Annotated in this window: 105 protein-coding genes, 1 tRNA gene and 1 riboswitch (1 of these 107 running past the window's edge); of the genes, 55 read left to right on the top strand and 51 right to left on the bottom strand. The window is 56.4% G+C overall.

What is annotated here, in order from left to right; all coding sequences use genetic code 11:
• Positions 1-596: 596 nt before the first annotated feature.
• The 4 genes from ACR0DK_RS16160 to tnpC all read right to left on the bottom strand — a co-directional run bounded on the left by ACR0DK_RS16160 (position 597) and on the right by tnpC (position 6,532).
• Entirely contained in the window at positions 597-1,148 is a 552-nt protein-coding gene (locus tag ACR0DK_RS16160; RefSeq protein ID WP_480737102.1) for a hypothetical protein, read from the bottom strand.
• Positions 1,149-1,625: 477 nt separating this feature from the next.
• Entirely contained in the window at positions 1,626-4,025 is a 2,400-nt protein-coding gene (locus tag ACR0DK_RS16165; RefSeq protein ID WP_480737104.1) for an AAA family ATPase, read from the bottom strand.
• Positions 4,018-4,233, bottom strand: coding sequence for a hypothetical protein (locus tag ACR0DK_RS16170; RefSeq protein WP_480737106.1), 216 nt, complete (start codon positions 4,231-4,233; stop codon positions 4,018-4,020). The genes ACR0DK_RS16165 and ACR0DK_RS16170 overlap by 8 nt, the downstream gene beginning before the upstream one ends.
• Before the next feature lie 637 nt (positions 4,234-4,870).
• The gene (gene tnpC, locus ACR0DK_RS16175; RefSeq protein ID WP_480737108.1) at positions 4,871-6,532 is read right to left on the bottom strand and encodes an IS66 family transposase; all 1,662 of its coding nucleotides are present in this window, start codon (positions 6,530-6,532) and stop codon (positions 4,871-4,873) included.
• A gap of 55 nt (positions 6,533-6,587) precedes the next feature.
• On the opposite strand from tnpC, the gene ACR0DK_RS16180 reads away from it, so the two are divergent.
• Positions 6,588-6,830 carry a hypothetical protein gene (locus tag ACR0DK_RS16180; RefSeq protein ID WP_480737448.1) on the top strand — a complete coding sequence of 81 codons (243 nt, stop codon included), beginning with the start codon at positions 6,588-6,590 and terminating at the stop codon, positions 6,828-6,830.
• On the opposite strand, the gene ACR0DK_RS16185 is transcribed toward ACR0DK_RS16180, so the two are convergent.
• Positions 6,732-6,965, bottom strand: a complete 234-nt coding sequence (locus ACR0DK_RS16185) for a helix-turn-helix domain-containing protein (RefSeq protein ID WP_039541392.1) — start codon at positions 6,963-6,965, stop codon at positions 6,732-6,734. The two genes, ACR0DK_RS16180 and ACR0DK_RS16185, sit on opposite strands and share 99 nt — an antisense overlap.
• Before the next feature lie 306 nt (positions 6,966-7,271).
• Between ACR0DK_RS16185 and ACR0DK_RS16190 the strand changes: the two genes are divergently transcribed.
• Positions 7,272-8,036, top strand: coding sequence for a tyrosine-type recombinase/integrase (locus ACR0DK_RS16190; protein ID WP_480737110.1), 765 nt, complete (start codon positions 7,272-7,274; stop codon positions 8,034-8,036).
• Positions 8,037-8,159: 123 nt separating this feature from the next.
• Here ACR0DK_RS16190 and ACR0DK_RS16195 read toward each other — a convergent pair whose 3' ends face one another.
• Positions 8,160-9,275, bottom strand: a complete 1,116-nt coding sequence (locus ACR0DK_RS16195) for an RNA ligase (protein ID WP_480737113.1) — start codon at positions 9,273-9,275, stop codon at positions 8,160-8,162.
• 771 nt (positions 9,276-10,046) lie between these two features.
• Between ACR0DK_RS16195 and drt5 the strand changes: the two genes are divergently transcribed.
• The 3 genes from drt5 (at position 10,047) to ACR0DK_RS16210 (ending at position 13,820) form a co-directional block, all read left to right on the top strand.
• Positions 10,047-11,510: an antiviral reverse transcriptase Drt5 gene (gene drt5, locus ACR0DK_RS16200; RefSeq protein WP_480737115.1), complete on the top strand. Its 1,464-nt coding sequence runs from the start codon at positions 10,047-10,049 to the stop codon at positions 11,508-11,510.
• A 108-nt stretch (positions 11,511-11,618) separates the two neighbouring features.
• Positions 11,619-12,248: a hypothetical protein gene (locus ACR0DK_RS16205; protein ID WP_480737117.1), complete on the top strand. Its 630-nt coding sequence runs from the start codon at positions 11,619-11,621 to the stop codon at positions 12,246-12,248.
• 204 nt (positions 12,249-12,452) lie between these two features.
• Positions 12,453-13,820: a hypothetical protein gene (locus tag ACR0DK_RS16210; RefSeq protein WP_480737119.1), complete on the top strand. Its 1,368-nt coding sequence runs from the start codon at positions 12,453-12,455 to the stop codon at positions 13,818-13,820.
• 195 nt (positions 13,821-14,015) lie between these two features.
• Here the strand turns inward: ACR0DK_RS16210 and tnpB are convergent, their stop codons facing one another.
• Positions 14,016-14,366, bottom strand: a complete 351-nt coding sequence (tnpB, locus tag ACR0DK_RS16215; RefSeq protein ID WP_480737121.1) for an IS66 family insertion sequence element accessory protein TnpB — start codon at positions 14,364-14,366, stop codon at positions 14,016-14,018.
• The gene (locus tag ACR0DK_RS16220; RefSeq protein WP_480737123.1) at positions 14,363-14,800 is read right to left on the bottom strand and encodes a transposase; all 438 of its coding nucleotides are present in this window, start codon (positions 14,798-14,800) and stop codon (positions 14,363-14,365) included. The genes tnpB and ACR0DK_RS16220 overlap by 4 nt, the downstream gene beginning before the upstream one ends.
• Before the next feature lie 662 nt (positions 14,801-15,462).
• Here ACR0DK_RS16220 and pcaF point away from each other — a divergent pair.
• The 7 genes from pcaF to ACR0DK_RS16255 are packed head-to-tail and all read left to right on the top strand — an operon-like array spanning position 15,463 to position 21,072.
• The gene (gene pcaF / locus ACR0DK_RS16225; RefSeq protein ID WP_480737125.1) at positions 15,463-16,665 is read left to right on the top strand and encodes a 3-oxoadipyl-CoA thiolase; all 1,203 of its coding nucleotides are present in this window, start codon (positions 15,463-15,465) and stop codon (positions 16,663-16,665) included.
• Between the two features lie 15 nt (positions 16,666-16,680).
• Positions 16,681-17,673, top strand: a complete 993-nt coding sequence (gene paaA, locus ACR0DK_RS16230) for a 1,2-phenylacetyl-CoA epoxidase subunit PaaA (RefSeq protein WP_170404695.1) — start codon at positions 16,681-16,683, stop codon at positions 17,671-17,673.
• Between the two features lie 23 nt (positions 17,674-17,696).
• Positions 17,697-17,981 (top strand): 1,2-phenylacetyl-CoA epoxidase subunit PaaB, encoded by a 285-nt coding sequence (paaB, locus tag ACR0DK_RS16235; RefSeq protein WP_170404692.1) that lies wholly within the window; start codon positions 17,697-17,699, stop codon positions 17,979-17,981.
• Positions 17,981-18,748, top strand: a complete 768-nt coding sequence (paaC, locus tag ACR0DK_RS16240) for a 1,2-phenylacetyl-CoA epoxidase subunit PaaC (RefSeq protein WP_170397730.1) — start codon at positions 17,981-17,983, stop codon at positions 18,746-18,748. Before paaB ends, paaC begins: the two co-directional genes overlap by 1 nt.
• A 6-nt stretch (positions 18,749-18,754) precedes the next feature.
• Positions 18,755-19,213: a 1,2-phenylacetyl-CoA epoxidase subunit PaaD gene (gene paaD, locus ACR0DK_RS16245; protein ID WP_170404686.1), complete on the top strand. Its 459-nt coding sequence runs from the start codon at positions 18,755-18,757 to the stop codon at positions 19,211-19,213.
• 14 nt (positions 19,214-19,227) lie between these two features.
• A complete protein-coding gene (locus ACR0DK_RS16250; RefSeq protein WP_480737128.1) occupies positions 19,228-20,301 on the top strand; it encodes a 2Fe-2S iron-sulfur cluster-binding protein in 1,074 nt (357 codons plus the stop codon).
• 12 nt (positions 20,302-20,313) lie between these two features.
• Positions 20,314-21,072, top strand: a complete 759-nt coding sequence (locus ACR0DK_RS16255; protein WP_480563130.1) for a Phenylacetic acid catabolic protein — start codon at positions 20,314-20,316, stop codon at positions 21,070-21,072.
• A 3-nt stretch (positions 21,073-21,075) separates the two neighbouring features.
• Here ACR0DK_RS16255 and ACR0DK_RS16260 read toward each other — a convergent pair whose 3' ends face one another.
• From ACR0DK_RS16260 to paaG, 5 genes are all read right to left on the bottom strand, one after another.
• Complete coding sequence (locus tag ACR0DK_RS16260) at positions 21,076-21,291, bottom strand: hypothetical protein (protein WP_170596871.1); 216 nt, start codon at positions 21,289-21,291, stop codon at positions 21,076-21,078.
• A 69-nt stretch (positions 21,292-21,360) separates the two neighbouring features.
• A complete protein-coding gene (locus tag ACR0DK_RS16265; protein ID WP_480737130.1) occupies positions 21,361-21,957 on the bottom strand; it encodes a TetR/AcrR family transcriptional regulator in 597 nt (198 codons plus the stop codon).
• Positions 21,958-21,979: 22 nt separating this feature from the next.
• The gene (paaK, locus tag ACR0DK_RS16270; RefSeq protein WP_170397713.1) at positions 21,980-23,287 is read right to left on the bottom strand and encodes a phenylacetate--CoA ligase PaaK; all 1,308 of its coding nucleotides are present in this window, start codon (positions 23,285-23,287) and stop codon (positions 21,980-21,982) included.
• 15 nt (positions 23,288-23,302) lie between these two features.
• Positions 23,303-23,731, bottom strand: a complete 429-nt coding sequence (gene paaI / locus ACR0DK_RS16275; protein ID WP_170397710.1) for a hydroxyphenylacetyl-CoA thioesterase PaaI — start codon at positions 23,729-23,731, stop codon at positions 23,303-23,305.
• Position 23,732: 1 nt separating this feature from the next.
• Positions 23,733-24,518: a 2-(1,2-epoxy-1,2-dihydrophenyl)acetyl-CoA isomerase PaaG gene (gene paaG / locus ACR0DK_RS16280; protein WP_223118251.1), complete on the bottom strand. Its 786-nt coding sequence runs from the start codon at positions 24,516-24,518 to the stop codon at positions 23,733-23,735.
• Between the two features lie 200 nt (positions 24,519-24,718).
• Between paaG and ACR0DK_RS16285 the strand changes: the two genes are divergently transcribed.
• The 8 genes from ACR0DK_RS16285 to ACR0DK_RS16320 all read left to right on the top strand — a co-directional run bounded on the left by ACR0DK_RS16285 (position 24,719) and on the right by ACR0DK_RS16320 (position 34,315).
• Positions 24,719-25,738 carry a TRAP transporter substrate-binding protein gene (locus tag ACR0DK_RS16285; protein WP_480737134.1) on the top strand — a complete coding sequence of 340 codons (1,020 nt, stop codon included), beginning with the start codon at positions 24,719-24,721 and terminating at the stop codon, positions 25,736-25,738.
• A 54-nt stretch (positions 25,739-25,792) separates the two neighbouring features.
• Entirely contained in the window at positions 25,793-26,296 is a 504-nt protein-coding gene (locus ACR0DK_RS16290) for a TRAP transporter small permease (protein ID WP_223117615.1), read from the top strand.
• The gene (locus ACR0DK_RS16295; RefSeq protein WP_170397698.1) at positions 26,296-27,648 is read left to right on the top strand and encodes a TRAP transporter large permease; all 1,353 of its coding nucleotides are present in this window, start codon (positions 26,296-26,298) and stop codon (positions 27,646-27,648) included. Before ACR0DK_RS16290 ends, ACR0DK_RS16295 begins: the two co-directional genes overlap by 1 nt.
• A 27-nt stretch (positions 27,649-27,675) precedes the next feature.
• Positions 27,676-29,700 (top strand): phenylacetic acid degradation bifunctional protein PaaZ, encoded by a 2,025-nt coding sequence (gene paaZ, locus ACR0DK_RS16300; protein WP_480737136.1) that lies wholly within the window; start codon positions 27,676-27,678, stop codon positions 29,698-29,700.
• Positions 29,701-29,752: 52 nt separating this feature from the next.
• Positions 29,753-30,556 carry a PaaX family transcriptional regulator C-terminal domain-containing protein gene (locus tag ACR0DK_RS16305; RefSeq protein ID WP_170424488.1) on the top strand — a complete coding sequence of 268 codons (804 nt, stop codon included), beginning with the start codon at positions 29,753-29,755 and terminating at the stop codon, positions 30,554-30,556.
• Positions 30,557-30,758: 202 nt separating this feature from the next.
• The gene (locus tag ACR0DK_RS16310) at positions 30,759-31,730 is read left to right on the top strand and encodes an alpha/beta fold hydrolase (protein ID WP_480737139.1); all 972 of its coding nucleotides are present in this window, start codon (positions 30,759-30,761) and stop codon (positions 31,728-31,730) included.
• 82 nt (positions 31,731-31,812) lie between these two features.
• Positions 31,813-31,889: transfer RNA gene (locus ACR0DK_RS16315), tRNA-Met, on the top strand.
• A 332-nt stretch (positions 31,890-32,221) separates the two neighbouring features.
• Positions 32,222-34,315, top strand: coding sequence for a 3-hydroxyacyl-CoA dehydrogenase NAD-binding domain-containing protein (locus tag ACR0DK_RS16320; RefSeq protein ID WP_480737141.1), 2,094 nt, complete (start codon positions 32,222-32,224; stop codon positions 34,313-34,315).
• Positions 34,316-34,468: 153 nt separating this feature from the next.
• Here the strand turns inward: ACR0DK_RS16320 and rpe are convergent, their stop codons facing one another.
• The 8 genes from rpe to ACR0DK_RS16360 all read right to left on the bottom strand — a co-directional run bounded on the left by rpe (position 34,469) and on the right by ACR0DK_RS16360 (position 41,783).
• Entirely contained in the window at positions 34,469-35,158 is a 690-nt protein-coding gene (gene rpe, locus ACR0DK_RS16325; protein ID WP_170511244.1) for a ribulose-phosphate 3-epimerase, read from the bottom strand.
• Positions 35,159-35,283: 125 nt separating this feature from the next.
• The gene (locus ACR0DK_RS16330; protein ID WP_480737144.1) at positions 35,284-35,760 is read right to left on the bottom strand and encodes a class I SAM-dependent methyltransferase; all 477 of its coding nucleotides are present in this window, start codon (positions 35,758-35,760) and stop codon (positions 35,284-35,286) included.
• 19 nt (positions 35,761-35,779) lie between these two features.
• Complete coding sequence (locus ACR0DK_RS16335; RefSeq protein WP_480737146.1) at positions 35,780-36,532, bottom strand: polysaccharide deacetylase family protein; 753 nt, start codon at positions 36,530-36,532, stop codon at positions 35,780-35,782.
• Complete coding sequence (locus ACR0DK_RS16340; protein ID WP_480737148.1) at positions 36,529-37,671, bottom strand: glycosyltransferase family protein; 1,143 nt, start codon at positions 37,669-37,671, stop codon at positions 36,529-36,531. The genes ACR0DK_RS16335 and ACR0DK_RS16340 overlap by 4 nt, the downstream gene beginning before the upstream one ends.
• 2 nt (positions 37,672-37,673) lie before the next feature.
• On the bottom strand, positions 37,674-38,252 hold the full coding sequence (locus tag ACR0DK_RS16345; protein ID WP_480737149.1) for a histidine phosphatase family protein: 579 nt from the start codon (positions 38,250-38,252) through the stop codon (positions 37,674-37,676).
• On the bottom strand, positions 38,252-39,325 hold the full coding sequence (locus ACR0DK_RS16350; protein WP_480737151.1) for a glycosyltransferase family 4 protein: 1,074 nt from the start codon (positions 39,323-39,325) through the stop codon (positions 38,252-38,254). Before ACR0DK_RS16350 ends, ACR0DK_RS16345 begins: the two co-directional genes overlap by 1 nt.
• The gene (locus ACR0DK_RS16355) at positions 39,325-40,572 is read right to left on the bottom strand and encodes a glycosyltransferase (protein ID WP_480737153.1); all 1,248 of its coding nucleotides are present in this window, start codon (positions 40,570-40,572) and stop codon (positions 39,325-39,327) included. Before ACR0DK_RS16355 ends, ACR0DK_RS16350 begins: the two co-directional genes overlap by 1 nt.
• A complete protein-coding gene (locus ACR0DK_RS16360) occupies positions 40,569-41,783 on the bottom strand; it encodes a hypothetical protein (protein ID WP_170424455.1) in 1,215 nt (404 codons plus the stop codon). The genes ACR0DK_RS16355 and ACR0DK_RS16360 overlap by 4 nt, the downstream gene beginning before the upstream one ends.
• A gap of 382 nt (positions 41,784-42,165) precedes the next feature.
• Between ACR0DK_RS16360 and ACR0DK_RS16365 the strand changes: the two genes are divergently transcribed.
• Positions 42,166-44,562 (top strand): mechanosensitive ion channel family protein, encoded by a 2,397-nt coding sequence (locus tag ACR0DK_RS16365; protein WP_480737156.1) that lies wholly within the window; start codon positions 42,166-42,168, stop codon positions 44,560-44,562.
• An 87-nt stretch (positions 44,563-44,649) separates the two neighbouring features.
• On the opposite strand, the gene ACR0DK_RS16370 is transcribed toward ACR0DK_RS16365, so the two are convergent.
• The 5 genes from ACR0DK_RS16370 to ACR0DK_RS16390 are packed head-to-tail and all read right to left on the bottom strand — an operon-like array spanning position 44,650 to position 51,874.
• Positions 44,650-46,005: a CoA transferase gene (locus tag ACR0DK_RS16370; protein ID WP_480737158.1), complete on the bottom strand. Its 1,356-nt coding sequence runs from the start codon at positions 46,003-46,005 to the stop codon at positions 44,650-44,652.
• Positions 46,002-47,156: an ABC transporter permease gene (locus ACR0DK_RS16375; RefSeq protein ID WP_480737160.1), complete on the bottom strand. Its 1,155-nt coding sequence runs from the start codon at positions 47,154-47,156 to the stop codon at positions 46,002-46,004. The genes ACR0DK_RS16370 and ACR0DK_RS16375 overlap by 4 nt, the downstream gene beginning before the upstream one ends.
• Complete coding sequence (locus ACR0DK_RS16380) at positions 47,153-48,181, bottom strand: ABC transporter permease (RefSeq protein WP_170397654.1); 1,029 nt, start codon at positions 48,179-48,181, stop codon at positions 47,153-47,155. Before ACR0DK_RS16380 ends, ACR0DK_RS16375 begins: the two co-directional genes overlap by 4 nt.
• A gap of 14 nt (positions 48,182-48,195) precedes the next feature.
• Positions 48,196-50,109 (bottom strand): ABC transporter substrate-binding protein, encoded by a 1,914-nt coding sequence (locus tag ACR0DK_RS16385; RefSeq protein WP_480737163.1) that lies wholly within the window; start codon positions 50,107-50,109, stop codon positions 48,196-48,198.
• Positions 50,102-51,874, bottom strand: coding sequence for an ABC transporter ATP-binding protein (locus tag ACR0DK_RS16390; protein WP_480737165.1), 1,773 nt, complete (start codon positions 51,872-51,874; stop codon positions 50,102-50,104). Before ACR0DK_RS16390 ends, ACR0DK_RS16385 begins: the two co-directional genes overlap by 8 nt.
• Positions 51,875-52,102: 228 nt before the next feature.
• Between ACR0DK_RS16390 and ACR0DK_RS16395 the strand changes: the two genes are divergently transcribed.
• From ACR0DK_RS16395 to ACR0DK_RS16420, 6 genes are all read left to right on the top strand, one after another.
• Positions 52,103-52,600 (top strand): class I SAM-dependent methyltransferase, encoded by a 498-nt coding sequence (locus ACR0DK_RS16395; RefSeq protein ID WP_170404613.1) that lies wholly within the window; start codon positions 52,103-52,105, stop codon positions 52,598-52,600.
• A 92-nt stretch (positions 52,601-52,692) separates the two neighbouring features.
• Positions 52,693-53,322, top strand: coding sequence for a glutathione S-transferase family protein (locus ACR0DK_RS16400; RefSeq protein WP_480737167.1), 630 nt, complete (start codon positions 52,693-52,695; stop codon positions 53,320-53,322).
• 98 nt (positions 53,323-53,420) lie between these two features.
• Entirely contained in the window at positions 53,421-55,823 is a 2,403-nt protein-coding gene (locus ACR0DK_RS16405; protein WP_480737169.1) for a GcvT family protein, read from the top strand.
• 2 nt (positions 55,824-55,825) lie between these two features.
• A complete protein-coding gene (locus ACR0DK_RS16410; protein ID WP_480737171.1) occupies positions 55,826-57,370 on the top strand; it encodes a trimethylamine methyltransferase family protein in 1,545 nt (514 codons plus the stop codon).
• Positions 57,371-58,054 carry a TetR/AcrR family transcriptional regulator gene (locus ACR0DK_RS16415; RefSeq protein WP_170397633.1) on the top strand — a complete coding sequence of 228 codons (684 nt, stop codon included), beginning with the start codon at positions 57,371-57,373 and terminating at the stop codon, positions 58,052-58,054. It begins immediately after the preceding gene.
• Positions 58,041-59,345 (top strand): NAD(P)/FAD-dependent oxidoreductase, encoded by a 1,305-nt coding sequence (locus ACR0DK_RS16420; RefSeq protein ID WP_480737173.1) that lies wholly within the window; start codon positions 58,041-58,043, stop codon positions 59,343-59,345. The genes ACR0DK_RS16415 and ACR0DK_RS16420 overlap by 14 nt, the downstream gene beginning before the upstream one ends.
• On the opposite strand, the gene ACR0DK_RS16425 is transcribed toward ACR0DK_RS16420, so the two are convergent.
• Positions 59,342-62,737 (bottom strand): indolepyruvate ferredoxin oxidoreductase family protein, encoded by a 3,396-nt coding sequence (locus tag ACR0DK_RS16425; RefSeq protein ID WP_480737177.1) that lies wholly within the window; start codon positions 62,735-62,737, stop codon positions 59,342-59,344. The two genes, ACR0DK_RS16420 and ACR0DK_RS16425, sit on opposite strands and share 4 nt — an antisense overlap.
• A gap of 146 nt (positions 62,738-62,883) precedes the next feature.
• On the opposite strand from ACR0DK_RS16425, the gene ACR0DK_RS16430 reads away from it, so the two are divergent.
• Positions 62,884-63,345: an Lrp/AsnC family transcriptional regulator gene (locus tag ACR0DK_RS16430; RefSeq protein ID WP_170397624.1), complete on the top strand. Its 462-nt coding sequence runs from the start codon at positions 62,884-62,886 to the stop codon at positions 63,343-63,345.
• Positions 63,346-63,348: 3 nt separating this feature from the next.
• On the opposite strand, the gene ACR0DK_RS16435 is transcribed toward ACR0DK_RS16430, so the two are convergent.
• Positions 63,349-63,738 carry a DUF3307 domain-containing protein gene (locus ACR0DK_RS16435; protein WP_223117632.1) on the bottom strand — a complete coding sequence of 130 codons (390 nt, stop codon included), beginning with the start codon at positions 63,736-63,738 and terminating at the stop codon, positions 63,349-63,351.
• 169 nt (positions 63,739-63,907) lie between these two features.
• Between ACR0DK_RS16435 and ACR0DK_RS16440 the strand changes: the two genes are divergently transcribed.
• Positions 63,908-66,949: an ABC transporter transmembrane domain-containing protein gene (locus ACR0DK_RS16440; RefSeq protein WP_170626517.1), complete on the top strand. Its 3,042-nt coding sequence runs from the start codon at positions 63,908-63,910 to the stop codon at positions 66,947-66,949.
• 23 nt (positions 66,950-66,972) lie between these two features.
• On the opposite strand, the gene ACR0DK_RS16445 is transcribed toward ACR0DK_RS16440, so the two are convergent.
• The 7 genes from ACR0DK_RS16445 to ACR0DK_RS16475 form a co-directional block, all read right to left on the bottom strand.
• Entirely contained in the window at positions 66,973-68,205 is a 1,233-nt protein-coding gene (locus ACR0DK_RS16445) for a mandelate racemase/muconate lactonizing enzyme family protein (RefSeq protein ID WP_480705668.1), read from the bottom strand.
• Positions 68,206-68,226: 21 nt separating this feature from the next.
• Entirely contained in the window at positions 68,227-69,321 is a 1,095-nt protein-coding gene (locus ACR0DK_RS16450) for a Zn-dependent alcohol dehydrogenase (protein ID WP_223117634.1), read from the bottom strand.
• Between the two features lie 214 nt (positions 69,322-69,535).
• Positions 69,536-70,249 (bottom strand): alpha/beta fold hydrolase, encoded by a 714-nt coding sequence (locus ACR0DK_RS16455; protein WP_170397608.1) that lies wholly within the window; start codon positions 70,247-70,249, stop codon positions 69,536-69,538.
• A gap of 11 nt (positions 70,250-70,260) precedes the next feature.
• On the bottom strand, positions 70,261-71,049 hold the full coding sequence (gene pcaD / locus ACR0DK_RS16460; RefSeq protein ID WP_480737180.1) for a 3-oxoadipate enol-lactonase: 789 nt from the start codon (positions 71,047-71,049) through the stop codon (positions 70,261-70,263).
• A gap of 75 nt (positions 71,050-71,124) precedes the next feature.
• A complete protein-coding gene (locus ACR0DK_RS16465; RefSeq protein WP_223117636.1) occupies positions 71,125-72,099 on the bottom strand; it encodes a threonine ammonia-lyase in 975 nt (324 codons plus the stop codon).
• Positions 72,096-72,923, bottom strand: coding sequence for an alpha/beta fold hydrolase (locus tag ACR0DK_RS16470; protein ID WP_480737182.1), 828 nt, complete (start codon positions 72,921-72,923; stop codon positions 72,096-72,098). The genes ACR0DK_RS16465 and ACR0DK_RS16470 overlap by 4 nt, the downstream gene beginning before the upstream one ends.
• Positions 72,923-73,609 (bottom strand): haloacid dehalogenase type II, encoded by a 687-nt coding sequence (locus ACR0DK_RS16475; RefSeq protein WP_480571020.1) that lies wholly within the window; start codon positions 73,607-73,609, stop codon positions 72,923-72,925. Before ACR0DK_RS16475 ends, ACR0DK_RS16470 begins: the two co-directional genes overlap by 1 nt.
• Before the next feature lie 124 nt (positions 73,610-73,733).
• On the opposite strand from ACR0DK_RS16475, the gene ACR0DK_RS16480 reads away from it, so the two are divergent.
• Positions 73,734-74,162 carry an FKBP-type peptidyl-prolyl cis-trans isomerase gene (locus ACR0DK_RS16480; protein ID WP_170818117.1) on the top strand — a complete coding sequence of 143 codons (429 nt, stop codon included), beginning with the start codon at positions 73,734-73,736 and terminating at the stop codon, positions 74,160-74,162.
• A gap of 11 nt (positions 74,163-74,173) precedes the next feature.
• Here ACR0DK_RS16480 and ACR0DK_RS16485 read toward each other — a convergent pair whose 3' ends face one another.
• The 4 genes from ACR0DK_RS16485 to fabA are packed head-to-tail and all read right to left on the bottom strand — an operon-like array spanning position 74,174 to position 76,988.
• A complete protein-coding gene (locus tag ACR0DK_RS16485) occupies positions 74,174-74,362 on the bottom strand; it encodes a hypothetical protein (RefSeq protein ID WP_170397589.1) in 189 nt (62 codons plus the stop codon).
• A gap of 59 nt (positions 74,363-74,421) precedes the next feature.
• The gene (locus ACR0DK_RS16490) at positions 74,422-75,213 is read right to left on the bottom strand and encodes an enoyl-ACP reductase FabI (RefSeq protein WP_170397587.1); all 792 of its coding nucleotides are present in this window, start codon (positions 75,211-75,213) and stop codon (positions 74,422-74,424) included.
• Positions 75,214-75,218: 5 nt separating this feature from the next.
• Positions 75,219-76,448 (bottom strand): beta-ketoacyl-ACP synthase I, encoded by a 1,230-nt coding sequence (fabB, locus tag ACR0DK_RS16495; RefSeq protein WP_170733300.1) that lies wholly within the window; start codon positions 76,446-76,448, stop codon positions 75,219-75,221.
• Between the two features lie 30 nt (positions 76,449-76,478).
• On the bottom strand, positions 76,479-76,988 hold the full coding sequence (gene fabA / locus ACR0DK_RS16500) for a bifunctional 3-hydroxydecanoyl-ACP dehydratase/trans-2-decenoyl-ACP isomerase (RefSeq protein WP_170397581.1): 510 nt from the start codon (positions 76,986-76,988) through the stop codon (positions 76,479-76,481).
• A gap of 187 nt (positions 76,989-77,175) precedes the next feature.
• Between fabA and irrA the strand changes: the two genes are divergently transcribed.
• Positions 77,176-77,592, top strand: a complete 417-nt coding sequence (irrA, locus tag ACR0DK_RS16505; protein WP_170397577.1) for an iron response transcriptional regulator IrrA — start codon at positions 77,176-77,178, stop codon at positions 77,590-77,592.
• A 3-nt stretch (positions 77,593-77,595) separates the two neighbouring features.
• Here the strand turns inward: irrA and ACR0DK_RS16510 are convergent, their stop codons facing one another.
• Complete coding sequence (locus tag ACR0DK_RS16510) at positions 77,596-78,492, bottom strand: LysR family transcriptional regulator (protein WP_170733299.1); 897 nt, start codon at positions 78,490-78,492, stop codon at positions 77,596-77,598.
• 85 nt (positions 78,493-78,577) lie between these two features.
• On the opposite strand from ACR0DK_RS16510, the gene ACR0DK_RS16515 reads away from it, so the two are divergent.
• Positions 78,578-79,375 (top strand): phytanoyl-CoA dioxygenase family protein, encoded by a 798-nt coding sequence (locus ACR0DK_RS16515; RefSeq protein WP_223117640.1) that lies wholly within the window; start codon positions 78,578-78,580, stop codon positions 79,373-79,375.
• Positions 79,376-79,378: 3 nt separating this feature from the next.
• On the opposite strand, the gene ACR0DK_RS16520 is transcribed toward ACR0DK_RS16515, so the two are convergent.
• Positions 79,379-80,242 (bottom strand): hypothetical protein, encoded by an 864-nt coding sequence (locus ACR0DK_RS16520; RefSeq protein ID WP_480737187.1) that lies wholly within the window; start codon positions 80,240-80,242, stop codon positions 79,379-79,381.
• 120 nt (positions 80,243-80,362) lie between these two features.
• On the opposite strand from ACR0DK_RS16520, the gene miaB reads away from it, so the two are divergent.
• The 10 genes from miaB to cmk all read left to right on the top strand — a co-directional run bounded on the left by miaB (position 80,363) and on the right by cmk (position 90,848).
• Positions 80,363-81,682, top strand: coding sequence for a tRNA (N6-isopentenyl adenosine(37)-C2)-methylthiotransferase MiaB (gene miaB / locus ACR0DK_RS16525; protein WP_223117642.1), 1,320 nt, complete (start codon positions 80,363-80,365; stop codon positions 81,680-81,682).
• Positions 81,683-81,847: 165 nt separating this feature from the next.
• A complete protein-coding gene (locus ACR0DK_RS16530; protein ID WP_170511305.1) occupies positions 81,848-82,612 on the top strand; it encodes an outer membrane protein in 765 nt (254 codons plus the stop codon).
• Between the two features lie 146 nt (positions 82,613-82,758).
• Positions 82,759-83,781 (top strand): PhoH family protein, encoded by a 1,023-nt coding sequence (locus ACR0DK_RS16535; RefSeq protein ID WP_170404555.1) that lies wholly within the window; start codon positions 82,759-82,761, stop codon positions 83,779-83,781.
• 41 nt (positions 83,782-83,822) lie between these two features.
• Positions 83,823-84,317: an rRNA maturation RNase YbeY gene (gene ybeY, locus ACR0DK_RS16540; protein ID WP_170404552.1), complete on the top strand. Its 495-nt coding sequence runs from the start codon at positions 83,823-83,825 to the stop codon at positions 84,315-84,317.
• 36 nt (positions 84,318-84,353) lie between these two features.
• On the top strand, positions 84,354-85,238 hold the full coding sequence (locus ACR0DK_RS16545) for a hemolysin family protein (protein WP_170397541.1): 885 nt from the start codon (positions 84,354-84,356) through the stop codon (positions 85,236-85,238).
• Positions 85,235-86,767, top strand: a complete 1,533-nt coding sequence (gene lnt, locus ACR0DK_RS16550) for an apolipoprotein N-acyltransferase (protein ID WP_480737191.1) — start codon at positions 85,235-85,237, stop codon at positions 86,765-86,767. Before ACR0DK_RS16545 ends, lnt begins: the two co-directional genes overlap by 4 nt.
• A gap of 15 nt (positions 86,768-86,782) precedes the next feature.
• Positions 86,783-86,831, top strand: a riboswitch (SAM-SAH riboswitch).
• A gap of 5 nt (positions 86,832-86,836) precedes the next feature.
• The gene (metK, locus tag ACR0DK_RS16555) at positions 86,837-88,018 is read left to right on the top strand and encodes a methionine adenosyltransferase (protein WP_223117644.1); all 1,182 of its coding nucleotides are present in this window, start codon (positions 86,837-86,839) and stop codon (positions 88,016-88,018) included.
• Positions 88,019-88,110: 92 nt separating this feature from the next.
• Positions 88,111-88,821, top strand: coding sequence for a tRNA (guanosine(46)-N7)-methyltransferase TrmB (gene trmB, locus ACR0DK_RS16560; protein ID WP_170511477.1), 711 nt, complete (start codon positions 88,111-88,113; stop codon positions 88,819-88,821).
• Positions 88,822-88,890: 69 nt separating this feature from the next.
• A complete protein-coding gene (gene aroA, locus ACR0DK_RS16565) occupies positions 88,891-90,237 on the top strand; it encodes a 3-phosphoshikimate 1-carboxyvinyltransferase (protein ID WP_170612046.1) in 1,347 nt (448 codons plus the stop codon).
• Positions 90,234-90,848: a (d)CMP kinase gene (cmk, locus tag ACR0DK_RS16570; protein WP_170397526.1), complete on the top strand. Its 615-nt coding sequence runs from the start codon at positions 90,234-90,236 to the stop codon at positions 90,846-90,848. The genes aroA and cmk overlap by 4 nt, the downstream gene beginning before the upstream one ends.
• A 26-nt stretch (positions 90,849-90,874) precedes the next feature.
• Here the strand turns inward: cmk and ACR0DK_RS16575 are convergent, their stop codons facing one another.
• Positions 90,875-91,351 (bottom strand): YHS domain-containing (seleno)protein, encoded by a 477-nt coding sequence (locus ACR0DK_RS16575; RefSeq protein WP_223117646.1) that lies wholly within the window; start codon positions 91,349-91,351, stop codon positions 90,875-90,877.
• A gap of 219 nt (positions 91,352-91,570) precedes the next feature.
• On the opposite strand from ACR0DK_RS16575, the gene ACR0DK_RS16580 reads away from it, so the two are divergent.
• The 9 genes from ACR0DK_RS16580 to ACR0DK_RS16620 all read left to right on the top strand — a co-directional run bounded on the left by ACR0DK_RS16580 (position 91,571) and on the right by ACR0DK_RS16620 (position 99,952).
• Positions 91,571-92,107: a hypothetical protein gene (locus tag ACR0DK_RS16580; RefSeq protein ID WP_480737194.1), complete on the top strand. Its 537-nt coding sequence runs from the start codon at positions 91,571-91,573 to the stop codon at positions 92,105-92,107.
• Positions 92,108-92,306: 199 nt separating this feature from the next.
• A complete protein-coding gene (locus tag ACR0DK_RS16585; protein WP_480592076.1) occupies positions 92,307-93,992 on the top strand; it encodes a tryptophan halogenase family protein in 1,686 nt (561 codons plus the stop codon).
• Positions 93,993-94,328: 336 nt separating this feature from the next.
• The gene (gene rpsA, locus ACR0DK_RS16590) at positions 94,329-96,005 is read left to right on the top strand and encodes a 30S ribosomal protein S1 (RefSeq protein WP_039532111.1); all 1,677 of its coding nucleotides are present in this window, start codon (positions 94,329-94,331) and stop codon (positions 96,003-96,005) included.
• Between the two features lie 270 nt (positions 96,006-96,275).
• Complete coding sequence (gene ihfB, locus ACR0DK_RS16595) at positions 96,276-96,560, top strand: integration host factor subunit beta (protein ID WP_050603110.1); 285 nt, start codon at positions 96,276-96,278, stop codon at positions 96,558-96,560.
• Between the two features lie 7 nt (positions 96,561-96,567).
• Positions 96,568-96,918 (top strand): LapA family protein, encoded by a 351-nt coding sequence (locus ACR0DK_RS16600; RefSeq protein WP_170397774.1) that lies wholly within the window; start codon positions 96,568-96,570, stop codon positions 96,916-96,918.
• A 9-nt stretch (positions 96,919-96,927) separates the two neighbouring features.
• A complete protein-coding gene (locus tag ACR0DK_RS16605; protein WP_170424387.1) occupies positions 96,928-97,572 on the top strand; it encodes a phosphoribosylanthranilate isomerase in 645 nt (214 codons plus the stop codon).
• A 45-nt stretch (positions 97,573-97,617) separates the two neighbouring features.
• Positions 97,618-97,953, top strand: a complete 336-nt coding sequence (locus ACR0DK_RS16610; protein WP_170424385.1) for a hypothetical protein — start codon at positions 97,618-97,620, stop codon at positions 97,951-97,953.
• Between the two features lie 67 nt (positions 97,954-98,020).
• The gene (gene trpB / locus ACR0DK_RS16615) at positions 98,021-99,268 is read left to right on the top strand and encodes a tryptophan synthase subunit beta (protein ID WP_170397508.1); all 1,248 of its coding nucleotides are present in this window, start codon (positions 98,021-98,023) and stop codon (positions 99,266-99,268) included.
• Between the two features lie 51 nt (positions 99,269-99,319).
• Positions 99,320-99,952 carry a class I SAM-dependent methyltransferase gene (locus tag ACR0DK_RS16620; RefSeq protein WP_170663901.1) on the top strand — a complete coding sequence of 211 codons (633 nt, stop codon included), beginning with the start codon at positions 99,320-99,322 and terminating at the stop codon, positions 99,950-99,952.
• Here the strand turns inward: ACR0DK_RS16620 and ACR0DK_RS16625 are convergent.
• The 7 genes from ACR0DK_RS16625 to ACR0DK_RS16655 form a co-directional block, all read right to left on the bottom strand.
• The gene (locus ACR0DK_RS16625) at positions 99,949-100,329 is read right to left on the bottom strand and encodes a DUF2237 family protein (RefSeq protein ID WP_170397502.1); all 381 of its coding nucleotides are present in this window, start codon (positions 100,327-100,329) and stop codon (positions 99,949-99,951) included. The genes ACR0DK_RS16620 and ACR0DK_RS16625 overlap by 4 nt on opposite strands.
• Before the next feature lie 9 nt (positions 100,330-100,338).
• The gene (locus ACR0DK_RS16630; protein ID WP_480737198.1) at positions 100,339-101,502 is read right to left on the bottom strand and encodes a serine hydrolase domain-containing protein; all 1,164 of its coding nucleotides are present in this window, start codon (positions 101,500-101,502) and stop codon (positions 100,339-100,341) included.
• 72 nt (positions 101,503-101,574) lie between these two features.
• A complete protein-coding gene (gene pth, locus ACR0DK_RS16635) occupies positions 101,575-102,258 on the bottom strand; it encodes an aminoacyl-tRNA hydrolase (protein ID WP_223117650.1) in 684 nt (227 codons plus the stop codon).
• Positions 102,259-102,388: 130 nt separating this feature from the next.
• The gene (locus tag ACR0DK_RS16640; protein WP_223117651.1) at positions 102,389-103,045 is read right to left on the bottom strand and encodes a 50S ribosomal protein L25/general stress protein Ctc; all 657 of its coding nucleotides are present in this window, start codon (positions 103,043-103,045) and stop codon (positions 102,389-102,391) included.
• A gap of 254 nt (positions 103,046-103,299) precedes the next feature.
• Positions 103,300-104,466, bottom strand: coding sequence for an alpha-hydroxy acid oxidase (locus ACR0DK_RS16645; protein ID WP_170397492.1), 1,167 nt, complete (start codon positions 104,464-104,466; stop codon positions 103,300-103,302).
• Positions 104,467-104,629: 163 nt separating this feature from the next.
• Complete coding sequence (trpA, locus tag ACR0DK_RS16650; RefSeq protein WP_170404505.1) at positions 104,630-105,421, bottom strand: tryptophan synthase subunit alpha; 792 nt, start codon at positions 105,419-105,421, stop codon at positions 104,630-104,632.
• A gap of 79 nt (positions 105,422-105,500) precedes the next feature.
• On the bottom strand, positions 105,501-105,986 hold the full coding sequence (locus ACR0DK_RS16655; protein WP_480737201.1) for an acyloxyacyl hydrolase: 486 nt from the start codon (positions 105,984-105,986) through the stop codon (positions 105,501-105,503).
• 202 nt (positions 105,987-106,188) lie between these two features.
• On the opposite strand from ACR0DK_RS16655, the gene ychF reads away from it, so the two are divergent.
• Complete coding sequence (ychF, locus tag ACR0DK_RS16660; protein ID WP_170397486.1) at positions 106,189-107,286, top strand: redox-regulated ATPase YchF; 1,098 nt, start codon at positions 106,189-106,191, stop codon at positions 107,284-107,286.
• A 28-nt stretch (positions 107,287-107,314) separates the two neighbouring features.
• Here ychF and ACR0DK_RS16665 read toward each other — a convergent pair whose 3' ends face one another.
• Positions 107,315-107,743 carry a DUF4275 family protein gene (locus tag ACR0DK_RS16665; RefSeq protein WP_170511458.1) on the bottom strand — a complete coding sequence of 143 codons (429 nt, stop codon included), beginning with the start codon at positions 107,741-107,743 and terminating at the stop codon, positions 107,315-107,317.
• A 269-nt stretch (positions 107,744-108,012) separates the two neighbouring features.
• Between ACR0DK_RS16665 and ACR0DK_RS16670 the strand changes: the two genes are divergently transcribed.
• The 3 genes from ACR0DK_RS16670 (at position 108,013) to fdhF (ending at position 113,481) form a co-directional block, all read left to right on the top strand.
• Positions 108,013-108,894 carry a LysR family transcriptional regulator gene (locus ACR0DK_RS16670; protein ID WP_170404498.1) on the top strand — a complete coding sequence of 294 codons (882 nt, stop codon included), beginning with the start codon at positions 108,013-108,015 and terminating at the stop codon, positions 108,892-108,894.
• A gap of 85 nt (positions 108,895-108,979) precedes the next feature.
• Positions 108,980-110,683: an NAD(P)H-dependent oxidoreductase subunit E gene (locus tag ACR0DK_RS16675; RefSeq protein WP_480737205.1), complete on the top strand. Its 1,704-nt coding sequence runs from the start codon at positions 108,980-108,982 to the stop codon at positions 110,681-110,683.
• An 11-nt stretch (positions 110,684-110,694) separates the two neighbouring features.
• Positions 110,695-113,481 (top strand): formate dehydrogenase subunit alpha, encoded by a 2,787-nt coding sequence (gene fdhF, locus ACR0DK_RS16680; protein WP_480737207.1) that lies wholly within the window; start codon positions 110,695-110,697, stop codon positions 113,479-113,481.
• 48 nt (positions 113,482-113,529) lie between these two features.
• Here the strand turns inward: fdhF and ACR0DK_RS16685 are convergent, their stop codons facing one another.
• Positions 113,530-115,343 carry the end of a translocation/assembly module TamB domain-containing protein gene (locus ACR0DK_RS16685; RefSeq protein ID WP_480737209.1) on the bottom strand. The gene runs 2,269 nt beyond the window's last position, so the window shows 1,814 of its 4,083 coding nt (coding positions 2,270-4,083); the start codon falls outside the window, past its right edge; it ends in the stop codon at positions 113,530-113,532.

The raw sequence follows: 115,343 nt of genomic DNA on the forward strand, positions 1-115,343 counted from the left end.
GGATGGAGCAGCCCGGTAGCTCGTCAGGCTCATAACCTGAAGGTCGCAGGTTCAAATCCTGCTCCCGCAACCAACTTTAGAAAATCCCAGAGCAGCCCGCGCAGACTACAAGCAGTCCACCGGACTGTTCGATTAACGATCAAACCTCGTCAGGCTCATAACATGAAGGCCGTAGGTTCAATTCCTAATGCTGAAAACAAAACACCGTGCAACATCAGATGTTTACGCACCGCCCTAGGGCGGTTTTGTTCATTCTGGGACGCCCCCAAAGTAAGCAAATCCGTAAGCGTTGCATCCGACCCCGGATTCAGTGCCTATTTGTAGGGAAAACCTCAGTGTATATTGGCGCAGTGCGCCAATATGGAAACGGAATTCATGACCTTTCCGATCCAAACTAGGCCTTTCTTGATAGTGTGCCGCTACGATTCAACTTCCCGAGATCCGGCATTGATGGGTCCATCAAAATTTCACAGCTTGCTCGGCAATTGGTGGACAACGCTGCCGCTTCGTTTCCGGATATTTTGCCCACAGTGGCTCCAAAGCGTCCCGTATCGCTATACTGTTTTGAAGTCATATTTCCACAGAAATACTCTGTTTTACTTACCTTGATTTCCTACTCCAGCTAGAGGATAGAAAACAGATAGGTCTTCGATGTCAATTTGAGGCAAAGTTATCTTCTCCCAATCAAACGAAGGCCTGCCGTTCAAATGGAGTTGACCTTTGGCCCGGCTCGGCCAGTGCACTGCAAACTCAAGAGTTCTCATGTATGGATAGATTTTCAAAACCTGCGGTGCCCCACCAATGCAGCCCTTCAGTGCAGCATGTCTGTTTGTGTATTCGGGGTTCTTAAGCATATTGGAGAGTGCCTGAAGTGGCTCCATGTCCCAGTCCCCACCTTCATCGAAATCAACAATTTTCCCCAGCTCCCTAAAAAACAGATGGCTATAGTCCCCAATCATCGAAAACTCACTGCTTCGATTAAGAGTTTCGCTTATTTTCTTTGGAAACCGTCCTCGCACAGAGACATATTTTTGCGCTGAATTGTTGTAGGTAATGCGGCTGACGAATGGTCTTTGAAGCTTCCAACTGAAATATGAAATTAGGAAGGACGTTTCGCGGAGCTCATTAGATAGATCGACTGCGTCCATGTAACTAGAAATAAACTCATTGACTAGGTCACAAAATCTTTTTGGAATTTCGCTTGCATCAAGCCCGCGAGATAGGTTTTTTTGGAAACCCAATATATAGGATTTAAACTGATTTATTACCGGATACGCGATTAGCGTACTTCCGCAAAACCCTATCGCACAGTCTTCTCGAGGCAGGGCAAAAATTTTCTGACAAACGTCTATGTTTCCGCCCCCAGATAGCCGGCTATCACTACACATAATGATTTCAGAATGCCCCAATAGCTTTCGTTCCCAAGAGATTGTAATGGTCAATCAGTTCTCCAATTTTCGTTAGTTAGAAGCATGTCTGCAGAGGGTTTCGTGGCAGGAGGCAATATTTGCTCCATTACGTAAGGCGTCATCTACACATCAACACAAATCAACATTGAATATCGATACCCTGACGAGCTTGGGACGGTTTCACACGTTCAGTCGAGACAACCCCAATTTTGCCACCTAGGATTTCCAGTGCAGGATAAAAGAGCCACATTTACACGAAATTGCCTTGGCGCCTGCCACAGGAAACTTGGTACGAACTATTTGCTGGCAGTCCGAACAGACAAAAAGGTTGACCAATTTGTCGATGTCTTCAAGAAGCACATCAATGTCACCGCCGACAACTTTCTCTTGATTGTCATGGGAGTCGAGGTTTGCGATTAGCGTAGAACCTGCGAGATCAGAAAACACAGGGTGGTCTGCCATATCAGGTGACTTAGCCTTTAGCGTCGAGCGAAGTTGAGAAAGTAACTCTTCCGGCATGCGTTTTTCGTTCAAGTCATTGAACCGGAAGGCTACTTTGACTTCCAAGGCATTACATACATCTTTCAGGATGGCCTCAAGCAGCTTGCGCAGATCATTGGTTACGTCTTCCTTGCCCTTTTTCTTTTCGATCAGTGCGCGCAGCGTCGAAGGGCTATTCTCCAGAAGTATGCCGTTGTCGTTGTCGGTACTGACCTCATGGAACAGCCAGCCTGACGGGCCCATCTCGCGCTTGATCAGATCGAACCAGACATTTTCATGCGTCAAGACAAGTATCTGCCAGTCCGAGAATTCTTCCTTCAGCAGCCGCAGAAGCCTTCTCCGATGATTAATATCGAAGCTTGTGACAATATCATCCAACACGAGAAAACGCGCCTGCTTATTAAATATCCTTGCGTTCGCCAGAAAGAGCACTACGCCCAAACTATTGAGGTGGCTTTCACTTAAATACTTGCGCGGCGGTTGGGTTGGCTGGCCATGAAAAGAATATTCAAATTCAACGCCTTCTTCACCGACCATCGTAAGATGGACATTGTCAACGCTCTCATAGGGGTGAAGCTTTTGATAGAACTTGCCGACATCGGCACTGATCATATCCAGAACGGCTTGAAGCGCTTCGTTTTGTACTTTTACAAACTCGTCGAAAATAGTTGATAGAGTCAGGATTTGCGCTTCGGACGCAGCGATGGTGTGTTGGTAGGTTTCATAAGATTTGACTTGACCACTAAGGGTTTGCAGAGTCGTTATCACCTCAGCGATCTGCTTTTCAGTTTCGGTCAGTTCGAGCTTTTTGGCGGCTTCTCGTGCCGCCCTGGTTGACACTTCGCACTTGTCATTCAGGTCAGCGATTGCCTCCGCAAAACCTTCGGGCGACTTGAACACCGTCAAGGTTTCAAAGGTTGTCTTAATTTCTTTGAAAACGTCGCGGAGTGATTGATGAGTTGTCTTAGCGCTATTCACCAGCACGTCGAACGCCGCAAGATCACTGTAGTCAGATGCTATCGATTTGACCTTGGTTCCAGCATCAGTAATGGCCGACAGCAGATCGTCCTTCGACTCACCACACTCATCAAGCTTTAGCTGTAGTTCGCTGAGTGCAGTGATCCTCTGCGCAACCTCGACTTGCAGTTCTTTTAGGTTGTATTCGCTCAGGCAGAATGGGCATTCATCTTCAGTGAATGCCGCGCCATCAATGACCGTTTTGCCTTTGACTAAGAACTCGCTGAGGCGCAGTTTGTTTACGTTTTCGCGCTCATTTGCCAACGCATTGTAGTTTTCCGAAAAGCCTTTCAACTTCTCGGCTACTTTGCCGAGATCAGATTGAAGATTTTCGCAAAGCTGCTCCAGAAGATTTAGACGTTGTGCGGCCTTGATCTTTTCGGCACTGTTGCCGAGTCTGCGGAGTTCATCGACAGCTTTTTTGTAGCTTGCGTCGTCAACGATTGCTGCTTCAATTTTAAATGGCTCTGCAAGACTTTTTGCAATCTCCCAAAAAACAGCCCGGTTAGGCACAACCTGGCCAACAGACTCAATCATCGCGGATTGCAAACTTTCTGATTGTTGCTTCGCACCGGTGTAAGCGCCGTCTTTTTGAAGCGCGTTGCGCGACTGAAGAATAACTGTGCGAAATTGTGTGACTTCATCAAAACCGATGATGTTCGCAATAGCTTTTCGCTTCTCGCCTTTGCTGTCATCCAGAAATTTGACGATATCGGCATGTCGCAAGATGATCCGGTCGCCTTGGAGGTTGTTCAGGAGGGTCGCGACATCGGAATTACTGTAGGCTGTGCTTGTCTTCAAAGTCGCCGAAAGGCTCTTAGAACCGGTCTGATCGGTTCCGTCAAAGATGACTTCGACAACACTGTCATCTCCGTCTTCGCATTTTACATGGCGCAACGCGTCTAGCTTGCAATCTTCCTTCCACAGGTGCTCGATACGGTCACGAATGAACCATTCTAGTGCATCGGTGATCGTGCTCTTGCCTGCTGCGTTTTCGCCATAGATCGCAAGGCTGCGGTGCTTATTAGTGAAATCCAGCGGCAATTCAAACCGAGCGCCACGGAAACCTATTGCTTTGAGGGAACGCAGCTTAGTCATCTGCACTGCCTTCATCCGCCGGAGCTTTGATCGGTGCCTTGCGTAGAACTTCGAGCCGTCGCAGCAGGTTGATCTTTGTCAGCTTGCCTTCATCACGCAGTGATATGACCGCATTTAATGTCCCAGGATCAACATCCTCGTCTTCCATTTGCTTTTCAAGGAATTCACTGACGACTTCAGCAGCAGACTTGATTATTTCGTTGGTCACGAATGCTTATCCTAAATACAATGTCTTGATGCGAATACTCTTCACAAAAAGCTACAACCTACGCGAGCAAGAGATCAAGTTCGTTCAAGGGGTCACAGGTATCTACTTCATTTTTTTGCTAGATCTGAGAATCCCCTACCCATTTCGGATCTCTCGGTTGATCTACATAGGTATGAGCGAGTCTAAGCAGAACAGCCTGTCGATGAGGTTGCGAGGGCATTTTACTGGGCAGTCTGGCAATACCGGGATCAGCAACTATGCCAAGAGCTACAAAGTTAAGTTCACATTTTATTCCGCTGAGGTCCTAAAGACTTACGGTAATGATAATGTCTATGATCTCGAGAGTTTTTTTCTGACTGACTTTTTAAAGCATCATGGCTCTTACCCCATCTGCAATGGACAGGCTGGTCACCGCTTATCAGAGACATCGAAAGAGATGTCCGCATCAGTCGATTGGGATTTTTTTTGCTAATCCATGTCATCGTTGGGAATTTAACGCGTCGACTACGGAACTCGCATAACCTTGTTAGATAGATTCTTCTGGAACCACTCTGTGAAGAAAGTCCGCTTGTCTTCAGCCATGCTTGTGACCCACCCGGCAGCACCAGATGGGTGTGTCGCAAAGCGGTTAATCGATTTACTCGATGCCGAAACGACCCTTAGGGCAATGCCACGGCAGTAACTTTTCATAATCCGACCTTGGATGACCCGCGGCCATCCGATCGAACAGCCAGGTCAGGTAGGCATATGGTTCGACGCCATTCATCTTGCAGGTGGCGATGAGACTGGCCATCAGAGCCCAATTGCGACCGCCGATTTCTGAGCCTGCGAACAGCGCGTTTTTTCGTAGCAAAGCAATCGGACGGATAGTATTCTCGACCGCATTGTTGTCGAATTCAACACGCCCATCTTCAAGGAAAATAGTCAACCCGTCTCGGAGTTTCATCGTGTAGGTGATTGCCGCACCCAGCGTCGACTTCATCGAAATCTCACCCGATAGTTTATGAAGCAGCGTAAACAGCCCGAAAACTATTGGTTGCGCCTCTTTTTTGCGGACTGCCAACCGAACGGCCGCCGTCTTGCCCTTCAAAGACCTTTCAACGTCATAGATTTCATTGATCAGTTCAATAACGCTGTTCGCCTCCTTTGACTTTGTTGCTTTGAAAACGTCCAGGAACTTCCGGCGCACATGTGCCCAACAGTAAGCGAGGACTAGAGGGCCACCATCCCGTTCGTCACGCGTAAGGCGATTGTAGCCGGCATAGCCATCCACCTGCAGTGTTCCGGAAAAGCCCCTCAAGATCTCTTCAGCATGTTCGCCGCGCCGAGATTGTTCAAAGTTGAAAACGACACCTGGGGGCTCATTTCCCAGCCAGCGTCGGTCATCGCGACACAAAGCCCAGACATAGCAGGTCTTCGTCTTTCCATTTCCAGGTAGCAACTGGGATAATACCGTCTCGTCCATGTTCAGCTTAGTGCTGGTTTTCAAGTTCGCTGCTAGGGCCGCGTGAACCGGTACAAGCGCGTTCCCAAGCTCGTCCATCAGCCGCACCATTGTTGAACGGTGGAACTTGATACCAGAACGTTTGAATATCTGTTCTTGGCGATAGTTTGGGATGAAATCTGCAAATTTGCTGACCGCGAGGCCTGCGATCAACCGATCGTCAAAGCGAGTATAGTCGAAGGCACGCGGTGGCACTTTTGCCTGCACAAATTTATCGCAGACCCGGCACACATATTTCGGATAGTGCTCTCGAATGACCCGAACCTCAGCAGGTTTATAGGTGAGGCGTTCGATCACTTGTTCACCCATCGGTCGCATGGCGCAACCACATGTGCACTCGGTACCCTGTTTCGGCTCAATGACCCGATCTTCTCGGGGAAGATGTGCTGGAATAGTGACGGACTGTTTCCCTTTCAAACCCCGTGGTTTCGACGCCCTCTCGGGTTCGGATACAATTGATGAACCGTCCTGGCCGGGCTTCATGAGATCAGGTATTGCATTTCCATGACCTGCTTCAACGTTGCTCTTGTCCATCCGCTTCGGTGTTTTTTCACTCGATTGGCCGAATTGCATATCTGCCAGTTTGTTGAGCTGCGCCCGAAGGCGACGGTTGTCAGCTTTGATGACCCTAATCTCCGCTGAAAGCGTCGAAATCTTCGCGTCCTTCAGCACGATCTCATTGTCATAGTCAGCCTCGCGCTGGTGGTCAGCCTTCGATATTCGGGCTGCCACGTTGGCCACGAACGAATCTGCATAGTCCGCAAGGTCCGCGCAGGCAGATTGAATATCCTTCATTGTTCCTATTCATCCCATGTTGGCCGCAAACACAGCCGCTTTGGTCGCGGCCGACATGCCGGCCGCGTTTTCTCTTGATTTTTTGATGTGGGGATGGGATGAAGTCAGCGAGATCGTGGTACTAAACGATTTTGAGGCCCTTGAGGATCGGCAAAATCCTCGGGGCCTTGCTTATTTCAGAGCCCATGAGTTTAACCGCTCATTCTGGATCTCCTTTGTATTCGGGGTAGCGTTCGGGCCAGATTTCAGCTGGATGAACGCCGATTTTTTCCGCGATCCTCGCCTGAACCTTGGCTGAAACTGAACGTGAGTTGCTCACTGACAGCACCGTGCTGTGGCTTAAACCAAGCTCGCGCGCGATCTCGTTGAATGAGCTTCCAGCGCGCTGAAGCTCATACTTCGTCTTCAAATGCCTTTCTCTGAGGTCCTGCATTTGCGGGTCTCTAATCGTGACTTTGCTACTGCATAAGCGCAACGATAATTCCCCAGCAAGAAGAAAAACTCTGGTAACCAGCTGTGTTTACTTGGTTTTTCATGATCCATATAACACTTGCACTCATTTGGTCGCACGGCAACGGAATTTCAGAATTCTGAGCTGTTCTGCAACCTATTGAGTTTTAACAGACAAAACCGAGCGTCACTGGCACGATTTTACACTCAGATTCAGATATCAGCAGTGCATTCGGATTTGGAACGCACTATCTCTGGCTGAAAATTTTTTTATCTATGGGTGGAGTCTTTGCCTGAAGTCGAAAAGCCACCAGGCGGGTCGCTGTTGTCGGTGCATGATCGTGATATCCAGGCGCTCATCAAAGAGTCGGGGGATAGTTCCATCCGAGGACGCCGGAACCGCGTTTTACTCGCGTTGGCATGGTCAACCGGTTTGAGCATCAGTAACTTGCTGATGCTTCAGCTCTGGCAAATGACCTACTTCGTCCATCAAGTGGATACGTTTGGCAATTCGATACGCTTCTGGTTTTCAGATCGTATAATTGGGCATAACTTTGGGTTCTATTTTGACCGATCCTTCGAGGCGATCGTCCCGATTCCGAAGCCTCTTCGCCCTATGACATACCGTTATTTGGAGATTTTCCAAGAAGGATATGACCCGGAGCATTATGTGTTCCCTGTCATGCGAAAGAACGACCGAATGATGAAAACTGAGCCTCTTACAACGAGGGATGCTCACAAGATTCTGGTCGAGCTCCGAGAACCGATGAGCAGCACAGCAAAAGTTGATTGGCACAAAATTCGCCAAGTCGCAGTCGCAAGAATGTTGGCATCAGGGATGTCTATACAGGAAATCCAACATCAAACCGGTTACACTGATCCCAAATCAATAAAGAACATCGCATCGACTTACGGGATGGATTGGACAAGTGATCCTTCATTTCAACCATCGGGAATAGTTGGCCTGGACTACGAGGGGTCAATAGTATCGCGAAACAAGGATTGGTATCCAGCGCACCTGTTTCCATATCGCCCCCAAAAATCATCGTCTTGAATTCGACCAAAGTATGTCGATCTCCAATCGCGTGGTGTAGGTTTTTTTGGCGCACGCGATACCAGCGAAGACCCTTGCAACCCAAAGGGTCGGCGCAGGCAAAGATCTCTGCCTGCGCTATTTTCACTCAGGTGTGCTGATCGGCTGCCATTGCATCCCGAAGAGCGGCCGGATTGCCTCAACTTTGTTCTCCGAGCCTGCGGCCCGTTCCAGAATGTCCAGCAGGCTCTTTCTCGGCGGAGTCCCGTCCAACGCCCGGAAGGCGACAGATTGTAACCGCGGGTCAAGCTCTGCCTTGGCCTTCAACGCGAACTCTTTCCGCGCCAACTCCCGGTGTTCAGACACGAAGGCGTCAATCTCGCCAGCCTGCACATCAACCGCCCTCATGACCTCGTCATAGTAGGATTTAACCTGCGCAGCAGCCTCGGGTGCCAGTAACGGCAGAACATCGTCCAGCGCGCCTTTTGCAACCCAAGCCAGCAGGTTCTTTTCATGCGCCAGCCCAGCCAGTGCCTTATGCCGCAGGACATAGGCATCCGCTTTGATCTTCAGCCGATGGCCGTCTTCAAATGCGATGACGTAACCTTCGACACCCTCCAATGCCCGAGCATCCGTCCAGAACCGATGAACGTCCTCGACGCTGTCGAACTGTGCGACGATCGGAACACCTTGCCGGGAGGCGACAGCCTCCAACTCCGCGTGCGGCATATAGGCCCCTGTCCGCATGTGCCGGATCGCCAGCAAGGTCAGCTGCGGAACGTCATAAGCCAGCACCACCCGGTTCTCGGGCGCAGTGAACTCGAAGATCGGCGTGAAACCTGCCGCGATCATATCGGCGCAAAGTGCTTTGACCTCAGGTCCTGCAACAGCCCATGCAGCCCGGGACTGTGCGGAAACGCCCATCCGGGTCATGAACACCATCTCACCCCCGACAATCGCCGGGTGGATCATCGAGCCGTCCAGCTTATCCAGAACCGCATGAGACGCATCCCATGGCTCTTCCTGCACCGGGCGCTTTTCACCCAGATTGAAGAACTTGTGGAACGGCCGAGCGATCAGCCTGCCGTCGGGGTCAAATTTCAACCCTCGGCATTCCCGGGCTACTGCGCTGTCGAACGTGTTGTCCAGCGTGTAGAGGTAGTTGATCACCGAGTATCCATCATGGTCGAAATGAAAGATCCCGGTGTCGGGGACAATGTGCGGGAGGACGTCCTCCAGCGTTTCGATGATATGGTCCATGTCTATGCTCCAGAAAAAAAAGCCGCCTCGGGAAGAGACGGCCTGGTTCGAACAATATTGGTAGAGTTAGATCACTCGGGTCTTAGTCCACCTGTCGAAGAGAAGCCGCCACAAAGCACTGCGTCGCGATTATCCGCGCACAGTTCTTGTGGTATGTATGAGCTTACAAAGGTCATCTCAGCTTCTCCTGCCCGACCTCTATCGGCTAGGTGTTAATCTGGTCAAGAAATTTTGTAGATCTTCGGCGGTTGCCGAATCTGCGGTGAGCTTTTTTTGACCTGCTACGAACTGTCGTCAGCGTTCCTCAGTCGCTTAGATTTAGCTCATTTTAATTCCGCAAACCGAGCGCTCTCCATAAGCACCCTGGCTGGAGTGCCACACAGCTGCCGTTCGCTGCGTTTGCAGCACAGCGTGTCGCGAACGGCTAGAATTCGCAGTTTAGCGCAAGAAAATTCATCAAGGTTGGCGGCGACGACGTATCGGGTATCCTTAAGAATCCGGATATACATCTGCGATCCTGACTACCCACCCAGATCGTTGCAATAAGGCGGGGTCCCTATACACCCACATTGGACCTTCGCTGCTGCTGAGATATTGCCTCAAGACCATAGGCAGTCTTGTTGCAACTGCACTGGTCGATGTGAATCTGTTCGTAAGACTGAACCAAAATCGGCTGATTGCCGGTAATGGTTCAGTGCTTGTGCCCTGGGACTATCTATTGGTCCGATTGTTCGCTACAACGCCGACTATTGGTCTATAGGGTTGAAAATTATGCTAGATTTGTTCTTAGGAGACTATCGGCGCACACTGTTTCCAATGTCTACTAACAGATATCTGATTGAGAACGGGCAAGCCGAAATCGAAGATTTCCTAGGGCGATGTCTAGATGATGATCAGGAAGCTTACTCATTTCGCTCGCAAACAAGAGTCTATGCAGGAAAGCCGGGGTTTCATCTCAGACGAACCGTAAAGCTCGATCCGGTAGCCGAGTATTTCATCTACGATCTAGTGTATCGCAATCGATCACGGTTTCGAGCACCGTTTCAGGAAAACAAAAAGCATTTTGGCTATCGTTTCGAAGCTGGAGAGCCTCTCAATCCATCTAGCTCATTCAGAGGCTACAAGGGGGCAATAGCCGCATATCGCGATCAATACAGGTACAGTTTAAGTTTTGACGTGGCAGCGTACTTTAACTCTATCTACCACCATGATCTTGTGTCTTGGTTTTCACGAGCTGGAGCATCGGAAGACGATTATGAAGCGTTCGGCCAATATCTTCGCGAGATTAACACCGGTCGGTCGGTAGATTGTCTGCCTCAAGGTATCTATCCAGCAAAAATGATAGGGAACGATTTCCTTCGGTTTGTGGAACAGTTTCACGGTCTCCGTAGCAACGCAGTGGTACGGTTTATGGATGACTTCGTTCTGTTCTCGGATTCTCGGCGGGATCTCCGCCATGACTTTGTTACGATCCAACAATTGTTGGGCGACAAAGGACTATCACTCAATCCTAACAAGACAAGCGATGGCGTTCGCGAAAACGTCGATCTTGAGAACGCTATCGAAGGCGTGAGAACGCAACTCTTACAGCGACGCCGAATAATCGTTACGGATTATGATGGCGTCCCTGAGGGGGAAATCGAGGTGGAAGAAGACTTATCTGAAGAAGAAATGGGCTTCTTGAGGGGGCTTTTAAGGCAAGATGATATCGACGAAGAAGATGCTGAATTGGTGTTGGCCTTAATGGCAGAACACGCTGAGGAAGCTATCGACCGATTGGCAGACATCGCTCGTCGCTTCCCCCATTTGTATAAGAACATCCACTCGTTTTGTTTAGAAGCCGGTGATGTAACAGCTGTGTCTGACTTTGTGCTAGAACTGCTGCGAGACAGTGATGCAATGATTTATGAGTTCCAATTGTTCTGGCTCACCCATATCCTTGAAGACCGATTGTTAAATACAACGGCAGCAGCGGAAATTATCGACAGGCTGTACAATCACGCAAACGCCACTTCGATCTCAAAAGCGAAATTGCTCGAAATTCCCGACCTACGGTATGGGTTGGTGGAGCTTCGCGATGGTCATCTTGGTGCTGGACAATCGGACTGGCTTTCATGGGCAAGTGCCGTAGGTCATAGGGGGCTACGAAGAATAGATCGACGGCATCGGTTAGGTTATTTTGCCAAAGCCTCGAATTACAACAAACTGGTCTTTGACATTGTATCCAAGGACTAGCGCTCCGATAAAATCACGCCGATTTTGCGGTGTATCATAGGTCGAGCAGCATTGTCGTGTCGGCGCAATCGAAGTGTCCTCAGCACGTTACTAGATAGAGGGATTGTTATGTCAGACTGGTATTCCTCCAGCGATGTAGGCGTTGAGGGCATCGCGCTACGTTTCGCGAACGAGCTTGAAGTTTTAGCCAACCACCAATTGAATATTATGGCAATAAACGGGTTGCTCTTTTCTTATGGGCAACTGCGGCAGCTGGGGGCGCAGTTTTCGCACAACCCGAATAAAGTACCACTAGACGAAATGTTTCTTGCTCATGAAGCTCTGACTACGAGCGTGGTGGCGTCGTATGGTCGCTTATTCACTAGCGGCAAGGGTGCGTCAAAACTCGATCCCGACAAAATACCAGTAGAGCACAAGGCCGCGCATGACGAACTCATTGGGCTTCGTCACAATAGGTATGCACATAACGGCGACCACGAATCCACTAACAAGGAACTGGAACTTACAGAAGTAGACGGTGCAGTAGTTGTATCGTTCAAAATGACCGCCGGCTTTTATATAGGAGGTTCAGACTCTTGGGAGGCTTTGTTTTTTTGGCTCAATAGGCATCTTCTGGAAACTCTAACTAGCTACCTTGAACATCTGTCTCGCAAGTCGGGTATCAAATGGAAGATGGAAGAAGGGCTTGCTCCTGCGTGGGTGGATAGCCTGTACGATGACAGTGTGGAAGAAAATTGAATGATGCCGTTCGCAACTTTCTGCAGATGCGAAGCCACCGGCACTGCCAAAGTCCGATATGGGCTCAGTGCCACCACTGAACACTTAAGCAGCGAAGGACTGTTACGGGGCGATCCACAAAGTACATTGCACACTCGGCACCAGCGATTAAGTTGAAACAAAGCAGAGTTGTCTCATCCAACTGATCCTATATTTTTGTAAGATATGAAGAATTTTGATGCCACGGATTGGGAAAGCCGACTGTCCAATGCTTTGAGCGGACTTGCAAAAGTCCAAGACAGTTACTTGCGAGATTATTGGGAAACCAATGGGTATCCGACACAGTTTACTTACAATGGAAAGGACGAAACACCGTTTCCGACAGAGGACTACTACCAAGTCTACAATGAAGCATTGACGGCCAAGCAGGGTGATCAAAGGCGATACTACAAGCCGCTTGTAGAGGCGCTCGCACCGGTGAGATCACTTCTGCGCATCCATCCTGCATTTGCTTCGATACTCAGAATGCAGCTTGGACCTGAAGCTGTTCATGTTGGAATTTTGGACGGCAGCACTTACACTGGCGTCGCCCAATTCATTTCTGGGGTGATGGCTCGGCAATATTGTCGATCCAACAAAGAATTCCTAAACACTGCGCAGGAGCTCAATTCGTTGCTGTTGCTTGCGTCGCGACTTGCGACCTCGCCCTTGAGTAGTGATTTTGACTTGGGCTTAGATGTCGATCTGTTTTATGGCGTAGAAATTCCGCATAAAATCGAGATAGGCAATGGCTACTTTATCGCGCCCTTCGCTGAATTGCGCGACCACATTGAGCCGGAATGGTTTCAAAATCGAGCGCCGGATCAGGTCGAGGCACGGAATCTAGATTTGTTTTTTGGTATTGCGGCGCCATTCCGCTGGCGGCCCGAATTCCGCCATATACATGCTCCCATCCCCGACAGATCTCCGAGGGGTGTGCCTCCCTTGTTTCATCGCATAACGGCCGAATTTGCGGAACTTTTGTCGGTTGTATTACGGAGCCCGATTACTTGGGTCTACGATTTCCCGGGAACTGTTCACAAATCTAGTACGCAACTATTAGGGCAATTTCAAAAGGTGACATCGCCCCGAGCTGGCGAGTTTGTTGGGAACTTTCACGATCCATTTCGAAAACGTAAAGTGGCTAACGTTGACCTCATTCAAGAGGCGGTAAACTTGTTTTCGAGAAAGAGCGAAACAGAATACCCGACTATAGCCCCGCTCATACATCGGCTTGCTGAAGCGCAACGAACATTTGGCAGATACGCGAAAGAAGATCGAATACTTGATCTAGCGATCATCTTTGAACGTTTCTACCCGAAAGAAAATACGCGTAGCGAACAATTGAGTAAGAAGGTTTCAAGTGCATTGGGTGGCACTGACTCAGAGATCACGGAAACCGAAGAGGCCTTCAGACACTTTTACAGAGTTCGCAGCGCTTTGATCCACGGGGCAAAAAAAGAAAGTGACAAGGAACTATTGCAGGAAATCGACGTCGCATTGGAAAACGGCTTTAGCTTCGCACGAGCTTTGTTGTTGAATTCTATCGCGTAAAATCTTCGCAGAAAAATCCCTGGCTCTTTGACAAGAACCGTTTTGAGGATCGTTCAGGCAATCAGTGGCTGACTGTTTTGGGTGTGATCAGCCGAGTGCGCTCGCAGCGGTCACCTCGGACGGCTATGGGCTCGTAGGGGAAATTGCAGAGGTCGTGGATAGTGGTAGTTGGACCATGGCCAGCAAGAAAGAATATCATGCAGCCACGGGGCGTCGGCTGTATCGCGGTGTTACGCGTTTCCAGTCAAGCCCTTCAAAAAGAGCTTCAAACTGCGATTTGTTGATACTGACAACGCCATCCCGCATTTGCGGCCATTCAAATCCCCTGCCTTCTATTCGCTTGTAGGTCATCACAAGACCAGTTCCATCCCAGACTATAAGTTTGAGCCGATCCGACCGCTTGGAGCGAAAAATGAAAATAGCGCCACTGAATGGGTCGAGGTCAAATTCGTTCATAACAATGGATGCCAAACCGTCCATACCCTTCCTGAAGTCGACCGGCCTAGTTGCAACGTAGAATTTGAAGTTCCCTGCTGGCGCGATCATGTGTTGCCCTCGAACGACTTGATCAAAGCAGTGAGCTGATTGAGTGGGAAATTTGAAGGAAGCAGGACCTCACAGGTGCCACGCTTGAAGATGATGTGCCCTTGGGCCTCTGGCACCGGTTCTTCGACCGCATCGACCTTAATCTCTGCAAAGACAGGTTGCGATTTTATCTTCAGAGTAGAGTGCGGTCCTGACGCTTTCCGCTCAGCGTCTTTTTTCCATTCGGAGGCGGTACCACTTGAGATGCCGCATGTCTTTGCGACATCGCGTGTTGATAGACGTCCGGTTCTCATGCGTTGACCCACTTCATTTTTGAATTTTCTGGGCCACAGTCGACGGCCGTCCTTCCCAACGGGAATTGAGTAGCCATAAGCATGGAAGACTTTTTCGATTTTCTGGTCACTTGCGAGTTCACCTAGAGCTTGAGAATTCATGATGCCTGTATCCTTTTGGAGGCATCATATACTTCTAGGTGTTGGCTGATGAGGTGCTATCTAGGGGGTCGGATGCAACGCTTACGCAAATCCGCAAGTTCCCCAACAAGTTTAATCGCATACTTCCGTTCTTTGGGGACCTACTGGGTCTCCGACAGAAGGCAGCGGATGATCGCCATCACCTCGGCTTTTGTGTATAGATCATTCAACGCTTCTTTTCAAAGTTAACTTGATGATTGGCGATGACTGGAGGCAGCTGTTGGGACGAAAGCGGTTAAGTGTCATTCATTAAACGCTATAGGTCAAAACCAGCCAATCCGGTGCGATGTCTGCTGCAGATACTGACGTTTACTGGAACTCCAATCTGAGAATGGCAACCTTTCAAACTGCCTATTCGAAGCGGTCTAAGTACTTTTTCGATTTGTCAAATTTTGTGTTGAAGGAACCCTTATCAAAGGTCTGAGACGGCATCGGCGCAGATGGTAAGCCGGCAAAGACTACGTTTCACACGACCAAGTTACTCGCAGCAAGCCAAAGCGTTACGGAAAAAGCAAGAAAACGTAGATGAAGTAACATAAAGCTTGCTGCGAATCGATGAGAGGCTTATTAACCGACCTATCGGTCACTTAATGATGTGAATTCAAATTCGGAGTAATCGACCTATGGACGCCTTTATCTGCGACGCCCAGCGCACCCCGATCGGACGATATGGTGGTGGACTAAGCCAGGTGCGCACAGATGATCTTGCCGCCCTGCCAATCGCTTCGCTTGTCGCGCGTAACCCACAGGTGGATTGGTCCAGTCTGGACGACGTGATTTATGGCGATGCGAACCAAGCCGGTGAAAGCAACCGCAATGTGGCGCGGATGGCGGCGTTGCTGGCAGGGCTGCCGGTGGATGTACCGGGAACGACAATCAATCGGCTCTGCGCGTCTGGCATGGATGCGGTGGGCATGGCTGCGCGCGCCATCAAGGCTGAGGATTATGACATGGCGATCGCGGGTGGGGTCGAAAGCATGTCGCGTGCGCCATTTGTGATGCCCAAGGCAACATCCGCCTTTACTCGTGCCAATGCCGTTTACGACACCACGATCGGCTGGCGCTTTGTGAACCCGAAAATGGAAAAGGAATTTGGTATCGACTCGATGCCCGAAACAGCGGATAACGTAGCGGCAGCTTATGGTATCAGTCGCTCCGATCAGGACGCGTTTGCCGAACGCAGCCAGGCCCGCTGGGCCGCGGCGCACCAGACCGGGGTGTTTCAGGAGGAGATCACCCCGGTCACAATCCCCCAGCGCAAAGGTGACCCGGTAGTGGTCGACACCGACGAGCACCCACGTCCGGGGACTACAGCAGAGAAACTGTCTAGCCTAAAGGGCATCAACGGGGTGGACAAGACTGTGACCGCCGGAAACGCCTCGGGTGTTAACGACGGCGCGGCGGCGATCCTGATGGCGAATGAATCTGCTGCGGCAAAGAACGATCTGATCCCGATTGCCCGTGTGGTTGGCATGTCCGTTGCTGGGGTGGAGCCGCGCGTGATGGGCATCGGCCCGGTTCCAGCCAGCCGTAAGGTGCTTGCACGGGCTGGGCTCAGCATTGATCAGATGGATGTGATAGAATTGAACGAGGCGTTTGCCTCGCAGGGCCTAGCCACGCTGCGCGAACTCGGGGTGCCTGATGATGCGCCGCATGTGAACCCTAATGGCGGGGCAATCGCCATTGGCCACCCGCTTGGAATGAGCGGTGCGCGGCTAGTGATGACTGCTGCCTATCAACTGCGCCGCACCGGAGGCCGCTACGCGCTCTGTACCATGTGTGTCGGGGTAGGGCAGGGTGCCGCACTTATTCTTGAACGTGTGTAAGGGAGGAGACCTCACATGTACGCTCAGATGATCAAAACAGCCGGAACAGGCGTGAAATCCCGCGAGGAGATGACCGAGCAGGAACGCGCGTTTCAGGACAAGATCGACGCCGATATCAAGATCGAGCCCAAGGATTGGATGCCCGACGACTATCGCGCGACACTGATCCGTCAAATTGGCCAGCACGCACATTCTGAAATCGTAGGCCAGCTGCCCGAAGGAAACTGGATCACCCGAGCGCCAACGCTGGAGCGCAAGGCGATCCTGCTGGCCAAGGTGCAGGATGAGGCCGGGCATGGGCTGTATCTCTATTGCGCGGCAGAAACGCTGGGTGTCAGCCGGGATGAGATCACCGAGATGCTGCTGGACGGGCGCATGAAATACTCGTCGATCTTTAACTATCCGACCCTGAACTGGGCTGATATCGGCGCGGTCGGATGGCTGGTCGATGGCGCTGCGATCATGAACCAGGTTCCGCTGCAGCGGACGTCCTTCGGACCATACTCGCGCGCAATGATCCGCATCTGCAAAGAAGAGAGCTTTCACCAGCGCCAGGGCTATGATGCGATCCGCAAGATGGCAGAGGGTACGCCAGAGCAGCGTAAGATGGCGCAGGATGCAATAAATCGACTGTGGTACCCGTCGCTGATGATGTTCGGGCCGTCGGACAAGGAAAGCGTGCATTCGGCGCAATCCATGGCGTGGAAGATCAAGATCAACACCAATGACGAGCTGCGCCAGAAATTCGTGGATCAGACCGTGCCTCAGGCCGAATATCTGGGTCTGAGTATCCCTGACCCGGACCTGAAATGGAACGAAGAACGGGGCCATTATGATTACACCGACCCGGACTGGTCCGAGTTTTTCGATGTGATCAAGGGCAACGGCCCCTGCAATGTCGACCGGCTGGCCGCGCGTAACAAGGCGTGGGACGACGGTAAATGGGTTCGCGACGGGCTGCTGGCTCATGCCCGCAAGAAACGCGCCGCAAATCTGGCTGCAGAATAAGACTGCCCTGAGGAGGATACCAAATGAACAACGAATGGCCCCTGTGGGAAATCTTCATCCGCGGACAACATGGCATGAGCCACCGCCATGTTGGGTCGTTACACGCCCCGGACGCGGAAATGGCGATCAAGAACGCGCGCGATGTCTACACGCGCCGCAACGAAGGCGTTTCGATCTGGGTGGTTGAGGCCAACAACATCTCGGCCTCATCGCCCAGCGACAAAGGTCCGCTGTACGAGCCCAGCGAAAGCAAAGTGTACCGCCATCCAACCTTCTTCGATATTCCCGAAGAAGTGGGGGCGATGTAATGAGTGTTCCGGTTTCCAATGACGCTTTGCTGCAGTTTCTGCTGCGGATGGGGGACAATACCCTGATCCTCGGCCATCGCGTCAGCGAATGGTGCGGCCATGCGCCTGTGCTGGAGGAAGACATCGCGCTGGCCAATACCGCGCTGGACCTGATCGGTCAGACTCAGATGTGGCTGGGTCTTGCGGGTGAGATCGACGGCGGCAAATCCGCCGATGATCTGGCCTTTCTGCGAGATGCCTGGGATTTCCGCAATGTGCTGCTGGTCGAAGTGCCGAACGGCGATTTCGGCCGCACGCTGATGCGTCAGTTCCTGTTCGATGCGTGGCATTCGATCATGCTGGGGCGTCTGATGACATCCTCTGACGACCGGGTCGCTGCGATTGCCGCCAAGGCCAGCAAAGAGGTCACCTACCACCTCGAACGCTCGGGCGACACGGTTGTGGGCCTCGGCGACGGGACCGAGGAAAGTCATGCCCGCATGCAAGAGGCGCTGGACTATCTCTGGCCATATGTCGGCGAGATGTTTGCCAGTGACGATGTTGATGCAGAAATGGTTGCGGCGAGGATTGCCCCGAACCCGGCAGATCTGCGCGCAGAATATGACGCTCTGATCGAGCGTGTGCTGTCCGAGGCGACACTAACCATTCCCGAAAGCCGCTTTGCCCATAAGGGCGGGCGCGACGGTCGCATGCATACCGAGCATCTGGGCCATCTTCTGACACAGATGCAGTGGTTGCAGCGCGCATATCCCGGCGCGAAGTGGTAAGGATCAATGCGGGCTTCAACGGATCAGGTGTGGGAATGGCTGGACGCTGTACCAGACCCTGAGATTCCGGTGATCTCGGTCGTCGATCTGGGCATTGTACGCGATGTGCGATGGGATGAAGACACTCTGACGGTTACCGTCACGCCGACCTATTCGGGCTGCCCGGCGACCTCGGTCATCAGCATGGATATCGAAACTGCGCTGCGTGATCATGGAATCGACGATCTGCGGATCGAGACAAGTATCGCACCGGCTTGGACCACCGATTGGCTCAGCGACAAGGGCCGTGCTCGGCTCGAGGATTACGGCATCGCCCCGCCGCAGCCTGCAGGTGGACCTGAACGCTGCCCACATTGCGGTAGCAAGGCGGTTGAAAAGGTCAGCCAGTTTGGCTCGACCCCTTGCAAGGCCCATTGGCGCTGCACCGACTGCCTGGAACCTTTTGACTATTTCAAGTGCATCTGAGGGAGGATCACCGGATGGCACGCTTTCATGATCTGGAAGTTACCGATGTTCACAAAACCATCCGCGATGCGGTGGTCGTGACGCTGAAACCTGTAAACGGTTCAGCCGATGAATTCGACTTTACCCAAGGCCAGTACCTGACCTTCCGCCGCGATTTCGACGGGGAAGAACTGCGCCGGTCCTATTCGATCTGCGCGGGCAAGGATGAGGGCATTCTGCAGGTGGGGATCAAGCGCGTGGATGGCGGCGCATTCTCGACCTGGGCCAACTCCGATCTAAAGGTGGGCGATACGGTGCAGGCGATGCCGCCGATGGGTAGCTTTTACACCGCAATCGATCCCTCCGCCGAAAAGCATTATCTGGGCTTTGCGGGTGGGTCGGGCATCACGCCGGTTCTCTCGATCCTGAAGACGACGCTTGCCCGAGAACCACATTCGCGGTTCACATTAATATATGCCAACAAGGGCGTGAACACGATCATGTTCCGAGAGGAGCTTGAGGACCTCAAGAACCTCTATATGGGGCGTCTGAACGTGATCCATATTCTGGAAACAGACGCGCAGGAAATCGAGCTTTTTACCGGTCTGGTCACGCAAGACAAATGTGCCGAACTTTTTGAACACTGGATCGATATTCAGAACGTCGACACGGCGTTTATCTGCGGCCCCGAGCCGATGATGCTGGGCATTGCCTCAGCCCTGCGGGCGCATGGGCTGAACGACGGGCAGATCAAGTTTGAACTCTTCGCCAGCGCTCAACCCGGTCGGGTCAAGCGCAAAGTAAGCGGGGCGGACACGGCATCTCAGGACAACCAGACCAAAACATCAATCACCATGGACGGGGCAACGCAAACGATCACCATGCCGAAGGATCAATCGATTCTCGATGCCGCGTTGGAGAATGCGATGGACGCGCCTTACGCCTGTAAGGCCGGGGTCTGTTCAACCTGCCGCTGCCGAGTGCTTGAGGGCGAGGTCGAGATGGTCGCCAATCACGCATTGGAAGACTACGAAGTCGAGAAAGGATACGTCCTGAGCTGTCAGGCCTATCCGATGACCGACACCGTTGTCGTGGACTACGATCAGTAGACGGAGGGAATGATGGCTGAAGACATGACAATCGAGAGCTATTTGGCAGCGGGTGGTGTCCTGAGTAATCCAACCAACGTGCCTCCGCGCTATCGTGCAGAGCTCATGAAACTGATGGCGACCTTCGTGGACAGCGAACTGGCCGGCGCAGCGGGCTTTGCCGACATCATAAATCTGGGCCCGGGCATTAAGGAACGCATCGCGGCGGCCAAGATTGTGCTGGAAAAGACCGACAACGCAGATCGTGTCCTGAAAATCATGGGCGAGTTCGGAGCCAACACTGACCGCTATGCAAATCACCATCCTTGGACCACACGTCTGGATCGTGATGCGGATATCGGGGCTACGCGGTCCGAACACGACATGCGCCTTGCTGTATTCAACTATCCGATCGAAGGATGGGAAGATGCCGTGGTTATGAACCTGCTGATGAGCCTGGCGGTTGACGTCCAACTGGCTCAGTTTTCGCAGATATCCTATCAGCCTCTGGCCGAGGCCTTCCGCGAGATTTCCCCGATCGAGGCGCGCCATGGGGAGCTTGCGCTTGAGGGTGCGGGCAAGCTGATCGAACAGGGAAAGGCTGCAGAAATGCAAGCGTCGGTCGACTATTGGTGGCCCCGGGTCGCGGCAAGTTTTGGGGCAGGCACAGCCGAGAAAACCGAAACGCTCCGCAAGCTGGGGCTGCGGCAATTAACCGGGATTGAGATGAAAGATCAGTGGACAGTAAAAGCGACCGAACAGATCGAAAAGCTGGGACTTAAAGTACCCTAGCTTTCAAAGTTGGCGTTTACGGCTCAGCAACCCATACTTCACGGCCAATCCGCGAAGCGTGCGACGCTTTCGCCGATCTTTCTTCAATGACTGCTGGGCTTTAGCACCACATTTCCGATTGAACTCAAAAACGTCAATCACCCGCTCGGCGCAGCCACAGGCTTCGCCCAGACCTACTTTGGCGAAATAGAATTTATCGAAACGATCAGGGCGTTGCATGGGTAACCTCCGCCCTTATTGAACCTCATCCTGACCGAAGAGCCAAATCAACTCTGTGCCAACAAGGGTTCAAAGGCCATCAACACCTGATAATGTCAGATTGCTTACCAACGCGGCGTAATCGCTGCGCGCGTTGGCATCCGCCCCGGCATTCCACATGTAGAACCAGTTCAACATTCCGAAAACGGACATGGTCGTGGCCCGAAGCTTGGCCGCATCATCCTTGAAAGTTGCAGGCGAGATGCTGGCGATGATGTCACTGACGAACACCACCAGATCCCTCTGATAGCCACGCAGCAGATTCTGCTGCTCTTCGGGCAATGCGGACATGCCGCTGGTTTGCACGCGATGCTCATCATCCACGCCTTGATAGGCCAGTAGGATTTCCCGCACCACCCGTTTCAAGCGATCCGCGGGTTCCATCCCATCAAGGTCCAAGCCGCAAACCTGGTCACGCAATTGCAGCAGGTAACTGTCGAGAATATCGAACAGAATGGCGTCCTTGCTGTCGTAGTAGTGATAGATATTGGCCTTGGATATCCCGCACTCCCGCGCCAGCTGAGACATTGACGCCCGATCAAATCCTTCCCGCGCGAAGACGCGGGCGGCGCATTTTAGGATGCGAGTTCGTTTATGGTCGTGGTCTTTTGCTATCGTGCGCGCCAAATCCTGACCCTCCGTCTGTCGCTTAACTGTCCCGATTGTCAATCACACGCCGGGCCTTGCCCTGTGAGCGTTCGACCTCGCCCGGCTCGCCTATATCGATCTCGGTCGAGATGCCAACCACCTCTTTAATCCGGCGAGATAGCATCCGAGCAGCGGCGGTTTTGCTCAGCTCATCGGCTGCATCTGGCGTTGCTTCGACATGCACGCGCATCGCGTCCATCCGGCCAGCTTTATAAAGTTCGATCTGGTAGTAGGGCGCCAGACCGCCGGTTGCCAGAACCTGCTCCTCGATCTGACTGGGGAAGACGTTGACACCCCGCAGAATGATCATGTCATCCGAGCGGCCCGTGATCTTTTCCATCCGACGCATCGACCGCGCCGTGCCGGGCAAAAGCCGCGTCAGGTCACGGGTGCGATAGCGGATCATCGGAAGACCTTCTTTGGTCAGCGTGGTAAAGACCAGTTCACCAATCTCACCATCAGGCATGACCTCGCCGGTCTGCGGGTCGATGATTTCGGGGTAGAAGTGGTCTTCCCAGATCACGGGCCCGTCTTTGGTTTCGACGCACTCATTGGCGACGCCCGGTCCCATGATCTCGGACAGGCCGTAGATATCGACGGCATGCATATCGAATGCTTGTTCAACCTCGGAGCGCATCGAATCCGTCCAAGGTTCAGCGCCAAAGACGCCGACAGCCAAGGAACTTTCGCGCGGATCGAGTCCAATCTTGTGATACTGCTCAAGAATGTTCAGCATATATGATGGTGTTACCATAATCCCGTCTGGTTTGAAGTCAGTGATCAGGTCGACCTGCTTGCCGGTCTGCCCACCGCTCATCGGGACGACCGTGGCCCCCAGACGTTCGATTCCATAATGCGCACCCAGACCGCCGGTGAACAGGCCATAGCCATAGGCGTTGTGCACCATGTCGCCCCGGCGCAAACCGCTGGCACGCAATGACCGCGCCACCAGATCCGCCCAGTTGTCTATGTCGCCTTGCGTATACCCCACGACGGTTGGCTTGCCCGTCGTTCCCGACGAGGCATGAACACGAATGATCTGCTCACGCGGGACCGCAAACAGACCAAAAGGATAGTTTTCCCTCAGATCGTTTTTGTAGGTAAACGGAAACCGTGCCAGATCACTGAGGGACTGAAGGTCGTCAGGATGCACACCGGCCTCATCAAACCGCTGCCGGTACATAGGCACGTTGTCATAAGCATGGCGCAGCGACCATTTCAGCCGATCCAACTGTAGGTTGCGGATTTCATCAATCGAGGCGATCTCTATCGGATCAAGATCCGCCTTGTTCGGAGTAAGATCCTTCATGCCATCCCCCTCATCTCAGGTCTCGTCAAACACCGGGCCTTTGACCGCGCGGGAAAAGCCCCGAAATTCTGCGATCTTTTGTCCGGCTTGGTTGGTTATGGATACGTCATAGATGCCGCTGCGCCCTGTCAGGCTCAGTTCCGTTGCGCGGGCCGTCAGCAGATCACCGGATCGCGCGGGCGCGACGTAGCTGATCACATTGTGCTGGGCGACTGTGGACTGGTTGCGACTATTGCAGGCAAAGGCAAAGGCGCTGTCGGCCAACATGAATGTCACGCCGCCATGGCAGATCCCGTGCCCGTTGCAGTGATGGTCAGCCACCTGCAACGCCAGCGTCGCAGCGCCTTCATCCATCTCCACCAGTTCCATGCCTGCCCATTTCGAGGCATTGTCCCGCCCCCACATTGCAGCAGCGGCTTTCTGTGCGCGTTCCTTCGGCGTCATCTCATTCTCCCCGAAATACTGGCGCGCGCTTTTCCAGAAACGCAGTAACGCCCTCGGCATAGTCGACGCTTTCGCCGCAGGTTTTCATTGCGTCCGCCTCAATCTCGAGATGATCGGTCAGGGTATTCGTGGCAGCCGCCTGTATCGTCTGTTTCGTCAGGCCAAGTCCCAGCGTTGGACCATTGGCGAACTGTTCCGTTAGCGCGCGCGCCTCGGTCATTAGTTCAGCGTCTGGAATTGCTTTCCAGATCAGCCCCCAATCCGCAGCCTGCTTTGCTGGCAGGGGTTGCCCAGTCAGGGCCAGCCCTTTGGCTCGGGCTTCACCCAGCAAACGTGGCAGATGCCAACTGCCGCCGGTATCAGGTATCAGGCCCACTTTGGAAAATGATTGGATAAACTTGGCAGAGTCAGCGGCAAGTACCACATCACAAGCCAGGGCTAGATTCGCACCCGCCCCGGCGGCAACGCCATTGACGGCGCAGACAACAGGTAATTCCAAAGACCTGATCAGGCGGACCAAAGGTGCGTAGAACGTGCGAACCGTATAGCCCAAATCCGGCGGACCCTCCATCGTGGCAGGGTTTCGATCGCCCAAATCCTGCCCTGCGCAGAACCCGCGCCCCGCGCCGGTTAACAGCACCGATCGGGCACCACCGTCACGCGCGGCCTCAAGTGCAGCGCGCAGGGCATAGTGCATCTCATCAGTGAAACTGTTCAGGCGATCAGGGCGATTGAGTGTAATTTCAACCCATTGACCCATATTCTGCGAAATAATCGTGTCGGACATGCCCGGTTCGCTTTTCATAAGTTACAACAAACTTCTTGCATAAACCGAACGGTTGGTCAATAAATTCTATAGCCGTTTGTGACTCGGCGATCGGAAATGCACTTTGGCCAGCGGGCGGAACAGCATTTCTCGTCGTTGATAGTTACAAAACGTACCATTAACACATTCACGACTTGCGATTTTGAGGAGGAGACCCGGTCATGAAATTCACCAAGCTCACCACATTGTTGGCGTCTGCAACCTTGGCGGTGTCCGGCACCATTGCTTTTGCGGCTGACTACACCCTGACAATTTCCAGCTGGGCCCCACCCACCCACGGCATCAACGCAAAGATGTGGCCCAAATTCGTCGAAATGGTAGAGGAGGCCACTGACGGGCAGGTCACCGCAGAGCTTAAGCTGGGTATCGCTCCACCGCCTGCGCAGATGGACCTGATTATGGATGGCGCGGCCGATGCCTCGATTATCTTTCACGGCTATCAACCGGGACGCTTCGTCACCACCAAGCTGATCGAACTGCCTGGTTACGAAGGCACGGCCGAGGACGCTTCGGTTGCCTACTGGCGCGCCTACGACAAGTACTTGAAAGCTGCTGACGAGCATCGTGGTGTCAAAGTCATCGCCTTGCACACGCATGGACCCGCGCAGCTGCATTCCAGCGCGCCAGTAACCACTCTGGATGAGGTTTCGGGCCTGAAAGTACGTATCCCGGGTGGCGTTGGCGGAGACGTTGGTGCGGCGCTTGGCGCGACCGGCATTCAGGTGCCCGCTCCGAAAGTCTATGAAACACTGGCATCGAAAGCCGCTGACGGCGTGGTCATGCCACTGGAATCGCGCAAGGGTTTCAAGCTGACCGAGGTTGCGCAGAACGTCTATGAGATGCCCGGTGGCCTCTATCGTGGTTCGTTTGCATTCATCATGAACGAAGACACCTTCGCAGATCTGCCACCCGAGCTGCAGACGGCGCTGGAAGAAAACGTATTCGGTGAACCGCTGAGCCGTGAGATCGGCAAAATCTGGGATGAGATCGACGCCACTGGACGTGAGGCAACCGAGGCGGCAGAAGGCAATGCCATCAACGCTGCCACTGACGCGGATATGGAGAAGTTCTCGGCCATCGCCGAAGACATCCGCGGCAAGGTCATCGCCGAGGTTGACGCAACAGGAGTCGACGCACAGGCCGCATATGACATGATCAAATCGGAAATGTCCTCGAACTGATCCGACTGCAGGGCGGCTCTTGCGCCGCCCTGACTTACCCTGCGCGAGTTTCCCATGACCCCTATTATTCAGCTTGTGCGCCGTGCCAGCGCCCTTCCCGTGATCGTGGCCTGCATTGCACTGTTTATCCTGATGGTAATGACCTTTTGCGACGTGATCCTGCGTTCGGTCTTCAATGCGCCCATTGAGGCCGCCACCGAGCTGACGCGCATTCTGATGGCAATTCTGGTGTTTTCTGTCCTCCCGATCGTCTCCACCACCAATGGCCATATCGCGGTCGATCTGACAGACGGGTTCTTCCACCGTCTGCATCTGTCGCGTGCGCGGGACGTTGTGATCTATGTGGTCAGCGGCATCATGCTGTTCTGGCCGGTCCAGCGCGTTTGGGTCCTGGCCGAGCGTGCGCGGGATTATGGGGATGTAACCGAATATCTTTCAATCCCCACCTACCTGATCGGCTGGTTCATTACCCTGTCTGTTGCCATCACTGCACTGGTGATGATCGCCACTGGGCTGCTAAGGGCCTTCGCCCCAAATACACTGTCGGAGCCTATGTAATGACCGCAGCGCTAATCGGATTTGCGATTGTATTGATCTTGGTGCTGGTGCGCCTTCCTATCGTCTTTGCCATGGGTCTGGTCGGCACATTGGGATTTGCCTATGAGCGTGGCGGCTCAATCTTTGATGAGCGCGGGATGAAGGCTGCCATGTCCATGGTGGGCCGACAGATCACCGACACTGCGCAGGACTATGGTCTGTCGGTTGTGCCGCTGTTCATCCTGATGGGCTTGTTCGTGAACAAGGGCGGCATGGCGCGCGAGCTTTATGCGGTGTCCAACGCTTTCTTGGGCCACATGCGCGGTGGCATTGCCATGGCGACGGTTGCGGCCTGTGGCGGATTTTCGGCTATCTGCGGATCGTCGCTGGCAACCGCCGCCACGATGTCAAAGGTCGCGATGCCGCAGATGCGACGCTATGGCTATTCCGACGAACTTTCGACCGCCTCGATTGCCGCCGGTGGTACATTGGGCATTCTGATCCCACCATCGGTCATTCTGGTCATCTACGGGCTGCTGACCGAGACCTCGATCGGGAAATTGTTCATGGCGGGCATCATCCCCGGCATCCTCGGCATTCTGTTCTACCTCTTCGCCGTGCGCTGGACCGTCTGGCGCAACCCCGAGGCCGGTCCAGCCGGAGAGCGTGCCACATGGTCCGAACGCATCCGTGCGCTGGGCTCGGTTTGGGCGGTGCTGCTGCTGTTCTTTCTAGTCATTGGTGGGCTTTACGGAGCCTTCGATTTCGAGCCATTGAACTTGACCTTCTCCCCCACCGAGGCCGCGGGCATGGGCGCCGCCGGGGCCTTCTTGATTGCGCTCTTTCGCGGAGGGTTGACCGTAGGCTCAACTTTCGAAGTGCTGAAAGAGACCTGCTTTACCGCGTCTGCCTTGTTCGCGGTGTTGATTGGTGCGCAGATATTCTCAAATTTCATCAATCTGGCCGGTTTGCCCGAAGCCCTGATCGCGATGGTGACCGCCTATGATGTGGCTCCGTTTGTCGTGATCCTGATGATCCTTGGTATCTACATCATTCTGGGTTGCGTCTTCGAATCTCTCTCGATGCTGTTGCTGACGGTTCCGATCTTCTTCCCGTTGGTCACGTCTCTGGGCTATGACCCAATCTGGTTTGGCATCGTCGTCGTGGTTGTCACCGAAATCTCGCTGATCACTCCACCCGTAGGCCTGAACGTCTTCATTCTGAAAGGCGTGGTGGGTGACGTCTCGACCGGCACCATATTTCGTGGCGTCACTCCGTTCTGGATCGCCGATATCTTCCGCCTCGCGCTGATCGTGCTGGTGCCCATCGTGGTGCTGTATCTGCCGCAGCAAATGGGCGCTTTGGGACACTAGTCCCACCGCATCAAACAGGAGAACACCATGTCCCTGCATCAGATTTCCAGCTTCGCCGCTGGTACTTGGGTCGCGCCTGGAGAAGGCGCACGCACCATCGCATCCGCCATCACCGGCGCACCATTTGCCAGCGCTGGCAATGCCGCGCTCGACGTACAGGCGATGCTTGACTATGCGCGCAATACCGGTGGCCCCGCGCTGCGCAAGTTAACGTTCCACGATCGTGCCCGGATGCTCAAGGCGCTGGCGCAAGAGCTTTCGGCGCATAAACAAACCCTTTACGACCTGAGTTTCGAAACCGGAGCCACGCAGAAGGACCACCTGATCGATATCGATGGTGGCATCGGCACGATGTTTGTCTTTGCCTCAAAAGGCCGGCGCGAGATGCCGGATGCGCAGGTTTATCTGGACGGCGAAATCGAGCAGTTGTCACGCAATGGCACCTTTTTGGGGCAGCATATCTGCACGCCCCTGCAAGGGGTCGCGGTTCATATCAACGCCTTCAACTTCCCGGTCTGGGGGATGCTGGAAAAGCTGGCCCCGACGCTGCTGGCTGGCGTGCCTGCAATCGTCAAGCCGGCTACCAACAGTTGCTACGTCACCGAACTGGCAGTGCGGATCATGCTGGATAGCGGCATCCTGCCTGCCGGTGCGCTACAGCTGGTCTCGGGCGGGTTGGGCGACATGCTCGATCACTTGGATTGTCAGGATGTGGTCAGCTTCACAGGCTCGGCGAATACCGCGTTGAAGCTGCGGCAGACGCCTGCGATCTTGCAGAACTCGGTCCGGTTTGTGGCCGAGCAGGACAGCTTGAACGCTTCCATCCTCGGGCCCGATGCCACGCCCGGCACGCCCGAATTTGACCTGTTCGTCAAGGAAGTCTCGCGCGAGATGACCACAAAGGCGGGCCAGAAATGCACTGCCATCCGACGCATCATCGCGCCCCAGCTGCAGGTCGACGCCATAATTGCCGCGCTGTCTGACCGATTGGCAAAGATCACCATCGGCGACCCCCGTTCCGACACCACTCACATGGGCGCGCTGGTGTCGAACGGGCAGAAAGCCGACGTTCTGGATCAGGCAGCTCTGATCGGGCAAGAGGCTGAACGGGTTTATGGCAACCCCGACGCGTTCGACCTGCACGGCCCTGAAACCGGCGCATTCGTTCCCCCGATGCTGTTTTACTGTGCTGACCCCGACAAAGCGCAGCGCGTGCACGATACCGAGGCCTTCGGCCCAGTTTCGACCCTCATGGGCTACCGCGATCTGGATCATGCGGTGGCACTTGCCAATCGCGGGCAGGGATCTCTGGTCACGTCGCTGATCACTCACGACACAAACGTCGCGCACAACGTAGTGATGGGGGCCGCAGCCTATAACGGGCGGATTTACATCAACGACCGCGACTCGATGGCTGAATCGACCGGCCACGGATCTCCGCTGCCCCATATGGTGCATGGTGGGCCGGGCCGTGCGGGCGGCGGTGAGGAAATGGGCGGCGTGCGCGGAGTGAAACACTATATGCAGCGCACGGCCATTCAGGGCTCCCCGCGCATGCTTAGTGGTATCAGCACCAAATGGGTGCCAGGAGCGCCCGAAATCCAAGGTCCGGCACATCCGTTCACCCGTAAATTTGGTGAGTTGCAGGTCGGAGAGACGCTGCACACAGCCTCGCGAACCATCACGCTGGAGGATATCGAACACTTCGCCAATTTCACCGGCGATACCTTTTATGCGCATATGGACGAGGACGCGGCGGCGCGGAACCCGTTCTTCCCCGGTCGTGTGGCGCATGGTTATTTGTTGCTCAGCTTTGCGGCGGGCCTGTTTGTCGAGCCGAACGAGGGGCCGGTGCTGGCCAATACCGGGCTGGACGGGCTGCGGTTCATGAAGCCCGTTGTTGCTGGCGACAGCATCAAGGTGCGCCTGACGGTAAAGCAGAAAACCCCACGCAATGACGATTATGGCGAGGTCCGCTGGCACGTGTCCCTGACCAATCAGGATGACGAACCGGTCGCAGAATACGAACTTTTAACCATGAACGCCCGCTGAGCCGCTATACTACCTGTTTTTCTTATTGGGCCTAATGGGTTAAACTGGGTCCATGACCGAAAAGAGCTCGTGGTTCGAAACGGCTGTGGCCGAACTGGCGGACCCGCAAGACCAGCGGGTCTGGTCGATTATCGTCTCGCTGTTTGGTGACATGGCACAAGAGCCCGGCGCGCAAATCTCGGGCGGTGTTCTGACCCGGATCATTGAGCCGATGGGCATCAAACCCGAAGCGATCCGCGTCGCTCTGCACCGGCTGCGCAAGGACGGCTGGATTGAAAGTGACCGGATTGGACGCGTCTCGCGCCATGTCCTCTCGGAATTCGGCCGGACGCAATCCGCCGCCGTCACGCCGCGCATATATGCGCGCGGTCCTTCGCCCATTGAAAATTGGCATCTTCTGATCGCCGAAGACGGGTCGGGCACTCAGGTGCTTGAGGACGTGATGCTCAGCGACGACTATATCCCCATTGGGCGCAACGTAGCGATGGGTGCGGGGCCTGTGCCCGATCAGTCGGACGGTTTGCTGGCCTTGGACATCTCTCCGCACGCAGCCCCCAAGTGGGTGCAGGATCGGTTGTGTCCACCCGAATTGCGTGCCTCTTGCAAGGCTCTTCTGGGCGCGGTCGAACGCGCGGCGAAGTCCCGCCCCGAAGGCTGGGCGCCTACACCCTTGCAGAGCGCAACACTGCGCACCCTGCTGGTGCATCGGTGGCGGCGCGTCGTGCTACGCCAGCCGGACTTACCTTTGGCTTTTTATCCTGTTGATTGGGCTGGCCCTGCTTGTCGCGATAGCGTGTTCGGGCTGCTTGATTTGCTGCCACGACCGTCAGCTGATGTGTTGAGCGGAAGTGGTTGAACGCTGAGCGGTCTGTTCAACCATATTATCAGTGCGGCGCACATACCGGGTGCTGGGAGCTTTTCTGACCAAGTCATACCAATTTACACACCAATAATTAGGTTGCGGTTATCTGCCTGCCAATTCAGCCGTTCAGAAAACGCATGGTGCAATCGGGCCCCGGGCAATACCATCGCCTGAGCAAACCTACCGGAGATCCGTGATGTCGATTTTGCTAACGATTGTCTTGTTGCTGATGTCCCTTTTGCTGGGGATGCACATCTGGACTCGTCGCCTAACGCGGCAGGGCACCGAAATGGTGTCGCAACTGGGGCGGATCGTGCCCGTTCACGGTGGCAGCATTCACTATGTCGAAAAAGGCGACCCTTCCAACCCGACAATTGTCATGATCCATGGCCTATCAGGCCAATTGCAGCATTTTACGTATGCATTGGTGGATGATCTTGCTCAGGATTATCACGTTCTCGCGGTTGACCGTCCGGGCTGTGGCTATTCCACGCGCGATGCTGCCCAGTTGGCGGAATTGCCCGAACAAGCCCGCATGATCCACGAGTTTCTGGAAACAAAGAACGTCGATCAAGCCACACTGGTCGGTCATTCTCTAGGTGGCGCCGTGTCTCTTGCGATGGCACTGGATTATCCCGACAACACGGCGGCATTGGCGCTTCTGGCCCCCTTGACGCAACAAATGCCGGAACCGCCCGCCGTTTTCAAACCACTTGAAATCCGTACCGAGTGGCTGCGCAACCTTATTGGCAATACAATCGCCGTCCCGATGGCCCGAAAAACCGCACCCCTCGTCCTGAAAGACGTCTTCGCACCCGAGCCCGCGCCCTCAGACTTCCTGAACCGTGCTGGGGGTGCCCTTGGTCTTCGCCCCTCAGCCTTTATCACCGCCTCACAGGATGTTGTTGGGGTAGAGGCCAGCATGGGTGCCCTGACTTCACGCTATAACGATCTGCGCGTGCCCGGAGGCATTCTGTTCGGGACAGAGGACCCGATCCTGTCCGCCGAGCTACACGGTGCCACAATGACGAAATTCGGCCTGACCTTTGAGGTCATGGAACACCGGGGTCACATGATACTCATCACAGAACCCGAAGTCTGCGCGCGTTTCATCCGCCAGATCGCCGAGAATTCCCGCACCCGGCTGGCAGAGCAGGACGCGCATTGAATAACGCAATAAAGAATCTCGGCAGGCACGCTTTTCCCTCTTGACCCTCCCCGGCCCCTCGCTTAAATCGCCTCTCACTCGTGGCGGAGTAGCTCAGTTGGTTAGAGCAGCGGAATCATAATCCGCGTGTCGGGGGTTCAAGTCCCTCCTCCGCTACCAGAACTTCCCAAACAAGTACTGCGGCCCTGTTAGCTGGGTATCCATTTGGATCGCGCCCTCGGGTTCCGTGCGAGTTCAGACCAAACGCTGCAGTTCTTTGCGCTTCGTCGGTCTGAGGCCGCGAAGCGAGTTCTACCGCAACGTAAAAGGTTGGTTCCGGGCATGAACCGCGTGATTATGGTACTAAATCCGAGAAAATCAAATAAACCGAACGATCGGTCGAAAATATAGTTGAATACGAACGCAGACCGGGCCAGTCTTTGATCGCGCCGTGTCCGGGGATTCCCTGATTTACTACTGGCATCGCATTTCGTCTGAGGAGGCACGATCATATGACCCAAGTCATCGGGTATGAGAAAGTGGGCGATATCGCCGTTTTGTCGGCTGAGAACCCACCCGTTAACGCGCTGGGCGTGGATGTGCGCCGGGGTTTGTTGTCGGCGATCGAACGTGCCGAAACAGAGGGCGCGCGCGCGGTTTTGATCTATGGTGAGGGTCGGACTTATTTTGCAGGCGCAGACATTCGCGAGTTTGGCAAGCCGCCACAGGACCCGTGGCTGCCCGCACTCTGTGATCGGATTGAGGCGTCGCCCTTGCTGGTGGTTTCTGCGTTGCATGGAACCGCGCTTGGTGGTGGGCTTGAGGTTGCCTTATCCTGTCATTATCGCGTTGCCGTGCCGTCTGCGAAGGTGGGGTTGCCCGAGGTTAATCTTGGTATCATTCCTGGCGCTGGCGGCACCCAGCGCTTGCCGCGTGTTGCCGGAGTCGAGGCTGCATTGGACATGATCACGACGGGGCGGCACGTCCGAGCTCCAGAAGCGCTTGAGATGGGTGTGCTGGACAAAGTTCAGGATGGTGATCCGCGCGAGATCGGCCTGGCCTATGTCAGAGAGCTGCTTGCAACTGATGCACCTCGGCGTCCTGTTTGCGATATGGCCCGGCCCGCCCCAATCGATTTTGATGCGGCCTATAACGCGGTGCTGAAGAAGGGCCGGGGCCAACTGTCGCCTGCGATTGCAGTGCGGGCAATACAAGCCAGTTGCGAGGCCGAGGATTTTGCATCCGGTTTGGCTCGCGAACGGGAATTGTTCATGGACCTGATGGCCTCGGATCAGCGCAAAGGGTTGATCCACGCATTCTTTGCGGAACGTGCGGTTGCAAAATTGCCCGAGTTGAATGGGGTCGAGCCGCGGGACCTGCAACAGGTCGGCGTCATCGGCGGCGGCACGATGGGCGCTGGGATTGCCACCTCAGTTCTGCTGGCGGGGCTTCCTGTCGTGCTGCTTGAGATGTCACTCGAGGCAGCGCGGTCCGCTAAAGATCGTATCGCGGCAAATCTGGCTGGCGCCGTGAGGCGCGGAAAGCTGAGCCAGGACAAACATGATGATATTCTGCAGAACCGGCTGACCCTGGCCACGGACTATGACGCACTGAGTGGCGTCGATCTGGTGATCGAAGCCGTGTTCGAGGACATGGCAGTGAAGAAAAAGGTTTTTGCGCAACTGGATGCGGTCTGCAAAAGCGGTGCGGTATTGGCGACCAATACCTCATACCTTGATATCAACGAAATTGCCGGATCGACCGAAAGGTCACGGGATGTCATCGGTCTGCATTTCTTCTCCCCAGCACATGTGATGAAACTGCTTGAGATCGTGGTGGCGGATCACACCGCGCCCGAAGTTGTGGCAACGGGTTTCGCGTTGGGCAAGAGGTTGGGCAAGGTGGCCGTTCGGGCAGGTGTGTGCGACGGGTTCATAGGTAATCGGATTTTGGGCACATATCGGAACTGTGCTGATCACATGGTGCTGGATGGGGCGAGCCCATTCCAGATCGATGCTGCGCTGACCGGGTTTGGATTTGCGATGGGCCCCTATGCAGTGTCAGACTTGGCCGGATTGGACATTGGCTGGGCGGCGCGCAAGCGGAAACGGGCCGCAGGCCAGGATCCACGCGTTCGCGACAGTTTCTATGCCGACAAGCTGTGCGAGGCCGGACATTTCGGCCAGAAAACCGGCAAGGGCTATTACATATATGAAAATGGCAAGCGGGGTGGAGAGCCGAACCCCGAGCTGACATCATTGATCGAAGCCGAGCGTGCGGCTCAGAACATAACTCCACGCGCGTTTACGGATGAGGAGATCATACGTCGCTATATGGTCGCGATGGTGAATGAGGCGGCGAAGGTGGTAGGCGACGGCATCGCGCGTAGACCGCTGGATGTGGACGTTACGCTGCTCTATGGCTACGGTTTTCCGCGCTACTGGGGTGGGCCGCTGAAATGGGCAGATTTGCAGGGTTTGCCGGGCGTATTCAACGATATTCGCAAGTGGGCTGAAGAAGATGCCTATTTCTGGCAACCTGCACCCCTGCTTGAACAACTGGTGGCCGAGAACCGCTGCTTTGATGATCTCAACAAAGGTGCCTGAAGTCTCGGGGCAAAGGCTCTCGTGCCTGCGCAACATTGGCTGCGCCAATATTGCTAGCCGCCTTGGGCCCGGCATCGCGCAAAGCGCGATGCCGGGCCCAACAGGAGGAGGCGTTTCGTAAGAAACGTCGACGACTGGCGGGAGGGTTTGTGGTTAACCTAGTGCACCTTCGGCAGCAGTCCGCACAGCGCGAATATTGTCGCCATAGACCGACGGGTTTGAAACTGACCCGCCTTTAAAAACTGCTGATCCGGCGACCAACACGTCAGCGCCTGCAGCGGCCACCAGAGGGGCTGTTTTGGGATCAACACCGCCGTCGATTTCGATATGCACCGGTCGGTCGCCGATCATCTCGCGCAAACGTTGCACTTTTGCGGTCATGTCGATGAATTTTTGCCCCCCGAAGCCGGGGTTGACGGTCATGACGCACACCAGATCAGTCAGGTCCAACAGGTGCTCGACGGCCTCGGCGGGCGTCCCGGGATTCAACGCGATCCCTGCTTTCATTCCCGCAGCGCGTATCGCCTGCAGCGTGCGGTGCGAATGCGGCCCCGCTTCGACGTGCGCGGTCAGCACATCAGCGCCCGCATCGGCATAGGCTTGAATATAAGGATCGACCGGAGTGATCATCAAATGCACATCCATGACGGTCTTAACATGTGGGCGAAACGCTTTGACCGCTGGGGGACCAAAAGTGAGGTTTGGGACAAAGTGGCCGTCCATCACGTCCACATGAACCCAATCCGCCCCTTGCGCTTCGATGGCCTGAATCTCCTGTCCGAAATTTGCGAAATCGGCTGACAGGATCGAGGGAGCGATCTTGATGGAACGGTCAAAGCTCATGACTGGCCTCATGTGGGTGTGCTGTTGCGGTGGCGTATACCCTCGACTCGCGTCAATGCATAGGCCTGACTGCGGTGAATCTGATCGATAGATTCAATATACAAACCCGCCAGTTCAAAGCCTACTCAGGCGCAATAGAAAAGATATCGATCGGGCGCGATGGTCTCGGGGCCTTCAATCTGCGCGAAACCCGCCAACGGTTGCCCTGAAATCAACAACCCACCGGGTCGCATGACCTGTTTGATCAGAGGGCTGAGGCGCGCCGCTTCCGCAACATCTTCGGACTTGATCCCGCGGCCGAAATCGTAGTGCGCCAGCGCGATTGTTTGGCCTGCGTCCGCCAGTTTACGCAACATCGGCTCGGCCTCACCCTGCAGGAAATCCTGTGCCGGTGGCGTGCTGTCGGGATGACACTGCAAGACGCGATCCATCACCCATATACGCCGAGAGGGCAGAATCTCTCGCAGATGATCATAGGTACGTCCGTTACCTAGCCCCAAGTCCAGAACGTCCCCTTCCATGGTGCCGATCTGTGCGGCGGCCCAGTTTAGCCCATCGCGTTGCGCCGTCAGGCGGCGCAGCATGGAATCCAGTCGGCTCATTCGGGCTCTCCTTGCGAGTTCAGTTGCGTGGTGCGGTCCAGGGTGTGCCCGGTCCATCAAGCAGCCTGTGCAACAGATCCTGTGTAAACGTCCAGATGTCCTGATCATGGACCAGATGATGCGTCAACACCCCAAATGCTTCGGCATTGTCTGCGCGACCGGTGCGTCGGTCATGCAGCAGCTCAACTGTCTGTGCGATCAGTCTGTGAGGGTCGATTAAACCGCGCGTTCCGCGCCAGTCGATTGGATCGAGATGTGTGTTTATCTGCGCGAGGCCGGGCGCTGCGAGCGGTATCTTTCGGGGGGTCGCCGTCGACAGTATCCGATAGCCCAGCCCGTGAAGCTGCATGGCGACTTTGGAGTCGATCCGATTCCACGGGGGCACAAACATCGGACGTAAGTTGTCACCGAACAAACCTCGCAGCCGGGACAATCCAGCCTCGGCATCTGCAACTACCGCTTCAAGGGGCCGGTGCAGGCGAAATTCGGCTTTCTTCTCGTCTGCAGGCGCGTGGTTCTGATGCGCCCAGCCATGCACAACCGGGATCAAAACAGACTGATCCGACACATACTCTGCCAGCGCCGTCTGCGCCTCACGCGGGATTACCGCCAGATGGACTGGCAGGCCGAGCTGGTCTGACATGGCCGATAGCTTTTCTATCTGTGGTGTCACTGCAACCGCATCGTCATCACGCCACCACAAGGGCAGGGTCAATCCTGCATCCTGCCAGCGCCGCAACTCTGACTGCAAGGGGCGCCAATCAGGCCTCATCGGCTGGCCTCGTACAAGCTCACTGCAATATCCACTGACCGGCGCGCGCCATCAAACCCTTCGGTCATCGGGGGGCGTTCAACACTCGAAATGACATGCTCCAGCGCATCGGCCAGCGAGCCGGCGGTCAGGTCAGAACTGTTAAGCACCTCGATCCCGTTCAACTGCGAAAGAGATCGCGCGCGCAAAGATTGCTCAACCTCTTTGCCATCATCGAACGGTATCAGAACCGCCGGGGTGCCGCTTTGCAGCAGGTCCATGGCCGTGTTGTAACCGCACATGCTGACCGAGGCGGCGGCTAGCGGCAGCATTTGGCGAAACTCAGGGCGGACGGATTCAAGAAGAACCGAGGTACTCTGGGTCATTTGCGAAAGCTGGGAAATCCGTGCTTCTGCATCCTGCCCGCCCACCAACAATCGCCAGCGCCTGTTGGGCATCTTTTGGGCGGCCTCGATGGCCACTTGAAAGATCGGCTGACCGACCGACCCGCCACCCGCGCTGACCAATATCTCGCCTTGGCCTATGCCATCCGGATGGCTGGGCGCAGCACTTGGGGCGACGAAACCGGTGTAATGAAGGCGCGATGCCAGTTGATCCGAGACAGGCCAACTGACCTCCAGCTCGGTGATCTTGGGGTCGGAATGGACCAGAACGCCGTCGTAAAACTCTGCGATAACCTCATCCGTTTGGGTTACCTTTGCGGGCTTCGATGGCGGCGCAAGAATGTCACGGATCGAACCCAGGATGACGGGTGGCCGAGGTAGGTCTCGTGCGGCTTTCAATGCAGATTTGAACTCCGCGGCCAAAGAGCGCCGCCCGAACGGATAAAGCTCGGTGATCAGAACCTGCGGCCCGAAGCTGCTTACCGCCTGCGTCAGGGCGTTTGTGCGCGCAGCGAAGTAGGCCAAGTCGGCCACAGCGCCATTCTGATCAAGCAGGCGGGTGAAATCGGTGCCATCAGACCGCAGCGGCGGTAAATTCAGTAATGATAATCCACGTGTGCCAAGCTGAGGCGCAGGCATGCCACCCGAGACCACAAACACCTCGTGGTCCTGTTCGGCGAACGCGCGCCCCAATGTAAGGGCCCGGCTAAGGTGTCCGGTCCCTAACAGATGGGTAACAACGATCATCACCTTCATGGTCAAACCTCACGCGCAATCAATCGAACGGGTTCGGGTTCAGGCCGCATTTCGTCCAAGTCTACGATAAACAGTCTGTTGCGCTTGATCTTGAACGGCGCGGGGCCGGCAAAATTCCAGCCCCACGCCTTGGCCAAGATCACCCTCATGATGCCGATATGGCAGACCGCGAGATTGTCGCCGTCCAAGCCCGCCAGCCACGGCGCGATACGCGCCCATAATTCGGCTGGGCTTTCGCCGCCCGGAGGCCGATAATCCCAGCCCCAGTCTTCGATGTGGCGGTAACCGCTATCGGGTGTCTCGATCAGCTCAGCACCGCGCTGTCCCTCCCATTCGCCCCAATTCATCTCGGTCAGGGCCTGAGATGTTTTGGGCGCTTTACCCGATACCAACTGCGCTGTTTCAGACGCGCGGCTTAGCGGGCTGGACCAGATTGATGCCGCGTTCCATGGCGACGGCAGGCAATACCTCGCAAGTTCAGCCCGAGCGTCGGCATCCAACGGAATGTCGCTGCGCCCCTGAATGCGACCCGCGCGATTCCAATCCGTGTGTCCATGGCGCAGAAGGGCGAGACGGGTCATCAACTTTTCTCCAACAAGGGGCGCACAGTGGTCCAGAACCGCACGGTGGCGGATGGCATCAGATGGCGGTGCGCGACATACGCGCGGGCGCGATTGCCCTCAGACTGGCTCAGGTCGGGATGGTCCAGAAACCTCTGTATACGCGCGGCCAACCCTTTGGCACCCGATCCGGTATCGGGATGATCGGAAGGTATCAGCACATCATGAACACCGGGGCGATCTTGCGCTGCGACGGGAACGCCGCAGGCCTGGGCTTCAAGATAGACCATTCCATAGGCTTCGTTGACCCCAGGCCAAACGAACAAGGACGCTTGGCTGTACCGGGCCCGCAACGCGTCCCGATCCAGTTGTCCGAGAAACCGGACACGAGGTCTGAACCGCGCCATCAGCGCTTCGACTTCCAATCGGGCCGGGCCATCGCCTACCACGTCCAACGCCCAATCCCCTGTCAGATGTTCCAACGTGTCGGCCAGAATGGCGTACGAGGCCAGCTTGTCCCCCGGCCGCATCATGCCCACGGTCAGCATCGGCCCATCACGGGTCGAAACAGGGGGTAACTCCGTGATGGGAAGAAACGGAGGCAGCTCGACGAGCGCCTGCGTACCGAACCTTTCCCGTTCTAACGTGATCAAATCGTTGGCAGTGTGGTAAAAAATCACCTGCGCAGAATCGCACGCGTCGTGCGCCGCTTGCGCAAAATCAGCCCATGGGCCTGCAAGCCGGCTGTTGGCGCGGGTACTTTCCAGCTGCACATACGGGATGTCTCTTGCGCGGCTCACCGCTGGGCCGAGCAGATCAGGAGCCTTATAGTAGTTGTGATAAGTCACCCACAGGTTCGTGTCAGAGGGCAGTTCCTCAGCCAGTCGTGCAGCCTCGGCAGTTGCCTTGCGGCGGAATTCGTCCTGAAGCGCGCGGTCGCCTGCTTTGTCGTAAATCCGCAAATGCGAGGCCAAGTCGACAATGTCTCCCTGAGCGCCGAGGGCCTGCATCAGGTTGCGGGCCATTTCGCGATCACCCGAGGGCTTGGGACTGTCGGGGGACTTCATCGGTGCATAGAAAGCCACCCGCGCCATCAGGGTCCGTCCGCGCACAAGGCGTTGAGCCGCTCGGACAAGCGACGTATGCCCGGGTCCATCCGGAAGTCGGCGATCAACCGGTCATACGCGGCCTCAGCCATCTCGGCCGTTCTGGTCGGGTTCCTGGCGAGATCCGCAATAGCCGAGGCAAGAGAAGTCGGGTCATCTGCTGACAACTGACCGTGAACACCGGAATCAATGAACTCCGGGATGGCTGACACCGGCGTTGACAGGATCGGGAGGCGCTGGGACGCGGCTTCCATCAAAACATTGGGTAAACCATCGCGGTCGCCGTCGGCAGCAATTCTGCTGGGCAGGACAAACAGATCAGAGCGGCGCATCTCGGCAATGACTTCCGGTTGATCGCAAGCCCCCATCCACGTGATCCGATCGGAAATCTCTGCGGCATCGGCTTGTGCGCTCAACTCATCGCCCAGATTTCCGCCGCCGATATGGGTCCAATGCCAATTCAGCGATCTGGGGAGTAGCGCGAAAGCTTGGAGAAGCCGGTCAAAGCCCTTCTTTTCGACAAGACGCCCGACCGACAGCATGTGAAAGGGTGCATCCTCTGCACGCGAACACTGCTGGGGAGGTGCAGGAAACCGCGACAGGTCCAGCCCATGATAGATCAGTTCTACCCGCGCAGGATCATCAGCCAGTTCGCGCAGATGTGCGGCACCAATGGCAGTACAGGTTGCCCCGAAGATGGCGCCGTGAGAGGCCAGTTGCAGCTTTTCCCGCTTTTCCCAGTCTGGTGAGGTCCAGATATCTTTGGCATGCGCCGAAAAACTCCAGGGCAGGCTGCGCATGATAGACGCATAGCGGGCGACCGAAGACGGAGTGTGCATGAAATGCGCATACAGCGCCCGCGTTTGATCGGGCAGCTCAGCGGCCAATACGCAGGCCTGACCAAACCGGCGAATTCGGTTGTGAGTCGGGTCTCGGTGAAGGTCTTGCCGCCAGACCTGGTAAGCTTGCGCGTATCCGGGCAGACGAGCTGCAATGTCTCGCGCAGTCGCCAGCCGCTCAGGCTCTTCATAAAGGTATTCCGGCAGGTAATGCACCTGCCCCTTGAAGCGATCGTGCAGAGGATGGCGCTTGGTATCGGTCGGGTGGCGCAACGACCAGATATCGAAGCTGTGCCCTGCCTCCTGCAAGGCCACCAATTCTTGCGCGATGAACGTCTCGGACAGGCGCGGCCAGCCTTTGACCAGCACCGCCAGCTTGGGGGGTTCGCGCGTCATCCGGTGGCGCGCTCTTGTTCCGCGCCTAGCAGCGCGTTTATGCGATGAGTGACGTAGCTTAGCCCGTCCAACAACCCTGCGCGAATGGCCTGCGAAGGCAGCGGCTGATGGGGCAAGGCGCGGATCGCGCGGATCATTGCATCCGCCGTCAGACCGTCACGGTTTTCATCCAGCATGCGTACCAGACCCAGATCCTCGGCGCGTGAGGCACGAATCCATTGCTCCAGCCGCGGCGTCGTGCGCGGAACAATGACGGCGCGTTTGTCGAAGGACAAAACCTCGCAGAAGGTATTGTACCCGCCCATGCAGACCACACCGGCAGCGCCCGCGAACAGCGTTTCGATCTGCGATTCAAAGCCAACGGCGGTCACACGGCCATTTAGGGCGGCGACACGGGTTTCAAAATCTTCGCGTAGTTCGCCTGACAGGAAGGGCCCATAGACCAGCACAGCGCGGGGTGACAGATCCGGGTCTTTTTCATATGCGGACAGCACCAAATTGACCATCGCCTTGCCATCCCCGCCACCACCAGGGGTGATCAGGATATACGGTTGTTCTGGTGGCTCACCAACCGGCCCAAGATCGCGACGTAGATACCCTGTCCAATGAATGCGCTGTTGCGTCGCCGGGCTGAGGGGAAGGCCTTGTGTAGGATCGTAGACCGATCGCAACCCATATACCCAGATCTCATCATAGAATCGTTCAGTCGCCGAGATCGCGTCCTTACGCTCCCATTCGGCGGCCAGTACTTCGGGCTCATCCAGAACGTCGCGCAGGCCCAGAACCAATTTGGTTGAGCAGGAGTTTTCAAGATATTCAAGCGTCGGCAGCAGCTCACCGCGAAAACCGGTAGGCTCTTTGTCGACGATCAGCACATCGGGGTCGAACTGTTCGACAGATGTCTGGATCAGGCTTGCGCGCAACTCGGTCACATCATCGATGCCCATGCCGATGGTCTGCGAAGCATACGAGCCGTCGGCGCGTTTGGTGACCCCGGGTAGACGGACATGGTCAACGCGACGCGGAAAAGTAAACCGTCCGGCAATGGGTGAACCGGTCAATATGAGGGCCGAAGCGCGTTGATCGGCTTGTGTTATGGCCGCAGCCAGCGCGCGTGACCGGCGCAGGTGACCCAGGCCGAACGTGTCGTGACTATATAGCAGGATGCGCGGTGCGCGGCCGTGATTTTCGTTTTTGATCCCTAGGCTCATGCCTTCGCCTGTTTCGGTTCCGGTGCAACTCCGCGCGTCTGCACCTGATTATCGTAATTCTGCCAGACCTTCTTGCCAAAGGCACAGATTCCGCCGTCCAAATGCGCCAAACATTGCGAATTGGCAACAGCATAATGCCACCGCCGGCAACAGGCGCACCTTGCGATATGCAGGCCGATGGTTCTTCATGCACAAGCCAATTCGGAGGCTGGACGCCTCAGGTGGTCATATTCAATTTTTGTTGTCTTGGAAACACTTTATCCCATCCATTGCGTCAGGAACACGGGCTCTCACGATGTTGACACCGCGTGTGCGGATGATTTGAACAGCCTTCTGAGGTTCTATAGTCTTGGACGCAGCTACGAATTGGATGCGATATACGATGAAAATGAATGTTCTGGCCGGGCTGATTTTGGTGATTTGGGCGGCAATGCTGGCCAGTGCAACCGACGCGTTTGCGCAAACTTCGCTTATTCCGGGATACCCAATAGGATCAAGCGAGGAAACCGGTTCTTCAAGCTCTGCCGCTGACAGCGATCTGGCGGCGGCCATTCGATCCGCTTCCGAGGCGGGCGCAAGCGTAATCGTAATCGACAGCGCCGGGCAGGTTGTATCGGCAGCGGGCAATAGCGCCGACGCGACGCCAGAGGCAGATAGCATTGATCACATGGCTGAGGGTTCTCAGCTGATGAAGGCGCAAGAGCGGTTCTCAAAGTTCCGGGATTCCGTACGCTCGCGGATGGAGGCGCTGCCCTATTCGGTCTTTGAGGTCCAATACATCCTCAGACAGACCAGTCCGGACGGGCGGATTCAGACCTATGTCGAGGTGTTGGTCCTGAATGTGTTGTTCCTTTTGCTAGGGCGATGGTTGTCGATCGAAATCTACGGCAAGCGCATCGCGAAGCGTTTGGTGGTTGCGCGCATCAAGGAAAACCCGGTTGGCTATCGTGAAAAGATGCCTTTCCTTGTGTATCGTTTTGTGATGGGCATTGGCGGAACGATCTTTGCCATGCTCATGGCGCTGATCGTTGGCTATCTGTTCTTTGGTGAAGCGGAAGACATATCAATCCAGTTTACCGTTACGGCAATCTTTACCGCATTCTTCCTTTCGCGCACTGTCTCGGACTTGTGGCGGATGGTTCTGTCGCCTTACCTCAGCCAGTATCGCTTGCCGCCTTTTTCAGACCGGGACGCCAAGCGCCTGTATGTTTGGGCGTCAGCACTGGCGACCTATGACATCTCGGTTGTTCTGTTCTCGACATGGGTCGCGGATTTTGGGCTGAACTATAACGTCTATGCCATGGTCTATGGTAGCCTGACGCTGATCGGGGCGCTGGGCAACATACTGATGATCCTGTTCAATGCACGCGCGATCTCGAACGCCATTCGTGGCGGGCGTGCTCCGGATCAGGTGTCTTGGATACTGAAGTTCATCTCTTTCGCCTGGGCGCCGGTTCTGGTGCTTTATATGGTGTTCAGCTGGTTCAAACTGGCCGTTGATCTGGTGCTTGAGGTTCAGGATTCGATCCCGATCGTGGCCAGCAGCTATGCCATCTTTATGTCCGTCGTCGTGGCCTACGGCGCGATGAACTATCTGCTTGAAAGGTATTTTGATCGCAATCGCAGAATTGAGGTGATGAATGCCGACGCAGAAGCGGCTGAGCAGATCGAGGATGAGCTGGTGGCTGATACGCCGCAGGCCGAAAAGCGCAAACACGCCATTCTGACGTACGAAGACCTTGCCCGTCGTGTGGCAGGCATTCTGGCCTTTGTGGTGGGTCTCTATGCGCTGGTAGTGATCTGGAACCCGCAGGCCAATTGGTCGGATGACTTGCCGATCGAGCGGGCACTGGATGTGATGGTGATCCTGTTTATGGGTTACATTCTGTTTCACTTCTTCCGCGTCTGGATCGATAGCAAGATCGCGGAAGAGACGGATGACGGCGGTGCTGAAGCCGAGCTGGGCGACGAAGGAGGCGAAGGTGGGCAGAGCCGTCTTGCAACTTTGTTGCCTCTGTTCCGCGGGGCCATTCTGGCTGTGGTCGTTGTGACCATCGCGCTGATTGTATTGATGGAACTGGGGATTAATGTCAGCCCGCTGTTTGCCGGTGCAGGTGTTGTGGGGCTGGCCGTTGGTTTCGGGTCGCAAACCTTGGTCCGCGACATCTTCTCGGGTGCGTTCTTCCTGATGGATGATGCTTTCCGCAAGGGTGAATACATCGACATCGGTGATGTAAAGGGGACGGTCGAAAAGATATCGGTCCGGTCCTTCCAACTGCGCCACCACCTTGGTGCGCTCAACACGATCCCGTTTGGAGAGATCAAGGTTCTGACAAACTATTCCCGCGACTGGGTTATCATGAAGCTGCCGTTGCGGGTGACCTATGACACCGATGTCGAAAAAGTGCGGAAGCTGATCAAGAAGCTGGGTCAAGAGCTGCTGAGCGATCCGGTGATTGGTGATAACTTCATCCAGCCGCTGAAATCGCAGGGTGTGATCGAAATGCAGGATTCTGCGATGATTATCCGGGTCAAGTTTATGACCAAGCCGGGCGATCAGTGGCTGGTGCGCAAGAAAGTCTATCAGGATATTCGTGAGCTGTTTGCCCGTGAAGGCATCCGGTTTGCGCATCGGGAAGTCACCGTGCGACTGGCGGATGACAAAGAGGTCGAGGACCTGACTCCCAAACAACGCGAGGCTGTCACAGGGGCCGTTCAGGCCGCGATTGACGAAGACTATCTGGACGATATCGGCCCCGGCGGTGGTGATGATCGCTAGGAGGGCTCCCGCCCCTTTGGTTTGCGTCTCTGGCGAGACGTCAACCAAAGCGTTGGGCCGGGCCGCGCGTCCCGCGCGGCGGCAGCTTTAAGCGGTAAGTGACGGCCAAGTGGGCTGCGAAGTTCCCAGTTTGGACGCAGGCAAAGCCCAGTGCATCTTTGCGGATCCAACGGTTAGCGCCGGCTTCAATCGATAGCCGGGCCCCCACCCGGAAGGTTCGAGCGCATCCGCATAATCGACAGGCAGCGACTCGGTAATTTCGTCACCGGGCTCGCTCTTGGCGAGGGTGGCCAGCAATTCGGCGGTGCGCGCCAGCGAGAGCCGGGCATCCATGACGGCCTGACCGGATGCGGCTTCGGCGAGCGCCGAGAGCAGGGCGGCTGCCATCAAGTAGCCAGTTGCGTGATCCAGTGCCTGAACAGGCAACGGAGTTGGCTTGTCGGCCCCCGCCCAACCCATCCCTGCATGTGCGATTCCGGAACTCATCTGTACAAGGCTGTCAAAACCGCGGCGCGCTGCCCAAGGTCCTTGCCAGCCATAGGCGTCTAGCGTGACTTCAACCCTGTTGGGGGCGAGCTGATCCCGCGTGTTTTTACCCAGACCGAGTGCGTCCAAAGCGCCGGGCCGATACCCGTGGACAAGTATGTCCGCTTGGGCCAGCAGCTCTTGCAGTTTTGCTTTTCCATCGGGTGATTTCAGGTTCAGATAGGCGCAGTGCTTGCCGAGAGAAATGTCAGGAATGACGCCAGGTTCATCCCAGCCGGGTGGATCGATCCTCAGGACCTCGGCGCCAAAACCCGCAAGTGTTCGTGTCGAGACTGGCCCGGCCAGAATGCGGGTCAGATCGAGCACACGCAGCCCAGAAAGAGGTCGCGCGGCAGTCGCCTGAGGCCGATCACGTAGTTGAATATTGCGTGGCCCCTGCCATCCGATCAACGGCTCGCGGGCCAATATGCGTCCTTGCGGATGGTCATGCCACTCAGAGCGGCTGCGCATTGCGGCAGCGACGCCGCCCTCGGCGACAATCGCGGCTTCCAGTTCAGAGATGCTCCAATCCCGAACTGCGCGCGATACCAGCGCACGGTCCGGCGCGACTTGCAAAACATTAAGGGCGGCGGCGCGATGACTGGGCAGGTTGGTGTGCAGCCTGATCCACCCATCAGAGGCCTGATAGTCGCCAGCAATCGCGTCCCAAAGGCTGGGCATATCCCACCCTTCGGGTTTGAAGGAAAAGCCATACCACAAGGAGGCCAGTCGATGATCTACGGCCACCTCCAGAGGTGCAGGCGCCAGGTTCAAGGCTGTCACAAGGCGCGACAGCTCCTGCCCGACTGCCGCAAAACTGGCCGTCGCCAGCTCCGAAACCGCGAAGGCGCTGGGCCGCGCACCCGCCCCATTGACCCTGTAGGTGTCAGTTGAGGGGAGGGCGGACAGCAAGCTCATTGCTGATAGGGATCAAGGCTGTCGCGCAGCCCATCGCCAAGGAAGTTGAAGGCCAGCACCACGACGATGATCGGTAGCATCGGGATCGCGGTCCATGGATAGATTTCGATTGAGGCGAGGTTCTGCGCGTCGTTCAACATCACGCCCCAACTGACCGCCGGGGCGCGCAGCCCAAGGCCAAGGAAGCTGAGGGCGGTTTCGCCCAAGATCATCGCAGGGATTGATAGCGTGGCCGAGGCAATCAGATGCGACATGAAATTGGGTAGCAGGTGCTTTCGGATCACACGACCGGAACTTGCGCCCATCATCTCGGCCGCACGTACGTATTCCTCTTCCCTGAGAGACAGGAATTTTGCGCGGACAGATCGGGCAAGGCCTGGCCAATCGAGAATGCCGAGGATGATCGAGATGATGAAGAATACCGCGACCGGGCTCCAATTTGATGGCACCGCGGCGGATAAGGCCAGCCAGAGGGGAAGTTCCGGCAGCGAGCGCAGGATTTCGATCACACGGTTGATGGTCCAGTCGATGCGCCCTCCGAAATACCCGGCCATTGATCCGAACAGGATGCCGAGGAAGAAGGATACCGAAATGCCGATCAGGCCCACTGTCAGCGACAGTTGCGCGCCATATAGGATGCGGCTGAATACATCACGGCCCAGACGGTCCGAGCCCCACAGAAACAGCGTGGCCCCTTCGGGTGCGCAGAACAGATGCGTATCGGATTTGATCAGCCCTGCGAGTTTGTATTCTGACCCTTCGCAGAAGAACCGGATTGGGCGCGGGTCTTCCGTGTCAGCGACGAATTTCCACTGGAAAGTTTCAAGGTCCGCCTCTGCAACTATTGGATAAACGTAGGGGCCGATGAACTTCCCCTCATGAAACCAGTTGACCGACTGGGGTGGAGCATACAGGTGCTCTCCGTTCCGGTCATTGGGGCCGTAGGGGGCGATAAAGCCCGCAAAAGGCAGCATCAAGTAACAGAGCAGCAAGAAGAGGCCAGAAATCAGACCCAGCTTGTGGGTCCTGAACTTGCGCCAGACCAGCACCCAATTAGGGGCATCGAGATCTGCGCGCTCAAGCTGCTGAATAGAGGCCTGCGGGTCAAATGGTGCGTCGTCGACATAGCGATCATCTGGTTTGTCGGTCATGCTTCGCGCCCCTCATAACGAATGCGCGGATCAAGCATGACCAGCAGGATATCGGAAATCATGGTGCCGATCAGCGTCAGCAGAGCCACGAACATAAGAATGAAGGCCGACAGGAACTGGTCCTGCGTTTTCAAGGCAGTCAGCAGGGTCGGGCCGATTGTTTGCAGACCCAGAACTACCGAGACCAAAACCGACCCTGAAACCATCGAGGGCAGCAGGTTGCCAATGTCGGCGACAAACGGGTTGAAGGCCACGCGCAATGGGTATTTCGTCAGCATCCGCGATGGCGACATGCCCTTGGCGATTGCTGTTTCGACATAAGGTTTCCCTAGTTCATCCAGCATATTGGCGCGCAGGCGCTGCATCATGGCCGAAGCACCCGAGGTTCCGATGACGAAGGTTGGAACGATCAGGTGGACAAGGATGGATTTCAACTTGTCCCAGCTCATCGGTTGTCCCTCAAAGGAAGGGTCCATCAGGCCGCCGATGGGCAGGTTGAAATAGCGATGGCCATAGTAGAATAGGATCAGCGCCAACAGGAAGTTCGGGGTCGCAAGACCCAGATAGCCTACAAAGGCCGAGGTATAGTCGATCCACGTCCGTGATCTGGCCGCAGCGATGACCCCCAATGGTAGAGCAACGGCATAGACGAATAAAATGGCGGCCAGATTGACCACAACCGTCAACCAGAGCGTATCGCCCACGATCTCGCGCACGGGGCGGTCGAATTCGAAGGACCAGCCATAATTGCCCTGTAACAGGCCCTCGAACCCATGCGGTCCGGGCCAGAAGCCCATCCAGATCAGGTACTGCTCGGGCAACGACCGGTCCAATGAGTATTCCTTGCGCAGAAACTCGGCCTTGGCGACACCGGCGGACTGTCCTGAAGCCTGCAGTTCGGCGATCTGGTTGCTGAGATAGTCGCCGGGGGGCAGGTTGATGATCACGAAAATCAGAACCGACACCACCAGCAATGTCAGCAGCATCGTGAAAAAGCGATACACCGCGTAGCGCAGCATGACCATTTAGCTGCTCCTGATCAGTCGGCGAAGAAGAACTCGTCGGGACGGTGAATGCCGAAATGTGCGCCGGGTTCCCATGCCCACATGGCCTGCTCAGGCACATTGCGCAGGCGGTTCGACACGACAATAGGCTGCGGTGCGCCGTTCAGGATGCCGATCGCATAAAGCTGGTCAGCGTGAATTTTCAGCATCTCAGACCAGACTGCGCCGCGTTCTTCATCCGTGGAGGCGATTTCCCAATCGTGGGCAAGCTTCATGAGAAGTTCGGCCTCGGGCATGTCTGGTGGTTCGCCCGACCCTCCATTTGTCTGATAGTATTGGCCCCATTTAGGCCATGCCAGAAAGACCTGATCGGTCGGGGCGAGATAGGCCGGCGATGTGTGGCTTTGCGGAATGCCGTCATCCCAGCCGAACCAGACCGACGCCATTGTATTGCCCGAGAAGACCCGGTTGCGCAGGATGTCTCGATCCAATGGTCGCATGACCAGTTCGACTCCGATCTCACGCCAGGTATCCGTGACGATCTGCAGGGCATTTTCAACCTCTTGCCGCTCACCTGCGGTTTCGATGATCAGCTCCATCGGACGCCCGTCGGGCAACAGTCGGATACCATCTTTGTCACGCTCGGTCAGCCCAGCCTCATCAAGCAGAGCATTCGCCTTGTCGACGTCATACTGTGCCCAAGCCTGCGCATTCGCTTCGTCGTAGAAGGGCGATGCGGGCAGAACCGACATCGCGCCGGGTTGGGCCAGCTTGAAATAGAGCGCCTGATTGATCGTCTTGCGATCAATGGCGAGCGACAGTGCCCTGCGTACACGTACATCGCGCAGAACCTCGCGCCACGCATCGTCAGTGTAGTTCAAATTGGGATAAATCGCGATCTGCGACGCGACGCCTGTTTTCCACAGAAGCGTCTTGTATCCACCTTCAGCCTCGCCCTTTTTCAAGATCGAGGCATCGCGGAATGCCAATCCGCGACCTTGCAAGTCGGTTTCACCCGCATTTGCTTTGGCCGCGACCAAACCCGGTGCGACGATTTCCATTTCGACTACGTCGATATAGGGCAGCTGAACCCCATTTGAATCCACCCGATGGTAATAAGGGTTACGGACAAAGTTGTGCCGGATTTTCTTGCCCGAACTTGCGTTGAGCCATGGCTGCAATGTTGGCAGCTCGTGGTTGTCGTACTTATACAGGTTGTCCAGTTTGTTGTGTAGGGCTGCCCAGCTTTTGACCCGTGCATCTTCGACCTGAAATGCCAGTTCTTCGGGGTCTGCAAACTTCTCGTGATATTGCTTAAGGAACTCAGACGGTCGATAGATAAAGGGCGGCCGCGCCTGAGCAAGTGATTGCAGGAAATTCGGGTTGGGGTCATCCCATTCGAATACAACTGTTGTTTCGTCGGGGAAGGTGACGGTGGGTGTTTTGCCTTCAACCAGCAGGAAATCTGGTGGGCCTGAAGGGCTGAGCAATTCGTTGTTGGCCACATCCTCCCACCAATACCGGAAGTCTTCGGATGTGAACGCGGATCCGTTTGACCATTTGTGGCCGGGTCGCAGGTTCAAAGTAAATTTGCGATTGTCTTCATTTTCGAAAGAAGCCAGCAAATCCGGGACGATGTTGTAATCCTGATCGAAGCCCACAAGCCTTGCGTAGCCATAGACCACCATTTGCCGAATATCTTTGGACCGGGTGACCATCGTGCGCAGTGTACCGCCGGGTACGCCGAATTCGCGACCTTTGGCGGCTAAGTCCACGATCAGCGGATCTTGCGGAATACGTTCAGCAACCGGTGGCAGGTCGCCGCTTTCAACCTCGGTTTGCCAGAACGCGTTTTCCTGAAGATTAGACGGAATTTCTGCCACAGCGGGCAGCATTCCTGCGATGGCCAGCGACGCGGCCAGAATCAATCGGTGAGTGGTCTTAAACATGGCAACGTACCTTATGGCCGGGCTCCAACTCTATCAAAAAAGGTATCACGGAGTCGGAAAATCGAAAGGCGTCATCCCAACTGTCGGGAGAACCGGCACCTAACGCAACCAGTTTCAGATCAATCGGGCGATTGATATCTGGTTCCGGCTGGGCGGCAATCAGTGCCTTGGTATAGGGATGACGTGGATTGTAGAACAGAGTTTCGGGTGGGGCTTGTTCCACCACAAGACCCCGGCGCATGACGGCGACCTCGTCGGCAATGCGCGCGACGACGGCCAGATCATGTGAGATGAACAGGTAAGACAGGTTCAGACTGTCCTGCAGTTCTTCGAGCAGGGTCAAAATTTGCTCTTGAACGGATACATCCAGCGCCGAGGTTGGCTCGTCACAAACAATCAGCGCCGGGTCCAGCATCATCGCGCGGGCGATAGATAGGCGCTGTCGTTGTCCACCAGAAAACGCATGCGGATAGCGTTTGAGCATATCGGCATTCAGCCCGACCCGCTGCAACATCGCGGCCGCTTTGTCGCGCTGCTCTGCCACGGTGCCGAGGCGGTGTATCTCCAACGGCTCGGTCATGGCATCCTGAATGCGCATACGGGGGCTAAGAGAGCTATAGGGATCCTGAAACACCATTTGCGCCTTGCGCTGAAACGCGGTGCGTTCGGTCCGTGTCATACTGTGAACCGTTATCGGTTCGGAATCCCTTGTTGTTCTGAACAGAACTTCGCCGCCCGGGTCGGGCAGTTCAGCGCCCAGAGCGATTCTGGCGGCGGTTGTTTTGCCAGACCCGCTTTCGCCAACGATTGCAAGCGTCTTGCCGCGCGCCAGCTTCATATCTACGCCCCGGCAGGCATGGATCAGTTTGTCGGCTTTCCAACCTTTGCTCGATCGCATCGTGTAGGTCTTTGAGACCCCGGTCATCTGCAGAATTAGGTCCTCGTCGGGCATCGGTATGCCGACGGCATCCTGATCGGGTATCTCAGGCGCAGCGTCGAACAGCTGCTGCGTATAGGGGTGCGCCGGATCATTCAGAATTGGTGCTGCCGGGCCAGCTTCCATCACGCGGCCTTTGTGCATGACGACCACCCGCTCGGCCATGTTAGCAACTACACCCAGGTCATGGGTGACAAGGATCAGCGCCATACCGGTCTCGCGCTGCAGCTCTTTGATCAGCCCAAGAACCTGCGCTTGGGTGGTAACATCCAGCGCTGTTGTCGGCTCGTCCGCGATGAGCAATTCAGGCTTGGACACCATGGCCATGGCAATCATGGCGCGCTGGCGCATGCCGCCGGACAGCTCGAACGGATAGCTGTCGTAGGCGCGGGCAGGGTCGGGGAAACCAACCCTCTCAAACTGGGTCAGAACTTCTTTGCGGGCCTGTGCATCGGATGCGCCGCGATGCAACCAAAGAACTTCGCTGACCTGATTTCCGATTTTGTGAAGCGGTGACAGAGATCGCATCGGTTCCTGAAAAATCATAGAAACCCGATTGCCGCGAATACCACGCATCTGTCTTTCACTCAGTTCGATCAGATTAGCGGTGCCTTTGGAATCGTTCAGCGTGATCGTTCCGCTACGGATCTGGGCGGTACGCGGCAGAATACGCAGTGCAGCGCGACAGGAAATCGTTTTGCCCGAACCGGATTCTCCAACCAATGCAAGTGTCTGCCCGGGTTCGACCTCGAAGCTGACATCTTGGACAACGGATGGACCCGTGCCAAAGCCGATGCTGAGATCCCGAACGGACAACAACGCACTCATGCGGGTTTTCCACCCGTCTGGCCGCTAGAAAACATCGGCTTTGTGAACTCCCTGTCTTTTTTGAGCAGTTTCGCGCGGTTGGGGCGGCGTAGTCAAACACCTTCTTCACCCGAATTGTCGCGGAATCGTGAAACTCGGGCCGTATGGCTACACAAAGTCTTGAGTTTTTGCCATCAAAGGCGCAATCGCCCCCCGACTGGTGTCGAATGATTTTGAAAGAGGTGCCCCGTGTCCGAGCAACAAAGCCGATTGGATCTGTTCATTGACCGAATGGTCTCGCAACGTGCTTGTCTGGACTTTGCCATCGCGCAGACCACGGGGCAGCCTGGTCCGGTTTTTGAGCTGGGATTGGGAAATGGGCGCACATATCACCACATGGTTAAGCACATTCAGGACCGTCCCGTTTATGTTTTTGAACGGGCCGTTGCGTCTCATCCCGATTCGACACCGCCCGATGATCTGGTGATTCTCGGTGATGTGCGCGAAACATTGCCTGCTTCGGTCACACGATTTGGCGCGTCGGCCAGTCTGATCCATGCCGATCTTGGGGGACACAACCGGCAAAAGAATGATGCGTTTGCCCGCCTCGTCTCACCTTTGATCGAACCGCTTCTGGCGCGGGGCGGACTGATGGTTTCCAGCGATCGAATGTATTTCGAAACACTGACCGAGGTGCCGCTGCCAGAAGGGGCGGTCGACGGGCGCTGTTTCATCTATCGGCGTTGATCTGCCGTAGGGTCACTGTGTGATCCGACTCGCGCTTTAGTGCTGGCCCGGTCTAACGTCCGAGGCGTGAAGCTTTGGAGGGGACCGTCAAAATGCTGTTCTATGATTGCTCGACCGCGCCAAGCCCGCGCCGCGCCCGGATGTTTATCGCGGAAAAGGGGCTGAAGATTGACACCCGCGATATCTCAATCGCCAAGGGTGAACAGCTTAGCGATGCTTTCCGGGCTGTGAACCCTGGTGCAACGATTCCTGTGCTTGTTACGGATCAAGGTACCACGCTTACAGAAAATCTTGGCATCGCCGCCTATCTCGAAGCGCGCTTTCCGGAACCTGCCTTGATGGGGCATACGCCGGATGAAAAAGGCGAAATTCTGATGTGGAATGCCATCGCCGAACAGCAATGTGGCGCACCAATCGCGGAAACTTTGCGCAACACCCATCCTTCGTTCAGAGACCGCGCGATTACCGGGCCTGCAAACCACGCCCAAATCCCTGAACTAGCGCAGCGGGGGGCTGAGCGGGTGCGCGCCTTTTTCGATTTGCTAGAAGCCCGTCTGCAAGTCAGCGGTTTCGTTGCGGGTGATATGTTCTCTCTGGCCGACATCACCACATTTGTGTTTGTCGATTTCGCACGTGTCATCAAGATGCGTATCCCAGAAAAGAACACGGCCACACGCGCCTGGTTTGATGCCGTTCAGACACGCCCGAGCGCCCGGCTTTAAGCTGATCCGGGTGCTGTCCCTCGAACTGTACAGAAATGTCTAGACAGAAGTGAACAGTGCCTCTAGCGTCCTCTGCGAGTCATGCAGGGGAGCGCAGGATGAAATCTCAGTATCGTGTCGTAGTCATCGGTGGCGGCGTTGTCGGCGCCTCGGTTCTGTACCATCTCGCCAAGTTTGGCTGGTCAGATGTGGTCATGCTGGAGAGGCGGCGTTTGGCCTCGGGGTCTTCGTGGCACGCGGCGGGAGGCATCCATGCGCTGAACGCAGATCCGAACATGGCGTCGCTGCAGGCCTATACGATTGATCTGCTCAGCGAGATCGAAAAAGAGTCGGGCCAGAATATCGGCCTGCACATGACCGGCGGCCTGACGCTGGCGGGCACGCCCGAACGGTGGGAGTGGCTGCAGGCCAACTACCGCATTTTCCAGTCTATCGGCATCGACGACTGTGAGTTGTTGTCGCCAGAGGAGGCGCAGAAACGCTGCCCGATCATGTCCACCGACGGCGTGCTGGGCGCGATGTGGGCGGATCGCGAAGGTTACATCGATACAACCGGTACGGTTCAGGCTTATGCAACTGCGGCCAAGAAACGTGGCGCGGAATACTACGAAGAAACCAAGGTCGAAAGCCTTACGCAGACTGCGGATGGTTGGGAAGTTGTGACCGACAAAGGCACTATCATCTGCGAACATGTGGTCAACGCCGCTGGCCTCTGGGCCAAACAGGTGGGGCGCATGGCCGGAGTGGAGCTGCCGGTTTCGCCGCTGAAACACCATTATCTGATCACCGATACGGTGCCTGAGGTGGCCGAGGCGGATTTCGAGATGCCGATGACGGTTGATCTTGAAGGCTTCACCTATATGCGACAGGACCAGAAGGGCGTTCTGGTGGGAATCTACGAGGTCGATCACGAGCACTGGGCTATGGACGGTGCGCCGTGGAATTACGGTGAAGAATTGTTCCAGGAACAGCTCGACCGGATCGAGAACGAGCTGACGCTGGGCTTTGAACGGTACCCGTCGATCCAGAATGTTGGCATCAAAACATGGGTGAACGGCGCGTTCACCTTCTCACCCGATGGCAACCCGCTGGTCGGTCCGGTCCCAGGCAAGCGCGGTTATTGGTCAGCTTGTGCGGTGATGGCCGGATTCCTGCAGGGTGGCGGCGTTGGTAAGACGCTTGCCGAATGGATGATCCATGGCGAGCCTGAGGCCGACGCATGGCCTATGGACGTGGCGCGCTATGGCGATTTCGCTCAGAACAAACGCTACATCCGCGAAACAACCGGTCAGTTCTATTCCCGTCGTTTCGTGATGACTTACCCGAACGAGCAACTGCCCGCAGGTCGCCCGCTGAAGATGGCCCCAGCCCATGATGCAATGACCGAGGCGGGGTGCAAATGGGGCGTCAGTTGGGATCTGGAAGTGCCGCTTTACTTTGCGCCCGAAGGCTTTGAAGAGACGCCGACGCTGAAACGCTCGAATGCGCACGACATCGTGGCTGAGGAGTGCAAAACCATCCGCGAAGGCGTGGGACTACTGGATATCTCGGGCTTTTCGCGCTTCGAGGTCACAGGCCCAAATGCCGAGGCGTGGCTGGACAGGATCATGGCGTCGAAACTGCCTGCACCGGGGCGTGCCAAACTGGCTCCGATGCTGGGTGAAAACGGTCGCCTCAAGGGTGATCTGACCGTGCTGGACTGGGGCGACGGGACCTGGTGGATCATGGGCAGCTATTATCTGCGCGCATGGCATATGCGCTGGTTCGATGATCACATGATGGACGGTGTGAACATCCGCGATCTGGGCGAGGAATATTGCGGCTTTGCCGTGGTTGGGCCGAAATCGCAGGCTGTGGTCGAGAAACTGGCAGAACAAGATATCTCGGGCCTGAAATTCATGGGCTGCGGCGACTTTGATATCGGTCTGGTGCGTGCCCGTGTGGCGCGTATGTCGGTGACGGGCGAAAAAGGGTATGAGATAAACTGCCGCTATGGCGACCACATCAAACTGCGCCGGATGCTGCTTGAGGCTGGGGCCGTGGACGGTATCCGCGAATGCGGATTCAACGCGATGCTGTCGACGCGGCTTGAGAAGAGCTTTGGTATCTGGTCTGCAGAATTCACTCAGCTTTACACGCCAGGCATGACCGGAATGGATCGCTGGATCGACTGGAACAAGGATTTCGTTGGCAAAGAGGCTGCGCTGGCTGAACGCGATGGCAACGGTCCGGCGCAAGTTCAAGTGACGCTTGAGGTTGATGCGCTGGACGCAGATGCCAGTGGGTATGAACCGATCTGGGCTGGTGATGAGCGCGTTGGATTTGTGACTTCGGGTGGCTATGGCCACTACACGGGCAAGTCGCTGGCCATGGCTTTGGTCAACCGCGACAAGGCTGAACCGGGCACCGAGTTGTCGGTGCATGTGGTCGGTGTCGAACGCCCGGCCCGCGTGATTGCGCCGTCGCCCTATGACCCGCTTGGCAAAGCGATGCGAGGTTGACCATGTCGGACTTGGGCCAAAGACGCCGACGGCGCGGGCGCGGGACCGATTCCGCCCCGCAATCTAGTCGCGAGGTGAATTATCGCCAATTGCGCAATCCGTTTCCACAGATGGAAGTGTTCCCGACGGATCAGATTGCAGATATGCACGACAACGCATTGCGCACACTGGAAGAGTTGGGCGTGAAAGTTCTATTGCCCGAAGCGCGGCGAATCTACGCGCAGGGTGGCGCCCGCGTGGATGAAGACAGCGAAATGGTCTTCATCGGGCGGGATATGGTTGAGGCTGCGGTGGCCTCAGCTCCGAAATCCATCGGCTGCCGGGCGGGCGCGCGGCACCGGGATTTCACTTTGGAGCTGGGCTCTTTGGTGTTCCAACCCGGGGCTGGCGCTCCAAACGCGACCGATCTGGAACGCGGTCGGCGGCCAGCGAGTGGGCAGGATTATCTGGAGTTCCTAAAGCTCACTCATCACTTTGATGTCTTCCAGATGATCTCACCGCAGGTCGAACCGCAGGACGTGCCAACCAATGTGCGGCACTATTTCACCACACAAGCGCAGATGGAGCTGACGGATAAGTTCCCGTTCTTCTTCTCGCGAGGCACGCCGCAAGTGATGGACTGCTTCGAGATGCTCTCGACGGCGCGAGGTCTGTCTGACAAGGAGTTCCGCGCTAACGCCCATTGTTACACGATTATCAACACCAACAGCCCGCGGACGCTGGATATTCCGATGGCGCAGGGGCTGATCGATTTTGCGCGCCATGGGCAGATGTCGATCATCACTCCCTTTACCCTGATGGGCGCAATGGCTCCGATCACGGTGGCCGGGGCCATCACGCTGTCCCATGCCGAGGCGCTTGCGGCCTTGACGCTGACCCAGCTTACCAACCCCGGTGCGCCGGTGTGCTATGGGACCTTTACCAGCAATGTCGACATGAAATCAGGGGCGCCTGCATTCGGGACACCCTCGCATTTTCAGGCGTCTTTGGCGGCGGGCCAGTTGGCCCGGTATCTGGGCCTGCCCTGGCGGTCTGCGGCGGGGTCTGCGGCAAATATCAACGACGTTCAGGCCGCCAATGAAAACCAGTTTGGCCTTTGGGGCTGCCTGATGGCCGGGGCGACGGTGATCATTCATTCGGCCGGATGGCTCGAAGGTGGCCTGACCGTATCTTTCGAGAAGATGATCTGCGATGCCGAAGTGTTGAACATGGTGGCCGAGCTTTGTGCAGGGGCACAGGCCAATGGTGCAGAGATCGGGTTTGATACTGCGCTGAGCGAGGTTGAACCCAGCGGACATTTCTTCGCCACCAGTCAGACGATGGAGCGCTATAATACCGCATTTTATGAGCCGCACCTGCATGATTACGCAAATTTTGGCACCTGGACCGAGCGTGGCGCGATCGACGCCAACCACCGCGCGACGGGCGTATGGAAGGAAATCCTGGCAAATTTCAAAGCACCGGCATCAGATACGGATCGCCTTGGTGCGTTGAAGGATTTCATAGCGCGCCGTACAGAAGAGGGCGGCGCACCGCCGGAGAGTTGAATGAACACCAAACCCATCCTGCACAGGGACGATCCCGAAGCTGAGCCACTGATTGGTAACGTCAAGGTCACGCGCGATGATTGGCTGAACGTGGCCATGGACGTCCTGATTTCGGACGGGGTCGAGCAGGTGAAAGTCATGAACCTTGCCGAGCGGATGGCGGTCTCGCGCTCATCATTCTACTGGTACTTCAAGTCGCGGCAGGAATTGCTGGATGCGCTGCTGGCGCGATGGCAGGCGACAAATACGGCGGCCTTGATCGCGCAATCCGAATTGCCTGCTGAAACGATCACGGCTGCGGTGTGCAATGTGCAGCGCTGCGTTGTGAATACCGAACTATTTGATACGGCGCTTGATTTTGCTGTGCGGGATTGGGCACGAAGATCGGGAAAGGTGCGGCGTATGCTGGACCAGTCCGATGCCCGTCGCCTGGCCGCGCTGCGCGCGATGTTCATCCGGTTCAACTATGATGAGACCGAGGCAGAGACGCGGGCGCGGGTGCTATATTATATGCAGATCGGATATGATCTGGCGCAGTTAAACGAACCATTGGCGATCAGGCTGTCGATGGTTCCACACTACCTTTATGTTTTTACAGGGGTCGAACCGCGACCCGAGGAAATCACCGAATTCAGCGCGTATGCGAAACGTTTCTGGGAAGGGGCAGGACATGAACCAACCTGACGCAATCATCATTGGCACCGGTGTGATCGGCGCCGCCATCGCGTTCGAGATGTCCAAGGCCGGTTGGAAAACTCTGTCGTTGGATCGCAATGCGCAGGTTGGGCATGGCTCGACCGCAGGCTCTTGCGCGATAATTCGGATGCATTATTCGACCCTCGATGGAACCGCGTTCGCCTGGGAAGGTTATCACTATTGGCGTGATTGGGCGAACTATCTGGGCTTGCCCGACACAGCCGATTTGGCGCAGTTTCGTGAGACCGGTTGTTTGGTCGTCAAGACCGAGGCCAATGGATTTCTTGAGAAACATAAGAAGTACAGCGCCGAACTGGATTGTCCGTTTGAAGAATGGACACCCGAGCGGATTACCGAACGTCTGCCGATCTATTCTCTGGACAGCTTTGCCCCGGCGCGGCGCATGGATGATCCGGAGTTCGGCCAACCGAACGGAGATCGGATTCAGGGCGCAGTGTTCTGGCCGAAAGCAGGCTATGTGACCGATCCGGCCTTGTCGGCGCAAAACCTGATGGATGCCGCCAAGCTGCATGGTGCCGAAGTGCGAACGGGCGCAGACGTGCGCGAAATCCTGTTGCAGCAGTGGCGCGTCGCAGGTGTCAGACTTGCCTCTGGTGAAGAAATCCACGCCAAAGTGGTGGTGAATGTTGCCGGTCCCGGGTCAGCGCTTGTCAACGAAATGGCCGGGGTTCTGGGTGACATGACTATTCAAACCCGCCCGCTGCGGCAGGAGGTGGTGCATGTACCCGCGCCCGAAGGATTTGATTTCGAAACGCAAGGAACAATTGTCTCGGATAGTGATATCGCGCTGTATTGCCGTCCAGAACATGGCAATCATATTCTGATCGGCTCCGAGGATCCGGCTTGTGATCCGCATCAATGGTGCGAAGATGATGTAAGCTATAACCACGATTTTACGGATCAATGGACCACGCAGGCCATGCGTTATGCCCAACGGGTCCCTAGCTTGGGGATACCCTCCAGAACCCGTGGGGTGGTGGATTTGTATGATGCCTCGACTGACTGGATTCCGATCTATGACAAGTCCAGCCTGCCGGGGTTTTACATGGCCTGCGGCACCAGCGGAAACCAATACAAGAACGCGCCGATTGCGGGCAAAATGATGGCTGAACTGATTGACTACGTTGAAGGCGGTGCGGATCATGACGACAAGCCGATGCAGTTTGAACTGCCTTGCATTGGGCGCACAATCGACACCAGTTTCTATTCCCGCAAGCGACCGGTCAATACCGATAGCAGTTTCTCGGTGCTTGGTTAACGCGCCATCGCGCGCGCGTTCTCATAGCTTTCTTCCCGTACTGGACCGAAACCGCGTATCTGGTCCGCAGCTGACAGCACGTCCAGCCACTCGGTCTCGGAATGGGCGGAGGGGTTTGTCAGATACATGTCCAACAGCGATTGGTACCAGTTTAGGATATCTCGATGCAGTCGCGCTTCGGAGTGATAGCCGAAGGGGTTCAGGACCGAGCCACGCAAACCACGTAGACGGGACAGTCCCCGCAGAACCGGGCGCATCCATGGACCCAGTGCAAACTTGAGGGGGCGGCCCCGTTCGTCCTTGCGCCAGCTGAGCATTGGCGGGGCGAAGTGGTAACTGGTTTTGAAATCTCCCTCGAACTGTTGCTTCAGTTCGTTGTCGAAGTTTTGGGACGTTTGCAGCCGGGCCACTTCGAACTCGTCCTTATAGGCCATGAAGCGGAACAGGTTACGGGCTACGGATTCTAGAAGATCGTCGGATATTTTCGGGTTCGACGCGCGGATTGCTTCAATCTGTTGCGCATAGCGATCCGCATATGCGGCATCCTGATAATCTGTCAAAAACGCCACCCGACGCGCAATCACCTGATCCAAGGTGCCGTTTGCCTCTTCGGGTAGTGCCAGCCCGTGAATGCGGTCGGGGTCAGCCGCCAGACAACGCCCAAGAGCAAAGGCCAGCCGGTTTTTTTCGACGGCAACACCGTTCAGCAAGATGGCCTGAGCCAATGCAAGGTGCGATACCGGAACCAGCTCGTTTTGCCATGCATAACCCAGCAAAATGACGTTGGCGAAGACGGAATCCCCCAGTAGCGCCTCAGCTATTGCATTTGCGTCAAGGCTGGCGAGATTGTCCACCCCAACCACATCTGCGATCGCCTGTTCCCGCTTATCGACCCGCAATTGGGCATCGCGACGCAGGACAAGATCGCCGGTGGGCATCTCAGCCCTGTTCAGCACAACGCGTGTACCGCGGGCATAATGAGTTGAGGCTTTAGGGGCCGAACTCACCACCACATCACAGCCAATCACCGCATCCGCAGCGCCTTGATCTATGCGTACTTGGTTAAGCGCATCCGGAGCTGCGCCAAGGCGGATGTAACTGAGTACCGTGCCGAATTTCTGCGCAAATCCGGTGAAATCCAGGACCGAGGCACCTTTGCCTTCCAGATGCGCGGCCATAGTGATCAGGGCCCCAACCGTGACAACCCCAGTGCCACCCACGCCTGTCACAAGCAGATCAAACGGTGTGTCCAAAGACGGAAGCTTTGGGTCTGGCAGGTCTGCCTCAAGCGCGTCGAGGTCCAGATCTATGGCCCGCTTTCGCCGGGTTGCGCCTGCAACGGTCACGAAACTTGGGCAGAATCCGTTCAGGCACGAAAAATCCTTGTTGCACGAACTTAAGTTGATCTTGCGCTTGCGCCCCAGCGGGGTTTCTCGCGGCTCAACGCTCAGGCAATTCGATGCGACCGAACAATCGCCGCAACCTTCGCAGACAAGATCATTGATCCAGACGAACGTCGAGGGGTCCTCCATTGTCCCACGCTTGCGGCGGCGGCGTTTCTCGGTGGCGCAGGTCTGTTCATAGATCAGGACCGTGACTCCGGGTATGTCGCGCAGTTCGCGTTGCAGGCTGTCCATCTTTGCCCGGTCGTGGAATGTGGTGCCAGCCGGGAAATCGGATCGGTGAAACTTGGCAATGTTGTCCGAGACCAGCGCGATCCGCGCAACGCCTTCAGCCCGGCAGGTTTGGGCAATGCCTGCAACGCTGACAGGTCCATCCACTGGTTGCCCTCCGGTCATTGCGACCGCATCATTGTAGAGGATTTTATAGGTGATATTTGTCCCTGCCGCGACCGCCTGACGGATCGCGAGTGATCCAGAATGGTACCACGTCCCTTCGCCAAGGTTCTGGAAGATATGCTTTCCGCCATTGAATTGTGAGGCCACCACATGGGGTACGCCTTCGCCTCCCATCTGTGCATACCCGACCGTCTCGCGATCCATCCAAGATGCCATTACGTGGCAACCAATGCCGCTGGCAGCGGTAGAGCCTTCTGGAACTTTGGTTGATGTATTGTGCGGGCAGCCCGAGCAGAAATAGGGTGTCCGTGTTGCGCCCGGGACGTTGATCACGGGCGGTTCTGTCTCAGTCAGTGCACGCGCTTTGGCAGGCAGGTTTTCTTCAGGGAAGAACGTGTTAAGTCGGGCGGCAACAATAGGGGCCAGCATCAAAGGGCTGAGTTCCCCGGTCCATGGGATCAGCGGTTCGCCATGGCTGTCATATTTACCTACCATCTTATGGGGTTTGTCGCCGGGCCAGTCATAGAAATATTCTTTGAATTGGCTTTCGATGATGCCGCGCTTTTCCTCGACGACCAGAACCTCGGCCTTGCCTTTCACAAAGCGCAACGCGTTGCGACGGGCCAGCGGCCAGACCATGCCAACCTTGTAGATGTCGATCCCCAAGCGGCGACAGGCGGCTTCATCAAGGTCCAGCAAACGCAGCGCCTCCATGAGATCGAGGTGCCCCTTGCCGGTGGTCACGAAGCCGAACTTCGCACTGTCGATGTCATAAATACGCCGGTCGATGGGGTTTGCTTCGGCAAAGGCCCGAACGGCGCGCAACTTGTGTTGGATGCGGGTCTCGATCTCGGGCGAGGGCAAATCGGCGGTGCGGACGTGCAAACCGAGTTCGGGCAAGTCGATCTGCGGCAGGGAAAAGCTGCGATCCGGGTGCAGATCGACGGACCGTGCGCTTTCGACCGTTTCCGAGACCGCCTTGAACCCGACCCACGTGCCTGAGAAACGGGACAGAGCGAACCCGTACTCGCCGAATTCCAAATATTCCTCGACCGAGGCTGGGTTCAATGTCGGCATGAACCACGACATGAAGGCCACATCCGACTGATGCGGCATCGAAGAACTGACGCAACCATGATCATCGCCTGCCACGACCAGCACGCCACCTTTTGGCGCAGACCCATATGCATTCCCGTGTTTCAATGCATCGCCTGATCGGTCGACACCGGGGCCTTTACCGTACCACATCGAAAAGATGCCCTCGACCTCGCAATGCGGGTCCAAAATGGCCTGTTGCGCACCCAGAACCGCCGTTGCGCCGAGGTCTTCGTTCACGGCGGGCATGAACGTGATGCGATCCGTCTTCAGCCGGTCCTTTGCGCGCCATAGCTCAAGATCCAGCCCGCCCAGTGGCGATCCGCGATAGCCCGAGACAAACCCCGCCGTGTTCAGCCCGGCCTGACGGTCGCGTCGGGCCTGGTCCATCATAATCCGCGCCAAGGCTTGCGTGCCTGTTAGAAAAACCCGGCCCTGCGTCAGGGTATAGCGGTCTTCAAGCCGATAGGTGCGGGGGGAGGGTTCGTGGTGGCTCATTGCTGCGCGTCCATGGGTTTTTGTCTTTGGTGTTCGGTTATTTTAACCCCCCGCAGGTGAATTTCTGTTTCAGAGTTTGTGCGAGTTCTGCAAAATATGATAGGATTTACCAGATTTAGTTATATTTACGGATGAATCTTTCCAAGATGACTACTCTTGATGATCGGGACCACCGCATTCTGACGCTGCTTCAAAATGACAGCCGGGTTTCAAACGCCGAATTGGCAGATGCAGTCGGCATGTCAGCCTCCGCGCTATGGCGCCGGGTGCGCGCGCTGGAAGAGGCTGGGGTGATCGAACGGTACGGCGCTTTGGTGAACCCTGCCGAGATGGGGTTGACGTTCGAAGCAATCGTGCATGTTCACCTGACCCGGCATGACCCGGACAAGATTGTCGACTTCATCCGGGCCGTCGAGATCAGCCCCGAAGTGCAGGAATGCTACGCCACGACTGGTCAGGCCGATTATCATCTGCGTGTCTTGTGCAGGAATCTGTCTGCTTACAACACGTTTCTGGAAGATTTCTTGTTTCGATTGCCCGCCGTCGCCAGCGCGCAAACGAATGTCGTGCTGCGGACGATCAAGCGGAACCGACCGGTGGTACCCTGAAGCTTAAGCCGCGAAAGCCACCCAAGCCCAGGCCATGCCAATATAAGTAAGGTTGTGAAACAACTGATCCAGACCAGCGGCACGCCAAAAAGCGGCCTGATTGGGTTGCAACTGTTTGCGGTCAGAATAGTTGGCTTTGGCAAAGTCGATGTGGAAATGCACGATCCATTCCAACGCAGCGATGATCAGTATGAATTCAATCGGGGCGCGAAAGAGCGCGAAAATCACGACCGAACCCACAACATGCACAGCAGCATGTTGCGCGCGCCCCATGTGGAAATACGTGCCTCGCCCGGAAAGCATCTTGGGCGTCTGTAAAAAATAGTCGGCGAACATGTGTTTGATCTGAAGCAGGCACAGCAACAGAAACACAGCGCCAAAGCTGGCAGGCAAATGAATCCTCCCGATATCGTCCTGAATCAGGAGATTAGGGGGTAAACGCGAAACGCGCAAATGAACTTGTTCACACAACGCAAATTAGGCGCAAATCGGAAATTCATTTGCGTCCGAGGATACGATTGCGGTAAATTCGGCCCGTTGTATTCACGCCAAAATCAGTGATTTGAGCGGCGGATCGTTAGTAGGGGCGGGTTCAATAGAACGATCGATCTTTCAGTTCATCTGGAAATACTCGAAGCGCGACCAGTTGATTTTGCTGGCCGTGACGTCGACCTTGTTTCCTTTGCTTTACCTGACGTTGGAGCTGCCCAAGCGCATCATCAATGACGCAATCGGCGCGACAAGTCAGATTGTCGATGTCTGGGGTTATAGCCTGACGCAGACCACTTTTCTGATGATCCTGTGCTTTGCCTTTCTGGCTGCGGTGCTGGCGCACGGGCTGATGAAGATGCGTATCAACACCATGAAGGGTGTTCTGAGCGAGCGTATGCTGCGTCGCTTTCGCTATCAGTTGATCAACCGCGCGCTTCGCTTCCCACAACCATATTTTGAGCGGGTCAGTCAGGGCGAAATGGTCTCGATGATAACCGCTGAAAGCGAACCGATGGGTGGGCTGATGGGGGATGCGATCAGTCAGCCCGTGCTGCAGGCCGGACAAATGATCACGATCCTGTCCTTTCTGTTCCTCCAAAGCGTTTGGTTCGGACTGGCCGCGGTGGCGTTGATCCCGCTGCAGGCCTGGTTGATCCCGCGATTGCAACGCCAGATCAATCTTCTGAACAAGAAGCGCATTCAAGAGGTCCGCGTTTTGGCTGCCCAGATCGGCGAGAACGCTGCCGGTGCTTCGACCCTGCGCGCCAATGGCGGTTGGCGTTATCGGCGGGCGATGATCTCGGATCAGCTGGGGCGCCTGTTCGCCATCCGCTTTGAGATCTATCAGAAGAAGTTCTTTATGAAGTTCATCAACAACTTCATATCGCAGCTGACGCCATTCATGTTCTACCTTGTCGGTGGCCTGCTGGTGTTGCAGGGGTCTGTTTCGCTGGGTGCTCTGGTGGCTGCGCTGGCGGCTTACAAAGACTTGAGCTCACCCTGGAAAGAACTGCTGACCTATTATAATCAAACGCAGGACATGTCGCTGCGATGGGATGTTGTGATTGATCGTTTCGCACCGGATGGAATGATTGATGAGGCCCTGTTTGACGGAGAGCCAGCGGATCGTCCACATCTGAATGGCGATATCGTACTGAATCAAGTCTCGGTTCGTGATATCGACGGCAATCAGGTTTTGGATGATCTGGACCTGACGTTCCCAGCAGGTAAAACTGTCGGCATTTCGGCCACCAGCGAGGAAGATCGCCATGCGCTGACCGAGTTGCTGACCCGCGAGATTCTGCCAACCTCTGGCCGTATTGAAATCGGCGGCATCAATATGGCTGGCCTGCATCAAAGCGTTGTTGCCCAACGAATAGGTCTAGCAACCTCGCGCCCCATAATGTTTCAGGGCACGTTGGGTGAAAATGTGATGATGCCGATGCGGTCACATCCATTGTCCAAGTCCACCGAGGATCCGGATTTCCCCGAGACGCTGAGGGCAGGTAACAGTGCTGATCCATTCCACGTCGAATGGCTAGATCCAGGATCGGCAGGCTTTGACGATACAGCACGGCTGCGCGATTGGTGGCTGAAACTGATCGATGGCATGGGCTCGGGCGCGGCGTTGTTTCAGCGCGGTGCCGAGCAGGTGTTTGATGCGAATGAGCGCCCGGAACTGGCAGCAAAGCTGGTCGAATTGCGCCCTCGGGTTCAGAAGGCGGTGCGCGAGGCCGGGCTTGATCAGCAGGCGCTGATTTTCGATCGCTGCGCGTATAACCCTGCGCTACCCGTTGCTGAGAACCTGTTGTTTGCCACCCCTTGTGTTCCAGTGACACGGCAATTGCTGGCACAGCAAACCGTGTTTCTAGGCCAGTTGCGCGAGTTGGGGTTGGATGAAACCCTGATCAGTTTGACACGCGACGTTATTGAGATGCTGCGCCAGATCTTTGGGCTTGATGGAACGGATCACCCTCTGTTCCGCAAGCTGGGGCTTGAGGCCCAGACCTACGAGGCCGCGGTTGAATTGGTCGAGCAAACCCGGAAGGAAGGCGCAAACGGGCTGGATGACGAACAATTGGCTAGCTTGCTTTCGGTGCCATTTGTGATCTCGGCCGAGCAGATTGGCCCGGCGTTTTCGGATGAGCTGAAGAACCGCATTCTTGAGCTTCGCCACAGCCACTCGGCCAAATTGCTGGAACCGTTGCACGATGTATTCGTCCCGTTGGATGAAGATGCCTTTGCACCCGGTTTGACGGTTATGGAAAACGCACTGTTTGGCAAGGTCAGCCAGATCGGCGGTGCGCGGACCGACGAGGCGCGCAAGCTGATCGTCGATGTTCTGGCCGAGAACGGGGCACGACCGATGGTGGTGGAACTGATCTATGATGTTCCGGTCTCGATTGGCGGCCAGAACTTGCCTGCCGTATTTGCCGAACCGCTAGCCTTTACCCGCGCTGCGATCAAAAAGCCAGATATTCTGATCCTGGAAACCGCGCTTGCCAGCTATGATATGGAGACACAGGTCGCAGTTTATAAAAATCTGCGTGAATTGCTGCCCGAAACTACTGTAATCTATCTAAATGATGCGTTCGAAAATCCAGATGTTTTCGACATGTATGTTGAAATCCGTCAGGGCCGGGTCGTGACGGGTGAAGGCCCAACCGACGTCGACGGCGACGGTGCGGCGTCTGCCGATCTGGTACGCAAATTGCGTGCGCTTGAGCAGACCCCGTTGTTCTCTGGGCTCGACCGTCGCCAGCTTCGACTGCTGGCCTTTGGGGCGCGCTGGTTCGAAGCGAAACCTGGCCAGGTGGTGTTTCTGAAGGATGATCAGCCAACCGATGGCGCCTATGTCATCCTTGAGGGCGAGGCAGGATTGTACCTGCCGCGTTCGGGCGAGGCCGATCAACTGATCACAACGGTTGGTGCGGGCGCGTTGGTGGGAGAGCTGGGGTTGATCCGAAAAGAGCCTCGGGCGTTGAGCATGGTGGCTGAAACGGAACTGTCCTGCCTACGGATCGGTGAGGAGGAATTTCTGGCGGTCGTCGAGAACGATGCAGCCACAGCCTTTAAACTGTTGCAGGTCATCGCGGGGTATGTCTCGAACTGATCGGCTTGCTCGCCTGTCGATTGTTACCCTTCGGTTGCGGGTGCCCCGCCTTGAAACGCATTCCCATTTGCATAGTCACATGGTGTTTCCTGCATCTGTAAGTGCAGCCCGTCACCTTTGTAGGGATGGGCTCGGGCAAGGCCTTCATCGACCTCGATACCAAGGCCGGGCTCGATCGGAGGAGTGACGAACCCCTTCTCGACGCGGATGCTTCCCTTTATCAGTTGATCGTGGAATGGGGTCTCGATGCTTTCAAGCAGCAGCAGGTTCGGGATCGACGCCGCAAGATGAATATTCGCCGCCCACTCGATCGGTCCCGCATACAGATGGGGTGCCATCTGGGCGTTGAAAACCTCGGCCATTGCGGCGACTTTCTTCATCTCCCATATACCACCAGCGCGACCCAGCGCAGGCTGAAGGATTTCGGCGGCCCCGGCGCGCAGGACCGCGCCAAATTCCGCCTTGGTTGTCATCCGTTCACCGGTTGCGATAGGGATACGGACAGTGCGCGCCACACGGGCCATATCCTCGATCATGTCGGGGGGTGTGGGTTCTTCGAACCACAGTGGTGAAAAGGGTTCCAGCGCTTGGCCCAGACGTATAGCTCCGGCTGTGTTGAACTGACCATGAGTACCGAACAGCAGATCGGCCTTGTCTCCAACTGCCTCACGGATCGCTTTGCAAAACGCTATCGACATTGAGATATCGGACATAGCGGGCATGTGCCCACCGCGGATCGTATAAGGCCCGGCAGGATCAAACTTGACGGCGGTATAGCCGCGCCGGACCATTTCAGCAGCACTTTCTCCGGCCTGCTCAGGTGAAGTCCAGAAGTCCGTCAGGTTATGCTGAGGAAGTGGGTAGAGATAGGTATACGCCCGGATACGGTCGTTCATCCGCCCACCCAGCAGCGCATAGACCGGACGATCACGATCCTTGCCCAAAATGTCCCAGCAGGCGATTTCGAGCCCCGAGAACGCACCCATGACGGTCAGGTCTGGTCGCTGAGTGAAGCCGCTGGAATAGGCGCGGCGGAACATCAACTCGATATTCTCGGGGTTTTCGCCCTGCATGTGCCGTTCGAATACATCGCGAATGACATGGGTCATGGCTTCGGGACCAACCGAGGACGCGTAGCATTCCCCCCAACCGATCACGCCCGTATCCGTGGTGACCTTGACCAAAATCCAATAGCGCCCACCCCAACCCGGTGCCGGAGGCGCGGTGACAATGACATCGAGATCTTGCAGTTTCATCGGGTGTTCCTTTTGCGGGGTTCAGTCGCGATCAAACAAGATTACATTGCGTTTGGCCGCACCGGACTTGGTGTCTTCGATGGCCTCATTGATCTGCGACAGGGTCCAGCGACCCGAGATCAACTCGTCCAGTTTCAGCCGCCCCTGTTCATACAGATCGATCATCCACGGGATGTCGCGCTGGATCACTACATCGCCCATTTTTGAGCCCACCATGCCCTGGCCAAGCGCGGCCAGCACGACGGGTTCGTAGCTGGACATGTCACCAGAATGGGGCATCCCGATCATGATCGCCTTGCCGCCCCGACCAAGGTAACGCGGGGCCTGATCATAGGCCGGGATTGCACCAACAGTAATCAAGACGGCGTCTGCGCCACGTCCGCCCAGCGCCTTGTAGGCGGCTTTCCACGGCTCTTTCTGGCTGGCCAAAACACCATGGGTCGCGCCGAACTCCATTGCGATATCCAGCTTATCCTGTGTCATATCGACCCCAACGATACGGCGAGCTCCGGCAATACGTGCGCCTTGGATTGCGTTCAAGCCGACGCCCCCGGCGCCGATGACAACCACGTCCTGCCCGGGGCGAAGCTGGGCGGCGTTGACCGCTGCGCCAACACCGGTGATCACCCCGCAAGACAGCAGGCTGGCAAGGTCCTTGGGCAGGGTCTCAGGTATGCGGACGATCTGTCGGTGGCTGACAACTACCTTTTCGGCAAAGGCCCCGCATGCCATGGCCTGTTCCAGCGCATCACCGTCGGCAGTCTGCAGCGGACCTTTCACCGTGTCATAAGGTGTTTCACAAATGGTGGGCATGCCACCGGCACAGGACGGGCAGGACCCGCAGGCGCGGATCAAGGTTACCACAACGGGATCACCAAGTTTGAAATCCCCTGCGCCTTCACCAACAGCAGAAACGATGCCAGCCGCTTCGTGCCCGTAAACCGCGGGCAAGTGGCCGCCCCATGCGCCGCTTGCAAAGGAAATGTCCGAATGGCAAATCGCCACTGCATCCAGCGTGACCTCGACCTCGCCCATGCCGGGTGGTGCAATCAGGATGTCTTCGATGACCAGAGGTTCGCCGAAGGCCCGGCATACGGCTGCTTTGATGGTTTGCATGTGTTTTCCCGCTCCCTAACGGGATCACGGTGACCCGTCCCGGCGGGACCTGCAAGGTGGAAACCGTCACGGATGTGTCGTTGTTCTGCCAAAGTGGGGTAGACGCAAAAGAATCCACCTATTGATAAGCATTGTGTGGGTCATCGGTTCAGTGTGCGACAACCAAACAGATCGGCGCACGGCGTATCGGGGTCGGGACATCGACGGTGGCTGGCTACATTCGTTGCGAGATCTGGTGCATCAACCCGGCAAGATGCTCAGGATGCGAAAAAAACGGCGAATGAGAGCTGTCTATCGTAAGGTGCATATCAGGGTCCGCGCAGCCCGCCATCTCGGCCTGATATTCGGTCGGAACGATTCGGTCATCGGTGGTTCTGATGTACCCTTTTGGAACGCGCGCGAAGTTATCGCCGACGTCTAGGGGGGTAGTCTGCGGTGCAATCGCCTGGGGGCACAGGCGCGCGAATGCATAGGCAACCACCTCGCGCGCGCAGTCGTGATAAAGCAGGTCGTGCACCTGATCCGGTACCACCGAATACGACAACCCGTCGCCGGATACTTCGACGGCATTTCCGATCAGTTGGCGTGGGGCTCGTTTGCGCATTTCGACCATAGATAGCCCGGATTTCGGAACATAGGCACTTAGATAAATCACACCACGCATGGCGTTCGGGTCGGTCTCGGCAGCCGCACTTACGGGATATCCACCCCACGAGTGCCCTAAGATGATGGTCTTTGGTGTCGAAGCCTTCAGCACGGCATCTCTGCACGTTCCAAGGGTTACATCGCGGATAGGCGTCGGGTCCGAGCCGTGGCTTGGCATATCGATGGCGCGGGCGGTATGTCCGAATGTGGTCAATTCCGGGATCAGATCGCGCCAGCACCAGGCACCGTGCCACGAGCCATGTACAAGCAAGAAATCTGCCAACAATCCCTCCTTCAAATATGTCCGATCTCGGTCAGAAAACCACCGATCAGTTGGGCAAAGTCCTGAGGGCGCTCGACGCAGGGCAGGTGGCCTGCCTTTCGGATTAGCGCAAAGCGCGAGCCAGGGATCAGATCGACCGTTTCGCGCACCAGATCTGGCGGGGTTGAGCCGTCTTCGCTGCCCGCAATCCCTATGGTCGGCAGGCGCAATCCGCTGGTTGGCGTATAGAAATCGGTGCCCGAGATTGCAGCGCAACAGCCCAGATAGCCATCGACCGGTTGTCGGACCATCATGTTGCGCCAAAGCGTCATCTCGGCGCTGGCCCGGAATGATTTCGAGAACCACCGATCCATGGTGGCATCCGCCAGTGCCTCGATCCCGCCGGTACGGACAGCATCCATACGATGCTGCCACATCTTGGGAGTGCCGATTTTGGCGGCCGTATTCGACAGCACCAGCGCGCGGATCTGATCCATACGCTTGACCGCCAGGCCCTGCGCAATCATGCCACCGACGGACAGACCCACGAATACGCAATCCTTGACTTCTAGATAATCCAGCAATTGCTCGGCGTCGCGCACCAGATTTCCCATGGAATAGGGCGCTGAGGGTGCTGTTGACAATCCGTGCCCGCGTTTGTCGTACCTAATGATGCGCAGGCCTTTGGGCAGTAGCGGCAATATCGGGTCCCACAGCCGCATATCCGTACCCAGTGAATTAGCAAACACGATGGGGGCGCCAGCGGCGTCGCCATCAATTCGGTAGTGTATCCGAACATCTTTGAGGTCAGCGATATGCATGTTTAGCGTCCCCGTCTGCTCAGGGTGTCGGTTAAAACGACTACAACCGGATTTTGCACCGGCTGTAAGCGATTGTCAGGTAAGGAATTCCAACGCTCGTTCAAAGATCTGCGGATCCACGTTGCCGCCCGAGGCGACTACGATCACCGCATTCCCATCAATCTGATCCTTGCGAAACAGGGCAGAGGCCAGCGAAACCGCTCCTCCGGGTTCCAGCACGATCTTCAGACGCAGAAACGCAAAGGCCATGGCGCGTAGGGATTCCTGTTCAGATACCGACAGACCAGGGCCGCAAAGCCGCTGTAGGATGGGAAAGGTAATCTGCCCCGGCTGTGGCGTCAGGATTGCGTCGCAGATATTTCCCGAAGTAGCGTCGTTGCTTTGGATCGTCCCGCTTGCCAGCGAGCGTTTCACGTCTTCGAACCCTTCAGGCTCGCATGGACGAGGGCGCAGACCGGGCGCGTGACGCTCTAATGCCAGCGCTATACCAGATGTCAGCCCGCCGCCGCCACAGCAGATCAGCACGTCACCTTCGGTCACGCCCAGCGCCCGTGCCTGACGCGCCAGCTCCAGTCCCGTTGTTCCCTGGCCAGCGATCACTTGCGGTTCGTCATAAGGCCGGATCAAGGTCAAACCGCGCTCGGCAGCCAATGCCTCGCCGATGTCTTCGCGGCTTTCGCTGGCACGGTCATATAGGACGACCTCACCGCCCAGCGCGCGGGTGTTTTCAATCTTCAGCTTCGGCGCATCCGAGGGCATGACGATGACGGACGAGACTCCATGTTGAGCCGCTGCATAGGCAACACCCTGTGCGTGATTGCCCGAGGAATAGGCGATGACGCCCCGGTTGCGCGCCGCTTCATCCAATGCCGAAATAGCTGACCACGCGCCGCGAAATTTGAAACTGCCGGTGTGTTGCAGGCATTCGGGTTTGATCAGCACGCGGCGACCCGCGATTTCATCCAGGAAAGGCGATGACAGAAGCGGCGTCTCGCGCACGTGACCTTTCAGCCGCTCGGCGGCGGCTTCGATCATGTCTATGTTGCTCATTTGGCGTCCAGTATCTTGCGGATCAGGTCTAGGGATTGAGGCTCGTTCAGGAACGGGACATGTCCTCGGTCCGGCACTTCGGTCGAGATCAATTCGGGGTGGTGTGCGTGCATCTTCTGCACCGTGGCTTTGCTCAACAAGTCGGAATTTGCACCGCGGATCACGCCGGTGTGGATCGTGCTCAGGGCGTCGAACAAAGGCCACAGGTCCGGTACCGGGGTGATGGCGGCCTGCTCGATCAGCGCTTGTCGCAATGCGGGGTCATAACGCAGCTGTAGCCCGGTATCGGTTTGAATGTATTGATGTTCTACCTGCAGTTTCCAGACGTCCTGAGCGATGCCCGGGAACTGTGGCGCCATCATCGTTTGCAGGACCTGCGCAGCCTCATCATAGGATTGTGAACTTGGGGGATTGCCGACATAGTCCATAATCTTGGCAATGCCACCGGGTTCGATCACCGGGCCAACGTCGTTCAGGATAACACCTGCCAGCCGGTCAGGATGGCTGGCGGCCAAGGCCATGGCGATCAGCCCCCCCCGTGACGTGCCCAACAGGGTCACCTTCTCCAAACCCAGCTGATCCAGAAGTTCGACCGCATCCTGTCCTTCGCGCAGGATGTTGTAATTCATGTAGTTCGCATCAAAATCGGACTTGCCGCGCCCGCGATAATCCATCGCAATCATACGAAGATCACTCATATGTGGCGCAAGAAATGAAAAGTCGCGGCAGTTGCGCGTCAAGCCAGCCAAGCAAAGCAGAGGATGGCCCGTGCCGGTATCTTCATAGTACAGGCGTTTGCCGTCCGAGGTGGTGAAATATGCCATCAAAGCCCTGCCAATTGAGGGATCGTCGTCAGGTCTGGCAGCACATGTGCAGGTTTCCACGGCAGACGGTCCATTGGTTCGCCAGCGCGGTTGACCCAAGCTGTGACAAATCCATAGCCACTGGCCCCGGCAGCGTCCCAGCCGTTTGAGCTGACGAACAGAACTTCTTCGCGCGTACAACCGAACCGGTTTTGCACCAGATCGTATACGCTGGCATGGGGTTTGAAGACCCCCACGCTTTCGACCGACAGAACATCATCCAGCACATCACCGATCGCGGCAGACTGCACCGCCCCGTTTAGCATCGGGGGTGAACCGTTGGACAAGATGGCGGTCTGCAACCCACCGGCCTTCAGCGCCTTCAACATATCGGGGACCTCGGGATAGGCCTGCAATTCCCAATACAAATCGAGCAGACGCTGCCGAAGGGTGATATCCCCCTGAAGGCCTACCGCTTCCAAGGCCCAATCCAGCCCATCTTGCGTGACATCCCAAAAGTCACAATGCGCATCAGCGACAGCACGCAACCATGTATATTGCAGTTGCTTCAGACGCCAGTGATTGGCCAACTCGGGCCATTTGCTAGCCAACGCTTCAAATCCGGGCTCTGTTGCGGCCTGCCTGGCGGCGGCGGCCACGTCAAACAGAGTGCCATAAGCGTCGAATACACACGTGGTGATAGCCATCCGATCCTCCCCTGATCGGGCGCAGGTAAACACAACCGGTTCCGGGGTTAAAGAGGGCAGGGTTTACAATGCTGTGTCAGCCTCTAGGCTGCGCCGTTCATTTCTTTTCAGGCCGGAGGCCATCATGACCGCAATCAAACAAGGCGACACGGTTCGCATCCACTACACCGGAACTCTGCTGGACGGCAAAGTCTTCGACAGTTCCGAGGGGCGCGATCCGTTGGAGTTTGCGGTTGGTTCCGGGCAGATCATACCCGGTCTGGACGCTGCCCTGCCGGGCATGCAGATTGGCGAGAAAAAGCGTGTGGAGATCGATTGCGTTGACGCCTATGGCCCGATCAATCCGGGCATGCGGCAGCAGATCCCGCGTGAAGGCATCCCGGATGACATTCCGCTTGAACCTGGCACGCAGTTACAGATGCAAACTCCTGACGGTCAGGCATTGCCAGTGACTGTCGTCGAGGTAGATGAGGCGACGGTGACCTTGGATGCAAATCATCCACTAGCGGGGCAAGATCTGGTCTTCGATATCGAAATCGTTTCGATCAACTGACGCTGATTGGATCAAAGGCCCGGGATATGTGACAACAACGGCTCAATCGCATCGCGCACGGGCGGTTGGGTCAGAAACACAAAGGCAATCAGCAGCGATGTGAGAATCAGCAGCAAAAGACGCGCACGTCCGCTTCCTGATTTGCGTTTCAAAGCTGGCGAGCGCGTGTTGCTCGCAAGGATCTGTTCAAGTTTGCTCATATCGTAATCCCTGCGGGGCAAAGATGTTCAAATCTTGGCACCCGCAGGGAAAGATATGGTCACATGGCCTCTGGCTGAGGCATGCCCAGAATATGATACCCGCCATCGACACGGATGATCTCACCCGAAGTATAGCTGCCGGCGTCGGACGCAAGATACACGGCGGTGCCTCCGACGGCCTCCAGCGTGGCATTCGAACGCATCGGTGCGTTCTGGTCGCAGAACTTGTAGGTCTTGCGTGCACCACCAATAGCCGCACCCGCCAATGTTTTCATCGGGCCGGGCGAGATGGCGTTCACGCGAATACCCTCGGGGCCCAGATCGTTCGCCAGATAGCGCGTCGCCGATTCCAGCGCAGCCTTGGCGACGCCCATGACATTGTAGTTTGGTACAACCTTGTTCGATCCTTGATAGGTCAGGGTCAACAATGTGCCGCCATTGTCCTTCATCAGCGGATAGGCGCGACGGGCAACTTCGATGAACGAATAGGCCGACACATCCAGCGAGTGTTTGAAGTTTGCCCGCGTGGTGTTCAAGAATCGACCGGTCAGTTCGGACTTGTCCGAATAAGCGATAGCGTGGACAACAAAATCTATTGTTGGCCAGCGGGCGGACAACTCGCCAAACGCGCGATCCAGTGAATCATCATCGGTCACATCCGCATCGACCATGAAGTCGCTGCCCAAGCTTTGGGCCAGCGGTTCAAGCCGTTTGCCAAACGCCTCGCCCTGATAGGTGAAAGCCAGCTCAGCGCCTGCTTCGTGCATGGCTTTGGCGATGCCCCACGCGATAGAGCGGTCATTAGCCACGCCCATGATCAGGCCGCGTTTACCCTTGAGAATATCCGACATCTTGTTCACCCGTTATACTTCGACAGAACCATGGATCCGTTGGTGCCGCCAAAGCCGAAGCTATTGGTCATCACGCTGTCCAAGCCTGCGTTTTCAACCACTTGAGTTGCAATTTCACCGGGCAGGATGCCGTCGGCAAGTGTGTCGACATTGATCGACGGAGTAATGAAATCATGTTCCAGCATGAGCAGGCAGAAGATCGCCTCAAGCGCGCCCGCTGCGCCTTGCGCGTGACCGGTCATCGATTTTGTCGATGAAATCGGAGGCACACTGCCTTCACCAAAGATACGGCGTACGGCTTCGACTTCTCCGACGTCGCCCACTGGGGTCGAGGTGCCGTGGGCATTGATATAGCCGACCTTGCGGCCTTCGGGCACGGTCGACAGCGCCAGACGCATCGCGCGCTCGCCGCCTTCGCCGGATGGTGCCACCATGTCGTGCCCATCAGATGTCGCGGCATAGCCGGTTACTTCGGCATAGATTTTCGCACCGCGCGCCAGCGCATGCTCGAGGTCTTCCAGAACCACGATGCCGCCACCGCCGGAAATCACAAATCCGTCGCGGTTCTGATCGAATGCGCGCGAGGCTTTATCAGGTGTCTCGTTGTACTTGGACGACATCGCACCCATCGCGTCGAACAGGCAGGACAGGGTCCAGTCCAGCTCTTCTCCTCCACCTGCGAACATCACATCCTGCTTTCCCAGCATGATCTGTTCAGCCGCATTGCCGATGCAGTGCAGCGAGGTCGAGCAGGCCGAGGTGATCGAGTAGTTGATACCTTTGATTTTGAACGCGGTCGCCAAGTTCGCAGAAATCGTCGAACACATGCACTTTGGCACTGCAAACGGGCCGATCCGTTTGGTTGCGCCGGTTTTCAGCACGGTTTGGTGCGCAGTCAACATCGCGCTGGTCGATGGTCCACCCGAACCTGCCACCAGACCTGTGCGCGGATTGACCACCTGATCTTCGGTCAGCCCGGCGTCCGCGATGGCCTGATTCATCGCGATATGGGCATAGGCAGCACCCGGACCCATGAACCGCAGGGTCCGCTTGTCCACGTGATCGGCCACATCGATTTTCAGCGAACCGGCGATCTGGCTGCGAAAGCCGTGCTCGACCATCTGTTCGCTTGCTACGATGCCGGATTTGCCTGCTTTGAGCGAGGCGAGCACCTCTTCGGCATTGTTCCCGATCGAGGACACAACCCCCAGACCGGTGACGACTACTCGACGCATTTGCGTACTCCTTATTGCGGCCGGTCAGGCTCAGGCGTCTGACAGAACGACCTTCATATCCTTGACGTCGTATATCAATTCACCATCGGCTTCGACGATGCCATCTGCCACACCCATGGTCAGGCGGCGCGTCTGGATCGCCTTTTTGAAATCAATCTTATAGGTCAGCATCTTCCGGTCCGGGCGCACCATGCCGGTCAACTTGACCTCTCCGACGCCAACGGCCATGCCACGTCCTTGCCAGCCGCGCCAGCCGAGGTTGAAGCCGGTCAGTTGCCACAAACCGTCCAGGCCCAGACAGCCGGGCATGATCGGATTGCCAGGGAAATGGCAGTCAAAGAACCAAAGCTCAGGTGTGATATCGAATTCGGCCAGCACATGACCCTTGCCATGCGCTCCACCGTCGCCGGAAATCTCGGTAATGCGGTCCATCATCAACATCGGCGGAGCCGGCAACTGCGCGTTGCCAGGGCCAAATAGTTCGCCGCGGGCGCATTTCAGCAGATCGTCCTTGTCAAAACTGCTCGGGAATTGGGCCATTCTGCCGCCTCTCCTGCCTGGGTCCGTTTATTACATCTGGCCTCGTCTATCACCCGTATGCAAGGTCCTGCAAGACCAGCACTCCATATCTTGTTGTGACTACAATATTCTTTGCGAATGAATTTCATTTGAAATTGCAGGCAGGGCGCACTTATATTAAGGGCAGCAAAACACAGGTATCGGATTCATGACACCTCAGAGCCGTGAGATCGCTGCAAATTGGTTGGTTGACGCAGGTTTGCGCCCCACGCGCCAAAGGGTTGCTTTGGCCGAATTGCTTGTGGGCGACGGTCTGCATCGTCATGTGACAGCGGAAAGCCTGTTTGAATCCGCAAAAGCCAAAGGTGACGCGGTTTCGCTGGCGACCGTATACAACACATTGCGGGCGTTTTGCGATGCCGGGGTGCTTCAAGAGATCACTGTTGACGGGTCCAAAAGCTATTTCGACACCAACACGCATGACCATCCGCATTTCTATTGGGAAGACGAAAGCCGTCTGAGCGATGCACCATCCGATCAATTGGTAATCCAACAATTGCCGGAAGCTCCTGAAGGCGTCGAAATCGCATCGGTCGATGTGGTGATCCGCCTGCGGAAGAAGTAACCTCTAATCCTTAAATAACAACGTAACCAACGCATGCTCAGCCTGCGTGATCAGCGGATCAGTCGGCCCCGTGCCATGCCGTGCCAATACAACAGATTCGGTTGCATCTGGATCGGTGATCGGCAGGCTTATCACGCGGACCTGATCATAACTGAAGCCGTTTTTAGGGCTGGTATAGCTTATCCCGATGCCTTCCCCATGAGCGGCCAGACTGCGCGAAAGCTCCAATGATTCCGCTCGGTGCGAGATTGTGGGGTTCAAACCTTTGCGTCTGAAAAGCGCGAGTACATGCTGTGCAGACAAACCCTCTTTAGACAGAATCAGTGGATATGACGCTAGCTCGGTCAGGGTGAGCTGATTGGCCGCCGCCAGTGTATGATCAGGTGAAAGCAGTGCGTGTGGGGTGCTGTCGAACAACTTCTTGCAGGAAAAACCGGCATCCATGCCGAGGTCATAGGTGAGTGCAAAATCGTATCTGCCATCGATCAAGCCGGAAATCAGGCCTTCGAACGTCTCAACACCGTGTGTCAGGGCGACGTCGGGCAAAGCTTCTTGCAGGCGGTGCAGAGATTGGGCCAGAAGAAAGGGTGCCAGATCGACAAAGCATCCCAGGCGCAATCGGCGTTCGCCGGTTATCGGCTGCTTTGACTGTTCCAAAAGCGCAGCTCGCTTCAACAAGGCCTCGGCCTCTTCGATGAATTTGCGGCCCTGCGGGGTCAGCGCCATCGCGGCACCCCGTCTTCGCGCAAACAGTGGATATCCCAAACGTGATTCGACCCGGGTCAGCGCATTGGACAAGGCAGGTTGCGAGACATTTAGGCGTTGTGCCGCAGCAGACAGGCTGCCATGCCGACCGATGGCGCAAACATATTCGTATTGGCGCAGAGTGAGGTATAACATAGAGTTAATACCTAAATTGAAAGATATGATTTGAACAGATGTCTTATTCATGCGCAGATCGGGCGACAAATCTAAGGAGACCGCAATGACTCACCCTCTTGTTTCTCAGGCCATGATCGACAACTTCCAGACGGACGGCGTTGTGTTGGTTAAAGGCCTGTTCGCCGATCATATTGAAACCCTACGGGCCGGGGTTGCCGCGAATATGGCCGAGCCGGGTCCTTATGCTTCGGAGAACAGGAAAGATGGCGAAACCGGCCGTTTTTTTGACGACTATTGCAACTGGTCCCGTATCCCGCAGTTTCGTGAAGTGATCGAAAAATCTCCTGCTGCTGAAGTAGCGGCCGACCTCATGCAGTCGCAATCTGTGCAGATGTTCCATGACCATGTTCTGGTGAAGGAACCCGGAACCTCGATGGCAACGCCGTGGCATCAGGATGGGCCATACTATTTTGTGGATGGTCAACAGAATATCAGCTTCTGGTCACCGTTGGATCCGGTGAAACAAGCGACCTTGCGCTGCGTTGCCGGTTCGCACCGCTGGGAAAAAGAAGTGCTACCTACCCGCTGGGTCTCGGAAGAAGGTTTCTTCCCTGACGAGGGGCAGTACATGCCGATTCCGGACCCAGATGCCGAAAGGATGAAGATTGTAGAATTTGAAATGGAGCCCGGTGATGCAGTGGCCTTCAACTATCGCACGCTACACGGGGCCCGAGGCAATACTTCCGATAGCCGACGCAGGGCATTTTCGCTGCGATTGGTTGGTGATGATGCACGTTATGTCGAGCGTCCAGGCCGGACTTCGCCGCCATTTCCGGGACATGAAATGGTGCCTGGGCAAAGGCTGCGTGAGGACTGGTTCCCAGTTCTGCTACAGCGTTAGAACCTAGAACCACTGGCCCGATTCGATCAGGCCCAGATCCAGCAATTGGCGCGAATCCCACTCGAACGGAGTTGAATGGTTCCAGCAGAAGTTGGAGATATCGAACGTCGATCCGGCGTTCGTCTTCAATGCTTTGGCCGCCCGGAACGAACAGATCGCCGCGGTCAGGTTGTTGTGCCACGGGCAGGCGTAGGTGTTATATTCCGGCTTATTGAAAGTGTGATCAGGCAGAAGTCTCAGATCGGGTTTTGCTTTGAACAGCGAAATCCGATCGATCCGGCGTCGTTCATACGGGATATGATCTTCGAACCGCCAGCGCAGACCACCGGACATATCCAGTTGCCGCTCTAGCGGCTTGCCAGATGCGTCATGCCGCGTGTGGGCGTAGTATCCGGTCTTGTCCAGCATTGCGTGATCGGGGGCCACTCCGTTTGGATAGGCCGTCAGATCATTCGCATAAAGATCGATCACATGGGTCAGCATGGCCTGGCGCCGTTCTTCAGAATGGAAGGCCAGTAACTCTCCGACCGAGCGGGTCTCGCAGAAAGGGTAGAACAGATATTCAGAGTTGTAGCAGTAGTATACCCATGCACCCTGAGCCGCCTGAATGATCCGATTGACGGCCTCAAATACGACGGTTCTCGGCGCGCAGGTCATCGTCACTCGATGAACCCTTTCCTCCAGCGCTTCATCCAGCGTGAATTCCTGGGGCAGGAATGTGATCACGGATTTGAACCCCAGCTTCAAATGATGGTGCAGCGTCCCTTCTAGCTCGACATTATCTTCGGCAAATATCAGTGCCACGGGTCCCTCGCTCAGGATCGACCGATCGGATTTCAGAAGGTGATCAAGGGATTCGTACTGCATCGTTGGTTTCGTTGCCGCCTTGCTGGAAATTCCCGCCAAATTCGGGTAATTGCGCCAGCATTGCAAGCGGCGTTCGATACGTATAGACGACGCCGACCCAGCGACTGCAAAGGCCAACCCATGTCTGAACCGAAAAAGCTGTTTATCAAGACCTATGGCTGTCAGATGAACGTCTATGACAGCGAACGCATGGCCGAAGCGCTGGGCGGACAGGGCTATGTCGAGACCAAATCGCCCGATGATGCGGATATGATCCTGCTCAATACCTGCCACATTCGAGAAAAGGCAGCTGAGAAAGTCTATTCCGAACTGGGCCGTTTCAAGGGCCTCAAGGCGGAAAAGCCGGACCTTAAAATCGGTGTCGCAGGTTGCGTCGCTCAGGCCGAAGGCGAGGAAATCATCCGCCGCCAGCCGCTTGTCGATCTGGTGGTGGGGCCACAAAGCTATCATCGCCTGCCCGAGATGGAGGCGAAGACGCGCGCGGGTGAAAAGGCGCTGGATACCGAGTTCCCCGAAGAAGACAAATTCGAAAAGCTCAAGAACCGCCCCAAGGCCAAGCGCGGACCGACGGCATTTCTGACCGTGCAGGAGGGGTGTGACAAGTTCTGTGCCTTCTGCGTTGTGCCCTATACACGCGGGGCCGAGGTCAGCCGCCCGGCAGATCGCATCCTGCGTGAGGCCCGCGATCTGGTTGAACGCGGTGTGCGTGAGATCACGCTGCTGGGGCAGAACGTCAATGCCTATCACGGGGCTGGACCGGACGGAGACATGACCCTTGCCGGTCTGATCTGGGAATTGAACAAGGTCGACGGGCTAGAGCGCATACGCTTTACCACCTCGCACCCGAACGACATGGATGATGCGCTGATCGAAGCGCATGGCACCTGTGAGAAGTTGATGCCATATCTGCATTTGCCGGTGCAGTCGGGGTCGGACAAAATTCTAAAGCGGATGAACCGCAGCCACACGGCTGAAAGCTATCTCCGATTGATCGAGCGTATCCGAGAAGCGCGCCCCGATATTCTGATGTCCGGCGATTTCATCGTGGGCTTCCCGGAAGAAACGGAAGAGGATTTTCAGGCTACTCTGGATTTGGTCGAAGAGGTCAAATACGGCTACGCCTATTCCTTCAAATACTCGACGCGACCCGGCACACCTGCAGCAGAACGGCCACAGGTCGAGGCCGAAGTGGCGGATGAACGCCTGCAGCGCTTGCAAGGGTTGATCACTCGCCACCAGCGCGAGATTCAGGACTCGATGGTCGGAAAGACAGTTAATGTCCTGTTTGAAAAGCCTGGGCGGCAACCGGGCCAGATGGTTGGAAAATCCGAGTATCTGCATGCGGTTCACGTCGCTGACGCTGATATCGCGAGCGGCGACTTACGTAAGGTAAGGATAAAATCGTCTGGCGCGAACTCGCTGGGTGGTGCGTTGGTCTGATCCCTTGTGGCTGGCCCGCAAAGGGTTTTCGCCTTGAAATTTAACCCTTGATTTATGGCTTGGAACTATGTTCCGAGGAAGGCTAGATTTTTCTGGGCCGAATTTTGGGTGTCGACAAACGCACCGACCCCGCCTGACGGCCCGCCTTTGCGGAGGGTACGAGTAGTGAGCTGGATACGTTTTCCGAGTGTAAACCTTTCCCGTGTTTTGTCGGCGACTGTCGTGTTTCTATCTTGCGCTGCCCCGACTTTGGCCGGCGATGTCGTCGGGGAAGTCACTGAGCCCGACGTAATCTCGTCTCAGCGTTTCGCGCGCGACGTCAATGCGTTCTATCTGGGGGTCAGCGCCGGACATGCCTCGGGCGGTTCGGACGAGTTTGGCCTGCGCGTGAACGACGGAGACACGTTTGCTGCGGGCGACCTTAAGCCAAGCGGAAATTTCGCAGGTTTTCGCGGTGGCTGGCGCGGCATTCTGCCAGCCAGAGGTGGGCGCGACTATGTGTATGGGCTGGAAGTCGGCTATGACTTTGGCACGCTCGATGACATCACCTCGTCCCGATCCGGTGGGGCAGAGGTCAGCGGCAGATCCGCGATCTCGGATGTATTGTCCATCCGCCTGCGGAACGGGCTTACCAACCGCAGCGGCAGTGTCCTCTATTTCGTGACTGTGGGTTATGTCCGCGGCGATATCACCACGTCAGGCTCACTAACTGATGCAAGCGGGACAAGCCGATTTGAGAGCGAGGACCGCCGACAAGGTTTCTCGGCCAGCTTGGGCGCTGAACACAAACTGAACGAAAATTGGTCGATCACCGGCGAGATCGAGTATCTGCAGTTCGAATCAAAAACGGTCGAACTGGGTCCGTCATTCTCGACCAAATCGACGCCAAGCTATCGCGGACTGCGGATCGGGTTGAATTATACATTCTGATACCCGTACGATTGGCGTTCATAGATGGCTGTTTGAGCGTTCATCGGCGCATTTGTCATGCGGTGTGCAAATTTTGAAACTGCCGCTTGCGTCTACCTCTACAGTTTGTCTACGCTCAAGATGAAACGCCAAGACAGGAGAACGGATTGGCCATCGGTGCCCTGACCCCACCGCAAGATGACATGCCCCAGCGTGAGGCGCTTGTTGAATTCCCCGACAACAGATTATTGATCGATTTATGCGGTGAATATGACCGCAACCTGACCGATATCGAACAGAAGCTCTCGGTGCAGATTGTGCGACGCGGCAATCAGCTTGTCGTGCTGGGCGACGAGGATTCGCAAAAGCAGGCGATTGAGGTTCTACAGGCCCTCTATACACGGCTCGAAGGTGGGCGTGATGTGGAAGCCGCAGATGTCGATCGCGAGTTGCGCATGGGCAATTCCGAGGTCGGAACTGGCACGCGCGATGGTGACCAGCTTGAGATGTTCAAGGGTGGCACGGTCGAGATCAAGACACGCAAAAAACTGGTCGAACCGCGCACCGACGCCCAGAAGGCCTATGTGCAGTCGCTGTTCAACAACGAACTGGCCTTTGGCATTGGTCCCGCGGGCACCGGCAAAACCTATCTGGCCGTTGCGGTCGGGGTGTCCATGTTCATTGGCGGGCACGTTGACCGCATCATTCTCAGCCGTCCGGCGGTCGAGGCCGGTGAAAAGCTCGGTTACCTGCCCGGTGACATGAAGGATAAGGTCGATCCCTACATGCAGCCGCTTTATGACGCGCTGAATGATTTCCTGCCCGGAAAACAACTTGCCAAGCTGATCGAAGAAAAGCGGATCGAGATTGCTCCGCTTGCCTTCATGCGCGGTCGTACGCTGGCAAATGCATTTGTGGTGCTGGACGAGGCGCAGAATGCCACAACGATGCAGATGAAGATGTTCCTGACCCGGCTTGGTGAAGGTAGTCGGATGGTTATCACCGGCGATCGGTCTCAGGTTGATCTGCCGCGCGGTGTGCAGTCAGGTCTCAAGGATGCCGAACGGTTGCTGAAAACGATCCCGAATATCAGCTTCAACTATTTCACCTCGAAAGATGTCGTCCGCCATCCGCTTGTCGCCGCCATTATCGAGGCGTATGAGGCCGATGCGGGGCGCGAAACCGGATAACTTTCAAGGCGCCGATTGAAGCTGGGCTCGGAGCCAAAGGTATGAATCTGGAAATCACGCTTGAGGATGATCGCTGGCGCGGGCTGGAGCCTTTGGCCACGCGCGCAATTGCTGCTGTTCTGGAGTATTGCGATCTTGAGGCGGATCAATGCGAAATCAGCTTGCTGGGCTGCGATGATGCACGGATCGCTGAATTGAATGCTGAATTTCGTGAAAAATCCACGCCGACCAACGTCCTCAGCTGGCCTGCCGAAGAACTGGCCCCGGATCGGGCGGGAGACACTCCGCCGGCTCCGCAACCTGACTTTACTGGCGAAATCGTGCTGGGCGACATTGCGATCTCGTATGACACCTGCGCGCGCGAAGCAGCTGAAGCCGGCAAAAGCACCGACGATCACGTGACGCATCTGATCGTTCACGGTACACTACATTTGCTGGGGTATGATCACATTCGTGACCTCGACGCCACTTTGATGGAAAGGGTCGAGGTCGAGATACTTGGCAAACTGGGTATAGATGACCCATATAATGTATGACATGGGCACCTTTGCCCGATCATTTGGAACAGGATAATGGGCGAAACAGACGGCAGTTCTAGGGCGGCGCATGGCGCGCATTCTCAGAACAGCAGCAATGACAGCGACGAAAGAGGCGGGCTTTTTTCTCGACTCATCGACGTATTTTCTTCTCAGGGCGAAGAGACCAGCCAGCTAAACGGGGCAGAGGTCGTCAGCGCTCAGCCAAGGGGCATGATCAACCTGCGCAGAATGCGGGTCGAAGATGTTGCGATCCCAACAGCCGAAATCGTATCGGTCCCCTCGACAACCCCGAAAGACGAACTTGTCCAGATTTTCCGCGACAGCGGCTTGTCACGCATTCCGGTTTACGATGGCACTTTGGATACGCCCTTGGGGTTTGTGCATCTCAGGGACTTTGCGCTGACCCATGGCTTTAACGGCAACTCCTCCGAGTTCGATCTGAGGTCGATGCTGCGGACATTGCTGTTCGTGCCACCATCGATGCCAATTGGCGTTTTGCTGACCAAGATGCAGACAGAACGTCGCCATATGGCTCTGGTGATTGATGAATACGGTGGAGTCGATGGTTTGCTGACTATCGAAGATCTGATTGAACAGGTTGTCGGAGAAATCGCCGACGAACATGATGCCGACGAAGATCAGCTATGGATACAAGAGAAACCCGGCTGCTACGTGGTTCAGGCGCGTGTACCACTTGAAGAGTTCGAGGCCGAGATTGGCCGCTCTCTGACCAGCCACGAAGATGTAGACGAAGAAGAGATCGACACATTGGGCGGTTTGGTCTTCATGCTCTCGGGGCGGGTTCCGGCGCGTGGTGAGGTTGTATGCCACCCCGAAGGGCCCGAGTTCGAGGTCATTGACGCAGACCCGCGCCGCATAAAACGGTTGCGTGTCATGCTGCCGGATATTGTTGCATGAACCCTGCCGAGGGGTGGCCCTTTTGGCTGCGGTTGGTGCTGGCGGCGCTGTTGGGTGTCGCAGCGGCCAGTGGTCAGGCACCATTGGGATATTGGCCAATAAGCTTGCTGTCGCTGGTGCTGATAGCGCCGTTGTATCTGAGCACTGAGACAAATCGCCGAGCGGGTTTGCTGGGTTGGGTCTTTGCAACGGGCTATTTTGCGCACGCATTAAGCTGGATAATCGAGCCGTTTCTGGTTGATGTCCAACGCCATGCGTGGATGGCCCCTTTTGCACTGATCTTCTTGTCAGGCGGGTTGGCCTTGTTCTGGGCGTTGGCCTTCGGAGTTTCGAAACGCATCGGTGGAGCGCCCGTCTTGCAGGGGGCATTGCTGTCTGTAACGCTGGCGCTGGTCGAGTTTGCGCGTGGCTACATTCTGACCGGATTTCCTTGGGCAGGCATCGCGCAGATTTGGGTGGATACGCCATTTGCCCAGACTCTGTCACTTGTCGGCCCTTATGGATTGGGAGCGCTGACACTGCTTGCCACAGTGCCATTGGGCGCAGCCTTGTTCAGCAATCGGACCCGAAGCGGCATCGTTGTACCGATCGCGTTGACCGCAGGCTGTGCGGCCTTGGCTTTGCTCTATGCAGCGAACCGACCTCCTGTCATGCCCTCTGGTCATATCGTGCGGCTGATTCAACCCAATGCACCCCAGGACCAGAAATGGGATCCTGCCTATGCGTCAGTGTTTTTCGCACGCCAACTTGAATTCACAGCGGCCGAGCCCCGCCCGGACCTGATCGTCTGGCCGGAAACCTCGGTCCCGGCATGGCTGGGCAGCGCACAGCCCTATCTTTCAGCCATTGGCGAAGCGGCACAGGGCACCCCGGTGATCCTGGGCATTCAGCGTGCAGATGGGCAGCAGATTTATAACTCGATGATCTATCTAAATGAGGAGGGTCAGCAAGACGGGCTATACGATAAACATCACTTGGTGCCCTTTGGGGAATATGTGCCATTTGGTGAAGTGATGGCAAGGTTCGGCATCTACGGGATGGCCGCAACCACAGGGAATGGCTTTAGCGCGGGACCGGGTGCCGCATTGATGGATGTAGGCGTGCTGGGCAAGGCGCTGCCGCTGATCTGTTACGAGGCGGTTTTTACGCAGGATATTTTATCCGCGCCGGATCGTGCGGATTTTCTTTTGCAGATTACAAACGACGCTTGGTTCGGAACGCGTTCCGGCCCGTATCAGCACCTCGCCCAGGCGCAGATGCGTGCAATCGAACAAGGCCTGCCGATGTTGCGCTCGGCCAATACCGGAGTTTCGGCAATGATTGACCCAGCGGGGCAGATCACCGAGGCGCTGGCGCTTGGGCAGGCGGGGTTTATCGACGCCGAATTGCCGCGCCCACAAACTCCGACCGTTTATTCCCGAATTGGTGATAGTCCGGTATTAGTAGCTCTATTGGTGCTATTCGCGCTGCTATGGCGACACACCCGGCGCGTAAACGACCAAATTCCGATTGACCCTGTCAAACGCTAAGCGTATTCGGTCGCACGCCTGTCACAACGGCTTCCTGACGTGGTGGGGTAAACTTAATGGAGCACATTCATGTCCCGACAGAATTATACTTTTACTTCGGAATCCGTTTCCGAAGGACACCCGGATAAGGTCTGCGATCGTATTTCCGATGCAGTACTAGACGCATTCCTGCGCGAAGAACCCGAGGCCCGCGTTGCCTGCGAAACTTTTGCCACCACGGATCGCGTGGTAATCGGCGGTGAAGTGGGTCTGTCGGATCAGGACAAGTTGCATGATTATATGGCGCATATCGACGATATCGCGCGGGCATGTATCAAAGATATCGGCTACGAGCAGGACAAGTTTCACCACGAAACCGTCGAAGTGACGAACCTGTTGCACGAGCAGTCAGCCCATATCGCGCAAGGCGTGGATGCTGCCGATAACAAAGACGAAGGTGCAGGCGATCAGGGCATCATGTTCGGCTATGCCACGACCGAGACGCCAGCGCTTATGCCTGCACCGATCCAATACTCGCATGCTATCCTTCGCCGTCTCGCTGAAGTTCGCAAAAATGGCAGTGAACCCGCCCTTGGCCCGGATGCAAAATCACAGTTGTCTGTTATCTATCGCGACGGCACGCCAGTCGGTGTCAGCTCAATCGTGCTGTCGACGCAGCACATGGATGAGGCGCTGACCTCGGGTGATATTCGCGCCATTGTCGAGCCCTATATCCGTGAAACCCTCCCCGACGGCTGGCTGACCGCCGAAACCGAATGGCACGTGAATCCCACCGGCAAGTTCGTCATCGGCGGTCCGGATGGTGATGCGGGTCTGACCGGTCGCAAGATCATCGTCGACACTTATGGCGGTGCAGCACCTCACGGTGGTGGCGCATTCTCGGGCAAAGACCCAACCAAAGTGGACCGCTCGGCGGCTTATGCGGCGCGGTATCTGGCTAAAAATGTTGTGGCCGCAGGCATGGCTGAGCGCTGCACCATCCAGCTGAGCTATGCGATTGGTGTATCCAAACCGTTGTCGATCTACGCCGACACGCACGGAACCGGCCAGATTGCAGATGCAGTGATCGAAAGGGCGGTTGGGCAGGTGATGGACCTGACTCCGCGCGGAATTCGCCAACATCTGCAACTCAACAAGCCGATTTATCAGAGGACCGCTGCTTATGGCCACTTTGGTCGTGAACCCGATGCGGACGGCGGATTTAGCTGGGAGCGCACCGATCTGGTGGACGCGCTGAAACAGGCGGTCTGATCAACAATTAGAAAAACGCGCCGGTTTCGGCGCGTTTTTTGCAAGTCGGCGACCACTTGCAACAATTTCAGCCCCGCAGTAAGGGCTGCGCCATGAGTACAAAGACCCCACAACGCCCGCGCAGAAATTTTTATGGCCGCTTTAAGGGCAAAACCCTGAAGCCCAGTCAAAAGACTTATCTGTCGGAAGATCTTGCTGCCTTGTCCCCCGGTGCGGTGGATTGGGACGGTAATCCTGAACGCGATCCGCTTGATCTCGACGGTCTATTCAGAGGCAAGCCTGTTTGGCTTGAGGTCGGCTTTGGCGGCGGTGAGCATCTGGTGCATCAGGCTCAGCAAAACCCGGATATCGGCATCATCGGAGCCGAACCCTATATCAATGGTGTTGCGATGCTGTTGGGTAAAATCCGTCAGGCCGGTGTTGAAAACCTTGCCGTACATCCCGGGGACGCGCGAGACTTGTTCGACGTTTTGCCAGAAGCCAGCATATCGCGCGCTTTTCTGCTCTATCCCGATCCATGGCCCAAAACACGGCATCACCGCCGTCGGTTTGTCACACCTGAACACCTGGAGCCCTTGGCGCGCGCGTTAAAGCCAGGGTCGATCTTTCGCGTTGCCACAGACATCCCTGACTATGTGCGCCAAACGCTGGAAGAGGTGCCGCGGGCGGGCTTCGAATGGCTGGCCGAGCGCCCCGCCGACTGGCGTGAGCCGTGGGATGACTGGATTTCCACGCGCTACGAACAGAAGGCGCTGCGCGAAGGCCGTACACCCCATTACCTGACCTTCCGCCGCAAAGACTGATTGTCGCTGGACCAACCGGCCCCAATTCGCTAATCGGCCTGAGGACTGATAGCGAAAACAGGAGCCCCCATGTCCGGACACGGCACGCCCATCCCGATGACGTCGCAGCCTTGCGGCCCGCTGACAGGCACCGCAGAGGTGCCCGGGGACAAGTCGATCTCGCACCGGTCCCTGATCCTGGGGGCAATGGCTGTGGGAGAAACCAAGATATCGGGCCTGCTGGAAGGCGAGGACGTATTGGACACCGCTAAGGCCATGCGTGCCTTTGGGGCCGAAGTAACGGATCATGGCGGTGGCGAATGGTCGGTGCATGGCGTAGGCGTTGGTGGTTTTTCCGAACCAGATCAGGTAATCGATTGTGGCAATTCGGGCACTGGCGTGCGCCTGATCATGGGGGCGATGGCGACTTCTCCGATCACAGCGACCTTCACCGGAGATGCGAGCCTGAACAAACGTCCGATGGCGCGGGTCACCGATCCGCTGGCGCTGTTCGGAACGCAATCTGTCGGCCGAGACGGTGGACGTCTGCCGATGACCATTGTCGGAGCTGCGGACCCCACCCCGGTGCGCTATGAGGTGCCTGTGCCTTCGGCGCAGGTGAAATCCGCCGTTCTGCTGGCAGGGCTGAACGCTCCCGGCAAGACCATCGTGATCGAGAAGGAAGCGACCCGCGATCATTCCGAACGGATGCTTGCGGGCTTCGGTGCCGAAATCACGGTCGAGGACACGGATGAAGGGCGCGTTATCACGCTGACCGGTCGGCCCGAGCTGAAGCCACAAGTCATCGCCGTGCCGCGCGACCCGTCCAGTGCGGCCTTCCCCGTCTGTGCCGCACTGATCACACCGGGCTCGGACGTGTTGGTCCCCGGTATCGGCCTGAACCCGACCCGCGCAGGCCTGTTCACCACGCTGCGCGAAATGGGTGCCGATCTGACCTACGAAAACGAGCGCGAAGAGGGGGGTGAACCGGTTGCCGATCTGCGTGCAAAATACTCGCCCAACATGAAGGGGATCAACGTCCCGCCCGAACGCGCGGCGTCGATGATCGATGAATACCCGGTGCTGTCTGTTGTGGCCGCAAATGCGACCGGCACAACAATGATGGGCGGCGTGAAAGAGCTGCGCGTCAAGGAAAGTGACCGGATCGACGCAATGGCCCGTGGCCTGCGCGCCAACGGTGTGACCGTGAACGAAGGTGACGAATGGTGGTCAGTCGACGGTCTCGGCATCGGCGGTGTGCCCGGTGGTGGGACCTGCGAAAGCTTCTTGGACCACCGCATTGCCATGTCGTTCATGGTCATGGGGATGGGGGCTAAAAAGGCGGTTTCGGTGGATGACGGCGGACCGATCGCAACGTCGTTCCCGATTTTTGAGCCTTTGATGGCCGCGCTCGGTGCCAAGGTCGAGCGTACATGAGATTCACCGTAGCTATCGACGGCCCTGCGGCGGCGGGCAAGGGGACGATTTCCAAGGGCGTTGCCGCGCATTTCGGGTTTGCGCATCTGGATACCGGTCTTCTCTATCGCGCGGTGGGGCGTCGTATGCTGCAAGGTGACGAACCGGTTGCAGCGGCAGGGTCCCTGACAGCAGAAGAATTGCAGCAGGGTGATCTGCGTACGGCTGAGATCGCACAGGCGGCCTCGAAAGTTGCGGTCATTCCTGAAGTCCGAAGCGCACTCGTTGATTTTCAGCGGGCGTTTGCCCGTCGCGCCGGAGGCGCCGTGCTGGACGGGCGCGATATTGGAACCGTGATTTGCCCAAACGCTGAGGTCAAACTGTTTGTCACCGCCAGTCCCGAAGTCCGGGCGGAACGGCGATATCTTGAGCTTTCGGCCAAAGGTTCGGACGTGTCACGCGAACAGGTGCTTGCGGATGTCAAAGAGCGTGACTCACGTGACGCGGATCGCAACACTGCGCCGATGAAACCTGCAGATGACGCCGTGCAGCTTGATACGTCAAACCTGAGCATTGAGGCCGCGCTGGCACGGGCGCTCGAAACAATTGAACAGAACCTGCCCGCAGCCTGAAGTGGATGCGGACAGGTGTCCGTTAACTACAATTCACCAACTGCGATGCTCTTGATGTTGGTCCACTGGTCATCTGCGGTTTTAGCGGTGCCGGTGACGTCTTTCAGGAAAGCAGCGCGGGTATCAGCATTCAGGAACAGATACAGCTTGCCGTCTGCGAACAGGTACTGATCCGGGTCGCCGTCGAACTTTTTGCCAACAGACACCCCGAACGAACAATAGCCACCGTGCTGGGGCAAGTAAGCCGCCGGATTGGCCTCGAACGCTTCAAGGTTTTCCGCGCTGGTGAAGTAATAGGATGCGCCGTCATAAGTCGCCGAATGATTGGCGAAGCCTTCGACCGGATTGCCATTGTTGACAAGCGCGACCAGATCGACGCCATGGGCTGCCAGGGGTGCACCAGCCGCCGACAGGCCTTTGGAGACGTTGATTTCGTCTGCGGCAAAAGCCGGAGCTGCCAGGGCCAGAGTTGCGGCTAATGCAGTAAGTGCGAGCGATTTCATAGTAGGGGTCCTTTCCATTTTTGGTTCAAGGCTCGGGTCCGCCCCAAGCCGATGTAACTAAGTTAGAAAAGGTTATTCGGACGGGTAATCGCAGATAGGTCATGAGATTTTGCAGATCGTCCAAAGATCAGAGCGTTTTGCAAAAACTGTTCACATAGCTTTGTTTGGCCACCTGTCCGATGGCCGCCTAAGCTTGTTGGACAACCGTAGGAGTGGCCCATGATCAGACTAGCCCTGTTTTTGTTCTTTCTTGCAGGTAGCGTAGCTGCGCAGCAATCAGACGCGCCGGTGCCCGAGGCCGAACCTCCGATGACTTACGAGCGTCTGGGAAAAATCATCTTCGCACTGGACCCCCAGGCGCAACCGATCGGGCCGGGGTTTGAGTTGACGATATCTGATGTGACGGTGCTGGTTGTCACCGATACCAATGCTGACCGCATGCGGGCGATGGTCGCGATCGGCAGTGCTGCGGATTTGTCGCCAGCCGATTTGCAACGGATGATGCAGGCAAATTTCGACAGCACGCTGGATGCGCGCTATGCGATCGCAAATGGCACCTTATGGGCTGCGTTCATTCACCCGCTTTCGCTGTTGCAAAGGGATCAGTTGATCTCGGGTCTGGCCCAGACTGTGAATATCGCCAACACCTATGGCACATTGTACACCGGTGGTGCGGCGGAATTCGGAGGGGGCGACAGCCATGATCTGCAGCGTGAGCTGATCGAAGAACTTCTGAAGAAGGGTGAGGAAATCTGACGCTTGTCCAAAGTAGGCGCATAGCCTGAATTCTGATGACGAATGTGCCTGCGACCATGGGTGTCATAGGCTCTAGCTGGATGCTTGAAAGCTGTTATAGTCTTCCCACAGCTAAATAAGGGAAAGCTGCTGTTAAATCCCCATCACTCAAAAAAAGGGGAGGCAGCTACAAAATCCCAAGCCAACAGGGACAAAAAATATGAATAATCGTTTGCGTAAGATCACCATCGTGGGTGGTGGTACGGCGGGTTGGATGACTGCGCTGATCCTGGACATGGTGTTCTCCCGCACGTCAGCACCCAAGGATCGCCCACGCATTTGCTTGATCGAAAGCCCCAACATCTCGACTGTGGGTGTCGGTGAAGCGACGGTGCCGCGTATGCCGGTCACGCTCCGTCAGGCGGGTATCTCAGAGCGGGATTTCTTCCGCGAAACCAACGCATCGTTCAAGTTGGGAGTTAAGTTCTGCAATTGGAACAACGACGCCAAGGGCAATCGGATCGACTACGTAAACCCGTTTGCCCATGGTCAATTGCTGGAGGGGTTGGAGGCTGCCGAGTATTTTCTGCGTTTTGGTAACGGGGATCGGGATTTCACGCAGTCAATCTCACCGCATGATGATCTGGCCCGGTTGTGCAAGGGTGCGCGTCCTTTGGGTGCACCTGAATTCGAGCAGCGGTTCGGCTATGCTTATCATCTGGATGCCGTGAAGTTTGCGGGCATGCTAACAAAGGTCTGCGCCAAGCGCGGCGTAGAGCATATTCAAGACGAAGTGCAATCGGTCGAATTGGACGAGCAGGGCAATGTCAGTCACCTGATGTTAGAGCGCAAGGGACGCCATGACATTGAGATGGTCATAGATTGCACCGGCTTCCGGGGGTTGATCATCAATCAAGCGTTGGGCGAGCCGTTCATGGATTACTCGGACTACTTGCCCAACGACCGTGCCATGGCCTTGCAGATCGAGCACCCTAACCCCGAAAAGATCGAAAGCGTTACACGCTCGACCGCGCTTGGTGCGGGTTGGACGTGGCGTGTGCCGCTCTACAATCGTGTAGGTACGGGATATGTGTATTCATCCGCGCATCGGACCGATGATCAGGCGGCGGACGAATATCTTGACTGGTTGGGCGACAGCGGCAAGGGGCTGACACCGCGCGTGATCCCCATGCGTGTTGGTCGTGTCCGCAATGCCTGGGTTAAGAACTGCTTGGCGATCGGTTTGTCTGGTGGATTTATCGAACCGCTTGAAAGTACCGCGATCCACATGATCGATCACGCGATCCGCTGGTTTGCCGAGCATCTGCCGACCCGCGATATCGAGCCCGCGCTGCGCAACCGATATAACCGGCAGATGAACAAGCTTTATGACGAGGTACTGGATTTTATCTGCCTGCACTACCGGTTGGGTAACCGCACCGATGATCAATATTGGATCGACGCCCGCACCGAGATGAAGATTCCGGATCGGTTGGCCGAGAACCTTGAGCTGTGGCAGCATCGTCTGCCGATGGAACACGATATCGAGTTTGCGACGCTGTTCAATTTCCGCGTCTATCAGACGGTTCTTCTGGGCAAACAGGTGTATGATACGGGCTATGGCGAAGGTATCCGTGATCGTCTGCGACCGCTGAAGAAACCGATTTGGTTCCAGTGGTGGAAGGGGGCAAAAATGGACCTTGCGCAGATCCTCAAGACCATGCCGGATCACAAAACCCTGCTGCGAGATATCCGGGGCGAGTTGGAGAAGCCTGCCTTTGGCAAGGCCGCAATGGGGCAGCCGACTGTCGCAATGCCGGGCGCGAAACCGGCACCCGTGGTGATCGAGAACATGCCAAACCTCGCTGAGATTCAAAGCGGCAAGAAGGATCTGCAACTGTTCTAGCGCCGCATGGTATCATTCGGCAGAACTGACAAAGAAGGCCGGGGATCGGATCGCGTTTGCTTCGATGCCCGGACCCGATGTTCGGATTTTGTGGGATTGGCCAGTGTTTAAGGGCTTTGCTCTTGCACATGACACGGAATCCGCCTATACGCGCGCTGTCTGAACAAGGGCGGTTAACGTCCGGATGACGTATCTGAGCAGGGCCGGGTTACCTCGGCCCTTTGTGTTTGTTAGCTCGGGCGCGTTCTGGATCACGCATTCAGGCATCATGAAACAAGACCGGCGGAGACAACCGCTCGGCCAGCAAAAACGTTATGTAAAGGAAAACAACGCCACATGGCTAACGCATCCATGGAGGAATTCGAAGCCCTCCTGAATGAAAGCTTCGAAATGGACACGCCCGAAGAGGGTTCTGTTGTCAAAGGCAAGGTTCTGGCGATCGAAGCCGGCCAAGCCATCATCGACGTAGGCTACAAAATGGAAGGCCGCGTTGATCTGAAAGAATTCGCAAATCCCGGCGAAGCCCCTGAAATCGCTGTAGGCGACGAGGTCGAAGTGTACCTGCGCGCCGCAGAAAACGCCCGTGGCGAAGCCGTCATCTCGCGCGAGATGGCCCGCCGTGAAGAGGCATGGGACCGTCTGGAAAAAGCATATGCCGACGACCAGCGCGTCGAAGGTGCAATCTTTGGTCGCGTCAAAGGTGGCTTCACCGTCGATCTGGGTGGCGCAGTTGCGTTCCTGCCCGGCTCGCAGGTTGACGTTCGCCCCGTGCGCGACGCTGGCCCGCTGATGGGTCTGAAGCAGCCGTTCCAGATTCTGAAAATGGACCGCCGCCGTGGCAACATCGTTGTTTCGCGTCGCGCTATCCTGGAAGAATCGCGTGCCGAACAGCGTGCCGAAGTCATCGGCAACCTGTCCGAAGGTCAGACCGTCGAGGGTGTCGTCAAGAACATCACCGAATACGGTGCATTCGTTGATCTGGGCGGCGTTGACGGCCTGCTGCACGTCACCGACATGGCATGGCGCCGTGTGAACCACCCGTCCGAGATCCTGACGATCGGCGAAACCATCAAGGTTCAGGTCATCAAGATCAACAAAGAGACCCACCGCATCAGCCTGGGCATGAAGCAGCTGCAGGAAGATCCGTGGGATCTGGTTGCTGCGAAATACCCGCTGGGCTCGGTCCATCAGGGTCGCGTCACCAACATCACCGACTACGGCGCGTTCGTCGAGCTGGAAGCCGGTGTCGAAGGTCTGGTTCACGTGTCCGAGATGTCCTGGACCAAGAAAAACGTCCACCCCGGCAAGATCGTTTCGACCAGCCAGGAAGTCGACGTCATGGTTCTGGAAATCGACGGCGCCAAGCGTCGCGTGTCTCTGGGCCTGAAGCAGACCCAGCGCAACCCATGGGAAGTGTTTGCAGAAACGCACCCCGAGGGCACCGAGGTCGAAGGCGAAGTCAAGAACATCACCGAATTCGGTCTGTTCATTGGCCTCGAAGGCGACATCGACGGCATGGTTCACCTGTCCGACCTGTCCTGGGACGAGCGTGGCGAAGATGCGATCCAGAACTACCGCAAAGGCGACATGGTTTCGGCCGTCGTCTCGGAAGTTGACGTTGAGAAAGAGCGTATCTCGCTGTCGATCAAAGCCCTGGGCGGTGACAAGTTCGCTGAAGCCGTGGGCGGCGTGAAGCGTGGTTCGGTCATCACCGTCGAAGTGACCGCGATCGAAGATGGCGGCATCGAGGTCGAGTACGAAGGCATGAAGTCGTTCATCCGTCGTTCGGACCTGTCGCGTGACCGTGCTGAGCAGCGCCCCGAGCGTTTCTCGGTCGGCGACAAGGTCGACGTCCGCGTCACCAACGTCGACAGCAAGACCCGCCGTCTGGGCCTGTCGATCAAGGCACGTGAGATCGCCGAAGAGAAAGAGGCCGTGGAACAGTACGGTTCTTCCGACTCGGGCGCGTCGCTGGGTGATATCCTGGGTGCAGCACTGAAGTCGGGCGACTAAGTCCGGGGCGTATCCCAAACATGAAATTCGGCCTCGCACCATGGTGCGGGGCCGTTTTTGTTGCGAATCAATATCTTCCAAATAGTCGGCTTAATTTGCCTATCGTTCGCGCATGAAGTGTGGAAATCAGGCCAACGGGCAAAAATTCGCGTGAGATTGTCGCAAAATGCCGCCTTTGCTGGCAGAGTATCCGTTCCCCCGATCCGGGTTTTTTCCTATACTGTCAGAACTATAGGCTTGTCACATCGTCCGCCTGGGAGGGTATTGCGTATGATCCGTTCAGAATTGATTCAGAAAATTGCCGACGAAAACCCGCATCTCTATCAACGCGACGTCGAGCGGATCGTGAATACCGTTTTTGAAGAAGTGACCGACGCCATGGCACGCGGCGACCGTGTAGAGCTGCGCGGTTTCGGCGCGTTTTCGGTGAAAAAGCGTGACGCACGTGTAGGCCGCAATCCTCGCACTGGTGAGACTGTGCAGGTTGAAGAAAAATGTGTTCCATTTTTCAAAACTGGCAAGTTGCTAAGGGACCGTTTGAACGGTAAAGCCTAGCCTCATGATGCGCTACATTCGTTATGCTTTTCTGGCTGCATTGGGGATCGTTCTGGTCTCGGTTTCGCTGGCCAATCGCCAAATTGTTGAACTTAAGCTTATGCCGGATGCTTTGTCCGAGTTGCTGGGGTTCAACCTGTCAACCTCCTTGCCGCTGTTTCTGGTCGTGCTGGGTGGGGTTGTTGCCGGCCTGGTCATCGGCTTCCTGTGGGAATGGCTGCGCGAGCATAAACACCGCAAGGATGTGACCGTGAAGCAAGGCGAAGTGCGCAAGCTTGAGCGTGAAGTTAAGAAGCTCAAGAAAAAGCAGAATGAAGGTCAGGATGATGTGCTGGCCATTCTGGATGAGGCAAGCTGAGGCCCTACGATGCCCGCTGATATCCGAGTTAAAATCTGCGGCCTGACCGCCCCTGACCACGTGCGCGCTGCTGTGGATGCGGGCGCGGGTTATGTTGGTTTTGTGTTTTTCCCCAAATCCCCGCGGCATGTTGAGCCCCAGACAGCTGCGACATTGGCACAGGAGGTGCCTGCGGGCGTCGCCAAGGTGGCGCTGACAGTGAATGCGACGGACGAGGATTTGGATCACATTCTTTCGATCGTGCCTCTGGATATGTTGCAACTGCATGGCAAAGAAAGTCCTGAGCGTGTGCAGCAAGTGCGAGACCACTTCGGCCTGCCAGTAATGAAGGCCATTGGTGTGGCCGAGGCCGAAGACCTCGCGGCCATCGATCTCTATTCAGATGTGGCGGATCAGCTGTTGATCGACGCAAAGCCACCGCGAAACGCGGAGCTGCCTGGTGGTAACGGTTTGTCTTTTGATTGGCGCCTGCTGGCAGGTCGTAAATACTGGCGTAGGCCATGGATGCTGGCCGGAGGTCTGACCCCTGACAATGTCGCAGAAGCGGTGCGAATGACCGGCGCACAGCAGGTGGATGTCTCATCCGGCGTCGAAAGCTCTCCGGGTGTAAAGGATGCCGGGCTGATCCGCGCCTTTATCGACGCGGCAAGTTGATCTGATCTGCACGAACCTGCGTATCTCCTCAAAATGGGGGAGAGCATGCTGGCAGTGATCGGCGGAGTTTCACTTAAACGATGGTATCACGGGCCCGAGTTCTTCTGGCGCGCTCATCAATCCTTGCGGCAGGCACGCGGTGACGCGCTGTGCCTGCATGCCGAGGTATTTGTGCGTCAAGGCTGTTATTTTTCATACACAGTCTGGCATGATGTCGAAGCTATGCTGACATTCGCATATTCCGGCCCTCATCGCCGTGTAGTACGCGCGTCGACCCGTCTGGCCGATATCAATGTGTTCTGTCAATTTCCCTGCATTGCTGTTCCAAGTCGAGTTCAGGCACTTCAGGTGTGGGAACAGCGCGCTCAGGCGGCGGAATGATACGTTTTGCGATGGCAAATCACTCCATCACCTCCTATGAACATCGGGTACGACGAGGGAGACTTCCATGGCCAACGATCTTTTTAATTCCTTCATGTCCGGCCCCGATGAACAAGGCCGCTTTGGCATCTTCGGCGGGCGCTTTGTCAGCGAAACGCTGATGCCGCTGATCCTGTCACTGGAAGAGGAATATGACAAAGCCAAGGATGACCCCACATTTTGGGCCGAGATGGACGATCTGTGGGCAAACTACGTGGGTCGCCCTTCGCCGCTCTACTACGCGGAACGCCTGACCGAACATCTGGGCGGCGCAAAGATTTACTTGAAGCGTGACGAACTGAACCACACCGGCGCGCATAAGATCAACAATGTGCTGGGCCAGATCATTCTGGCGCGGCGCATGGGAAAGACCCGGATCATCGCCGAGACCGGGGCAGGGCAGCACGGCGTGGCCACCGCCACCGTCTGCGCCAAGTTCGGCCTGAAGTGCATTGTCTACATGGGTGCCCATGACGTTCAGCGTCAGGCCCCGAACGTGTTCCGTATGCGCCTGCTGGGAGCCGAAGTGATCCCGGTGACATCCGGCAGGGGTACGCTGAAAGATGCGATGAACGACGCTCTGCGCGACTGGGTGACCAATGTGCGCGATACCTTTTACTGCATCGGCACCGTTGCTGGCCCGCATCCTTACCCGGCGATGGTGCGCGACTTTCAGTCGATCATCGGCAAGGAAGCCAAGGAACAGATGCAAAAGGCCGAGGGCCGTTTGCCCGACACCATCATCGCCGCCATCGGAGGTGGTTCGAATGCGATGGGCCTGTTCTACCCGTTCCTCGACGACAAGGATGTGAATATCATCGGTGTTGAAGCGGGCGGCAAGGGCGTGAACGAGAAGATGGAGCATTGCGCCTCATTGACTGGAGGTCGTCCGGGCGTGCTGCACGGCAACCGCACCTATCTGCTGCAGGATGATGACGGGCAGATTCTCGAAGGCTATTCGATCTCGGCCGGTCTGGACTATCCGGGCATTGGCCCCGAGCATTCCTGGCTGCACGACATCGGTCGCGCGAACTACGTCTCGATCACGGATAAAGAAGCGCTTGAAGCGTTCCAGTTGTGCTGCGCCACCGAAGGTATCATCCCTGCGCTGGAGCCCTGCCATGCGCTGGCGCATGTTATGAAAATCGCGCCGGAATTGCCCAAGGACCACCTGATCTGCATGAATATGTGTGGCCGGGGGGATAAAGATGTGCAGACCGTCGCACGGTACCTGAACTTTGATATGTCGGATACCGAAGGTCGCGCAGCGGACTGATTAGGCCTAACAGGCTTTGCGCCTTTGAGGAACTGTGCCAGTTTGCATTGCATGTGCAGTGTTTCCTCAAAGGCCGGACCCGACCGACTTGACCAGAAATACGATCAGGCCGCCCCGAGCTGGGCAGACAAGATGCGTCTGCTGGGGTATTTCGATGCCTATCTGGGTTTTCTGTCCTCGGACCCGCAGGTCGAATTGGGCCGTAACGCACTGGATATCGGGTGCGGTACGGGAGCCTTTGCCGAAGCACGCGCCGTGATCCGGCGCGAAGGGCATGTGACGCTTTTGGAACCTTCGGCCCGAATGCTGCAACTGGCAGGGTCAGCGTTGCAACGGCGCGGTGGAAACGCCGAGACTGTCCAATCGCGCTTGGAAGAGTTCCATCCGGCATCCCGTTTTGACTGCCTGTTGGCTGCGCATGTTCTGGAGCATTGCGTTGATCCGACAGATGCTTTGCGCCGCATGCGCGATCTGGCTGAACCGGGTGCAACGCTTTGGTTGGTTGTCAGCAAGCCACATTGGTGTAATGCGATCATCTGGTTCCAATGGCGGCACCGAACCTATCGACCGGATATTGTGGCGGAGATGCTCGCGCGTTCGGGCTGGGACCTGCAGGCCGAGCATGGCTTTCCAACCGGGCCGCCGTCGCGCACGTCTCGCGGATATCGGGCGATCGCCATCTAGTGCTCGTCTTCAGCGCGCTGCATTTTTAGAATATGGAGAGGTACGATATCCAGCGCCCTCTGGTGCGTGGCTTCGAGGTGCACCTTGGGCGCGCATCCCTCGTCATGGGCTTGCAAAAAGCGCCCCGCACACAAGCACCAGCGATCACCAGGCTTGAGCCCAGGAAAATCGAATTCAGGCCGGGGTGTGCTCAGGTCATTTCCGACATATTTCGAATAAGCCAGAAACTCTGCCGTCATCACGGCGCAGACCGTATGGCTTCCCTGATCCTCGGGGCAGGTGTTGCAGGCACCGTCGCGAAAGAAACCGGTTAATGGTTTGCGCGAGCAAGGCGCGAGCACGCCGCCCAGAACATTGATGCTGTCTTGCTTCTGCATGATGGTATCTTACAGGCTTCGCGCAATTCTGCGGAACATTTCTATGTTCTGCTCACCGACACCGGGATCGCGGAACTTTCGGTCTGCGCCCGTCGTGACAATCAGAACACCACGTGGCTGGTCGAAGTAAATGTACTGCCCATACACACCCCGCGCCATGAATTCACCTTCATGGGCACCGATCGGAATCCACCATTGATAGCCATACCCTATCTTGCCCGGTTCGGTCGGTGCGCTTGGCCAAGTAGCGGCGTCGATCCAATCCGCGGGTACAATCTGCCGTCCATCGCGTTCGCCATCCTGCAAAATCAACTGCCCGAACCGGGCAAAATCGCGCGTTGTGAAGTTGAGACCGCCCAACACAAATGCAACGCCTGCTCCATCGGTGATGTAATAACCTTCTCGCTCCAACCCCAGCGGTGCGATCACTTTCTCGGTCAGTAACTCTGCAACGCTGCGTCCTGTTGCCCCCCGGATGACCATTCCGATCACATGAGTATCGATCGACACATATTGCCATGTTTCACCCGGCGCGACGAAACTGTCCCTCAACGAAGCCGCGAAGTCGTCCAGTTCACCTCCCAGCGCCACGACGCGGCCCATGCGATTGATGTCGGAATTATAGTCCAGATAATCCTCGTCAAAGGTCACGCCGCTGGCCATGTTCAACACGTTGCGGATCGTGGCGGTCTCATAGGCGCTGCCCTTGAGGTCGGGTGCGTATTGCACAACCGGATCGTCGAGCGAATTGATCGCGCCTTCATCCAGCAAAATGCCGAACAAGGCAGACAAATAGCTTTTAGCAATTGACCAGGAGATCCTGCGATCATCCGGCCCGGTGTCCAGATAGTATTCTTCGAAACGAATTTCTCCGTCCTGCATCACCAACAGGGATGTTACCGAGCGATCTTCGATCCACTGGTCTGTTCCATCGGGAAGATCGAAGCCGGGCCCATACGGCAGCTCCCAGGTCGGGCCATTGCCACGCGGCAGAGTGACCGTCAGAAAGGCTTCGTCCATATTCGAAAAGTTGTGGACGATCTTTTCTTCTGAAAACAGCGAATTCACCGCCATCAGGCGTTGGATTTCCTCGCGTTTCCAAAATCCGACAACCGCCGCTGCCAATGCCAAGGTCAACAGGATACGCAGCAGCCATCTGAGCGCTGTTTTCATTCGACACCTCCCTTTGCCTCTGACATTGGACTTTGGCCTGAGGCTTTGCGCAAGCGCAACGTTGCGGAATGATTATCTGAATTTATCCAGCAGCTTTTGCATGGCCGAACGCTCATCGGGCGCTGAAACGGCTTCGGCGGCAGCTTTGGGGGGCGTATCAGGTTTAGTGGGCTGCTTCGATGATCTGAGTGGAGCAGTGCGCAAGGCCACCGCGTTCATGAATTTTCCGCCTTCATTATTGACCAGATAAGTGGCCCCGTCCGACACGCCGCGCAATACATCGTCCAGCCAGTCCGCATCGGCCTTGGCAAAGTCACTCAGAACATAGGGTGAGACCATCTCTTTCCGGCCCGGATGACCGATGCCCAGCCGTACGCGATCATAGGCTGGGCTGATATGGTCGTGGATCGAGCGCAACCCGTTGTGTCCCGCGTGGCCGCCACCTGCCTTTACGCGCACTTTGCCTGGGGCCAGATCCAGCTCATCATGAAAAACAGTCACATCGGTCGAATCGAGCTTATAGAACCGCATCGCCTCGCCGACGGATTGGCCGGACCTGTTCATGAAAGTCTGAGGTTTCACCAACAGCACTTTTTCGCCGCCCAGACGGCCTTCGGCAATTTCTGCCTGAAACTTGGATTTCCACGGGCCAAATCCATGATCCTCGGCAATCCGATCCAATGCCATGAAACCGATATTGTGTCGATTGCGGGCGTATTTGGTTCCTGGATTTCCCAAACCGACAAACAGTTTCATCGCATTGCCCTTTGCAGTCTCGCATCGCTCTCTCATTGCATGGTTTCAGGGATGGTTTCCAGCCCCGCACCCGCAAAAGAAAACGGGGCCCCGGATGGGGCCCCGTTTCAAATCCGGTACTGATCCGGGTTTATTCTTCTTCTTCCTGGCCGATGACTTCAACTTCATCTGCGGCCACTTCTTCCTCTTCACCCTCTTCGTCGTCGCTGGTCGACAGACCGGTGGGTGCCGAGACGTTGGCGATCACGAAGTCACGATCGATGGTCGGCTTGGTGCCGTCGGGCAGGCTGACCGACGAAATGGTGGCAACATCGTTGATTTCCATTCCGGTCAGATCAACGGTGATCTTCTCAGGGATGTCGCCAGCAGTGCAGAGCAGCTCTACCTCAGGGCGAACAACGGTCAGAACGCCACCTTTCTTGATGCCGGGCGCAGCTTCTTCGTTGACGAATTCAACGGGGATGAACAGCGCGATCTTGGTGGTCCGACGCAGGCGCATCAGGTCCAGGTGGGTCGGCAGGTCTTTGACAACGTCACGCTGGACATCGCGGCAGATGACGCGCACGTCTTCGTGGCCTTCGACTTTCAGGTTCCACAGGGTCGACTTGAACCGGCCTGCTTTCAGGCGCTTGAACAGTACGTTGAACGGGATCTGGATCGGCAGCGGCTCTTTATCGCCACCAAAAACAATGCCCGGAACCATGCCATCGCGGCGTGCTTGACGAGCGGCGCCCTTGCCTGTCCCCGTCCGTTCCAGAGCTACGAGATCAGGAATCTCTCCAGCCATGATAATTCTCCAATGTTAGGGCGGGCATCCTCCAAGGCTGTATGCCCGCGTGAAGCCGCGTCCTTAGCTTGATTCAGTTGGTTTGGAAAGGGCTTTTTGTAGCCCGAGAAATTTTGCGAGGCTCTGCCTCGCGCTCCGAGGTATTTACGGCCAGATGAAGGACGGATCCTCTGCTTCATCTGGCTGCAAGTACCTTGAACGAGACGCTCAATGGGCGGCCATGCGGCGTCTCCATCTACGTGGGAGGCGTAGGATCAAGCCTGCCAGCGACCGCCAAAGTCTTCGGGGACTAGAAGATTGTGGCGCCCAAGATCGGCTACGTTACGTTCACCGCAAAGTGCCATCGTTGTATCGAGCTCTTTCTGGATCACTTCCAATGCCGTTGTCACGCCTTTCTGACCCATTGCACCTAGCCCATAGACAAAGGCGCGACCAATAAAGGTGCCTTTGGCCCCAAGCGCCAGAGCTTTCAGCACGTCTTGCCCTGAACGGATGCCGCTATCCAGATGCACTTCGACATCACTGCCGACGGCATCCATGATCTCGGGCAGAACCCGGATCGAACTGAGCGCGCCATCCAGCTGCCGTCCACCATGGTTTGAGACAACAATTGCATCTGCGCCCAGCTTGGCAGCCATTTTGGCATCCTCGGCATCGAGTATGCCCTTAAGGATCACCTTGCCGCCCCATTGTTCCATCAGCTTCTCGACTTTGCCCCAGTCGAGGCTGGGATCGAATTGCTCGGCGGTCCATGTGCCGAGCGAGCGTGTATCTGTGATGCTATCGACATGACCGACGATATTCCCGAATTCTCGGCGCTTGGCACCTAGCATCTCGATGCCCCAGGCCCATTTCGTCATCAGGTTGGCGATGGTTTTGGGGGTCAGCTTTGGCGGCGCAGATAGGCCATTTTTCAGGTCCTTGTGTCGTTGGCCAAGGATTTGCAGATCAAGCGTAATGACAAGGGCCGAGCATTTCGCATCCTTCGCGCGCTGAATAAGTCGCCCGACATAGTCCTGATCTTTCATGGTGTAGAGCTGAAACCAGAAAGGGGCCGAAGTGTTTTCAGCGACATCTTCGATCGAATTGATCGACATGGTCGACAGTGTGAAGGGTACACCAAAGGCTTCGGCGGCTTTGGCCGCTTTGATCTCGCCATCCGCGTGCTGCATTCCTGTCAGGCCTACCGGAGCCAATGCAACGGGCATGGATACATCCTGCCCGATCATCTGCGATGCGGTCGAGCGCCCTGTCATGTCTACGGCGACCCGTTGGCGCAGGCGGATATCTTCGAAATCCGACGTGTTCTCGCGGAAGGTTTGTTCGGTCCAGCTGCCGCTTTCTGCATAGTCAAAAAACATGCGGGGAACGCGACGCTCATAGATCCGTTTGAGGTCTTCGATATTGGTAATGACTGGCATTGATCAGGCCCTCGCAGGATTGGTTAAGTTTCTTTACCAATTATTTTGAAACACTGCAATGCCCGCTTGCTGCGGTTGGTTGCCGCGTGGTCAAAACAAAAAACACCGCAGTAGGCGGCGCGCCTGCTGCGGTGAAGAACCATCTGAAAATGGAAAGAAATTGTTAGGCGGAGTGTGCGCCATCTGACAGTGTTTTGACAAAATCCAGAACCTCGGTCACCGGTTTTCCGGAACCGATCTGGCTGACAATGGCAGATCCAACTACCGCGCCATCGGATACACTCGCGATGTTGCGAGACTTCTCTGGCGTATTGATCCCGAAACCGACGATCACGGGCAAATCAGTTGCAGCTTTGATCCGAGCGACCTCGGGCCCAACATCGGTTGCCTGCGCTTCGGCAGCACCGGTTATGCCGGTAATCGATACATAATACACAAAGCCGGATGTGTTTTGCAGTACGCGAGGCAGGCGTTGGTCATCGGTCGTCGGCGTCGCCAAGCGGATGAAGTTCAGCCCGGCAGCTTGCGCGGGCAGACAAAGCTCTTCGTCCTCTTCGGGGGGCAGGTCGACGACAATCAGCCCGTCGATCCCCGCTGATTTTGCATCTGCCAGGAATTTCTCGACACCTCGGCTGTAGATCGGATTGTAATATCCCATCAGCACGATCGGTGTGGTGTCATCGGATTCACGAAAGGCGCGGGCCAAATCCAGAGTGCGTTGCAATGTCATTCCACCATCCAACGCCCGTTGGCCAGCAGCCTGAATGGTCGGGCCATCGGCCATGGGATCGGTAAAGGGCAGGCCCAACTCGATAACGTCGACACCTGCGCCGGGCAAACCCTTCACGACCTCCAGCGAAGTGTCATAGTCGGGATCTCCGGCCATGACATAAGCTACAAATGCCTTTTTGCCTTGCTTTTGCAGGGCGTCGAATTTGGCGTCAATACGGGTCATCGGAAATCCTTGCACTCGGGTTTGGACCTGATGTGCAGAAACTTTCGCTGAAAATCAATCCCGCTTGGTGGGCTTCCGATCAGAAGGCGTAATGGTATCTCAGCAAAAGTGCGTTTACGCCTGGGTTGTCTTCCTGCGTGCTGGCGTTGGATATATGAGTGATAGCGGCAGACAGTTTGTTGCCGCTTTCCAGCGTATAGCCAAGGCCCAGTAAGCTGCGTATCTGAAAACTGCCGCCCAGATCATTCAGTTCGTTGGATTCACTATAGTATCCCGGCATGACACTGCCCTCGATGAACCAACGGTCCGCAAAAGTGTAAAGCCCAATCAGGCCCGCGCCAACATGCGTGTCACCGTCGGTATCAACAGACAGGGACGCACCCCAGGTGGCGCTGAAACGGGTCGCTTCGTAGAAAGAGCGATGCTGGTATTCCAGCGAAACCATTGCCTGATCTTCGCTCTCAGCGCTGGAATAATCTGCGTAGCCTGCTCCGAAAATGGTGGATTGGGCTTGTGCTGCAGTAGCGGCTGTCAGCGCAAAAGCCAGAATAACAAGGGATTTCATTTTTACCTACTATGTCCGTCGTTCGTTGGTATTGGTTTTATTGAGGAATGTAGGTGCATGTTTTCAATGGACGCAAGAACACAAATCGATGTCGATTTTGTGATGTGGCAGAATAGACTCGCGGCAGTGTTCAGGCACTTTGCCTTGCGCATTGCACCGGACCTGCCTAGAAGCGGCGCTCAAATGGTATCAGGAGGCCGTCATGGGCTTTAAAATGGGAATCGTGGGTTTGCCGAATGTTGGCAAGTCGACTCTCTTCAACGCACTGACCAAAACTGCGGCAGCTCAGGCGGCGAATTTCCCGTTCTGCACCATCGAACCCAATGTGGGGGATGTCGCCGTTCCTGATGACCGGCTGGATAAACTGGCGGCGATTGCGTCCTCGAAACAGATCATCCCGACGCGCATGACCTTTGTGGATATCGCTGGTCTGGTGAAAGGGGCCTCGAAAGGCGAGGGGCTGGGCAACCAGTTTCTGGCAAACATCCGCGAGACTGACGCGATTGCCCATGTGCTGCGTTGTTTCGAAGATGGTGACGTGACCCATGTGGATGGCCGCGTTGATCCGGTGGCCGATGCCGATACGATCGAGACCGAGCTGATGCTGGCCGATCTGGAAAGCATCGAAAAGCGTCGCGCCAATCTGGTGCGCAAGCTGAAGGGCAATGACAAAGAAGCGCAACAGCAGGACCGCCTGCTGGCCGAGGCGCAGGAGATGCTGGAAAACGGCAAGCCAGCGCGTCTGGTTGAAGTGTCTGATGAAGACGCCAAGGCATGGAAAATGCTGCAACTTCTGACAACCAAGCCGGTGCTTTATGTCTGCAACGTGTCCGAAGAAGAGGCCGCCGAAGGCAACGAGTACTCTGCCAAAGTCGCTGAGATGGCTGCCGCGCAAGGTAATGCTCATGTCATTATCAGTGCCAAGATCGAGGAAGAGATCAGCCTTCTGGAAGACGACGAGGCACAGATGTTCTTAGAGGAAATGGGTCTGGAAGAGCCCGGCCTCGACCGTCTGATCCGTGCCGGTTACGACCTGCTCAAGCTGGAAACCTATTTCACCGTCGGCCCGAAAGAGGCCCGGGCCTGGACCATCCGCACCGGCACCGCCGCACCACAGGCCGCAGGTGTCATCCACGGAGACTTTGAGAAGGGTTTCATCCGTGCCGAGACTATCGCCTATGACGACTACATCGCTGCCAATGGCGAACAAGGTGCCAAAGAGGCGGGTAAGATGCGGGCCGAAGGGAAAGGCTACATCGTCAAGGATGGCGATGTGATGCACTTTTTGTTCAACACCTGAGAAGCCACCAAAGCAGTCACTGCTCAGCTTATAACCTCGGATTTTCTGCGAAGAACGGGCCGATATCGGGTTGCTCGTGTGTGAATGCCATTGTCCACTTCATGTTGTGGTGGGCTACGTAGATATCCGCGCCAAAAGATGTGAAATCTGGATATGTTTCTGAGACGCAGCGATACGACCATTTGATATCTTCATCAAAGATAACATACGCGGCAGGCCACTGGTTCTTATAGGCATTTAAAGCGTCATCGCCCGCCCGCGCGATTTGAAACCCGTAACTGAAACCATGCCAGCGAAAGCGATTGTGAATCCAGGAACCGGTTGATTTCTTTACGTTCCCGGCGAATGTCTGATGCCAGCATTGAACAACCTCACCACCTTCTTTGGAATTGAGAGGATCAAAATCGACGCATTCACGCACCAAGAAGTCCTCAATTTGGTTTCTCGTAAGGTTCATGGAATAATTCGGTTCTATGTTGTTGTTAAACCGGCATATCGCGCGTTATGGCGAAGTGTCAAAACCGCTCAGGTGGCAAGATGCGATCCTGTTAGTTTCATTTGGGCTGGAACAGCAGTTCGGCAGGCTCAACCACCCGAGTATTGCATGTATCTGAAGCGCCGATCCTGTGGCAGCCAACAAATTGACGATGCTCGCATCTCACACATTTCTCTCGTGCAGAAATGTGGTTAGTTTGGATTTTGACCTGATACTTGAGACAGCTCTAGATGATCGAAATCCGCGACCTGCAATTGCTCAGCGCATTGGCGCGGCATCGTCATTTCGCCAAGGCAGCTGAGGAATGCGGGATTTCACAGCCTGCGTTCTCGATGCGAATCCGAAACCTGGAGGATCGGCTGGGTGTCTCCATCGTTCGCCGCGCAAACCGATTTCAGGGGCTAACCGAAGAGGGCGAGATGATTGTCCAGCGCGCGCGGCGCATTCTCGACGACACCAAGGCTTTGGAACAACAGGTGCTCGCTGCAAAGGGTGAGATCACCGGCACGCTTATTTTGGGTGTGATCCCAACAGCGATTGCCTTCACCGGGCGTCTCACGAAGCGGTTGCGCGATGCGCATCCACGTATCGTGACCCGGATTGAAACAATGTCTGCAACGGCCATTCAGCACCGGTTGGACGAAGGAAGTCTGGATGCAGGCATCACTTATGGCGACAGTATCGGTACCGATCTACGGCAAGTGCAGCGCTTGTACGAAGAAACTTATGTCCTATTGGTCCCCTCGCATATGACCGATGAGACAGGCCCGATCCCATGGGCCCGCGTGGCCGAGTTTCCCCTGAGCCTGCTGGAACCACAGATGCAGAACCGGCGCATTCTGGATCGGATATTCGCCGAACAGGGCTTGCACCCGGATATTGTGGCTGAGACCAGCGGATTCACTGCCTCGATGGTCATGGCACGCGAGGGGCTAGCGGCTACCGTGATTCCACGCGTGCTGGTGCGGGCGCTGGGCGACCTGAAGGACACAAGGGTTCTGTCCCTGATCGAACCCGTGGTGAGCAAGCCAATTTGTCTGGCCACGCTCACTCGTGACCCGGAATTGCCCACGGTCGCGGCCTTACGCACAGTGATGGCGTCTTTGCGGTGATAAACTGTCGTTATCGTGCGATTGAAATATGCGATTTGACGATATGCTAGTCTGATGAGACACGGGGCCTCAATCGGAGGGCATCATGGCACCATTAGACACCAAGCCATCAGGCGCGCCAAAGGGCGTCTGGAAGTCAGGTAAAGGCAAGGGGCGGCACACGCCCAAAGGCCGTCAATTCTCGGACGAGGCACAAGCAGAAATTGCACGTCTGCTGGGCGACCGCCCGCGACGTCGCGATCTGCTTGTTGAATTTCTGCATTTGATTCAGGACGCACACGGCCATATCAGCGCCGACCACATCGCCGCTCTGGCGGTTGAGATGCGGATCGGGCAGGCTGAGATTTACGAAACCGCAACCTTCTATGCCCATTTCGATGTAGTGAAAGAGGGTGAAACGCCTCCTCCGGCGTTGACGATCCGTGTGTGCGATTCGCTGTCCTGCGAAATGGCAGGTGCCCAGCAGCTGCAAAAAGCGCTGGAAGACGGTTTGGATGCCTCGCAGGTCCGCGTTGTCCGTGCGCCCTGCATGGGACGCTGCGACACCGCTCCAGTGCTGGAGATCGGTCACAACCACATCGACCACGCGACCCCCGAAAAAGTGCGGGCCGCTATTGTTGCCGATGACACCCATGCGCACCTGCCCGACTACGAAACCTTCGCGGCCTATGAGGCCGAAGGTGGCTACGCCAAATTGAAAGAGCTGCGCGAGGGCGGCGATTGGGAGAAGGTGCAGGAAGACGTACTGTCCTCGGGCCTGCGTGGTCTGGGCGGCGCTGGCTTCCCGTCGGGCAAGAAATGGGGCTTTGTTCGCATGAATGAAGGCCCGCGTTATCTGGCTGTCAACGGCGATGAGGGCGAGCCCGGCACATTCAAGGACCGCTACTATCTTGAGCGCACGCCGCATGTCTTCCTCGAAGGGATGCTGATCGCCGCTTGGGCCGTCGAGGCAGAGACCTGCTTTATCTATATGCGCGACGAATACCCGGCAGTTCTGGAAATCCTGCGTCGTGAGATTACCGCGCTCGAACAAGCCGGGATCGTCGAAGAAGGCTATATCGACCTGCGCCGTGGTGCTGGCGCTTACATCTGCGGTGAAGAATCCGCAATGATCGAGTCGATCGAAGGCAAAAAAGGCCTGCCGCGTCACCGTCCTCCATTCGTGGCGCAGGTTGGGGTCTTTAACCGTCCGACCTTGGTGCACAATGTCGAGACGCTCTATTGGGTGACCAAAGTTTGCCGTGAAGGGCCTGAATGCCTTAACAGCACCGAAAAGAACGGTCGCAAGGGTTTGCGTAGCTATTCGGTCTCGGGTCGTGTCGCAAAGCCGGGCGTTTACCTTCTGCCCGCTGGCTCGACCATTCTGGACGTGATCGAGGCTGCCGGCGGCATGGCCGGGGGCCAGACCTTCAAGGCTTATCAGCCGGGCGGTCCATCCTCGGGTCTGTTGCCTGCATCTATGGATGACATCCCGCTGGATTTCGACACGTTGCAACCACATGGCACCTTCATCGGGTCCGCTGCGGTTGTGGTTCTGTCCGATCAGGACACCGCCCGCGATGCGGCACTGAACATGCTGCGCTTTTTCGAAGACGAAAGCTGCGGCCAGTGCACGCCCTGCCGCGCAGGCTGCGAAAAGGCGGTCAAGCTGATGCAAGCCGACAAATGGGATCAGGACCTGCTGGAAGACCTGTGTCAGGTCATGGGCGATGCCTCGATCTGCGGTCTGGGGCAGGCGGCCCCGAACCCGATCCGCCTGGTCATGAAACATTTCGCTGACGAAATCTGAGGGAGACAGCCATGCTTGATGCAAGCCCAAACAAGACCGTCACCTTCAACCTGAATGGCGAAGATGTCACCGTGCCCGAGGGCTGGACCATCTGGGAAGCCGCAAAGGGGCAGGGGTTCACTATCCCTCACCTGTGTCACAAGCCGCAACCCGGTTACAAACCCGACGGCAATTGCCGTGCCTGCATGGTCGAGGTAGAAGGCGAGCGCACGCTGGTCGCCTCGTGCATCCGTCCGGCAGCCGACGGCATGGTGGTTAAGACCGACAGCGACCGGGCCGAGAAATCGCGCGCGATGGTCATGGAGCTGTTGGTCGCGGATCAGCCTGAGGAAGCGCACGACGCCTCCAGCCACTTCTGGGATATGGCCAAGCTGAACCATGTCAGCGACAGCCGTTTCCCGGCGAAAGAGGCCGAGAAAATCCCGCTGTTGGATGACAGCCACGTTGCGATGCGCGTCAATCTGGACGCCTGCATCAACTGCAACCTCTGCGTCCGGGCCTGCCGCGACGTGCAGGTCAACGATGTGATTGGTATGGCCGGTCGTGGCCACACAGCGCAGGTGGTGTTCGACCAGAACGACCCGATGGGTGCTTCGACCTGTGTGGCTTGTGGTGAATGCGTGCAGGCCTGCCCGACCGGTGCTTTGATGCCAGCAACCGTACTGGATGACCAGCAGCGAGGCGACAGCAAGGACTACGACTCGGAAACGGAAAGCGTCTGCCCGTTCTGCGGCGTGGGCTGTAAGGTTTCGCTCAAGGTCAAAGACGGCAAGGTGAAGTATGTCGAGGGCATCAACGGCCCTGCAAACGAAGGTCGTCTGTGCGTCAAAGGCCGCTTTGGCTTTGACTACATTCACCATCCGCATCGCCTGACCAAGCCGCTGATCCGTCGCGAGGATGCTCCAGCCAAGGGATTGAACGTCGATCCCGGCAACCTGGATACCCATTTCCGTGAAGCAACGTGGGAAGAGGCGATGGATTTGGCCGCGACCAAGCTGATAGACTTGCGCGACAAAGACCCGCGCAGCGTTGCAGGCTTCGGCTCGGCCAAGTGCACCAACGAAGAAGCCTATCTGTTCCAGAAGTTCATCCGTCAGGGCTTCCGCCACAACAACGTCGACCACTGCACCCGTCTGTGCCACGCGTCATCTGTTGCGGCCCTGATTGAGAATGTGGGCTCGGGTGCTGTGACCGCGACCTTCAACGAGATCGAAAACGCGGATGTGGCGATCATCATCGGGGCCAATCCGATTGAAAACCACCCTGTCGCTGCGACCTACTTCAAGCAGTTCACCAAACGTGGTGGCAAGCTGATAGTTATGGACCCGCGCGGCGTTGGGATGCGTAAGTTTGCTGATGAGATGCTTCAATTCCGTCCCGGTGCGGATGTTTCGATGCTGAACGCGATCATGAACGTGATCGTGGAAGAAGAGCTCTATGACAGCCAGTACATCCACCGCTGGACCGAAAACTGGGAAGCCGAAAAAGAACACCTGCGCCAGTTCACGCCTGAGGCTATGTCGCCGATCTGTGGCATCGAACCGGATCAACTGCGCCGAGTGGCGCGCACCTTTGCGCAAGCCAAGGCCGGTCTGATTTTCTGGGGTATGGGTGTCAGCCAGCACATCCATGGCACCGACAACTCGCGCTGCTTGATCTCGTTGGCTCTGATGACCGGCAATGTTGGTAAACCCGGTGCAGGTCTTCACCCTCTGCGCGGGCAGAACAACGTACAAGGTGCCTCAGACGCGGGCCTGATCCCGATGTTCCTGCCGGACTATCAGTCCGTTACCGACGACGGCATTCGGGCCAAGTTCACTAACGTCTGGAATGACGACCGCGACTTCTCGAACGAGAAGGGGCTGACCGTCACCGAGATCATCGATCAGGCTTATGCGGGCAACATCAAGGGTATGTACATCCAGGGGGAAAACCCTGCCATGTCCGACCCCGATGTGAATCACGCGCGCGACGCACTGGCCAAGCTGGAACTGATGATCGTGCAGGATATCTTCCTGACCGAAACGGCGAACTATGCCGACATCATTCTGCCCGCCTCAGCGCTCTATGAGAAGAACGGCAGCGTGTCGAACACCAACCGTCAGGTACAGCGTGTGCGGCCCGCCGTGACCCCTCCGGGTGAGGCGCGCGAGGATTGGAAGATCACCGTTGAGCTGGCGCAGCGGATCGGTTTGAACTGGGATTATTCCGATGTTTCTCAGGTCTTTGCTGAGATGAAGCTGACGATGAATTCGCTCGACAACATCACGTGGGAACGGCTTGAGACGGAGACGATCACTTACCCGTCACTGTCCGAGACAGACCCAGGTCAGGCGATTGTGTTCGGCGATGGTTTCCCACGTGCGGATGGTCGCGCCCGGTTCACGCCAGCCAGTGTCATCCCACCGGATGAGGCCCCGGATGATGAATACCCGATGATCGCCACCACTGGGCGCCAGCTGGAGCATTGGCATACCGGGTCGATGACGCGCCGGTCCAACGTTCTGGATGCCGTGGAACCTGAAGCGAACTGCTCGATGAACCCGCGTACATTGAAACTGATGGGGATTGAGCCGGGCGATATGATTCGTCTGACTACTCGCCGCGGTTCGATTGAAATCATGGTGCGGGCCGACCGGGCGATTGCCGAAGATATGGTGTTCATCCCGTTCGCCTATGTCGAGGCGGCGGCGAATATCCTGACCAACTCGGCCATCGATCCTTATGGCAAGATCCCCGAGTTCAAGTTCTCGGCAATTCGCGTCGAAAAGATCGCAGACGCCGTCGCGGCGGAATAGTCTTCAATCAACTGAAAAAAAGGCGGCCCTTTGGGGTCGCCTGTTTTTTCAGTAGTCGCGTTCGAAAAAGATACCCAAGCCCGTCTCACCCCGGCCATCCACCGTGCCGCGAACCGTGAAGCTGTCGGTGACGTCGAGGTTCAAATTCACCTCGGTGTCACCTTCGGTATTGACGGTGAAATCGGTGTAGAGATTGTCGCTTAGATATGCGCCCGCACCAAGGCTGCCCCCACCGCCCTCAGTCGCGCCAAGGTCGATAGTGTCCAGGCCCGTGGCCTCGCGCACCCCTTTGGTAGTATCCCCGCCGGCGCCGCTGAGTTGGGCCAATGAGGCCGCCATCTGCGCAATGACAAACGGTGACAGTTCTGAGAACCGGTTGCCGAACAAGAGCATTGCTAGCGCTTCCTCGGTCGGGCGTTCAGGATCTGAGAATACGTCGACCTCGGGTGAGTCCAGCGGCCCGGCGATCTCGATCGTTGCGGTGCCGTCCGAGGTGCTGGAGGACGATTCAAACTCGATATATGGCGTCAGGTCACCCTGCAGGGTGACCACACCCTTAGTCAGCGCAAGGCGGCGACCAAGGATATCGATATTACCGCGGATAAGCTCAATCTGGCCTGACGGCACAACAGAAGTTGTAGTTCCACCAATCTGTATGCGACCGCCCAGTTCCGCGTTCACGCCGCGTCCTCGGACAAAGACTGCCTTGGGTGCAAGCAATCCGATGTCGAGCGACATGCGCGAGTTGCTTTTAGTCTCATCCTCGGTTTCCACCAGATTGGCGCGTTCCCGCGTTACGAAACCGGCACGGCTTTCGTTCAGGTGTTGGATCGTCGGAATTGGTGCTGCGCCGACTGCTCCTGCGGCGGCTGCAAGATTGATGTTGGTTTCGCCAAAGTTGATCTGCCCGGCCAGCGAACTGTTCCCGGCCAATGCCCCGGTCAGGGCGATCTGACCGTTCAATGTGGTTTCATAGAGCAGCTTGTCTGTCAGCACGAGATTGTTGAGCGCTGTGGTTATCTGGGCGTTGAAGGGTGGCGTCAGATCAATCGGGCCGTTGACGGTAAACCCTCCGCCCGCTCGTAACCCACCCTGCAGTGCAATCGTGGCGCGGCTTCGCGCGATGTTTACGGAACCCCCGATGCCAGTGATTGTCTGTCCCACATCGGGCAAGGCCATCGACGCGCCGGATGTTGAAATCGTTCCGCTAAGCGCATCCAGCGCAGGTGCCCCTTTCAGGGCCAGATCGAACCGGGCAGTACCGGCCAGATTGTTGGGAGAGATAAATGCATTGGCGATACCGATGTTGACACCGCCCTGCATCTTCAGGTCCGCTTCGCCGCTGGTTTCGTTAAAGGTCCCGGCAACAGTTGTACTGATATCGGCGGGGCCATTAGCCTTTGCGTCGATGGTCCACATCCCGGCGTCGCGGCGGGCGGTACCACTGGCGGCGACGGTTCCGGGGAAATCGGGCACAAAACGTTCGACCCGATTCAGGCGGGCGTCAAAATTTAGATCCGCGGTGCCACCGGTTTCTACGGTTCCGGTTAAATTGGCGTACGAGCTATCAGGTCCCTGCAGGCGCGCATTGCCTTCCAAACCGGACCCTGTAGGGGCGACGTTGCCATCCAGCGTGAGCGGCCCGGACAATGTCGAAGATAGACGGCCGATGTCGTCCAGCATGGCCGAGAAATCGAGGCCACCGGCCTCCCGATCCAATCGGCCCGATGCATCTGCGGTCAGCGCGGTTCCGTTCAGACTGAAAGTGCGGATGTTCAGCCCCTGATCATCGTTGGCGGCATCCACGTTCAGCGTGGTTCGTCCCTGTACCAACGCATCTACGGCTTGGATACCCGTGGCAA

It is taken from the genome of Ruegeria sp. CE6, assembly GCF_056537485.1.

Excerpts from the sequence above, each read along its gene's own strand:
- ACR0DK_RS16160 (WP_480737102.1), bottom strand. The coding sequence starts at position 1,148 with ATGGACGCAGTCGATCTATCTAATGAGCTCCGCGAAACGTCCTTCCTA.
- ACR0DK_RS16165 (WP_480737104.1), bottom strand. The coding sequence starts at position 4,025 with ATGACTAAGCTGCGTTCCCTCAAAGCAATAGGTTTCCGTGGCGCTCGG.
- tnpC (WP_480737108.1), bottom strand. The coding sequence starts at position 6,532 with ATGAAGGATATTCAATCTGCCTGCGCGGACCTTGCGGACTATGCAGAT.
- ACR0DK_RS16180 (WP_480737448.1), top strand. The coding sequence starts at position 6,588 with ATGCCGGCCGCGTTTTCTCTTGATTTTTTGATGTGGGGATGGGATGAA.
- ACR0DK_RS16185 (WP_039541392.1), bottom strand. The coding sequence starts at position 6,965 with ATGCAGGACCTCAGAGAAAGGCATTTGAAGACGAAGTATGAGCTTCAG.
- ACR0DK_RS16195 (WP_480737113.1), bottom strand. The coding sequence starts at position 9,275 with ATGGACCATATCATCGAAACGCTGGAGGACGTCCTCCCGCACATTGTC.
- drt5 (WP_480737115.1), top strand. The coding sequence starts at position 10,047 with ATGCTAGATTTGTTCTTAGGAGACTATCGGCGCACACTGTTTCCAATG.
- ACR0DK_RS16205 (WP_480737117.1), top strand. The coding sequence starts at position 11,619 with ATGTCAGACTGGTATTCCTCCAGCGATGTAGGCGTTGAGGGCATCGCG.
- ACR0DK_RS16210 (WP_480737119.1), top strand. The coding sequence starts at position 12,453 with ATGAAGAATTTTGATGCCACGGATTGGGAAAGCCGACTGTCCAATGCT.
- tnpB (WP_480737121.1), bottom strand. The coding sequence starts at position 14,366 with ATGATCGCGCCAGCAGGGAACTTCAAATTCTACGTTGCAACTAGGCCG.
- ACR0DK_RS16220 (WP_480737123.1), bottom strand. The coding sequence starts at position 14,800 with ATGAATTCTCAAGCTCTAGGTGAACTCGCAAGTGACCAGAAAATCGAA.
- pcaF (WP_480737125.1), top strand. The coding sequence starts at position 15,463 with ATGGACGCCTTTATCTGCGACGCCCAGCGCACCCCGATCGGACGATAT.
- paaA (WP_170404695.1), top strand. The coding sequence starts at position 16,681 with ATGTACGCTCAGATGATCAAAACAGCCGGAACAGGCGTGAAATCCCGC.
- paaB (WP_170404692.1), top strand. The coding sequence starts at position 17,697 with ATGAACAACGAATGGCCCCTGTGGGAAATCTTCATCCGCGGACAACAT.
- paaC (WP_170397730.1), top strand. The coding sequence starts at position 17,981 with ATGAGTGTTCCGGTTTCCAATGACGCTTTGCTGCAGTTTCTGCTGCGG.
- paaD (WP_170404686.1), top strand. The coding sequence starts at position 18,755 with ATGCGGGCTTCAACGGATCAGGTGTGGGAATGGCTGGACGCTGTACCA.
- ACR0DK_RS16250 (WP_480737128.1), top strand. The coding sequence starts at position 19,228 with ATGGCACGCTTTCATGATCTGGAAGTTACCGATGTTCACAAAACCATC.
- ACR0DK_RS16255 (WP_480563130.1), top strand. The coding sequence starts at position 20,314 with ATGGCTGAAGACATGACAATCGAGAGCTATTTGGCAGCGGGTGGTGTC.
- ACR0DK_RS16260 (WP_170596871.1), bottom strand. The coding sequence starts at position 21,291 with ATGCAACGCCCTGATCGTTTCGATAAATTCTATTTCGCCAAAGTAGGT.
- paaK (WP_170397713.1), bottom strand. The coding sequence starts at position 23,287 with ATGAAGGATCTTACTCCGAACAAGGCGGATCTTGATCCGATAGAGATC.
- paaI (WP_170397710.1), bottom strand. The coding sequence starts at position 23,731 with ATGACGCCGAAGGAACGCGCACAGAAAGCCGCTGCTGCAATGTGGGGG.
- paaG (WP_223118251.1), bottom strand. The coding sequence starts at position 24,518 with ATGTCCGACACGATTATTTCGCAGAATATGGGTCAATGGGTTGAAATT.
- ACR0DK_RS16285 (WP_480737134.1), top strand. The coding sequence starts at position 24,719 with ATGAAATTCACCAAGCTCACCACATTGTTGGCGTCTGCAACCTTGGCG.
- ACR0DK_RS16290 (WP_223117615.1), top strand. The coding sequence starts at position 25,793 with ATGACCCCTATTATTCAGCTTGTGCGCCGTGCCAGCGCCCTTCCCGTG.
- ACR0DK_RS16295 (WP_170397698.1), top strand. The coding sequence starts at position 26,296 with ATGACCGCAGCGCTAATCGGATTTGCGATTGTATTGATCTTGGTGCTG.
- paaZ (WP_480737136.1), top strand. The coding sequence starts at position 27,676 with ATGTCCCTGCATCAGATTTCCAGCTTCGCCGCTGGTACTTGGGTCGCG.
- ACR0DK_RS16305 (WP_170424488.1), top strand. The coding sequence starts at position 29,753 with ATGACCGAAAAGAGCTCGTGGTTCGAAACGGCTGTGGCCGAACTGGCG.
- ACR0DK_RS16310 (WP_480737139.1), top strand. The coding sequence starts at position 30,759 with ATGTCGATTTTGCTAACGATTGTCTTGTTGCTGATGTCCCTTTTGCTG.
- ACR0DK_RS16320 (WP_480737141.1), top strand. The coding sequence starts at position 32,222 with ATGACCCAAGTCATCGGGTATGAGAAAGTGGGCGATATCGCCGTTTTG.
- rpe (WP_170511244.1), bottom strand. The coding sequence starts at position 35,158 with ATGAGCTTTGACCGTTCCATCAAGATCGCTCCCTCGATCCTGTCAGCC.
- ACR0DK_RS16330 (WP_480737144.1), bottom strand. The coding sequence starts at position 35,760 with ATGAGCCGACTGGATTCCATGCTGCGCCGCCTGACGGCGCAACGCGAT.
- ACR0DK_RS16335 (WP_480737146.1), bottom strand. The coding sequence starts at position 36,532 with ATGAGGCCTGATTGGCGCCCCTTGCAGTCAGAGTTGCGGCGCTGGCAG.
- ACR0DK_RS16340 (WP_480737148.1), bottom strand. The coding sequence starts at position 37,671 with ATGAAGGTGATGATCGTTGTTACCCATCTGTTAGGGACCGGACACCTT.
- ACR0DK_RS16345 (WP_480737149.1), bottom strand. The coding sequence starts at position 38,252 with ATGACCCGTCTCGCCCTTCTGCGCCATGGACACACGGATTGGAATCGC.
- ACR0DK_RS16350 (WP_480737151.1), bottom strand. The coding sequence starts at position 39,325 with ATGGCGCGGGTGGCTTTCTATGCACCGATGAAGTCCCCCGACAGTCCC.
- ACR0DK_RS16355 (WP_480737153.1), bottom strand. The coding sequence starts at position 40,572 with ATGACGCGCGAACCCCCCAAGCTGGCGGTGCTGGTCAAAGGCTGGCCG.
- ACR0DK_RS16360 (WP_170424455.1), bottom strand. The coding sequence starts at position 41,783 with ATGAGCCTAGGGATCAAAAACGAAAATCACGGCCGCGCACCGCGCATC.
- ACR0DK_RS16365 (WP_480737156.1), top strand. The coding sequence starts at position 42,166 with ATGAAAATGAATGTTCTGGCCGGGCTGATTTTGGTGATTTGGGCGGCA.
- ACR0DK_RS16370 (WP_480737158.1), bottom strand. The coding sequence starts at position 46,005 with ATGAGCTTGCTGTCCGCCCTCCCCTCAACTGACACCTACAGGGTCAAT.
- ACR0DK_RS16375 (WP_480737160.1), bottom strand. The coding sequence starts at position 47,156 with ATGACCGACAAACCAGATGATCGCTATGTCGACGACGCACCATTTGAC.
- ACR0DK_RS16380 (WP_170397654.1), bottom strand. The coding sequence starts at position 48,181 with ATGGTCATGCTGCGCTACGCGGTGTATCGCTTTTTCACGATGCTGCTG.
- ACR0DK_RS16385 (WP_480737163.1), bottom strand. The coding sequence starts at position 50,109 with ATGTTTAAGACCACTCACCGATTGATTCTGGCCGCGTCGCTGGCCATC.
- ACR0DK_RS16390 (WP_480737165.1), bottom strand. The coding sequence starts at position 51,874 with ATGAGTGCGTTGTTGTCCGTTCGGGATCTCAGCATCGGCTTTGGCACG.
- ACR0DK_RS16400 (WP_480737167.1), top strand. The coding sequence starts at position 52,693 with ATGCTGTTCTATGATTGCTCGACCGCGCCAAGCCCGCGCCGCGCCCGG.
- ACR0DK_RS16405 (WP_480737169.1), top strand. The coding sequence starts at position 53,421 with ATGAAATCTCAGTATCGTGTCGTAGTCATCGGTGGCGGCGTTGTCGGC.
- ACR0DK_RS16410 (WP_480737171.1), top strand. The coding sequence starts at position 55,826 with ATGTCGGACTTGGGCCAAAGACGCCGACGGCGCGGGCGCGGGACCGAT.
- ACR0DK_RS16415 (WP_170397633.1), top strand. The coding sequence starts at position 57,371 with ATGAACACCAAACCCATCCTGCACAGGGACGATCCCGAAGCTGAGCCA.
- ACR0DK_RS16420 (WP_480737173.1), top strand. The coding sequence starts at position 58,041 with ATGAACCAACCTGACGCAATCATCATTGGCACCGGTGTGATCGGCGCC.
- ACR0DK_RS16425 (WP_480737177.1), bottom strand. The coding sequence starts at position 62,737 with ATGAGCCACCACGAACCCTCCCCCCGCACCTATCGGCTTGAAGACCGC.
- ACR0DK_RS16430 (WP_170397624.1), top strand. The coding sequence starts at position 62,884 with ATGACTACTCTTGATGATCGGGACCACCGCATTCTGACGCTGCTTCAA.
- ACR0DK_RS16445 (WP_480705668.1), bottom strand. The coding sequence starts at position 68,205 with ATGAAACTGCAAGATCTCGATGTCATTGTCACCGCGCCTCCGGCACCG.
- ACR0DK_RS16450 (WP_223117634.1), bottom strand. The coding sequence starts at position 69,321 with ATGCAAACCATCAAAGCAGCCGTATGCCGGGCCTTCGGCGAACCTCTG.
- pcaD (WP_480737180.1), bottom strand. The coding sequence starts at position 71,049 with ATGCATATCGCTGACCTCAAAGATGTTCGGATACACTACCGAATTGAT.
- ACR0DK_RS16465 (WP_223117636.1), bottom strand. The coding sequence starts at position 72,099 with ATGAGCAACATAGACATGATCGAAGCCGCCGCCGAGCGGCTGAAAGGT.
- ACR0DK_RS16470 (WP_480737182.1), bottom strand. The coding sequence starts at position 72,923 with ATGGCATATTTCACCACCTCGGACGGCAAACGCCTGTACTATGAAGAT.
- ACR0DK_RS16475 (WP_480571020.1), bottom strand. The coding sequence starts at position 73,609 with ATGGCTATCACCACGTGTGTATTCGACGCTTATGGCACTCTGTTTGAC.
- ACR0DK_RS16480 (WP_170818117.1), top strand. The coding sequence starts at position 73,734 with ATGACCGCAATCAAACAAGGCGACACGGTTCGCATCCACTACACCGGA.
- ACR0DK_RS16485 (WP_170397589.1), bottom strand. The coding sequence starts at position 74,362 with ATGAGCAAACTTGAACAGATCCTTGCGAGCAACACGCGCTCGCCAGCT.
- ACR0DK_RS16490 (WP_170397587.1), bottom strand. The coding sequence starts at position 75,213 with ATGTCGGATATTCTCAAGGGTAAACGCGGCCTGATCATGGGCGTGGCT.
- fabB (WP_170733300.1), bottom strand. The coding sequence starts at position 76,448 with ATGCGTCGAGTAGTCGTCACCGGTCTGGGGGTTGTGTCCTCGATCGGG.
- fabA (WP_170397581.1), bottom strand. The coding sequence starts at position 76,988 with ATGGCCCAATTCCCGAGCAGTTTTGACAAGGACGATCTGCTGAAATGC.
- irrA (WP_170397577.1), top strand. The coding sequence starts at position 77,176 with ATGACACCTCAGAGCCGTGAGATCGCTGCAAATTGGTTGGTTGACGCA.
- ACR0DK_RS16510 (WP_170733299.1), bottom strand. The coding sequence starts at position 78,492 with ATGTTATACCTCACTCTGCGCCAATACGAATATGTTTGCGCCATCGGT.
- ACR0DK_RS16515 (WP_223117640.1), top strand. The coding sequence starts at position 78,578 with ATGACTCACCCTCTTGTTTCTCAGGCCATGATCGACAACTTCCAGACG.
- ACR0DK_RS16520 (WP_480737187.1), bottom strand. The coding sequence starts at position 80,242 with ATGCAGTACGAATCCCTTGATCACCTTCTGAAATCCGATCGGTCGATC.
- miaB (WP_223117642.1), top strand. The coding sequence starts at position 80,363 with ATGTCTGAACCGAAAAAGCTGTTTATCAAGACCTATGGCTGTCAGATG.
- ybeY (WP_170404552.1), top strand. The coding sequence starts at position 83,823 with ATGAATCTGGAAATCACGCTTGAGGATGATCGCTGGCGCGGGCTGGAG.
- ACR0DK_RS16545 (WP_170397541.1), top strand. The coding sequence starts at position 84,354 with ATGGGCGAAACAGACGGCAGTTCTAGGGCGGCGCATGGCGCGCATTCT.
- lnt (WP_480737191.1), top strand. The coding sequence starts at position 85,235 with ATGAACCCTGCCGAGGGGTGGCCCTTTTGGCTGCGGTTGGTGCTGGCG.
- metK (WP_223117644.1), top strand. The coding sequence starts at position 86,837 with ATGTCCCGACAGAATTATACTTTTACTTCGGAATCCGTTTCCGAAGGA.
- trmB (WP_170511477.1), top strand. The coding sequence starts at position 88,111 with ATGAGTACAAAGACCCCACAACGCCCGCGCAGAAATTTTTATGGCCGC.
- aroA (WP_170612046.1), top strand. The coding sequence starts at position 88,891 with ATGTCCGGACACGGCACGCCCATCCCGATGACGTCGCAGCCTTGCGGC.
- cmk (WP_170397526.1), top strand. The coding sequence starts at position 90,234 with ATGAGATTCACCGTAGCTATCGACGGCCCTGCGGCGGCGGGCAAGGGG.
- ACR0DK_RS16575 (WP_223117646.1), bottom strand. The coding sequence starts at position 91,351 with ATGAAATCGCTCGCACTTACTGCATTAGCCGCAACTCTGGCCCTGGCA.
- ACR0DK_RS16580 (WP_480737194.1), top strand. The coding sequence starts at position 91,571 with ATGATCAGACTAGCCCTGTTTTTGTTCTTTCTTGCAGGTAGCGTAGCT.
- ACR0DK_RS16585 (WP_480592076.1), top strand. The coding sequence starts at position 92,307 with ATGAATAATCGTTTGCGTAAGATCACCATCGTGGGTGGTGGTACGGCG.
- rpsA (WP_039532111.1), top strand. The coding sequence starts at position 94,329 with ATGGCTAACGCATCCATGGAGGAATTCGAAGCCCTCCTGAATGAAAGC.
- ihfB (WP_050603110.1), top strand. The coding sequence starts at position 96,276 with ATGATCCGTTCAGAATTGATTCAGAAAATTGCCGACGAAAACCCGCAT.
- ACR0DK_RS16600 (WP_170397774.1), top strand. The coding sequence starts at position 96,568 with ATGCGCTACATTCGTTATGCTTTTCTGGCTGCATTGGGGATCGTTCTG.
- ACR0DK_RS16605 (WP_170424387.1), top strand. The coding sequence starts at position 96,928 with ATGCCCGCTGATATCCGAGTTAAAATCTGCGGCCTGACCGCCCCTGAC.
- ACR0DK_RS16610 (WP_170424385.1), top strand. The coding sequence starts at position 97,618 with ATGCTGGCAGTGATCGGCGGAGTTTCACTTAAACGATGGTATCACGGG.
- trpB (WP_170397508.1), top strand. The coding sequence starts at position 98,021 with ATGGCCAACGATCTTTTTAATTCCTTCATGTCCGGCCCCGATGAACAA.
- ACR0DK_RS16620 (WP_170663901.1), top strand. The coding sequence starts at position 99,320 with ATGTGCAGTGTTTCCTCAAAGGCCGGACCCGACCGACTTGACCAGAAA.
- ACR0DK_RS16625 (WP_170397502.1), bottom strand. The coding sequence starts at position 100,329 with ATGCAGAAGCAAGACAGCATCAATGTTCTGGGCGGCGTGCTCGCGCCT.
- ACR0DK_RS16630 (WP_480737198.1), bottom strand. The coding sequence starts at position 101,502 with ATGAAAACAGCGCTCAGATGGCTGCTGCGTATCCTGTTGACCTTGGCA.
- pth (WP_223117650.1), bottom strand. The coding sequence starts at position 102,258 with ATGAAACTGTTTGTCGGTTTGGGAAATCCAGGAACCAAATACGCCCGC.
- ACR0DK_RS16640 (WP_223117651.1), bottom strand. The coding sequence starts at position 103,045 with ATGGCTGGAGAGATTCCTGATCTCGTAGCTCTGGAACGGACGGGGACA.
- ACR0DK_RS16645 (WP_170397492.1), bottom strand. The coding sequence starts at position 104,466 with ATGCCAGTCATTACCAATATCGAAGACCTCAAACGGATCTATGAGCGT.
- trpA (WP_170404505.1), bottom strand. The coding sequence starts at position 105,421 with ATGACCCGTATTGACGCCAAATTCGACGCCCTGCAAAAGCAAGGCAAA.
- ACR0DK_RS16655 (WP_480737201.1), bottom strand. The coding sequence starts at position 105,986 with ATGAAATCCCTTGTTATTCTGGCTTTTGCGCTGACAGCCGCTACTGCA.
- ychF (WP_170397486.1), top strand. The coding sequence starts at position 106,189 with ATGGGCTTTAAAATGGGAATCGTGGGTTTGCCGAATGTTGGCAAGTCG.
- ACR0DK_RS16665 (WP_170511458.1), bottom strand. The coding sequence starts at position 107,743 with ATGAACCTTACGAGAAACCAAATTGAGGACTTCTTGGTGCGTGAATGC.
- ACR0DK_RS16670 (WP_170404498.1), top strand. The coding sequence starts at position 108,013 with ATGATCGAAATCCGCGACCTGCAATTGCTCAGCGCATTGGCGCGGCAT.
- ACR0DK_RS16675 (WP_480737205.1), top strand. The coding sequence starts at position 108,980 with ATGGCACCATTAGACACCAAGCCATCAGGCGCGCCAAAGGGCGTCTGG.
- fdhF (WP_480737207.1), top strand. The coding sequence starts at position 110,695 with ATGCTTGATGCAAGCCCAAACAAGACCGTCACCTTCAACCTGAATGGC.